The organism is Acidovorax sp. BL-A-41-H1, assembly GCF_051942715.1.
This window is the reverse complement of the sequence record NZ_JBPVJQ010000003.1, coordinates 1-112922: the sequence shown is the minus strand read 5'-3', so window position 1 is coordinate 112922 and position 112922 is coordinate 1. Positions and strand designations below refer to the sequence as shown.

103 protein-coding genes and 3 pseudogenes are annotated in these 112922 nt (G+C 61.8%); 48 read left to right on the top strand and 58 right to left on the bottom strand.

Annotation, left to right across the window (positions count from 1 at the left end; all coding sequences use genetic code 11):
* Positions 1 to 245 precede the first annotated feature (245 nt).
* The 9 genes from ACTPOI_RS01720 to ACTPOI_RS01680 all read left to right on the top strand — a co-directional run bounded on the left by ACTPOI_RS01720 (position 246) and on the right by ACTPOI_RS01680 (position 8307).
* Positions 246 to 827, top strand: a complete 582-nt coding sequence (locus ACTPOI_RS01720) for a glutathione peroxidase (protein WP_440105789.1) — start codon at positions 246 to 248, stop codon at positions 825 to 827.
* 244 nt (positions 828 to 1071) lie between these two features.
* Positions 1072 to 2379 carry an NAD(P)/FAD-dependent oxidoreductase gene (locus tag ACTPOI_RS01715; protein ID WP_440105787.1) on the top strand — a complete coding sequence of 436 codons (1308 nt, stop codon included), beginning with the start codon at positions 1072 to 1074 and terminating at the stop codon, positions 2377 to 2379.
* Positions 2376 to 3209, top strand: a complete 834-nt coding sequence (locus ACTPOI_RS01710; protein ID WP_440105785.1) for a DUF1365 domain-containing protein — start codon at positions 2376 to 2378, stop codon at positions 3207 to 3209. The genes ACTPOI_RS01715 and ACTPOI_RS01710 overlap by 4 nt, the downstream gene beginning before the upstream one ends.
* A 22-nt stretch (positions 3210 to 3231) precedes the next feature.
* Positions 3232 to 4503, top strand: a complete 1272-nt coding sequence (locus ACTPOI_RS01705) for a class I SAM-dependent methyltransferase (protein WP_440105783.1) — start codon at positions 3232 to 3234, stop codon at positions 4501 to 4503.
* 4 nt (positions 4504 to 4507) lie between these two features.
* Positions 4508 to 5116 (top strand): chalcone isomerase family protein, encoded by a 609-nt coding sequence (locus tag ACTPOI_RS01700; protein ID WP_440105781.1) that lies wholly within the window; start codon positions 4508 to 4510, stop codon positions 5114 to 5116.
* A complete protein-coding gene (locus ACTPOI_RS01695; protein WP_440105779.1) occupies positions 5113 to 6501 on the top strand; it encodes an MFS transporter in 1389 nt (462 codons plus the stop codon). The genes ACTPOI_RS01700 and ACTPOI_RS01695 overlap by 4 nt, the downstream gene beginning before the upstream one ends.
* Entirely contained in the window at positions 6501 to 7043 is a 543-nt protein-coding gene (locus ACTPOI_RS01690; RefSeq protein WP_440108237.1) for a DUF3833 domain-containing protein, read from the top strand. Before ACTPOI_RS01695 ends, ACTPOI_RS01690 begins: the two co-directional genes overlap by 1 nt.
* On the top strand, positions 7040 to 7822 hold the full coding sequence (locus tag ACTPOI_RS01685; protein ID WP_440105777.1) for an SDR family NAD(P)-dependent oxidoreductase: 783 nt from the start codon (positions 7040 to 7042) through the stop codon (positions 7820 to 7822). Before ACTPOI_RS01690 ends, ACTPOI_RS01685 begins: the two co-directional genes overlap by 4 nt.
* Positions 7822 to 8307: a nuclear transport factor 2 family protein gene (locus ACTPOI_RS01680; protein ID WP_440105775.1), complete on the top strand. Its 486-nt coding sequence runs from the start codon at positions 7822 to 7824 to the stop codon at positions 8305 to 8307. Before ACTPOI_RS01685 ends, ACTPOI_RS01680 begins: the two co-directional genes overlap by 1 nt.
* Positions 8308 to 8398: 91 nt before the next feature.
* On the opposite strand, the gene ACTPOI_RS01675 is transcribed toward ACTPOI_RS01680, so the two are convergent.
* Positions 8399 to 9013, bottom strand: coding sequence for a glutathione S-transferase N-terminal domain-containing protein (locus ACTPOI_RS01675; RefSeq protein WP_440105773.1), 615 nt, complete (start codon positions 9011 to 9013; stop codon positions 8399 to 8401).
* Between the two features lie 134 nt (positions 9014 to 9147).
* Between ACTPOI_RS01675 and purB the strand changes: the two genes are divergently transcribed.
* The 3 genes from purB (at position 9148) to ACTPOI_RS01660 (ending at position 12278) form a co-directional block, all read left to right on the top strand.
* Positions 9148 to 10527, top strand: a complete 1380-nt coding sequence (purB, locus tag ACTPOI_RS01670) for an adenylosuccinate lyase (RefSeq protein WP_440105771.1) — start codon at positions 9148 to 9150, stop codon at positions 10525 to 10527.
* Positions 10528 to 10534: 7 nt separating this feature from the next.
* On the top strand, positions 10535 to 11629 hold the full coding sequence (locus tag ACTPOI_RS01665) for an acyltransferase family protein (RefSeq protein ID WP_440105769.1): 1095 nt from the start codon (positions 10535 to 10537) through the stop codon (positions 11627 to 11629).
* Between the two features lie 88 nt (positions 11630 to 11717).
* On the top strand, positions 11718 to 12278 hold the full coding sequence (locus tag ACTPOI_RS01660; RefSeq protein ID WP_440105767.1) for a YaeQ family protein: 561 nt from the start codon (positions 11718 to 11720) through the stop codon (positions 12276 to 12278).
* Between the two features lie 154 nt (positions 12279 to 12432).
* Here ACTPOI_RS01660 and ACTPOI_RS01655 read toward each other — a convergent pair whose 3' ends face one another.
* Both ACTPOI_RS01655 and ACTPOI_RS01650 read right to left on the bottom strand, forming a co-directional pair.
* Positions 12433 to 12735, bottom strand: coding sequence for a DUF2007 domain-containing protein (locus tag ACTPOI_RS01655; RefSeq protein WP_440105765.1), 303 nt, complete (start codon positions 12733 to 12735; stop codon positions 12433 to 12435).
* Positions 12736 to 12827: 92 nt separating this feature from the next.
* Positions 12828 to 13271, bottom strand: a complete 444-nt coding sequence (locus tag ACTPOI_RS01650) for a DUF3717 domain-containing protein (RefSeq protein WP_440105763.1) — start codon at positions 13269 to 13271, stop codon at positions 12828 to 12830.
* A gap of 474 nt (positions 13272 to 13745) precedes the next feature.
* On the opposite strand from ACTPOI_RS01650, the gene ACTPOI_RS01645 reads away from it, so the two are divergent.
* The 3 genes from ACTPOI_RS01645 (at position 13746) to ACTPOI_RS01635 (ending at position 15457) form a co-directional block, all read left to right on the top strand.
* Complete coding sequence (locus tag ACTPOI_RS01645; RefSeq protein ID WP_440105761.1) at positions 13746 to 14474, top strand: TerC family protein; 729 nt, start codon at positions 13746 to 13748, stop codon at positions 14472 to 14474.
* 84 nt (positions 14475 to 14558) lie between these two features.
* Complete coding sequence (locus tag ACTPOI_RS01640) at positions 14559 to 15011, top strand: hypothetical protein (RefSeq protein ID WP_440108236.1); 453 nt, start codon at positions 14559 to 14561, stop codon at positions 15009 to 15011.
* Between the two features lie 92 nt (positions 15012 to 15103).
* Positions 15104 to 15457, top strand: a complete 354-nt coding sequence (locus tag ACTPOI_RS01635) for a phage holin family protein (protein ID WP_069104097.1) — start codon at positions 15104 to 15106, stop codon at positions 15455 to 15457.
* Here ACTPOI_RS01635 and ACTPOI_RS01630 read toward each other — a convergent pair.
* Positions 15425 to 16933 (bottom strand): M48 family metalloprotease, encoded by a 1509-nt coding sequence (locus tag ACTPOI_RS01630; RefSeq protein WP_440108235.1) that lies wholly within the window; start codon positions 16931 to 16933, stop codon positions 15425 to 15427. The genes ACTPOI_RS01635 and ACTPOI_RS01630 overlap by 33 nt on opposite strands.
* A 188-nt stretch (positions 16934 to 17121) precedes the next feature.
* On the opposite strand from ACTPOI_RS01630, the gene moaC reads away from it, so the two are divergent.
* Positions 17122 to 17640, top strand: coding sequence for a cyclic pyranopterin monophosphate synthase MoaC (moaC, locus tag ACTPOI_RS01625; protein ID WP_440105759.1), 519 nt, complete (start codon positions 17122 to 17124; stop codon positions 17638 to 17640).
* Positions 17641 to 17730: 90 nt separating this feature from the next.
* Here the strand turns inward: moaC and ACTPOI_RS01620 are convergent, their stop codons facing one another.
* The 8 genes from ACTPOI_RS01620 to sucC all read right to left on the bottom strand — a co-directional run bounded on the left by ACTPOI_RS01620 (position 17731) and on the right by sucC (position 27644).
* Complete coding sequence (locus ACTPOI_RS01620; protein WP_440105757.1) at positions 17731 to 19440, bottom strand: Wzy polymerase domain-containing protein; 1710 nt, start codon at positions 19438 to 19440, stop codon at positions 17731 to 17733.
* Positions 19441 to 19515: 75 nt separating this feature from the next.
* On the bottom strand, positions 19516 to 20007 hold the full coding sequence (locus ACTPOI_RS01615) for a pilin (protein ID WP_440105755.1): 492 nt from the start codon (positions 20005 to 20007) through the stop codon (positions 19516 to 19518).
* Between the two features lie 340 nt (positions 20008 to 20347).
* Positions 20348 to 21004: an FHA domain-containing protein gene (locus tag ACTPOI_RS01610; RefSeq protein ID WP_440105753.1), complete on the bottom strand. Its 657-nt coding sequence runs from the start codon at positions 21002 to 21004 to the stop codon at positions 20348 to 20350.
* Between the two features lie 27 nt (positions 21005 to 21031).
* Positions 21032 to 21853: a Stp1/IreP family PP2C-type Ser/Thr phosphatase gene (locus ACTPOI_RS01605; protein ID WP_440105751.1), complete on the bottom strand. Its 822-nt coding sequence runs from the start codon at positions 21851 to 21853 to the stop codon at positions 21032 to 21034.
* A complete protein-coding gene (locus tag ACTPOI_RS01600; RefSeq protein ID WP_440108234.1) occupies positions 21850 to 24504 on the bottom strand; it encodes a CHASE2 domain-containing serine/threonine-protein kinase in 2655 nt (884 codons plus the stop codon). Before ACTPOI_RS01600 ends, ACTPOI_RS01605 begins: the two co-directional genes overlap by 4 nt.
* Before the next feature lie 236 nt (positions 24505 to 24740).
* Positions 24741 to 25430: a TerC family protein gene (locus ACTPOI_RS01595; RefSeq protein WP_440105749.1), complete on the bottom strand. Its 690-nt coding sequence runs from the start codon at positions 25428 to 25430 to the stop codon at positions 24741 to 24743.
* A gap of 141 nt (positions 25431 to 25571) precedes the next feature.
* Positions 25572 to 26468, bottom strand: coding sequence for a succinate--CoA ligase subunit alpha (sucD, locus tag ACTPOI_RS01590; protein WP_056643983.1), 897 nt, complete (start codon positions 26466 to 26468; stop codon positions 25572 to 25574).
* A gap of 15 nt (positions 26469 to 26483) precedes the next feature.
* Entirely contained in the window at positions 26484 to 27644 is a 1161-nt protein-coding gene (sucC, locus tag ACTPOI_RS01585) for an ADP-forming succinate--CoA ligase subunit beta (protein WP_440105746.1), read from the bottom strand.
* A 228-nt stretch (positions 27645 to 27872) separates the two neighbouring features.
* On the opposite strand from sucC, the gene argC reads away from it, so the two are divergent.
* Together argC and ACTPOI_RS01575 are read left to right on the top strand one after the other, a co-directional pair.
* On the top strand, positions 27873 to 28805 hold the full coding sequence (gene argC / locus ACTPOI_RS01580; RefSeq protein WP_440105744.1) for an N-acetyl-gamma-glutamyl-phosphate reductase: 933 nt from the start codon (positions 27873 to 27875) through the stop codon (positions 28803 to 28805).
* A gap of 209 nt (positions 28806 to 29014) precedes the next feature.
* A complete protein-coding gene (locus tag ACTPOI_RS01575; protein WP_440105742.1) occupies positions 29015 to 29596 on the top strand; it encodes a hypothetical protein in 582 nt (193 codons plus the stop codon).
* 104 nt (positions 29597 to 29700) lie between these two features.
* Here the strand turns inward: ACTPOI_RS01575 and recX are convergent, their stop codons facing one another.
* Together recX and recA are read right to left on the bottom strand one after the other, a co-directional pair.
* A complete protein-coding gene (gene recX / locus ACTPOI_RS01570; protein WP_440105740.1) occupies positions 29701 to 30168 on the bottom strand; it encodes a recombination regulator RecX in 468 nt (155 codons plus the stop codon).
* Positions 30169 to 30364: 196 nt separating this feature from the next.
* The gene (gene recA, locus ACTPOI_RS01565) at positions 30365 to 31435 is read right to left on the bottom strand and encodes a recombinase RecA (RefSeq protein ID WP_440105738.1); all 1071 of its coding nucleotides are present in this window, start codon (positions 31433 to 31435) and stop codon (positions 30365 to 30367) included.
* Between the two features lie 142 nt (positions 31436 to 31577).
* Here recA and ACTPOI_RS01560 point away from each other — a divergent pair, with 142 nt between their 5' ends.
* Positions 31578 to 32087, top strand: coding sequence for a MarR family winged helix-turn-helix transcriptional regulator (locus ACTPOI_RS01560; RefSeq protein WP_440105737.1), 510 nt, complete (start codon positions 31578 to 31580; stop codon positions 32085 to 32087).
* Positions 32088 to 32124: 37 nt separating this feature from the next.
* On the opposite strand, the gene ACTPOI_RS01555 is transcribed toward ACTPOI_RS01560, so the two are convergent.
* On the bottom strand, positions 32125 to 33075 hold the full coding sequence (locus tag ACTPOI_RS01555) for a LysR substrate-binding domain-containing protein (protein ID WP_440105735.1): 951 nt from the start codon (positions 33073 to 33075) through the stop codon (positions 32125 to 32127).
* A gap of 108 nt (positions 33076 to 33183) precedes the next feature.
* Between ACTPOI_RS01555 and ACTPOI_RS01550 the strand changes: the two genes are divergently transcribed.
* From ACTPOI_RS01550 to ACTPOI_RS01530, 5 genes are all read left to right on the top strand, one after another.
* Positions 33184 to 34149, top strand: coding sequence for a tripartite tricarboxylate transporter substrate binding protein BugE (locus tag ACTPOI_RS01550; protein ID WP_440105733.1), 966 nt, complete (start codon positions 33184 to 33186; stop codon positions 34147 to 34149).
* Between the two features lie 122 nt (positions 34150 to 34271).
* Positions 34272 to 35192: an N-formylglutamate amidohydrolase gene (locus ACTPOI_RS01545; RefSeq protein WP_440105731.1), complete on the top strand. Its 921-nt coding sequence runs from the start codon at positions 34272 to 34274 to the stop codon at positions 35190 to 35192.
* A 120-nt stretch (positions 35193 to 35312) separates the two neighbouring features.
* Entirely contained in the window at positions 35313 to 35987 is a 675-nt protein-coding gene (locus ACTPOI_RS01540; RefSeq protein WP_069104086.1) for a response regulator, read from the top strand.
* Between the two features lie 94 nt (positions 35988 to 36081).
* Complete coding sequence (locus ACTPOI_RS01535; protein ID WP_440105729.1) at positions 36082 to 37533, top strand: sensor histidine kinase N-terminal domain-containing protein; 1452 nt, start codon at positions 36082 to 36084, stop codon at positions 37531 to 37533.
* Positions 37534 to 37658: 125 nt separating this feature from the next.
* The gene (locus ACTPOI_RS01530) at positions 37659 to 38696 is read left to right on the top strand and encodes an MBL fold metallo-hydrolase (RefSeq protein WP_440105727.1); all 1038 of its coding nucleotides are present in this window, start codon (positions 37659 to 37661) and stop codon (positions 38694 to 38696) included.
* Between the two features lie 19 nt (positions 38697 to 38715).
* Here ACTPOI_RS01530 and ACTPOI_RS01525 read toward each other — a convergent pair whose 3' ends face one another.
* From ACTPOI_RS01525 to ACTPOI_RS01515, 3 genes are all read right to left on the bottom strand, one after another.
* Positions 38716 to 39444 carry an SPOR domain-containing protein gene (locus tag ACTPOI_RS01525; RefSeq protein ID WP_440105725.1) on the bottom strand — a complete coding sequence of 243 codons (729 nt, stop codon included), beginning with the start codon at positions 39442 to 39444 and terminating at the stop codon, positions 38716 to 38718.
* Between the two features lie 111 nt (positions 39445 to 39555).
* Entirely contained in the window at positions 39556 to 40449 is an 894-nt protein-coding gene (locus ACTPOI_RS01520) for a biotin--[acetyl-CoA-carboxylase] ligase (RefSeq protein WP_440105723.1), read from the bottom strand.
* The gene (locus tag ACTPOI_RS01515; RefSeq protein WP_440105721.1) at positions 40446 to 41063 is read right to left on the bottom strand and encodes an SET domain-containing protein; all 618 of its coding nucleotides are present in this window, start codon (positions 41061 to 41063) and stop codon (positions 40446 to 40448) included. Before ACTPOI_RS01515 ends, ACTPOI_RS01520 begins: the two co-directional genes overlap by 4 nt.
* Before the next feature lie 173 nt (positions 41064 to 41236).
* On the opposite strand from ACTPOI_RS01515, the gene ACTPOI_RS01510 reads away from it, so the two are divergent.
* From ACTPOI_RS01510 to ACTPOI_RS01495, 4 genes are all read left to right on the top strand, one after another.
* The gene (locus tag ACTPOI_RS01510; RefSeq protein WP_440105719.1) at positions 41237 to 44164 is read left to right on the top strand and encodes a DNA topoisomerase III; all 2928 of its coding nucleotides are present in this window, start codon (positions 41237 to 41239) and stop codon (positions 44162 to 44164) included.
* Complete coding sequence (locus tag ACTPOI_RS01505) at positions 44161 to 44394, top strand: hypothetical protein (RefSeq protein WP_440105717.1); 234 nt, start codon at positions 44161 to 44163, stop codon at positions 44392 to 44394. Before ACTPOI_RS01510 ends, ACTPOI_RS01505 begins: the two co-directional genes overlap by 4 nt.
* Before the next feature lie 51 nt (positions 44395 to 44445).
* Positions 44446 to 44787: a DUF4124 domain-containing protein gene (locus ACTPOI_RS01500; protein WP_440105715.1), complete on the top strand. Its 342-nt coding sequence runs from the start codon at positions 44446 to 44448 to the stop codon at positions 44785 to 44787.
* Between the two features lie 259 nt (positions 44788 to 45046).
* Entirely contained in the window at positions 45047 to 45394 is a 348-nt protein-coding gene (locus ACTPOI_RS01495; RefSeq protein ID WP_440105713.1) for a DUF2834 domain-containing protein, read from the top strand.
* Here ACTPOI_RS01495 and ACTPOI_RS01490 read toward each other — a convergent pair.
* Positions 45346 to 46197 carry a helix-turn-helix domain-containing protein gene (locus ACTPOI_RS01490; RefSeq protein WP_440105711.1) on the bottom strand — a complete coding sequence of 284 codons (852 nt, stop codon included), beginning with the start codon at positions 46195 to 46197 and terminating at the stop codon, positions 45346 to 45348. The genes ACTPOI_RS01495 and ACTPOI_RS01490 overlap by 49 nt on opposite strands.
* Before the next feature lie 141 nt (positions 46198 to 46338).
* On the opposite strand from ACTPOI_RS01490, the gene ACTPOI_RS01485 reads away from it, so the two are divergent.
* The gene (locus ACTPOI_RS01485) at positions 46339 to 47100 is read left to right on the top strand and encodes a tyrosine-protein phosphatase (protein ID WP_440105709.1); all 762 of its coding nucleotides are present in this window, start codon (positions 46339 to 46341) and stop codon (positions 47098 to 47100) included.
* 31 nt (positions 47101 to 47131) lie between these two features.
* On the opposite strand, the gene ACTPOI_RS01480 is transcribed toward ACTPOI_RS01485, so the two are convergent.
* Together ACTPOI_RS01480 and ACTPOI_RS01475 are read right to left on the bottom strand one after the other, a co-directional pair.
* Positions 47132 to 47791: a DNA-3-methyladenine glycosylase gene (locus ACTPOI_RS01480; protein ID WP_440105707.1), complete on the bottom strand. Its 660-nt coding sequence runs from the start codon at positions 47789 to 47791 to the stop codon at positions 47132 to 47134.
* Positions 47792 to 47854: 63 nt separating this feature from the next.
* Positions 47855 to 48382 (bottom strand): annotated as a pseudogene (locus ACTPOI_RS01475) (MFS transporter); the annotation flags it as partial.
* Between the two features lie 617 nt (positions 48383 to 48999).
* On the opposite strand from ACTPOI_RS01475, the gene ACTPOI_RS01470 reads away from it, so the two are divergent.
* From ACTPOI_RS01470 to tnpC, 7 genes and pseudogenes are all read left to right on the top strand, one after another.
* The gene (locus ACTPOI_RS01470; RefSeq protein ID WP_156445284.1) at positions 49000 to 49779 is read left to right on the top strand and encodes a site-specific integrase; all 780 of its coding nucleotides are present in this window, start codon (positions 49000 to 49002) and stop codon (positions 49777 to 49779) included.
* Positions 49776 to 51863 carry a hypothetical protein gene (locus tag ACTPOI_RS01465; protein WP_156445283.1) on the top strand — a complete coding sequence of 696 codons (2088 nt, stop codon included), beginning with the start codon at positions 49776 to 49778 and terminating at the stop codon, positions 51861 to 51863. The genes ACTPOI_RS01470 and ACTPOI_RS01465 overlap by 4 nt, the downstream gene beginning before the upstream one ends.
* Positions 51856 to 54156, top strand: a complete 2301-nt coding sequence (locus ACTPOI_RS01460) for a site-specific integrase (RefSeq protein ID WP_440105704.1) — start codon at positions 51856 to 51858, stop codon at positions 54154 to 54156. The genes ACTPOI_RS01465 and ACTPOI_RS01460 overlap by 8 nt, the downstream gene beginning before the upstream one ends.
* Positions 54153 to 54710: a hypothetical protein gene (locus ACTPOI_RS01455; RefSeq protein WP_066788631.1), complete on the top strand. Its 558-nt coding sequence runs from the start codon at positions 54153 to 54155 to the stop codon at positions 54708 to 54710. Before ACTPOI_RS01460 ends, ACTPOI_RS01455 begins: the two co-directional genes overlap by 4 nt.
* A 57-nt stretch (positions 54711 to 54767) precedes the next feature.
* Positions 54768 to 55109: pseudogene (locus ACTPOI_RS01450) on the top strand (transposase); the annotation flags it as partial.
* Positions 55110 to 55179: 70 nt separating this feature from the next.
* Positions 55180 to 56718, top strand: coding sequence for an IS3 family transposase (locus tag ACTPOI_RS01445; RefSeq protein WP_060987626.1), 1539 nt, complete (start codon positions 55180 to 55182; stop codon positions 56716 to 56718).
* 31 nt (positions 56719 to 56749) lie between these two features.
* Positions 56750 to 58243: an IS66 family transposase gene (gene tnpC / locus ACTPOI_RS01440; RefSeq protein WP_304305439.1), complete on the top strand. Its 1494-nt coding sequence runs from the start codon at positions 56750 to 56752 to the stop codon at positions 58241 to 58243.
* A 116-nt stretch (positions 58244 to 58359) separates the two neighbouring features.
* Here the strand turns inward: tnpC and ACTPOI_RS01435 are convergent, their stop codons facing one another.
* Genes ACTPOI_RS01435 through phnC form a run of 4 tightly spaced genes read right to left on the bottom strand, consistent with a single transcriptional unit; the run spans position 58360 to position 61860 of the window.
* The gene (locus ACTPOI_RS01435) at positions 58360 to 59343 is read right to left on the bottom strand and encodes an NAD(P)-dependent oxidoreductase (RefSeq protein WP_060984578.1); all 984 of its coding nucleotides are present in this window, start codon (positions 59341 to 59343) and stop codon (positions 58360 to 58362) included.
* An 8-nt stretch (positions 59344 to 59351) separates the two neighbouring features.
* On the bottom strand, positions 59352 to 60152 hold the full coding sequence (gene phnE / locus ACTPOI_RS01430) for a phosphonate ABC transporter, permease protein PhnE (protein WP_003056093.1): 801 nt from the start codon (positions 60150 to 60152) through the stop codon (positions 59352 to 59354).
* Positions 60149 to 61027: a phosphate/phosphite/phosphonate ABC transporter substrate-binding protein gene (gene phnD, locus ACTPOI_RS01425; RefSeq protein ID WP_304305430.1), complete on the bottom strand. Its 879-nt coding sequence runs from the start codon at positions 61025 to 61027 to the stop codon at positions 60149 to 60151. The genes phnE and phnD overlap by 4 nt, the downstream gene beginning before the upstream one ends.
* Complete coding sequence (gene phnC / locus ACTPOI_RS01420) at positions 61021 to 61860, bottom strand: phosphonate ABC transporter ATP-binding protein (RefSeq protein WP_060984576.1); 840 nt, start codon at positions 61858 to 61860, stop codon at positions 61021 to 61023. The genes phnD and phnC overlap by 7 nt, the downstream gene beginning before the upstream one ends.
* Positions 61861 to 62031: 171 nt before the next feature.
* Between phnC and ACTPOI_RS01415 the strand changes: the two genes are divergently transcribed.
* Positions 62032 to 62919, top strand: a complete 888-nt coding sequence (locus ACTPOI_RS01415; RefSeq protein WP_440105700.1) for a LysR substrate-binding domain-containing protein — start codon at positions 62032 to 62034, stop codon at positions 62917 to 62919.
* Between the two features lie 138 nt (positions 62920 to 63057).
* Here ACTPOI_RS01415 and ACTPOI_RS01410 read toward each other — a convergent pair whose 3' ends face one another.
* The 4 genes from ACTPOI_RS01410 to ACTPOI_RS01395 form a co-directional block, all read right to left on the bottom strand.
* Positions 63058 to 63333: a transposase gene (locus tag ACTPOI_RS01410; RefSeq protein ID WP_204298269.1), complete on the bottom strand. Its 276-nt coding sequence runs from the start codon at positions 63331 to 63333 to the stop codon at positions 63058 to 63060.
* Between the two features lie 80 nt (positions 63334 to 63413).
* Positions 63414 to 63725 (bottom strand): IS66 family insertion sequence element accessory protein TnpB, encoded by a 312-nt coding sequence (gene tnpB, locus ACTPOI_RS01405; protein WP_108497518.1) that lies wholly within the window; start codon positions 63723 to 63725, stop codon positions 63414 to 63416.
* Positions 63726 to 63745: 20 nt separating this feature from the next.
* A complete protein-coding gene (tnpA, locus tag ACTPOI_RS01400; protein WP_233250285.1) occupies positions 63746 to 64153 on the bottom strand; it encodes an IS66-like element accessory protein TnpA in 408 nt (135 codons plus the stop codon).
* Positions 64154 to 64535: 382 nt separating this feature from the next.
* The gene (locus ACTPOI_RS01395; RefSeq protein ID WP_304305421.1) at positions 64536 to 64979 is read right to left on the bottom strand and encodes a helix-turn-helix domain-containing protein; all 444 of its coding nucleotides are present in this window, start codon (positions 64977 to 64979) and stop codon (positions 64536 to 64538) included.
* Positions 64980 to 65159: 180 nt separating this feature from the next.
* Here ACTPOI_RS01395 and ACTPOI_RS01390 point away from each other — a divergent pair, with 180 nt between their 5' ends.
* Positions 65160 to 65594 carry a hypothetical protein gene (locus tag ACTPOI_RS01390; RefSeq protein ID WP_304305420.1) on the top strand — a complete coding sequence of 145 codons (435 nt, stop codon included), beginning with the start codon at positions 65160 to 65162 and terminating at the stop codon, positions 65592 to 65594.
* Here the strand turns inward: ACTPOI_RS01390 and ACTPOI_RS01385 are convergent.
* Complete coding sequence (locus tag ACTPOI_RS01385; protein ID WP_304305419.1) at positions 65591 to 65893, bottom strand: helix-turn-helix domain-containing protein; 303 nt, start codon at positions 65891 to 65893, stop codon at positions 65591 to 65593. The genes ACTPOI_RS01390 and ACTPOI_RS01385 overlap by 4 nt on opposite strands.
* A 112-nt stretch (positions 65894 to 66005) precedes the next feature.
* Between ACTPOI_RS01385 and ACTPOI_RS01380 the strand changes: the two genes are divergently transcribed.
* From ACTPOI_RS01380 to ACTPOI_RS01360, 5 genes are all read left to right on the top strand, one after another.
* Complete coding sequence (locus ACTPOI_RS01380; protein ID WP_304305418.1) at positions 66006 to 66458, top strand: HAD domain-containing protein; 453 nt, start codon at positions 66006 to 66008, stop codon at positions 66456 to 66458.
* A gap of 338 nt (positions 66459 to 66796) precedes the next feature.
* Positions 66797 to 68347 (top strand): type I restriction-modification system subunit M, encoded by a 1551-nt coding sequence (locus tag ACTPOI_RS01375; RefSeq protein ID WP_304305417.1) that lies wholly within the window; start codon positions 66797 to 66799, stop codon positions 68345 to 68347.
* Positions 68337 to 69731, top strand: coding sequence for a restriction endonuclease subunit S (locus ACTPOI_RS01370; protein ID WP_304305416.1), 1395 nt, complete (start codon positions 68337 to 68339; stop codon positions 69729 to 69731). The genes ACTPOI_RS01375 and ACTPOI_RS01370 overlap by 11 nt, the downstream gene beginning before the upstream one ends.
* Before the next feature lie 38 nt (positions 69732 to 69769).
* Complete coding sequence (locus tag ACTPOI_RS01365) at positions 69770 to 70486, top strand: hypothetical protein (RefSeq protein WP_304305415.1); 717 nt, start codon at positions 69770 to 69772, stop codon at positions 70484 to 70486.
* 39 nt (positions 70487 to 70525) lie between these two features.
* Entirely contained in the window at positions 70526 to 73633 is a 3108-nt protein-coding gene (locus ACTPOI_RS01360) for a type I restriction endonuclease subunit R (protein WP_421563353.1), read from the top strand.
* A 47-nt stretch (positions 73634 to 73680) separates the two neighbouring features.
* On the opposite strand, the gene ACTPOI_RS01355 is transcribed toward ACTPOI_RS01360, so the two are convergent.
* The 6 genes from ACTPOI_RS01355 to ACTPOI_RS01330 all read right to left on the bottom strand — a co-directional run bounded on the left by ACTPOI_RS01355 (position 73681) and on the right by ACTPOI_RS01330 (position 79559).
* The gene (locus ACTPOI_RS01355) at positions 73681 to 73953 is read right to left on the bottom strand and encodes a hypothetical protein (protein ID WP_066784848.1); all 273 of its coding nucleotides are present in this window, start codon (positions 73951 to 73953) and stop codon (positions 73681 to 73683) included.
* Positions 73889 to 74143 carry a DUF4113 domain-containing protein gene (locus tag ACTPOI_RS01350; RefSeq protein WP_421563359.1) on the bottom strand — a complete coding sequence of 85 codons (255 nt, stop codon included), beginning with the start codon at positions 74141 to 74143 and terminating at the stop codon, positions 73889 to 73891. Before ACTPOI_RS01350 ends, ACTPOI_RS01355 begins: the two co-directional genes overlap by 65 nt.
* A 283-nt stretch (positions 74144 to 74426) precedes the next feature.
* Positions 74427 to 74780 (bottom strand): 50S ribosome-binding protein YggL, encoded by a 354-nt coding sequence (locus tag ACTPOI_RS01345; protein WP_066784845.1) that lies wholly within the window; start codon positions 74778 to 74780, stop codon positions 74427 to 74429.
* A gap of 110 nt (positions 74781 to 74890) precedes the next feature.
* Positions 74891 to 75280 (bottom strand): hypothetical protein, encoded by a 390-nt coding sequence (locus ACTPOI_RS01340; RefSeq protein ID WP_066784842.1) that lies wholly within the window; start codon positions 75278 to 75280, stop codon positions 74891 to 74893.
* An 881-nt stretch (positions 75281 to 76161) separates the two neighbouring features.
* On the bottom strand, positions 76162 to 77769 hold the full coding sequence (locus ACTPOI_RS01335) for a hypothetical protein (RefSeq protein WP_260668947.1): 1608 nt from the start codon (positions 77767 to 77769) through the stop codon (positions 76162 to 76164).
* A 284-nt stretch (positions 77770 to 78053) separates the two neighbouring features.
* On the bottom strand, positions 78054 to 79559 hold the full coding sequence (locus ACTPOI_RS01330; RefSeq protein WP_260668948.1) for a hypothetical protein: 1506 nt from the start codon (positions 79557 to 79559) through the stop codon (positions 78054 to 78056).
* A 274-nt stretch (positions 79560 to 79833) separates the two neighbouring features.
* Between ACTPOI_RS01330 and ACTPOI_RS01325 the strand changes: the two genes are divergently transcribed.
* Positions 79834 to 82668 (top strand): SEC-C metal-binding domain-containing protein, encoded by a 2835-nt coding sequence (locus ACTPOI_RS01325; protein ID WP_066784837.1) that lies wholly within the window; start codon positions 79834 to 79836, stop codon positions 82666 to 82668.
* Positions 82669 to 83055: 387 nt separating this feature from the next.
* Here the strand turns inward: ACTPOI_RS01325 and ACTPOI_RS01320 are convergent, their stop codons facing one another.
* Genes ACTPOI_RS01320 through ACTPOI_RS01310 form a run of 3 tightly spaced genes read right to left on the bottom strand, consistent with a single transcriptional unit; the run spans position 83056 to position 87325 of the window.
* Positions 83056 to 84738 carry an AMP-binding protein gene (locus ACTPOI_RS01320; RefSeq protein WP_067511704.1) on the bottom strand — a complete coding sequence of 561 codons (1683 nt, stop codon included), beginning with the start codon at positions 84736 to 84738 and terminating at the stop codon, positions 83056 to 83058.
* A 35-nt stretch (positions 84739 to 84773) separates the two neighbouring features.
* On the bottom strand, positions 84774 to 85214 hold the full coding sequence (locus ACTPOI_RS01315) for a nuclear transport factor 2 family protein (protein ID WP_007854945.1): 441 nt from the start codon (positions 85212 to 85214) through the stop codon (positions 84774 to 84776).
* Positions 85215 to 85246: 32 nt separating this feature from the next.
* Positions 85247 to 87325, bottom strand: a complete 2079-nt coding sequence (locus tag ACTPOI_RS01310; RefSeq protein WP_066788834.1) for an NADPH-dependent 2,4-dienoyl-CoA reductase — start codon at positions 87323 to 87325, stop codon at positions 85247 to 85249.
* A gap of 147 nt (positions 87326 to 87472) precedes the next feature.
* On the opposite strand from ACTPOI_RS01310, the gene ACTPOI_RS01305 reads away from it, so the two are divergent.
* Positions 87473 to 88003, top strand: coding sequence for a PadR family transcriptional regulator (locus tag ACTPOI_RS01305; RefSeq protein WP_066788839.1), 531 nt, complete (start codon positions 87473 to 87475; stop codon positions 88001 to 88003).
* A 450-nt stretch (positions 88004 to 88453) separates the two neighbouring features.
* On the opposite strand, the gene ACTPOI_RS01300 is transcribed toward ACTPOI_RS01305, so the two are convergent.
* The 11 genes from ACTPOI_RS01300 to ACTPOI_RS01250 form a co-directional block, all read right to left on the bottom strand.
* Complete coding sequence (locus ACTPOI_RS01300; protein WP_066788831.1) at positions 88454 to 89134, bottom strand: TetR/AcrR family transcriptional regulator; 681 nt, start codon at positions 89132 to 89134, stop codon at positions 88454 to 88456.
* Positions 89135 to 89230: 96 nt separating this feature from the next.
* On the bottom strand, positions 89231 to 90382 hold the full coding sequence (locus ACTPOI_RS01295; RefSeq protein WP_066788828.1) for an acyl-CoA dehydrogenase family protein: 1152 nt from the start codon (positions 90380 to 90382) through the stop codon (positions 89231 to 89233).
* Positions 90383 to 90425: 43 nt separating this feature from the next.
* On the bottom strand, positions 90426 to 91214 hold the full coding sequence (locus ACTPOI_RS01290) for an ABC transporter ATP-binding protein (RefSeq protein ID WP_409886579.1): 789 nt from the start codon (positions 91212 to 91214) through the stop codon (positions 90426 to 90428).
* Positions 91215 to 91274: 60 nt separating this feature from the next.
* Entirely contained in the window at positions 91275 to 92525 is a 1251-nt protein-coding gene (locus ACTPOI_RS01285; RefSeq protein WP_082759273.1) for an ABC transporter substrate-binding protein, read from the bottom strand.
* Between the two features lie 84 nt (positions 92526 to 92609).
* On the bottom strand, positions 92610 to 93662 hold the full coding sequence (locus ACTPOI_RS01280; RefSeq protein ID WP_066788820.1) for a branched-chain amino acid ABC transporter permease: 1053 nt from the start codon (positions 93660 to 93662) through the stop codon (positions 92610 to 92612).
* A 2-nt stretch (positions 93663 to 93664) separates the two neighbouring features.
* Positions 93665 to 94549: a branched-chain amino acid ABC transporter permease gene (locus tag ACTPOI_RS01275; RefSeq protein WP_056743883.1), complete on the bottom strand. Its 885-nt coding sequence runs from the start codon at positions 94547 to 94549 to the stop codon at positions 93665 to 93667.
* Entirely contained in the window at positions 94546 to 96513 is a 1968-nt protein-coding gene (locus ACTPOI_RS01270) for an AMP-dependent synthetase/ligase (protein ID WP_066788817.1), read from the bottom strand. Before ACTPOI_RS01270 ends, ACTPOI_RS01275 begins: the two co-directional genes overlap by 4 nt.
* Positions 96510 to 97307 (bottom strand): ABC transporter ATP-binding protein, encoded by a 798-nt coding sequence (locus ACTPOI_RS01265; RefSeq protein WP_066788815.1) that lies wholly within the window; start codon positions 97305 to 97307, stop codon positions 96510 to 96512. Before ACTPOI_RS01265 ends, ACTPOI_RS01270 begins: the two co-directional genes overlap by 4 nt.
* 112 nt (positions 97308 to 97419) lie before the next feature.
* Positions 97420 to 98181: an SDR family NAD(P)-dependent oxidoreductase gene (locus tag ACTPOI_RS01260; RefSeq protein ID WP_056642823.1), complete on the bottom strand. Its 762-nt coding sequence runs from the start codon at positions 98179 to 98181 to the stop codon at positions 97420 to 97422.
* Positions 98182 to 98214: 33 nt separating this feature from the next.
* Positions 98215 to 99453: a thiolase family protein gene (locus tag ACTPOI_RS01255; RefSeq protein WP_066788812.1), complete on the bottom strand. Its 1239-nt coding sequence runs from the start codon at positions 99451 to 99453 to the stop codon at positions 98215 to 98217.
* 129 nt (positions 99454 to 99582) lie between these two features.
* The gene (locus ACTPOI_RS01250) at positions 99583 to 100632 is read right to left on the bottom strand and encodes a CaiB/BaiF CoA transferase family protein (protein ID WP_421563350.1); all 1050 of its coding nucleotides are present in this window, start codon (positions 100630 to 100632) and stop codon (positions 99583 to 99585) included.
* A 137-nt stretch (positions 100633 to 100769) separates the two neighbouring features.
* Here ACTPOI_RS01250 and ACTPOI_RS01245 point away from each other — a divergent pair, with 137 nt between their 5' ends.
* The 3 genes from ACTPOI_RS01245 (at position 100770) to ACTPOI_RS01235 (ending at position 103958) form a co-directional block, all read left to right on the top strand.
* Complete coding sequence (locus tag ACTPOI_RS01245) at positions 100770 to 101552, top strand: enoyl-CoA hydratase/isomerase family protein (protein ID WP_067511708.1); 783 nt, start codon at positions 100770 to 100772, stop codon at positions 101550 to 101552.
* A 12-nt stretch (positions 101553 to 101564) separates the two neighbouring features.
* Complete coding sequence (locus ACTPOI_RS01240; protein WP_066788308.1) at positions 101565 to 102788, top strand: phenylacetate--CoA ligase family protein; 1224 nt, start codon at positions 101565 to 101567, stop codon at positions 102786 to 102788.
* Between the two features lie 69 nt (positions 102789 to 102857).
* Positions 102858 to 103958, top strand: coding sequence for an MBL fold metallo-hydrolase (locus ACTPOI_RS01235; protein ID WP_066788307.1), 1101 nt, complete (start codon positions 102858 to 102860; stop codon positions 103956 to 103958).
* Positions 103959 to 104269: 311 nt separating this feature from the next.
* Here the strand turns inward: ACTPOI_RS01235 and ACTPOI_RS01230 are convergent, their stop codons facing one another.
* The 8 genes and pseudogenes from ACTPOI_RS01230 to ACTPOI_RS01195 all read right to left on the bottom strand — a co-directional run.
* Positions 104270 to 105568: a Y-family DNA polymerase gene (locus tag ACTPOI_RS01230; RefSeq protein ID WP_260668950.1), complete on the bottom strand. Its 1299-nt coding sequence runs from the start codon at positions 105566 to 105568 to the stop codon at positions 104270 to 104272.
* Between the two features lie 20 nt (positions 105569 to 105588).
* Entirely contained in the window at positions 105589 to 106005 is a 417-nt protein-coding gene (locus tag ACTPOI_RS01225; RefSeq protein ID WP_440105688.1) for a LexA family protein, read from the bottom strand.
* Positions 106006 to 106153: 148 nt separating this feature from the next.
* Positions 106154 to 108856, bottom strand: coding sequence for a Tn3 family transposase (locus ACTPOI_RS01220; RefSeq protein ID WP_008344252.1), 2703 nt, complete (start codon positions 108854 to 108856; stop codon positions 106154 to 106156).
* Between the two features lie 159 nt (positions 108857 to 109015).
* Positions 109016 to 109297, bottom strand: a pseudogene (locus ACTPOI_RS01215) (IS21 family transposase); the annotation flags it as partial.
* Positions 109298 to 109811: 514 nt separating this feature from the next.
* The gene (locus tag ACTPOI_RS01210) at positions 109812 to 110540 is read right to left on the bottom strand and encodes a class I SAM-dependent methyltransferase (RefSeq protein WP_031942805.1); all 729 of its coding nucleotides are present in this window, start codon (positions 110538 to 110540) and stop codon (positions 109812 to 109814) included.
* A gap of 700 nt (positions 110541 to 111240) precedes the next feature.
* Positions 111241 to 112032 (bottom strand): phosphodiesterase, encoded by a 792-nt coding sequence (locus tag ACTPOI_RS01205; RefSeq protein ID WP_440105685.1) that lies wholly within the window; start codon positions 112030 to 112032, stop codon positions 111241 to 111243.
* 15 nt (positions 112033 to 112047) lie between these two features.
* A complete protein-coding gene (locus ACTPOI_RS01200) occupies positions 112048 to 112680 on the bottom strand; it encodes an extracellular solute-binding protein (RefSeq protein WP_440105683.1) in 633 nt (210 codons plus the stop codon).
* On the bottom strand, positions 112589 to 112922 hold a 334-nt coding region (locus ACTPOI_RS01195; protein ID WP_440105681.1), incomplete at its 5' end, for an extracellular solute-binding protein. The genes ACTPOI_RS01200 and ACTPOI_RS01195, both read right to left, overlap by 92 nt.

Below are 112922 nucleotides of genomic sequence, written 5' to 3'. Positions count from 1 at the left end.
GACGGCAGCGCACGGCCGGCCGTCTGCTACCGGGCTGATGCCCCTGCCGGGCTTCCGTACCGCTTTCGTGGAGGGCAGGGAAGGTTGCCTTGCGCGTTTTATCATTTCGCGTAACATTTCTTCACAACTGCCCGAATCCAAAACGCCCGGTCAAACGTATACCAATCAGTACAAATAAAAACTGCATTGGACAAAAAGTGATGAACCGGTTAAATTGGGGCACCTCCAGCGCGCGACGTCCAGCCATGAACATTCTTTTCAGACTCTTCCAGACAGCCGCCTTGGGCGCGTTGGTGCTCACTGCGCCGGCGGCGCTGGCGTCTGACGGCGCTGCCACCTGCCCAGCCACGCTTCAGCACACCTATCTTCGTCTGCAGGACGAAAAGCCCCAGTCCCTGTGCCAGTACAGCGGCAAAGTCGTCCTGGTCGTCAATACGGCCAGTTTTTGCGGCTTCACGGGCCAGTACAAAGGGCTGGAAGAGCTCTACAGCCGCTACAAGGACAAGGGCCTGGTCGTGCTCGGTTTTCCCTCCAACGACTTCTCTCAGGAAACGGGTAGCAACCAGCAGATTGCCGAGTTCTGCGAGAACACCTTTGGCGTGAAATTTCCGATGTTTGCCAAGAGCAGCGTCAAGGGGCCGGAGGCCTCGCCACTGTTTCGCCAGCTGGCGCAGCTGTCGGGCACGGCGCCGCGCTGGAACTTTCATAAGTACTTGCTGGGGCGTGACGGAAAACTGGTGGATCAGTACTCCAGCCTGACGGCCCCCGACAGCAAGGGCCTCCTGCGCGCCGTCGAGCAGCAGCTTGCGGTGGCCGCACCGCGGTGAGTGACATGTTTGCTTTAACTTTCTTTCAATTGGTGGCGCAATCCGGCCGGAACTTTGTGCGCCGTGCCCCCCTCTATCTACTGCGCGCCGATGCACGGCGCCAGACCAGTTTGACGTTGCGAAGCCTTTCGGGCCCCCGGGTTCCGACTGACCTCCTGGAGCGCTTCTCCTCCCTCCCTCTCTTATTCGTTTCGGGACGCTTCGCAACCTTTTTATTCCCGGCGCAGGCCCGAGGGGGCCGGCCATGAAAGTCGCCATCGTCGGCTCCGGCATCTCCGGTCTTGCTGTGGCGCACCAGCTGCGCAACGACGCGCACATCACCCTTTTCGAAGCGGGCGACTACTTCGGTGGCCACACCCATACGGTGGATGTCACCCTGCGTGACCCGCTGGGCAATATGGTCACGCACGGCGTGGACACCGGTTTTCTGGTGTTCAACGAGCGCACCTATCCCCACCTGATCGCGCTGCTGGCCGAGCTGGGCGTCGAGACCTCCAAGTCCGACATGTCGTTTTCGGTCCAGGTGCCGCAGGGCGCAGGCCGGCGCGCGCTGGAGTGGAGCGGCAGCAACCTCTCGACGGTGTTTGCGCAGCGCTCCAATCTGCTGAGCCCCCGGTTTCTGGGCATGCTGCGCGACCTGCTGCGGTTCAACAAGCTGTGCACCCGCATTGCCGAAGAAAACTCCGAAGCCGCACTGGCGCAGCCGCTGGGGGAATTCCTGCGCGAGCACCGCTTTGGCGCCGCCTTCCGTGACTGGTACTTTTTGCCCATGCTGGGCTGCATCTGGAGCTGCCCGACCGACCAGATGCTGCAGTTCCCCGTGGCCACGATGATCCGGTTTTGCCACAACCACGGCCTGATCCAGGTGAGCAACCGCCCGCAGTGGTGGACGGTGACGGGCGGCGCGCGGAACTACGTCGAACGCATCCTCGCGGGGATTGCGGACAAGCGGCTTTCCACCCCCGTGCGCTCCATCGAACGCGATGCGGCCGGAGTGCGCGTGATCACCGACGGCAAGGTCGAGCATTTCGACCATGTGGTGCTGGCCACCCACTCGGACCAGTCGCTGGCGCTGCTGGCCCAGCCCACGCTGGAAGAGCGTGCGGTGCTGGGGGCCATCCGCTACCAGCCCAACCTGGCGGTGCTGCACACCGACACCTCCGTGCTGCCGCAGCGCCGTGCCGCGTGGGCCGCGTGGAACTACGAGCGCGCGGCAGACCACGCCCAGGAGTCCGCCCGCGTCTGTCTGCACTACCTGATCAACCAGCTGCAGCCGGTGCCGTTTGCACAGCCGGTGGTGGTGTCGCTCAACCCCGTGCGTGACATCGACCCGGCACAGGTCATCGGCAGCTACGAATACGCGCACCCCGTGTTTGATGGCTCAGCCATCCGCGCACAGCGCCAGGTGGGCAACCTCCAGGGTCGCGCGCGGACCTGGTTTTGCGGTGCCTGGACGGGCTACGGCTTCCACGAGGACGGCCTGAAATCGGGTCTGGCCGTGGCCGACGGCCTGCGCGCAGTGCTGCCGGTGGCGTTGCCGGAGGCGGCGTGAGCGTGGTCGCATCGGCGTCTTTAGCCCCGGCACCGCTGCTGGGCTTCGGGCAGGTGCGCCACACGCGGTTGCGCCCGCGCCACCATGCGTTTTCCTACCCCACGTTTTTCCTGATGCTGCCGATGCGCAGCCTGGCCGCACAGCCGGGCCTGCTGGCCGTCAACCGCCGCGGGGCCATCAGCTTCCACGATGCGGACCACGGCGATGGCCGCGGCCCGGAGCAGGGCGGCGCCCTGGCCTGGCTGGATGAGCTGCTGCAGGCCGAAGGCGTGGACGACGCCACCGGCCCTGTCTGGCTCCACTGCTACCCGCGCGTGCTGGGCTACACCTTCAAGCCAGTGAGCTTCTGGTACTGCCACCGGGCCGATGGCAGCCTGCGCGCCATCGTGGTCGAGGTGAACAACACCTTTGGCGAGCGCCATTGCTACCTGCTTGACCAACCGCGCTACGGCGTCGAGATGCAGGCGCGCAAGGTCTTCCATGTTTCCCCGTTCTGCGAGATCAGCGGCGGCTACCGTTTTCGCTTCATGCGCACCGGTGCCGCTGCACCCGCGCAAGGCGCACCCGCCATTGACGACGCGCCTGTGGCCGTCGGCCGCACCGTGGTGCGCATTGACTATGACGACGACAGTGGTCCGCTCCTGCAAACGAGCGTGAGCGGCTCGCTGCACCCTGTGACGGACCGCACCCTGCGCAGGGCGCTGTGGGGCTACCCCGCGATGACGCTGGCGCTGATTGCGCGCATCCACTGGCACGCGCTGCGCCTGTGGCTGAAAAGGGTGCGGTTCCACTCCAAACCCACGGCCCCTGCCTCCATCGTGACCCGCTGACGACATGCCCGAGAAACGCGACATGAACACGACGACCACCACCACCGCACCTTCCCAGTCCGCAGGCGAACTCCCGGCCGACGCGCCTGCAGCTGCCCAGGCAGCGTTTCGGCTGCTGCAGCGCCTGCAGCACGGCAGCCTGTCGGTGCTGTTGCCCGACGGAACCCTGCGGCATTTCGGCCACGGCGGCGGGTTGTCGGCGGCGCTCACGCTCAAGAACTGGAACCTGTTCGCGGCAGCCCTCAAGTCGGGCGATATCGGTTTTGCCGAGAGCTATATCGCCGGCGACTGGACCACGCCCAACCTCACAGACCTGATCAAGCTCTTCATTGCCAACCGCCAGCATGTGGAAGGCGTGATCTACGGCACCTGGGCCGGTCGCCTGCTGTACCGCATCAAGCACCTGCTCAACCGCAACACGCGGTCCAACAGCCAGAAGAACATCCACGCCCACTACGACCTGGGCAATGCGTTCTATTCGCTGTGGCTCGACGACACGATGAACTACTCGTCGGCGTGGTTCGAAGGGGACCTGTCGGGCGACATGCGCAAGGCGCAGCATGCCAAGGTGCGGCGTGCCCTGGCCATGGCTGGCGTGCGCCCCGGCTCGCGCGTGCTCGAGATCGGCTGCGGATGGGGTGCGCTGGCAGAAATGGCGGCGGTCGAGTTTGACGCGTCCGTGACCGGCGTCACGCTGTCCACGGAGCAACTCGATTTCGCGGTGGAGCGCATGCGGCGCGTAAGCGCCGGCAGTGGCCTGCACAGCGACGAGCCTGGCCTGGCGCACACCGGTCATTCGCTGCGGCTGCAGGACTACCGGGACATCTCTGACGGGCCGTACGACGCCATCTGCTCGATCGAAATGATCGAGGCTGTCGGGCGCGAATACTGGCCCACGTATTTTGAAACCATCCACCGCCTGCTCAAGCCGGGCGGCAAGGCCTGCATCCAGAGCATCGTCATCGAAGACAGCCTGTACGGGCGGTACATCCGCTCCACGGACTTCATCCAGCAGTACATCTTCCCGGGTGGCTGTCTGCCGTGCCCCACCGAGTTTCGCCGCGCCGCACAAGCGGCCGGCCTGCGTGTGTCGGATGAGTTTGCCTTTGGGCAGGACTATGCCGAGACGCTGCGCCGCTGGCGCGAGCGCTTCCTGTCGCAGCGCGCGCGCATCATGGAGCTGGGGTTTGACCAGCGCTTCATGCACATTTGGGAGTTCTATCTGGCCTACTGCGAGGCCGGGTTTGCCATGGGCAACATCGATCTTGTGCAGTACACGCTGGTCAAGGACTGACGCTATGAAAAACGTAGCTGTTCGTGCAATAACTATCGCCGCAACGGCCGTTTTTTGCCTTGAATCGGCCGATGTGCGTGCCAACACGCCCGTGCCTGCCCAGGCCCGGCCGGCCGAAGCCGTGACTGTCCCCGCCAGCGCAGGCGCTGCCACCGCAGGCATGCGGCTGGCCGGCCAGGGGGCGCTGCGGTTCCTGGGGTTTGAGGTGTACAGCGCCCGCCTGTGGGTGCGCCCTGGTTTTGACCTGAACGACTACGCCACGCAGCCCCTGGCGCTGGAGCTGACCTACCAGCGCAACTTCACGGCCGAAGCCATTGCGAAGCGGTCCATTGACGAGATGCGCCGCGTGGGCAGCTTCTCGGCGCAGCAGGCGGCGCGGTGGCAGGACGACCTGAAGGCGGCCCTGCCCGACGTGAAACCCGGCGACCGCCTCACGGGCCTGTACCGGCCCGGAACCGGTGCCGTGTTCGAGATGGGCGGGAAAGTGGTGGGCGAGGTGCCCGACGCCGAATTCGCCCGGCTGTTCTTTGGCATCTGGCTGTCGCCACAGACATCGGAGCCCGGCCTGCGGCAGGAGCTGGTGTCGGCGCTGCGGCCCGCAGGGCGCCCATGACCTCCTCTCCTTCGCCCGCCGTGCCGGTCGCCGGCCCGTCCGGTGCCCAGCCTCCGGCGGGCGGTGAACTGTCCAGGCGCGGCCTGCTCGCGTACGGCCTGTTGGGGCTGCCGCTGGCGTTCGTGGCGCTGCCGCTGTACGTGCTGCTGCCCAACCACTACGCCCGGGAGTTCGGCATGCCGCTGGCCACGCTGGGCGCGGTGCTGCTGGCAGCGCGGCTGTTCGATGCCGTGTCCGATCCACTGCTCGGGCGGTTGGCTGATTACCTGTTTGGCAGGTCGGTTCGCAGCGTGCTGGCGGTAGGGGCCGGGTCTGCCGTGGTGCTCGCGCTGGGGCTGGGGGCGCTGTTCTTCCCGGCCGTGCGGGGCGAGGACGCTCTGGTGGCCTGGGCGCTGGTGGCCCTGCTCGTCACCTACACGGCGTACAGCCAGCTGGGCATCGCACACCAGTCGTGGGGCGCGCGCCTGGGCGGCGACGAACTGGCGCGCAGTCGCGTCGTGGCATGGCGTGAAGCCGCCGCGCTGGTGGGCGTGGTCGTGGCTTCGGTACTGCCGACGATTGCTGGTCTGCCGGCCATGGTGGCCGTGTTTGCGCTGGCGCTGGCCCTGGGCTGGTGGGCGTGGTCGTGCGGCCCGCGGCCAGACGCTCCGTTCGCCCGCGCTGCGCTTGCATCGGCTGGCCAGCGCGAAGGCGGGCTTGCCGACCTGTGGCGGCCCTGGACCAGGCCCGGCTTTCGCCGTCTGTTGGCTGTGTTCATGCTCAACGGCATTGCCAGCGCCGTGCCCGCCACACTGGTGCTGTTCTTCATCCAGGACCGGCTGCAGGCACCGCCAGCGCAGGAGCCGATGTTCCTGGCGGCGTACTTTGTATCAGCCGCCGTGTCGATCCCGCTGTGGCTGCGTGCCGTAGCCCGCTGGGGCCTGGCGCGCACCTGGCTGGCGGGCATGTTGCTCGCGATATCCGTCTTTGTGTGGACGGCCACGCTGGGCGCGGGCGATGCCATGGCGTTCCTGCTGGTCTGCGCGCTGTCGGGCGCCGCCCTGGGCACCGACCTGGCGCTGCCGGGCGCGCTGCTGGCGGGGGTGATCGCTGCCGAGGGCGACAGCGGCCGGCACGAGGGCGCGTACTTTGGCTGGTGGAACTTCGCCACCAAGCTCAATCTGGCACTGGCTGCCGGGCTGGCGCTGCCCCTGCTGGGGCTGCTGGGATATGCGCCGGGCACCCGCAGCGAGGAGGGGCTGCAGACCCTGAGCCTGGCGTATGCCGTGTTGCCGTGCGCGCTCAAGCTGTGTGCAGCGGCAGCCCTGTACTTTTTTCTCATCCTGCCGCACGCCATGGACGCGGCACGTTCTCCCCAGCGACCCACCGAGGGCTCCCCCCCATGATGCAAAGACGACGCCTTTTTCTGGCGGCCACCGTGGCCGCACCCGTGGTCCTTTCGGGCTGCGCCAGCCAGACGCTGGAGGGATACGCCAGCGAAAAGCCGGTGCTCGACCTGGCCACCTACTTCAACGGCACCATCGACGCGTGGGGCATCTTCCAGGACCGCAGCGGCCAGATCGTCAAGCGCTTCACCGTAGTGATGGACTGCCAGTGGAAGGGCAACGAGGGCGTGCTGGATGAAGCCTTCACCTACTCGGACGGCACCACCCAGCGCCGCATCTGGCGCCTGACAAAGCACGCTGACGGCCGCTACACCGGCACGGCCGATGACGTCGTCGGCACGGCCAGCGGCCAGACGCGCGGTAACGCCTTCCGCTGGACCTACACGCTGGCGCTGCCGGTGGACGGCAAGGTCTACAACGTGGACCTGGACGACTGGATGTACCTTATTGACGATCGTGTCATGCTCAACCGCGCCACCATGAGCAAATTTGGCGTGCGGCTGGGCGAGATCACGCTGTCGTTCACGAAACGCGCCCCATGAGCCTCAATCCTTCTGTGCGCGACTGGCAGGGACGCCGGGTCTGGCTGGTAGGCGCCTCCAGCGGCATCGGGCGTGCCACCGCGTCGGCGCTGCATGCCCGCGGCGCGCAGGTGATCGTGTCGGCCCGCAGCCGCGAGGCCCTCGATGCCTTCGTGGCTGAGCACCCGGGCAGTCAGGCGCTGCCACTGGACACGGCCGAGCCAGCCGATGTGCAGGCAGTGGCCGCGCAAGTTTTGGCAGGCGGCGCGCCAGACCTTGTCTGCTACTGCGCGGGTTACTACCGCGACATGCGTGCCACCGATTTCAATCTTGCCGAGATGCTGCGGCACGAGCAGGTCAACTACAGCGGCGTGCTGCACGTGCTGGCGGGCGTGCTGCCCGCCATGATTGCCGCTGCGGCCGCCGGCCGGCCCGGCCATGTGAGCCTGATCAGCAGCGTGGCGGGCTTTCGCGGCCTGCCCAAGAGCCTGGCGTACGGGCCCACCAAGGCGGCACTGATCAACCTGGCCGAGGCGCTGTACCTGGACCTGCACGATCTGGGCATGGGGGTGAGCGTGATCAACCCGGGCTTTGTGGCCACGCCCCTCACTGCAGGCAACGACTTCGCGATGCCGGCGCTGATCTCGCCCGAGGCCGCGGCGCAGGCCATCCTCAAGGGCTGGTCGCAAGGACATTTCGACATCCACTTTCCCAAGCGTTTCACGCGGGTGATGAAGATGCTGCGCCTGCTGCCCTACCGTTTGTACTTTCCGGCCATCCACCGGTTTACAGGACTCTGATGCCCAGCCTGCCCGCCACCGCGCCTGCGCCCTCGATTGATGCTGTGCAAGGCACTACGGAAGAGGCCGTGACACGCGTCATTGCGCTGTTCGAGAACCTCTCACCCGCAGACGTGGCCCGGATCGGCCAGTTCTATGCGGGCGATGCGCGCTTCAAGGACCCGTTCAACGATGTACGCGGTGTTCCCGCCATCCAGCAGATCTTTGCCCACATGTTCGTGGCGCTGGAAAGCCCCCGGTTCATCGTCACGGGCCGCGTGGTGCAGGGCCACCAGTGCTTCCTGACGTGGGACTTCGTGTTTGCCTTCAAAAGCTTTCACAAAGGGGTGACGCAGACGGTGCGCGGCGCGTCGCATCTGGTGCTGGATGGGCAAGGCCTGGTCTCGTTGCACCGCGACTACTGGGATGCTGCCGAGGAGCTGTACGAAAAGCTGCCCGTGGTGAGCGCGTTGATGCGCTGGCTGAAAAAGCGCGCCAACAGCTGATCTGCTGGGGCGCCGGCGCGGATCGGGCACTGCGCAGTGCGTACCGGCCAGCGCTTCATGGCACCGCGGCGCGCGGCCGCGGATCCAGGCGTCAGGATGGACGCGTGTCGGCAAAGCTGGGACGCTGCATCAGCTTGTCCATCAGCTTGCCGAGGTTGGGGTGCTCGGCGCGCCAGCCAATTTCAGGAAAGCGAAACTCCAGCCAGCCCAGAGCGCACCCGACGGCAATGTCCGACAGGCTCAGGTGGATCCCGCTGCAGTAGGGCTTGTCGCCCAAGCCCTGGCTCATCGACTTCACACCGTCGTTCACCTTGCGCAGCTGGCGGTCAATCCACGCCTGGCTGCGTTCGCTCTCCTTGCGGTGGACCCAGGTAGCTTCCAGGCGCGCCAGCACGCCGGCATCCATCACGCCATCGGCCAGCGCCTCCCAGGTCTTGACCTCGGCGCGCTCGCGTCCCTGCGCTGGGATGAGCTTGCCCACGGGGGACAGCGTGTCGAGGTACTCCACGATCACGCGGGAATCAAACACCGCCTCGCCGCCTTCCATCACCAGGCAGGGCACTTTGCCCAGCGGGTTGGATGCAGCGATCGTCGTGTCGTCAGCCCAGACGTTTTCCTGTACGAACTGGTAGTCGAGCTTTTTTTCGGCCATCACGATCCGCACCTTGCGGACGTAAGGGCTGGCAGAGGCTCCAATCAGTTTCATGGTGTGTTTTCCAGTGCGCGGGATGTGCAGATCCATTTCCCGATCGATTCTATCGGCACCCGCGGCGCGTCGCCCGATGGCCAGGGCCGTTCGAAGCGGAGGCCTCAGGCCTGTGCCACCTACAATTGCGCGCCATGAGCCTGTCCACCATCACCGCCCTTTCGCCGCTTGACGGCCGTTACGCCAGCAAACTTGCCGCCCTGCGCCCCATCATGAGCGAGCACGGCTACATGCACCGCCGAGTGCAGGTGGAAGTGGCCTGGTTCATCGCCCTCTCGGATGCCGGTTTCGCCGAGTTCAAGCCCCTGACCACCGGAGCGCGCGCCTACCTGCTGGGCCTGATCAAGAACTTCTCTGAAGCCGATGCGGCAGCGATCAAAGAGATCGAAAAAACAACAAACCACGACGTCAAGGCCGTGGAGTACTGGATCAAGAGCAAGTTCGAAGCCCGCCCAGAGCTGGAAAAGGCCTCGGAATTCGTGCACTTTGCCTGCACCAGCGAAGACATCAACAACACCAGCCACGCCCTGCAACTGCGCTCGGGCCGCGACCAGGTCATCCTGCCGGGCCTGGACCGCGTGGTGCTCAAGCTGCGCGAAATGGCGCATGCGTACGCTGACGTGCCCATGCTGAGCCGCACCCACGGCCAGACCGCCAGCCCCACCACCGTGGGCAAGGAAATGGCCAACGTCCTGGTGCGCCTGCAGGCCGCCTGCGACCGCATTGCCAGTGTGAAGATCATGGGCAAGATGAACGGCGCGGTGGGCAACTACAACGCGCACATGTCGGCCTGGCCCGACTTCGACTGGGAAGCCTTCAGCAAGAAGGTCGTCGAGACGCCCGAGCCACTGGGCCTGGGTCTGACGTTCCAGCCGTACTCCATCCAGATCGAGCCGCACGACTACATGGCTGAGTTGTTCGACGCCGTTGCACGCGCCAACACCATCCTCGTCGACCTGTCGCGCGACATCTGGGGCTACGTGAGCCTGGGCTACTTTAAGCAGCGCCTGAAGGCGGGCGAGATTGGCTCTAGCACCATGCCGCACAAGGTCAACCCCATCGACTTTGAAAATGCTGAAGGCAACCTGGGCCTGGCCAATGCATTGCTGCGCCACCTGTCGGAAAAGCTGCCCATCAGCCGCTGGCAGCGTGACCTGACCGACAGCACGGTGCTGCGCAACATGGGCGTGGCCCTGGGTTATGCAGCGTTGGCTTACGCATCGCTGCTCACCGGTCTGAACAAGCTGGAGCTGAACGAAGAAGCCCTCGCAGAGGACCTGGACGCATCGTGGGAAGTGCTGGCCGAGCCCATCCAGACGGTGATGCGCCGCTTTGGCGTGCAGGGCGCCTACGAAAAGCTCAAGGAAGTGACGCGCGGCAAGACCGTGACGGCCGAGGCCCTGCACGGGCTGATCCGCTCCCTGGAGATTCCCCAAGCCGAGAAAGACCGCCTGCTGGCCATGACGCCCGGCAGCTACGTCGGCAAGGCGGCGGAACTGGCGCGCCGGGTCTGATCGCTGCGTGCGTATCGTGGAGCTGAAGTCGGGGCCCTGTCCTGGGCCTGCGGTGGCGACCCACCGGGCCAATAACTTCGATGCCCTGCGGATGACGGCTGCGCTGCTGGTCATCTGGAGCCACCAGTACGCTCTGATGGGCATGCCTGTACCACTGATCTTTGGCAACGAGCCAGGGGCCATTGGGGTCGTGCTGTTCTTCGCGATCAGCGGGTATCTGGTGAGCCAGTCCTGGACGGCAGACCCTAGCGTCCCCCGTTTTGCGCTTCGCCGGGCCTTGCGCATCTGGCCGGCGCTCGCGGTCGTGGTGTTGCTGGCCATTTTTGTGCTGGGCCCGCTGGTGACCCAGCTTCCGTTGAGGGATTACTTTACCCACGCGGCTACTCGGCAGCATCTGCTGAACCTTGTGCTGGATATTCACCCCAGCCTGCCGGGAGTGTTTCCTGCGAGCCCGCACCCGGGTTCAGTGAACGGTCCCTTATGGACGATACCGCTGGAAGTGGGTTGTTATGCGGTACTTGCCCTGTTGGGGGCTCTGGGGTTGATGCGCTGGCACTGGCTGCCACTCGCTGCGCTGTTGGGGCTTGCCGCTGCCCTGCAGTGGCGCTACAGGGCGCCGCCTTTTCCCGAGTGGTCGTTTGCGCTCCAGTACGGGATGGTCTTCACTTTTGGCGCCGTGCTCGCACGCTGGAGCTGGGTGTGGCAGCCTCGCCGCTGGTCTGCCGCCGCATGGCTGCTGGTGACAGGAGCACTGCTGTACCAGTGGGGTCCTTCGCCGTTGAATGGCCAAGGGCCGCTGTTGGTGCTCGCCGGGCTGGCTGTTGTGTGGGGCAGTGCCTGCACTCCGGGCGTTTCGGGGGCGGGGCGGTTCGGTGATTTTTCGTACGGTTTGTACATTTACGGTTTCCCGCTTCAGCAGGCCACCCTGTGGTGGGCCGGGTCCAGCCTGACTTTTGCACCGGCGCTGGCATTGAGCATCGCCGCGGCAATGTTCTTTGCCGTGTTGTCGTGGCATCTGGTCGAGAAGCCCGCCCTTCGTTGGAAACCACGGCGCCCTGCAGCGGGTACTTCGTCCGCGTCACCTGCCGAAGGTGCGTCCTAGCGGTCACGCAGGTCTGTACTCGCGCCATGTGCCTCCTCGTCCCGTCATGCAGGCTGCGGCGGGCCTTTCTTTCAGCAGTTCGAACTCCATGGCCATCAAATCCACCATCTTCAAGGCGAATCTCCAGATCGCCGACATCGACCATGGCTACTACGCGGACCACGCTCTGACGCTGGCCAGGCATCCCAGCGAAACGGACGAACGCATGATGGTGCGGCTGGCTGCACTGGCCATCCAGGCGCATGAACTCAACGACACCTGCAATGGGGACGGCACGCTGGCGTTTGGCGCGGGACTGTCGGACCCGGACGACCCGGATGCATCCCTCACGGATTTCACAGGCCGCAGGCGCGTGTGGATTGAGGTCGGCCAGCCCGAGGACAAACCGCTGACCAAGGCGTGCAGCAAGGCCGACGCCGTGATCGTGTACTGCTTCAACCATGCCGCCGAGATCTGGTGGAAGGGCATCGAAAGCAAGCTGTCGCGCCTCGAAAAGTTGCAGGTGTGGCGCATCCCGTCCGAAGCGTCGCAGGCGCTGGCCCAGTTGGCCGAGCGCAGCATGCAATTGCAGGCCACCGTACAGGAGGGTGCGATCACACTCAGCAGCACGCAGGGCAGCGTGCACGTTGAGCCGGTACGCTGGAAGTAGCACCGAAGCCCTGTTATTTGGTCTTTTTGGGCTGGAGCCCTTGTTTTAATTGGTTTAGGTGCTATATAAATAATAGCGATAGTATCTCTGGCAACGGATTCGGTGGCAAGGCAGTTTGTCGATACGGCGAAGGCACCCGCTCGGCAGCATGCGGTCAGCGCGGCATGAGCGCGCCACATTGCCAGCACTGCTCAAAGCCACCCTCCACCAGTTCACCGCAGGTGCACGCCCAGCGCCGCTGGGGCAGATCTTGAAGATCCTTCAACAGTGCCCGCGCCGGTGCAACATGTTCGTCGTGGTCGAGCCAGATTTCCGGAAGGCATTCTCCCGGCGGCAGATGCCCAGCCGCAGCACCGAGGTATTGACGCTGCACCGAGGCGGCCATGCCTGCCTCGCACAGCAGATCTGCCCAGAGCGTCGCAATGGCGATGTTGGGGGCCTGCATCAGTCGGAGCATGGCAGCACGATAGCCGTTTGCCGGGTTGGCGTACAGGCTTGCACCGCATGCCCGCATAGCAGCCGCATCCGCAGAATACGCCCATCCACCCCCTATACCGGGGCGGTAGTGTCCCCGGGACCTACGCTGGGGCCTTCTGCAGCCCGCTCCGCATAGCGGTTGAATCGCCACGCCGAGTGTTCCAGCGTGATACGCCGCCACACGCTCCGTTTTTCCGCCGGTGTGAAGGCGGGCCAGAACTGCACCTCGTCGAAAGTACGGCCGCATCCCTTGCACAAGTCGTCCCCCTGACTCGTGGAGCAAATGGCGATGCAGGGCGTATCCGGTGTCGTGTCGTACCAGGCCTGCCAGGCGGCAAGGGCTGCAGGGGGCAGCGCGTCCTCATCGGTGGCGTCTTCATGCGCGTAGACCATCCGTGCATACAGCTCACCCAACGCTCGCAGCTCAGGCGCCAGCGTGATGCCGTCAGGAGACGGAGTGCGCGCCCGCCAGTGGTTGATGGCAGCTTCGATGTCGGTGATGTGGATGTGTGCCATGGGTGCCGTGTACAGGGCGCCGGATCATAGCTGCCAGCGTCTGGCCTTGCCGGGGTGGGTGTATGGGAGGCCGCTGCGAGCCGGCGCGGGACAGATGCAACGGCAGGTATACGCAGTATCCACAATGCAACTTGCTTGCGTGGCGGCGCTCCCAGTGTTCCAATCGCCAGCTTCGAAGGGGAGTAGCTCCCAGTCTGCGTTGGGCCATGGCGTTGCCGGATGGCGCTCGGCGTAGTCTGTCGGAACCGTCGTCAGTACGAAGCATCGCTTCCGGCGCTCCGGGTCGTGGCCACCTAAGGTGTCCCGGCTGAGCAAGACCTTTGATGGGCCCTGTCAGGGCTGATCAAGGCCGTCCTTCGCATATCCGAATCCGCTCTGGACGTTCCCTGATCTGCTGACCGTGTCCCTGAACGGGGAGAAGGCTAGCGCTGCGGTGGCGGCAAGCCCCCTTTTGCGTATCAATTCGAGGAATTTATGGACTTTTTATCGTCGCCTGAATTCTGGCTTGCTTTGGGCCAGATCATCATCATTGACATCTTGCTGGGTGGGGATAATGCCGTGGTCATTGCCCTGGCGTGCCGCAAGCTGCCGCCCGCGCAACGTGCGAAGGGCATCATCTGGGGTACCGCTGGCGCCATCGTGCTGCGCGTGATCCTCATCGCTTTCGCAATGACGCTCCTGGCACTGCCCTTCCTGAAATTCGTGGGCGCGTTGCTGCTGGTGTGGATTGGCGTGAAGCTGCTCGCTCCCGATGAGGACGGTCACGGCGATGTCCAGGGCAGCGACAAACTGCTCGCGGCCATCAAGACCATCATCGTGGCTGACCTGGTGATGAGCGTTGACAACGTCATTGCGATTGCGGGCGCGGCTCAAAACGCGGGCGAGCACTCGTTCCTTCTGGTGGTCCTCGGCCTGCTGATCTCCATCCCGATCATCGTCTGGGGCAGCCAGCTGGTGATCAAGCTGATGGAACGCTTCCCGCTGATCATCGTGCTCGGCGGCATGCTGCTGGGCTGGATTGCGGGAGGCATGCTCGTGACGGATCCTGTGTTTGCCAATGCAGACAAGTGGCAATGGATGGTGAAACTTCCGCAGACCGACTGGATCAGGTATGGGGCGAGCATTGCGGGTGCACTGCTCGTGCTGGCGATCGGCAAGGCCGTGCTGGCACGCCGTGAGGCGGCCGGCCCTGCTGGCGCCTGAAGCCTCGAACCGGCCCGCGATTGATTGCGTGCCCTCTGGATGCAACATTTCGCGGACCGGCACTGTCATCGCAAGGAGTCGTTTATGGACAGGTTCATTGTTTACGTCGACGACGCCGCGAGTGCGCAACAGGGCCTGGCTACATTGCTGGCTCGTCAGCCATCCGCTCGCGCCCAATGGCTGCTGGTGGCTTGCGCACCCCGTATGACACACCGCATCAGCAAGTGGGTCAGCCATCGCGCCCGTGAGAACTGGCGCGACAAATGGGCCGACAAGCTGTTCGCCCAGATCCTGCCTACCCTGCCTGCGCACGCAGGCACTGTGACCACCATGCTTGCCAAGGCGCCCTTGGCCGAATTGACAGCGCAGTTGCAGGCTGGGCAATCCGCCCCAGCGCAGGTGATCGACATGCGTCGCCCTCGTGCGGCAAGCGATGAGGCACCGGTAGCCGTGGGCCCACGCTGGTCTGGCCTGCCCGGCACGTTGGGCAGTCTTGTCACCGGGATCGGTGTGCTGTGCATGCTCGGGCTTGAATAGGCTGGAGAACCTCCATACCGCGGGTCTGCGATACAGGCCCACGGTCAAAGCGTTTCTTGGGCCACGAGCTGGCCGAATGCTATTCTTGCGCCATGAGACTGCTTTTCAAATGGCTGCTGAGCGCAGCGTCCCTTCTTTTCGTCGCGTATGTTTACAGCGGCGTGCAGGTGGAGAGCTTCACCTCGGCCTTGATCGCGGCGTTTGTCATCGGCCTCTTCAACGTGGTGCTGCGGCCGGTGCTGGTCGTGCTCACGCTCCCCGTGACCATCGTCACCGTGGGGCTCTTCCTGTTCGTTATCAATGCCCTGATGTTCTGGGCGGCAGCCTCGGTTCTGGAGGGCTTTCAGGTCACCGGGTTCGGCGCCGCGCTGCTGGGCTCGCTGATCTACTCCGTGCTCGGTATCCTGATCGAGTCAGCGCTCGGTGGCCTGTTCTCGAAGAAGTGACTCGACCGCGCGCAGCCGTGTGTCGATGATGGACGCCTCGATGTGGTCTGCCGCGGATGCGCCGCGTCGCGCCATGTCTTGCCCCGCCTTGAATCTGTCCACTGCGGCTGCGTAGTCATACCGAGCCGCGTGCGCCTCGGCCTCGGCTCGTATGCCGCGCAGTGGCTGGCCTGACGCCTGCCAGGCTGATGCCAGCAGTTGCCACGCCGTGGCGTCGCGTGGATGGGTAGTTACCCAAGTCTGCAACGCTCCAGTCACCGCTTGCGCATCGCTGGCCGCGGCACCTCTGAGAAACGCCTGTGCTCGCAGCAGCAGCTCGGGTCGGCTCGATTGCCCGCCCGCGCCTGGGCCGGCAGCGGTAGCAGGGAGCTTGGTGACAGCCGCCGCTGCATCGCCAGCTGCGAGTTCGATCTCGGCTGCCAGCAGCGCAGCAAGGCGATAGGCTGCAGGATCAGATTTCACAACTTCTAGCAACTTGCGGGCCGTGGCACGCGCGTTGTTGCTGTCCCGCAGCGTGCTGCTGCCCAGTGCCGACGCGTAGAGTGCCGCAGCCCGTTTTGCTGCGCTTTGCGCCGAGAATCCGGTGCCCCGGGGCTCAGCGATCCATTGCCGCAACACGTCCACACCTGGGTTCGACAGCACACGCGCCCGCGCCGCCATCATTCCGGGCTCGAAAGCCTGGTGCACGGGGCCGGATGCCTTCGGCGCGGACCCAGGAGGCACGCGCGACTGCATGTCTGCCATGCGCTCCGTCGTCAGTGGATGGCTGCGCAGATAGGGCCAGGAACCGTTGTCGTTGAGCCGGTTGGCCTGCTGGAGTTTGTCGAACATCCCGGTGAACCCTTGCGGCGCAAATCCGGCCGGAGCCATCAGCCCGTAGCCAATCCTGTCGGCCTCGCGTTCCATGTCCCGCGAGAAGTTCAGCTGGTTCTGAATGGCAAGTGCCTGGCCACCTACGACGAGCGCCTGCGTTGCCGCCGGGTTCTTGCTGGCCGCAAGCGCGCCGAGCACCATTGCGCCCAGTAGGAGCGGCGTCTGCTTGCTCTGTTGGGTGAGCAAACGCGATATGTGCCGCTGCGTGACATGGCTGAGCTCATGCGCCAGCACCGACGCCAGTTCATCGCGCGTTTCCACCACGCCAATCAGGCCCAGGTGCAGGCCGAGGTAGCCGCCAGGCAGGGCAAAGGCGTTGACAGTCCTGTCGCGCCCCAGGAGGATCTCCCATGCGAAGCGCTCGTCCAGCTCCGGCGTCAGCTCTCCCCTGACCCGGGCCGCTGCCACCAGGGGCTGCCAGATCGATTGCACATATTCGGCCAGCACCGCGTCATCGATATAGTCAGGGTCGCGATAAAGCTCGCGGATGATGCGGTCGCCCAAGCGGCGCTCGGCGCTGATGGTGAGGTCGCTGCTGTCGCCGAGGGTGGGGAGGGCGGTCTGAGCGCTGGATGGGACATGCAGCATGGCGCCGGTGACCATTAGCAATGTGGCCAGTAAATACTTGCCTTCGCGCACGAGTTCCGTAGTGAGGGGTGAAATCAGCACTGATTGCCTCTTGGTGTCCTGCGCAGTTGGTCCGTCAACCGCGGCCCGCGCCGCCGTATGATGCCCGCATCCGATGATTGTTTCGCCTCGGCTGGTGCCAAGGTGTGTCCAAAGCCCGAACCATGACCTCCACGAACACTGCCCTGACCGGCGCGTCAGCGCTTACCCACTTTGATGCGCAGGGCCAAGCGCACATGGTTGATGTAGGCGCAAAAGCCCCAACTCATCGCATCGCTGTAGCCACCGGGCGCATCCAGATGAGGCCCGAGACGCTTGCTTTGGTCGAGTCTGGGACCGCAAAAAAAGGGGATGTCCTAGGTATTGCCCGCATTGCCGGGGTAATGGCAGCGAAGAAAACCAGCGATTTAATCCCGCTGTGTCATCCGTTGGCATTGACCCGGGTTGCTATCGAATTTGAATCTGCCGGAGCACACGTGCCGGGCGCTACGGGGGTATTTTGCTCGGCTACTGTCGAGACAGTGGGACAAACGGGGGTGGAGATGGAGGCGTTGACCGCCGTCCAAATTGCGCTGTTGACGATTTATGACATGTGCAAGGCAGTGGATCGGGGAATGTCCATACACGACGTGCGTGTCGCAGAAAAGCACGGGGGAAAGTCAGGAAGCTATGTAGTGGGGTAAGCGGAGACAATCGTTGGACTGCTGGCGCAGGCCGACGATTGCCAGCTCAGCGAATCCCTGGTTCCTGACGACTGCACCAAAACGTCTGCCTCACTTGGGCCAAGCCACTTCCGCCATTGGGGGAAATACAGACGCCTGTTCATCCCACTGTCTACGGATAGACTTCACAGTGCGTTCATCCAGTTCATTCATTCGCGTTAGTACGACAATCCAGTATTCCGCTTTTTTAGGTTGGCCGGCAAATGCGTACATTGCTGCCAATTTATAGTTGGCCATCAAGCTGGGAAGCAATTTCATGGTGTTGAGCGCTCGCTCCAGATCTTTCTCGCCGTGAGTGTTGGACGGATCAACCCTGGCGAGCCAGATCATGTCCTGCATTTGGGTCAAAGCTATTACTTCCGGAGCAAGGCGGTCCCCGGCCTTATCGAGCTTTTGATGTTCAAAGCGCAACACAAAAAAGTCGCTCTCTATGCGGACATAGTCGTACACCGTAATTGACAGTCCGAAGCCTGCGACTATCAGAGCTCCAACCGCTGGCACGAGCCGGGTAGTTAACACGGGACGAAATTTCAGTGCTACGTTCAACGACCCCAGCATGAGGCCGAATGGCAGCAGGAAGTATGCGTAGTGAAGCGGAAATTCAAGCATTGCGTGGATGCCTAGCGCTGCCAGGAACAGCAGCATCCACAAGTGTTCCAGCTGGTCGACACGCTTCAGTGCTCGGATCGCCCATAGCCCTAATACCGCGCATGCGGCTAGGCCTAGGGGAAGGCCGAGTTCTACCACCAGATCTACGAAGAGATTGTGAGCGTGCCTTATGGTCCCGCCAGTAATCATTGCATACGGGTCCGCAGGAAACTGAGCGAAACTCGTTTGCATCCAGCCATAGCCGAACCAAGGCTTTTCCAGCAGTGCATCCCATAACTTCGCCCAAAACTCAAGGCGAAGATTGGTGGACGAGTCCACCCGCAACGGCCTTAGTTGGGTTGCCAGACCGAGCCATAGGTTGGCATGAGGGAGGACTACTACAAAAGTTGCAAACAGGCCAGTCCAGCCGCACGCGCCGACCATGACTGAGCGCGATATGCCAAGGCGGTTGCGCATCACGATCATCGTCGCCAGTGAGAAAAGCACCACGATCCAGCTTGTGCGTGACTCTGTCAACGCAAGGCCGACCGCCAACAGTGCTGCCCAACACCACGCGGCCCAGCCTGGAAGGCGTCGCCGTTCATGCAACCAGGCACAGGCAGCAACGCCCAAGCACAGAAGAGTGGCCAGCTGATTGGGTTGGCCAAGATTTCCGTGAACGCGATTTGGGGGCGCGGGAATGAAAAGCCAGAACGCCGATCCTGGATCGATACGTAACCACTGCTGAAACTGGATGAACAGCGATCCAGACGCTCCGATCAGCACAGCAGTGAACAAAAAGTTCGCACATTGACCAGGTTCCAGACGTTCCCACCTCGCGCCCACCAAGAGGGCCAACATCAGTCCAACTAGAAACAGGCTGCCAATAAACGCGACGCCCAGTGTTTCGATGAGGCCTGAAGCGTACTGCAGCCCCACGACGCCAATACAAACCAGTACAAGAAGGGGTAACACATGCCACTCGAGCGATGGCAATTTTCGACTGCGCCACATTACGGCCGCGGCGAGCACCCACAACACACAGGCGGCCCAGGCGTCGGAATAGAAATCCGTCCAAGGTATGTGGTGGTTGGGCAGTAGCCAACAAAGGGCGTAGATGAGGGCGCCCACACCGATTAAACGTGATGCGCTGGATATCGAATGAGAGGTCATGAAGGGCGCCGTCTGCAAATAAAAAGGGGGCCGAAGCCCCCTCCTTTGAGTTCCGCACTCAGTGTGCTGCAACCATCAGCGGCACGAACCGGGAGCGTACTTCGCGGCGGTGCCAATCGACGTACACCTCCACTCGTACACCTGAGTGCCTTGACCGCCAGTAGTGGCTGTTCCCAGGGCGTACACACCACTTGCGCTATCCTTGTAAGGAGTTAACGTAATCGTGTCGGTGGTTGCCATAGTGACCCCCAGATTCGACGCATGAGGAACCACCACAATTGCACCCGTAGCAGCGTTTGCGGTAATCGATGCAACCATCTTGGTTGGATTCGTCGCATCGCAACCAAAAGCGTTAGTGCCACTGAGTGTAGAGGTCAAGTTCATGCTCTGAACCGTTTCGCTGATGGTGGTGCGGCATTGGGAAGCCGCCAGAACCACTTCAGACATGCGTGCCTTGATCGTGTAGTCCTTGTAGGCTGGCAGAGCCACAGCGGCCAGAATACCGATAATCGCAACCACGATCATCAGTTCGATGAGCGTAAAACCTTGCTGAATTGAGCGTTTCATGAAGGAACTCCTTGAGAAAAAGTTAAGTGACTAAGTAATAAAGCAGAACCCGTGCCAACAGCGGCCCCTTGGGTCTATTCACCCGGTTAGCCGCGCCAGCTAAAGCTTGGTGACATTTTTGGGAAGTCGGCGACAATTTTGCGCTTATCTGGTCCTCGACGTGGATACTCGGGCAACCAAGGTGCCGGCTCATCCGAGCGGTCGCTCCCCTTGTCGCCAACAGACCCGGCGGGGCGTCGCCTAGAAGGGAGGTCTACTACGCGCCGCGTCGGCGCGCACCGAAAGCGGGCCGGGTTTGTGAGGAGGGGGCGGATGAGCGCCCTCGCGCCAAACCCAGAACTCAGTTCTGCTCGAACTGCATCTCCGTGCCAGCCAGCTCAAGCCGGTCACCGTTCTTGAGCGGCACAGGCGCCGAGCCAATCGAAGCTCCGTTGAGCAGCGGCATGTGAGGCCCTTCGACATGCGCCAGCACAAAGCCCTGGTGGCGCCGCGTGATGGACGCCACGGCCACACCGGGCTTGCCGATTGTGGTCACTACCTTTTGCAAAGACACTTCCCGGCCAGCCGCCGCACCCGACATGACCCGGATGACCGCCGTCACCGGCGCTGCCGGTGGCGTACCCGCGAGTGGTGCGGGGCGCGAAGGCGTTCCCATCGGGGGAACCATGCCGGGCTTGAAGATCATGGTCTTCTCGAAGTTCTGGCCGTCCGCCTCATGCATGAAGCGGATCTTGTACTTGCCGACCTCGATCGTGTCGCCGTTGCGGAGGTCGTTCCTCTTGACCGCCTTGCCGTTGACGTAAGTGCCATTGGTGCTGCCAAGATCTTCGATCTCGACCTCCTGGCTGGTCATGTGGATGACGGCATGCTCACCACTGACGGCCAGGTTGTCGATGACGATGTCGTTGTAGGGGCGCCGTCCCAGCGTCGTGCGCTCTTTCGTCAACTGCACTTCCTTGATGACGACCCCGTCGATCGAAACGATCATTCTCGGCATGATCCACTCCTGATTTGATGAATTGTTTTATTTCGGGCCATCGATGGCCCCCAGCAATCTGGACATGAGGCCACGCCTCTTGCCTCCGGAAGCGGCCTGCACCAATAGGACGCTCACGTTATCACGACCACCATTCGCATTGGCGGTATCAATCAGCAGTGTCGCTTTTTCCTCCAAAGACAACGGCTCGCATACAAGTTCCTCGAGCGTGTCATCGGAGACCATGTCGGTGAGGCCGTCCGAGCACAGCAGGAAAAGATCATTGGGAGCCACCTGAAACTCGTTGACCTCCATCATCACGTTGGGTTCAACGCCCAGGGCCCGTGTCACCAGATTGCGGTTGGACGACATCGCTGCCTGATGGGGCGTGAGCAGACCGGCATCCACCTGCTCCTGAAGCCAGGAGTGATCGCGGGTGATCTGCTGCATCGCCCCGTCCCGCACGCGGTAGCAGCGCGAATCGCCGATGTGCCCCAGGATGAGCCGGTCTGCCTGGAAGACCCCGACCACAAGGGTGGTGCCCATGCCCGCGTACTGCGGGTTGGACAGCGATGCGCCCAGGATGGCGTGGTTTGCGTTTTCCACGCAGGTTTCCAGGGCGCGACGGACGTCCGTGGACTGCGGGTCCGCGCCAGCCTGCGACATCCATCGTGCCATTTCAGCCCGGATGAAGGTGGTGGCCATGCCGCTGGCCACTTCGCCCGCGTTGTACCCGCCCATGCCGTCCGCCAGGATGGCAATCTGCGCATCCTCATCGACGGCGACGGCATCTTCGTTGTTGCCGCGCACGCGGCCCTTGTCCGTCCGGGCGAAAAATTCGTAGGTCATGGATGTGGTGGCGAGCGTCATCGGGTACCTGAGATGGGCGGGGGCTCCGCGCCCCGGCGAGCGGGTGTCTCCGTCACGGCTTCCTGATAGTCCGCCATCTCATGCCCTGTCACTGCGCGAGCCGAATCATAGACGACAGGTCCGGTGCCACCGATAGCCGTGTGCGCAACCATGTCCGCGCAAGCGGACCGCAGCTCGGTAGCCAGTTGCTGCCCGGTCTGGTAGCGCGCCTCGGGGCGCTTTCGCAGCGCCTTCGCCACCACCTGCGCCACCGATGCGGGCAGATCCGCGCGCAACTGCCGGATGTCCGGTGGCTCCACCGTCGCAATCAGGCGCATCAGCTCATTCATGGAAGCGCCCCGCAGTGGAAGCCGCCCGGAAAGCAGCTGAAACAGCGTGACTCCGAGCGCATACAAGTCGGACCGCCCGTCCACCTTCTTTCCAGCTAGCTGCTCCGGCGACATGAAGCTGGGTGTGCCCAGGACCAGTCCTGTGCGCGTGCGGCTGGAGTCCGTAATGCGTGCAATGCCGAAATCCGTGACCTTGACGGTGTCGGCGGCAGCGTCATACATGATGTTGGCCGGCTTGATGTCGCGGTGCACCACCTGGTGCGCGTGTGCATAGTCCAGTGCTTCGGCTACGCGAGCAGCAATGGACAGCACCACCGGCACTGGCAGCAGCGCGTTTTCGCTGCAGGCGCCCGCAAGGTCAGTCCCTTTCAGGAACTCCATGGCGATGTAGGCCAGCCCGTGCTCTTCGCCAGCATCGAAGATGGTCACGATGTTGGGATGCTGCAGCCGCCCGGCTGTCTCGGCCTCGCGAAAAAAGCGGGTGCGCGCGTCGATGAGCGCCGTACCCTCGAATTCGTCGCCCAGCGCCATGGTCTTGAGTGCTACCACCCGGCCTATCGTGGGATCGCGCCCCAGGTAGACGACGCCCATGGCGCCATTGCCCAGCTCGCGCTCGATTCCGTAGCGGCCCAGCTTGGTGATCGCAAGGGGTGCATCGCCGGCCGGCTGCGGCATGCGCAAGCCACCGTTATCCGGCGGCGTGCTTGCAGACGCGTGCGGAGTTTGCGAAGGATTCTCCTCCCGTTGGAGTTCAGCCCGGATGCGCTTGTAGCGGCTGCGCACGTCGCGGTAATCCCGGTCATGCCGAAGGATCAGGCCGTACACCGCTTTCGCGCGCGCCGAATTCTGCTTGCGCTCGTAGTCCTGGCCCAGGTGATAGAGGTTGTCGAGCAGCGCATCGCTCATCGGCACCTTGCGAAGGCGCTCGAACGCCATGTCCAGCTGCCCCTGCCCTTGTAGCGCAAGACCCATCATCCGGTCGGTCTCGGCCGACCCGGTGGATCTGGCGGGCGGGACGGTGTTTCGTTTTTTCAAGACGCGATGTACCAGCACAGCGGCGGTCCCGGCCAGTAACACGGCCACTCCCGGCAGTAGCGGCACCCAGGTTCCTGCATAGCGGAGCAACCCCCATTCCGCACACGCGATTGCCAGGGCCAGCGCCAGGCCCACGGTCACCGCGGTACTTGCTGACAGCCTTGGCAGTGCGAAAACGGCGACCAACAGGGCGCCGATCGCACTTGCCCATCCTGCCTTCCCAGCCCACGAGGGGTGTTGCACAAGGCTGCCTTGACGCGCCGACCAGATGGTGTGCGCGAGCATTTCCACCGGCGGGACCGGGCGGCCATCCAAGGTCTGCCAGGGTGGCGCCAAGGCCGGGCTGGCTGCGCCGACGAGAACGGTTTTGCCTTTGAACACACCTGCTGGCACTTTGCCCGACAGCACCTGTGAGAACGGATACATCGCAAAGGCGCTGGACGCAGCCGCCGCGCCCGTGAACATGCGCGGCCGCAGGACAAATGCTGAATCGGTCGGAACTGCCAGACTCCCGATCTGCAACCCCGGGGCGCCAGACTTCAGGCTCCGCTGGCCAGCAGGCATCTGTAGCTGCACCGCCAGCAGCGCGAGGGACGGGATCCCGGCACCGTGGTCATTGAGCAGACCGTGGATTCGCCTTACCTTGCCGTCAATGTCGGGCAATGGATGCAGATGGCCTACCCCAGCCGCTGCCTGACCCAGCGCTGCAGCCGGATGCTGGGCTGGGGGCGCCGACAAGGCAGGTGCGCCCGGCCCCGCCAGCGCACTGCGCAGCACGTATGCCGGTGGCGGCGCCGCAGTTGCCGGGCCTGCGTAGGAAGAAGCCAGCAGCACGTTGCCGGCCTGCTGGATCGCGCGTGCCAGGCGCGCGTCGCCATCCAGTGCTGCCTCCGCCTCCCCGACCAGGCGCCCCAGTTCGGTGGTCAAGGGAGAGCCGTCGCCCGACCGTGCGAGAACCTCACCCATCCGCCGGATGTATGCCAGCCCGCGCTCGGCAGGCTGCTCCGGCAGCGCAGGGGTGTAAACAATGGCTCGTGCGCCGGCGGCGCCCAGCCGCTCCACCATGCGGGCATGCACTTCGCGGGGCCACGGCAACGGGCCGAGCTCGGCAACCGTGACTTCATCGATGGCGATGATGGCGATGTCGGAAGCACCGGCCGAAAGAGGGCTCTGGGTGGCTGCGTCGTAGAAGCGGTATTCCAGGCGCTGCACGGCGCCTGTGAGTACAGCCAGCGCCAGTGTTCCTGCGCAGGCTACGCCGGCCCAGAAGCCATCAGTCCGCCACACGTCACGCCGCCGCCTCCAGGATCCTGAACCCACTTTGCTATCGCCCGCTATTGAATAAGTGGAGATATTCAAGCAATAACCACGCCGTTTCGGAAGCTCACTGCGAGTGGTTCCGGGCTGCGCGGCAGGCCGTGGCAGGGCAACCGCGCCTGCAAGGTTGCCCTTCCTGTCAGGTCGGGCGCGGTGTGCTGCAGCGTCGTCGTGTCATTTTTGTCAGGCGTCCGAAGGCGGCCTGGTCACGCCTCGATGCGTTGCTGGCGCGATCGTGCGGCCCAGAACTTGCCGCCGGCCAGCACCAGCGTTGCACCCAGCGCCGCGGCGACATAGTGGAATGCTGGATGCGCCAGGGCATAGTCGTGCAGTGCCACGTCATTGGCAATGGTTTCGCCGCCCACCCAGCCGATCAGCGCGGCCCCCAGCGTCACGATGACCGGGAAGCGCTCCATCAGCTTGATCATCAGCGTGCTGCCAAAAATCACCAGCGGAATGCTGATGGCCAGCCCCAGAATCAGCAGCAGAACGTTGCCGTGCGCGGCGGCTGCAACGGCAATCACGTTGTCCAAGCTCATCACCAGATCGGCAATCAGGATGGTGCGTACCGCAGCCATGAGGCTGCCATACGTTTTCGATTCGCCTTCTTCTTCGTCGCCGCCGCCCAGCAGCTGGAATCCGATCCACAGCAGCAGGCAGCCACCGATGATTTGCAGGAACGACAGCTCAAGCAACTTCGCAGCGACCACGGTCAGCAGGATCCGCAAGACCACAGCCGCGCCGGAGCCCCAGAAGACGGCCTTTTTTTGCTGCTCGGGGGGGAGGGACCGGGCTGCCAGTGCGATGACCACCGCGTTGTCGCCCGAGAGGATGATGTTGATCCAGACGATCTTCATCAGGCCGATCCAGAAATCGGCACTTTGCACAAATTCCATGCTGAACTCCACTGTTATGAATGCAAGAAGCGCCCGAAACCAGGGTTTCGAGCGCTTCTTTTTTTATGGGAGTGGCCAGTCTATCGGGCCGTGCCGCCCGATGCGTCCGTAGTACTGCTTACGGACGGGCGGATCAGCGGATCACTTCAGCTGTGCCTTGAGCAGCTTGCCCAGTTCCGAAGGGTTGCGGGTGATGATGAAGCCCGACTCTTCCATGATCGCCAGCTTGGCATCGGCCGTGTCGGCGCCGCCGGAGATCAGTGCGCCAGCGTGGCCCATGCGCTTGCCGGGAGGAGCGGTCACGCCAGCGATGAAGCCCACGATAGGCTTCTTCATGTTGGCCTTGCACCACTGGGCGGCCTCGGCTTCATCGGGGCCGCCGATTTCACCGATCATGATCACGGCGTCGGTGTCTGGATCGTCGTTGAAAGCCTTCATCACGTCGATGTGCTTGAGACCATTGATGGGGTCGCCACCAATGCCCACAGCGCTCGACTGGCCCAGGCCCACTTCCGTCAGCATGGCCACGGCTTCGTACGTCAGCGTGCCCGAACGGGACACGACGCCGATGCGGCCCTTGCGGTGGATGTGGCCAGGCATGATGCCGATCTTGATTTCGTCAGGCGTGATCAGGCCGGGGCAGTTGGGGCCCAGCAGCAGCGTCTTCTTGCCGCCAGCGGCTTCCTTGGCCTTCATCTTGTTGCGCACCATCAGCATGTCCTTGACCGGAATGCCTTCGGTGATGCAGATCGCCAGGTCCAGGTCGGCTTCGACGGCTTCCCAGATCGCGTCCGCGGCGCCAGCTGGGGGCACGTAGATCACCGACACGGTGGCGCCGGTCTGCTGGGCGGCTTCCTTGACGGAGGCGTAGATCGGAATGTTGAAGATCGACTCGCCGGCCTTCTTGGGGTTCACGCCCGCCACGAAGCAGTTCTTGCCGTTCGCGTATTCCTGGCACTTTTCGGTGTGGAACTGGCCCGTCTTGCCCGTGATGCCCTGGGTGATGACCTTGGTGTCTTTGTTGATGTAGATCGACATGTGTGTTCTCCGGGCTTACTTGACGGCAGCAACGATCTTGGTCGCGGCTTCGGCCATGGTGTCTGCAGCGATGATGGGCAGGCCGGACTCGGCCAGCATCTTCTTGCCCAGCTCTTCGTTCGTACCCTTCATGCGCACGACCAGCGGCACGTTCAGGTTCACGGCCTTGCAGGCAGTGATCACGCCGGTGGCGATGGTGTCGCACTTCATGATGCCGCCGAAGATGTTGACCAGAATGCCTTCGACCTTGGGGTTCTTCAGCATGATCTTGAAGGCTTCGGTGACCTTCTCGGGGGTGGCACCGCCGCCCACGTCCAGGAAGTTGGCAGGCTCGCCGCCAAACAGCTTGATCGTGTCCATGGTGGCCATGGCCAGGCCGGCGCCGTTCACCAGGCAGCCGATGTTGCCATCGAGGCTGATGTAGGCCAGGTCGAACTTGGAGGCTTCCACTTCGGCCGGATCTTCTTCGTCCAGGTCGCGGAAGGCCACGATTTCAGGGTGGCGGAACAGGGCGTTGGCGTCAAAGTTGAACTTCGCGTCCAGGGCCATCAGGTTGCCCTTGGAGTCGCAGTTCAGCGGGTTGATTTCCACCAGCGACGCGTCCGTTTCCATGTAGCACTTGTAGATCTTGGCGAAGATGTCCACGGCCTGGTCGACGGAAGCGCCGGTCAGGCCGATGGCTGCTGCCACCTTGCGGCTTTGCGCTTCGGTGATGCCGGCGATCGGGTCGATCATCTCGGTGATGATCTTCTCGGGCGTGGAGTGGGCCACTTCCTCGATGTCCATGCCGCCTTCGCTCGACGCGATCAGGGCGACCTTCTGCGTGGCGCGGTCGGTGACCAGCGACACATACAGTTCGTTCTTGATGTCGGCGCCGTCTTCGATGTACAGGCGGCGGACCTTCTGGCCTTCGGCGCCGGTCTGGTGCGTGACCAGCTGCATGCCCAGGATGTCGCTGGCGCGTGCCTTCACGTCGTCAATGGACTTGGCCACCTTCACGCCGCCACCCTTGCCACGGCCACCGGCGTGGATCTGGGCCTTCACAACCCACACGGGGCCGCCGAGCTTCTGGGCTGCTTCCACGGCTTCTTGCACCGTGAATGCGGGAATGCCGCGCGGAACGGGCACACCAAAATTGCGCAAGATTTCCTTGCCTTGGTATTCGTGAATCTTCATGAGGTCTCTCTCAGGGAAGGGTGGTTGTTACCCGTTTACCATGAACAATCGTCTGGCCGCGGGCTGGGGACATGGCAACCATCGAATGTATCATGCTGCAATGCACCATCCTTGTGCCTAACTTACAGCGCGGGTGGGCGTGCGCTGTCTGCCAGGGGCTGGCGGTGTACGCACCTTTGACGACCCGGTAGCCCACGCTGGCGCCACTTTTTTCGCAGGAGCACTTCCATGTCCAGAGTTTTCATCGATGGCGAAGCCGGCACCACGGGCCTGCAGATCCGTGAGCGCCTGCAGACCATGCCGCACATCGAGCTGGTCAGCATTGCGCCCGAGTTGCGCAAGGACCCGGCCGCCAAGCGCGACCTGATGGCGGGCGTGGATCTGGTCATCCTGTGCCTGCACGACGATGCGGCGCGCGAGACCGTGGCGATGGTGGACGAGATCGAGCGCACTATGGGCCGCAAGGTCAAGGTGATCGACGCCAGCACCGCCCACCGCACGGCCGATGGCTGGGTGTACGGGTTTCCGGAGCTGGCAGCGTCGCAGACGCAAGCCGTGCGCGAAGCCGGCCGCGTCTCCAACCCCGGCTGCTATGCCACGGGGGCCATTGCCATCCTGCGCCCGCTGGTCGATGCAGGACTGATCCCCGCTGACTATCCGTTGAGCCTGCCTTCGGTGTCGGGCTACTCGGGCGGCGGCCGCACGATGATCGAAGCGTACGAGGCGGGCACCGCAGCGCCTTACGAAGCCTACGCGCTGGGCCTGGCACACAAGCACATTCCCGAGATCCTGCGTTACACCGGGCTCACGCGCCGCCCCGTGTTCATTCCGGCGGTGGGCAACTTCCGCCAGGGCATGCTGGTGCAGTTGCCGCTGCACCTCGACCTGCTGCCCGGCGCGCCCAAGGCCAGCGACCTGCACGACGCGCTGGCCGGCCACTACAGCCGCACCAACACGCCCGAGCAGTGGGTGAGCGTGCTGCCGCCCACGGATGATCTGAAGCTGGCCGCCGACACGCTGACCGACACCAACAAGCTGGAGTTGCGCGTGTTTGCCAACGAGCAATACCGGCAGGCGGTGGTGATTGCGCGCCTGGACAATCTGGGCAAGGGCGCCAGCGGCGCTGCGGTGCAGAACCTGCAGCTGATGCTGGGTCACTGATCGCGCACTGATCGCGCACTGATCGCGCACTGGCTGCGCGCTGACCGCGGCCAGGCTGCAGTTGCTTGCTGCGGTGATTTCGGTTGGGGAAATGCGCTTTTGCAACGAAGGCGCGCAGTGCATTGCCTGCATACGCGGGCTTGTCTGACAGCGTGCATGTGTGCTGCTGCGTAACGTGGGCTTCCACCTTATCCAGCGCGAGGCATGCCATGAACACCACTTCCCGCCCGCAGGGCACGCCGGGGGCGCAGGCCACCGGCACCACCGCCCGGCCGAGCCCATCCCCGTCCACGAGCGGCCGCGAGAACAGCGGGCTCATGTTTTTCTTTATCGGTGCGGCAGCCGTGGCATTGCTGCTCGTGCTGGGCTTCAACATGCTGGGGCCTGAGGGCGCAGCCCGCACCGGCGTGGGGGACGGCCCGGCCCAGTCACCTGCGGGTGCGACCACCGGCGGCCCCGACCCCGGAATCACCAGGCGCGACACCGGCGGGATCTCCGGGCACGCTGCCGGCACCCGCCCCGCGGGGGCTACCACCGGCGGCGCGGCCGGTGCGGGCGGCACGACCACTGCCGTGGTCCCATCTGCTGCAGACACACCGACCGCCCCCGGGCGAGAAGCCGTGGGTGCGCCAGTGGGCGGTGCACCGCAGGCAACGCCCGGCGTCGGCTCGGGCGCTTCGGGCGGGACGAGTACAGGCAACCCGGCTGCCACAGGCGCTCGCCCTGTACCCCCGGGTGTGTCGCCTGACGCACCGGCAGCCTTGCCGGCTGCACCGCCTGCTTCGCGCTGACGCTAATGAGCGAGGTACGTGGACGCGAGTGAGGTGACGTGAGTGAGGCGGGCGCGCGGTGCGCGTGCCGATGCCATCAGCACGCACTGCAAGCCGGTTGTGCATCACGCTTCGCTGGCTCCGTCGTGCGGAACCTCCCCGCGAAGCACCCGGTGGATGACTTCTCCCGAGAAGCCCCGCGTCAGCAAAAACCGGCCTTGCCGCCCGCGTTCTTTGGCATCACCGGGCAAGGCATCAAACCGGCGGGTCCACAGCGCATGGGCGCGTGCAAACTCGCTGTCGTGCAGGCCTGCCACGGCCTGTTGCACCAGGTCGGGCGCCACGCCTTTGGCCTGCAGTTCCTGACGGATACGGGCAGCGCCCAGGCGACTGGCGCGCCGGTGCACGGTGGACTCGACCACCCGCGCTTCGCTGATGAAGTCCTTGGCTTGGAGGTCATCCAGCACAGCATCCAGGTCTTCACCTTCCTGCACATGCCGCGCGAGCTTGCGCCGCAGCTCATCGCGTGAATGCTCGCGCTGGCTGAGCAGCCGCAGGGCGCGGCCTTTGAGTGACAGTGCTGCGAAACCCATGGCGTGAATTGTGCTATATAAATAATAGCTACACAGGCAATTGATTCAAGCGCTACAAGCCTTTTTGGCATTAAAAAGGCTGTTACGAGGCCCTGGGCTGCTTGCGCCATGTTGTGCGCTGGTCTGCGCTCGCTGGCGTATAGCGCAAGGCCCGGTTTCCCGGGCCCTGCTTTCCTGCAACTGCCGTGCTTTGGGCTTAGGCCTCGTCGCCGGCACCAGCTGCCGCCAGCGCTGGCGGCAGCAGCGAGATACCCAGGCTCTCCCGCACCTTGTTCTCGATCTCGCGCGCCAGGTCGGAGTTCTCGCGCAGGAATTCGCGGGCGTTGTCGCGGCCCTGGCCGATCTTTTCGCCGTTGTACGCGTACCAGGCACCGCTCTTTTCCACGATCTTGGCCGTCACGCCCATGTCGATGATCTCGCCCTCGCGGCTGATGCCTTCGCCGAACAGGATGTCGAACTCGGCCGTCTTGAAGGGCGGGCTCACCTTGTTCTTGACCACCTTGACCTTGGTTTCGTTGCCGATGGCTTCGTCGCCCTTCTTGATGGTGCCGGTGCGGCGGATATCGAGGCGCACCGAGGCGTAGAACTTGAGCGCGTTGCCGCCAGTGGTGGTTTCGGGGCTGCCGAACATCACGCCGATCTTCATGCGGATCTGGTTGATGAAGATGACCATGCAGTTGGTCTTCTTGATCGTGGCCGTGAGCTTGCGCAGGGCCTGGCTCATCAGGCGGGCCTGCAGGCCGGGCAGTGCGTCGCCCATTTCGCCTTCAATTTCAGCCTTGGGCGTGAGCGCGGCCACCGAGTCGACCACGATCAGGTCCACGGCGCCCGAGCGCACCAGACTGTCCACGATTTCAAGGGCCTGTTCGCCGGTGTCGGGCTGGCTGATCAGCAGGTCGGACAGCTGCACACCCAGTTTCTGGGCGTACTGCACATCCAGCGCGTGCTCGGCGTCCACAAAGGCGCAGGTGCCGCCCAGCTTTTGCATCTCGGCAATCACCTGCAGGGTCAGCGTGGTCTTGCCCGACGATTCCGGGCCGTAGATTTCAACCACCCGGCCGCGCGGCAGGCCGCCCACGCCCAGCGCGATATCGAGGCCCAGCGAGCCCGTGGAAACGACCTGGATGTCCTCGATCACTTCGCCTTCACCCAGCCGCATGATCGTGCCCTTGCCGAACTGCTTTTCGATCTGGGCCAGCGCAGCCGCCAGGGCCTTGGCCTTTTCGGTGTTGACCGGCAGAGCGGGGTTGGTGCCTTTGACGTCCATGAAAAACTCCTTGAATAGCAACAGGTTGGAAGGCTTCCATGGCTCTGCGGTTAATCACAGGCTGGATGCGTGAACAGTAGTTTATGCGAGCCGTTGAAATTACAGTAGCGCAAATTTAGTCAGTTTGATTGACAATATCCGGATGGCGTTTTCTTCCTTTCACGACGCTGCCACGGCCCAGGATGCCGGCTGGCGCCAGACCCACCTGGGCCGGCTCATGGGCAGCGCGCTGCGCCGCTTTGACGCGCGGGTGCTGCAACTGATGGCCCACAACGTCGAGGTGCCGCTGGCCCTGTCCAACCTGGCCGCGCGCGACCAGGTGTCGGCTGCGCATGTGCACATCACGCGCCACCTGGCCTTGCAGGGCGACCGGCTGACTGACCTGGCCCAGCGCGCCGGGATGACCAAGCAGGCCATGGCCAACCTGGTGGATCAGTGCGAGGCGTGGGGCCTGGTCACGCGCGAGGCCGACCCGCTGGACGCCCGCGCGCGCCGCGTGTGCTTTACCCCGGCTGGGTTGGCGTGGCTCCAGGCGTTCCGAGACGCCGTGGCGCAGGCCGAGGCCGAGTTCCGCGCCGAGGTGGGCGATGACGTGGCCACGGTGGTCAGCATCGGGCTGGAGGCGTATGCCGGTGGCGCGGGCGGGGCCTGATTGAAGGCAGGGGCGGGCGCTGCGCCACTGCGGGTGATCAGCGGGGCGGCGCAGGCAAGGGCGCCGGCTCGGTTGCTGTGCCAGCCGCTTCCAGCAGCCATTGCCGAAAGCACTGCAGCGCATGCAGTTGCGTGCGCCCCTCCGGGTAGCAGAACCAGTAGCCCATGTCGCTGACGTAGCCGCCGCCCATGGCGTGGTCGGCCAGGGGTTCGCGCACCAGGCCGGCGGCGATCTCGTCGTGCACCAGGCAGCGCGGCACCAGTGCCAGGCCCATGCCTGCCATCACCGCGCGGATCATGGTCTGGAACTGGTCGAACTGCGGGCCTGCCAGCGGGTCGACCAGGCCGGGCACGCCGTGCGACTCGCCCCAGCGCAGCCACGCCTCGGGCACTGTCACGTGCCGCATCAGCGCATGCCGCGCCACGTCGCCGGGCGAGGTGATGGCCCAGTCGGCCACGCTGGCGCGCGGGGCGATCAGTGCCACGTCGTTGCCGGTGATGTAGTGCGCGTGGGCGCCGGGCCAGTGGCCGTCGCCAAACAGGATGGAGCAGTCCAGCTCGGGCCGCTCGAAGTCGTAGCTGTGCACATAGGGCACGAAGTGCAAGGTGATCTGCGGGTGCTGCTGCTGGAACAGCGGCAGGCGCGGGATCAGCCACTTGGCGGCAAACGTGGGCAGGCTGGACAGGTGCAGCGCGCCGCCGCCGTCGTTGGTGGTGATGAGCTCCAGCGTCGCAGCCTCCAGCTGCGCCAGCACGGCGCGCACAGCCTTCTCATAGCGCTCGCCGGCGGGGGTCGGCGCCAGGCGCTTGCGGCTGCGCTCGAACAGGACGACGCCCACCCAGTCCTCCAGCTCGCGAACCTGCTTGCTGACGGCACTTTGCGTCAGGTGCAGCGCATCCGCCGCACGCGACACGCTGCCGAACCGCGTGACCGCCGAGAAGGCGCGCAGCAGGTGCAAAGGGGGTGAGAGCCGGCGAAGCGAAGACACGGTACAGGCTGTTGATCATTCCATTCCGGAATGTTATCAGCTCCATCTGTTGCTTGGCGCCCAAGCGGGCCAACCGTAATCTCAGGGCTCCACAAAGGAGACCCTCCCATGCAACGCCGCCACATGCTTTCAGCAATTGCCGCTGTGTCTTTCGCTCCCGGAATGAGTTTTGCGCAAGAAGCCAAGCCCTTGCGCATCATCGTGCCCTTCCCTCCGGGCGGCGCGACCGACATCACCGCCCGCAGCCTGCAGGAGCCGCTGTCGCGCATCCTCAAGCAGCCCGTGGTGCTCGAAAACCGCGGCGGCGCAGGCGGCTCCATCGGCATGGCCGAGGTGGCCCGGGCCCCGGCAGACGGCCTGACCCTGGGCGTGGCCACGCTGTCCACGCACGGCGTCAATCCGGCGGTGTACAACAAACTGCCGTACGACCCCATCAAGGATTTCGTGGGGGTGACCGAAATCGTCAAGGCCCCCGGGGTGCTGGTGGTCAACCCCGCCGTGCTGCCGGTCAAGGACTTTGCCGAGCTGGTCAAGCACCTCAAGGCCAACCCCGGCAAGGTGTCCTACGCCACGCCGGGCAACGGCACCATCGGCCACATGTGGGGCGAGCTGTTCAAGCGCAGCACCGGCACGTCGATGGTGCACATTCCGTACCGCGGCGCAGGCCCGGCCATCAACGATGTGCTGGCGGGGCAGGTGGCGGTGTACTTCGACCAGGTGGCGTCCTCGCTGTCGCACATCAAGTCCGGCAAGCTCAAGGCGCTGGCGGTGTCCTGGCCCGTGCGGCTCGACGTCCTTCCCGATGTGCCAACCTATGCCGCACTGGGCTACAGGCAGGCCAACGAACCCTCGTGGTTCGGTCTGGTGGCTCCGGCGGGGACACCGCGTGCAGAGGTCGACCGCATTCAGCAGGCGGTGGCCCAAGCGCTACGCGAGCCCGCCGTCCGGGATCGCCTTGCAGGTCAGGGGTTGTACCCTTCAGGGACGGCCTCCAGGGACTTCACCGCACAGATTGCCCACGAAATCGACAAAATGAAGGGCGTCGCTGCCTACGCCAAGGTCGTACTCGACTGAACGCACACCGGGCCCAGGGGGCCCGGCGGCCATAGCCGGGAAAGACCGCTGCAGTGATAACCATGGTCTTTGCCCGGTCTGGGCGGCCAGGCCAGCCGCCCCACTTTGCGCACACTCTGCCTATGCATGCCGCCCTGAAACTGATCCATCACCACTTCCAGCAAGCCCAGCCAGGCGCCACCGGTTCGCCCGGGCCCGCCTCCGCCAGCGTGACCGCCGTGCCTGGCACCACCGCCCTGGTGCTCGACTCCCCCCACAGCGGCACGCACTACCCGGCCGACTTCAACGCCGCCTGCGCACTGGCCACGCTGCGGCGCGCCGAAGACACCCACGTCGAAAAGATCTACGCCTTTGCCCCCGCGCTGGGCGTGGCGTGGGTCGAGGCGCACTTTCCGCGCATCTACCTCGATGCCAACCGCGACACGACCGAGCTGGATGTCACCCTGCTAGATGCACCCTGGCCCGACCCGGTTTCCACCGACCCGGCGGTACTCAGCAAGGTACGCCTGGGCAAGGGCCTGATCTGGAAGCTGACCGACGAGGGCGAGCCCATTTACAACCGGCAGCTTTCGGTGGCAGAGGTGCGCCATCGCATCGACCATTGCTGGCGCCCCTACCACGCCGCCGTGCAGCAGGCCATCGAGGCAGCACACGCCCGGCATGGCTACAGCATTCACATCAACTGCCACTCCATGCCCGCGGTGGCCGGGCGCTTTGCCACCGACTTCCCGGGCCTGGAACATGCCGACTTTGTGGTGGGCGACCGCGACGGCACCACCGCCAACCCGGCGCTGTCGGCCCTGGTGTGCGAGCAGCTGCGCGCGTGTGGCTACAGCGTGGCCTACAACCACCCGTACAAGGGCGTCGAGCTGGTGCGCCGCTACAGCAACCCGGCGCAGCACCGCCACAGCATCCAGCTGGAGATCAACCGCAAGCTCTACATGGACGAGCGCACGCTGGCCCAGCTCCCCGAAGGCATGACGCGACTGCAGGCGGACCTCAAGGCCCTCGCGCAGACGCTGCTGGCCACCGACCCGCGCTGAAGCGCTGCGCCCGCGGCACCAGCGGGCACCGGGTTCGCCGCACAGCCCTGCGCGGCGCCCTAAAATCACCGGGCGGAAAGGCCATGCACCATGGCCGCACAACACACCGGAGACAACCGCATGCGCATCCTCATTGCCGAAGACGACCAGGTGCTGGCCGATGGTCTGCTGCGCACCCTGCGCACCTCGGGCGCCGTGGTGGACCACGTGGCCAGCGGCACCGAGGCCGATGCCGCGCTGCTGACCAACAACGAATTCGACCTGCTGATCCTCGACCTGGGCCTGCCGCGCATGCATGGCCTGGAAGTGCTCAAGAAGCTGCGCAGCCGCGGCTCGGCGCTGCCGGTGCTCATCCTGACTGCGGCCGACAGCGTGGAAGAGCGCGTGAAGGGCCTGGACTTCGGCGCCGACGACTATATGGCCAAGCCCTTCAGCCTGCAGGAGCTGGAAGCCCGCGTGCGGGCGCTCACGCGCCGCGGCATGGGCGGCACCAGCAGCGTCATCAAGCACGGCCCGCTGGTGTACGACCAGACCGGCCGCGTGGCCACCATCGACGGCAAGATGATCGAGCTGTCGGCCCGCGAACTGGGCCTGCTGGAGGTGCTGCTGCAGCGCGCCGGCCGCCTGGTGAGCAAGGAGCAGCTGGTGGAGCGCCTGTGCGAGTGGGGCGAAGAGGTGAGCAACAACGCCATCGAGGTGTACATCCACCGCCTGCGCAAGAAGATCGAGGGCGGGCCCATCCGCATCGCCACCGTGCGCGGGCTGGGCTACTGCCTGGAAAAGATCCCGGGCTGACCGGGAATCGTTTGCTATATAAATAATAGCTACAGGTGCAATCAAATAATGCACTTGCGGCACATTTGATCTCAAAACACCTGCGGCGGCCGCCTTGAAGATCTTTCTGCGAGAGCAGCGCTCCCTGTTTGGCGAGATCCTCGACTGGATGCTCACGCCGCTGCTGCTGCTGTGGCCTGTGAGCCTCGCGCTGACCTGGCTGGTGGCGCAGGGCCTGGCCAACAAGCCGTTTGACCGCGCGCTGGAGTACAACGCCCACGCACTGGCGCAGCTGGTGAGCGTGGCCAACGGCAGGGCGCAATTCAACCTGCCCCAGCCCGCCAGCGAGATCCTGCGCGCCGACGATTCCGACATCGTGTACTACCAGGTGGTCGGCCCCGGCGGCGAGTTCCTGTCGGGCGAGCGCGACCTGCCCGAGCCCCCCGGCGACGAAATCCCCCACCCCGGCGAGGTGCGCCTGCGCGATGCCGAGATGCGCGGCATCGAGATCCGCGTGGCCTACGTGTGGGTGCGCATGCCCGCCGAAGAGGCGCCCATGGTGCTGGTGCAGGTGGCCGAAACGCGCGAAAAGCGCAGCGTGCTGGCCACCGAAATCATCAAGGGCGTGATGCTGCCGCAGTTCGTCATCTTGCCGCTGGCCGTGCTGCTGGTGTGGCTGGCGCTGGCCCGCGGCATCCAGCCGCTCAACCAGCTGGAGCAGCGCATCCGCGCCCGCAACCCCGACGACCTCTCGCCGCTGGACGACCGCACCGTGCCGCTGGAGGTGGCGCCGCTGGTGGCGTCCGTCAACGACCTGCTCAAGCGCCTGAATGACTCGCTCGCCACACAAAAGCGCTTTCTGGCCGATGCCGCACACCAGCTCAAGACCCCGCTGGCCGGCCTGCGTATGCAGGCCGACCTGGCCCAGCGCGAAGGCACCAGCACCGAGGAGCTCAAGCGTTCGCTGCAGCAGATCGGGCGCTCCAGCATCCGCGCCACGCACACCGTCAACCAGCTGCTGGCGCTGGCCCGGGCCGAGGGCAGCGGCGTGGGCATTGCGCGCCAGCCCTGCGACCTGGCACGCCTGGTGATCGAGGTGGTGCGCGACTCGGTGCCGCGCGCGCTCGACAAGCACATCGACCTGGGCTACGACGGGGCCGAGCCCGGCTCGCCTGGTGTGCTGCTGGACGGCAACCCCACGCTGCTCAAGGAGCTGGTGCGCAACCTGCTCGACAACGCCATCAACTACACGCCGTCCACCCCCGGCAAGCCGGGCGTGGTCACGGCCCGCGTGTTGGCCGACACCTTTGGTCATGTCTTGCTGCTGCAGGTGGAAGACTCGGGCCCGGGCGTGCCCGAGTCCGAACGCGAGCTGGTGTTCCAGCCGTTTTACCGGGCCCTGGGCAGCGAGGCCGACGGCTCGGGCCTGGGCCTGCCCATCGTGCTCGAGATTGCGCGCAAGCATGGCGCCGAGGTGTTGCTGGAAGACGCCCGGCCCGGCCAGCACCCGCCCGGCGCCCGGTTCAGCGTACGTTTTGAAGCGCGCGACGTACCTGCGCGCAACTGAACTCGCCACATCGGTGTGACGGCTGCTGCTGCCGCACCTGCGTGCAGGCGAACGTATCCGCGACAGGCGCCGGGGGTCACGCACCTGCGGCATGATGCCTTGCCCTAGCCACCTGACCTGCGCCCATGTCCCCACCCGCCCGCCGCTTTGCCAACAGCCACCCCGGCGTGGTCATTGGCAATTTCCCCTGGTACGAAATGGTGTGGCGCTCGCTGCGGGGCGACTTCAAGCCGCTGCAGCCGCCCGCTGGTGGCTATGAGGCCTTTGCCCGTGCCTGGAGCACACCGGTGGACCATGCGCGGCTGGCGCAGCGCCCGCAGTCGCCGGTGGTGACCTGGCTGGGCCACGTGTCCATCCTGCTGCAGGTGGGTGGCCTCAATGTGCTGATGGACCCGACGCTTGCGACCCACGCGGGCCCGCTGGGCCGCTTTGGCGCCCCGCGCCGCGTGCCCGCACCGCTGCAACCCGAGGCGCTGCCCCCTATCGACGTGGTACTGATCTCGCACAACCACTACGACCACCTGTGCTACGCCACGCTGCGCCGCTTGCAGCAGGCCGGGCAGACGCCCCACTTCGTGGTGCCGCAAGGCCTGGGCGGGTGGTTCACCCAGCGCGGCTTTGGCCCCGTGACCGAGCTTCACTGGTGGGAGCATGCCGACCTTGCCCCTGGGCTGCGCGTGCATTTCACGCCCGCACAGCACTGGAGCCGCCGCACGCCGTGGGACACGAACGCATCGCTGTGGGGCGGCTTTCTGATCGAATGGGCAAGGGCGGGCCACGCCGCCGAGGGTGCCACGCCATGGCGATTTCTGTTCCCGGGCGACACGGGTTACAGCGAAGACTTCAAGGCCATCCGTCAGCGGCTCGGGGTTGTGGACTTTCTGGCCCTGCCCATCGGTGCCTACCTGCCGCGCGATTTCATGAAGCCCATGCATGTGAATCCGGCCGATGCCGTGCAGCTGATGCAGGACGTGGGCGCCGCCCAGGCCATGGGCGTGCACTGGGGCACCTTCATGCTCACGCAAGAGGCCTTCGACCATCCGCCGCGCGACCTGGCAGCGGCGCTGGCGCAGCGCGGGCTGCCCGCAGACACCGTCTGGCTGATGCGCCACGGCGAGACGCGGGCCATCGACCCATCCTGTGCACGGGCATCCGTGGGCTGAGAGGCCCGCGCGGCAAGCCTCAGGCGCAGGTGCGCAGCGTCTTGCCGGCCATGGCGGTGCGCAGGGTATCCAGCCGCGCGCGCAACGCGTCGTTCACGCTGGGCAGGCGCAGCGTGAAGCCTGGCGAATCGGGGCGTTCCTGGATGACGCGGGCGGTGCGCACGCCGCGGGTGTTCAGGCTGGCCAGCTCGCGCTCGGCGGCGTCCTTGGTGGAAAAGCGCCCGAGCGAGAGGCCGAACTCCAGCGTGCCACCCGCGCGGTCGTGGTCCACCTTGCGCGCGCGCAGTTCGGCGCGCTTGCGGTCCAGGGTTTCGATGTCTTCAAACCGGCCCATGTAGACCATCCAGCGCCCGGGGATGGGCGTGGGGTCCATCACCCAGCTGCCGGCGGGCAGGCCGGCAGCGGCGGCGGTGCGCAGCGCTTCGGCCTGGCGATCGTCAAACACGCCGGCCTGCAGGCACTCGGCCGTATCTGCTGCGGCCACGGCGGCGGCGTCCGCGGGTGCGGGGGCTGCCGATTGCGATCCGGCTGCAGCGGGCTGCGCCGCGGCAGGTGCGGGCGGCGGAGCAGATGGCTTGCTCGGATTCACGCGCAGGATCTGCAGGGTTTCCGGGCGGATCTGCTGGTTCATGCGCTGGGGCTCGGACTGCTCCTCGGGCGCCAGGCCAAACTGGCCCAGAAAGCCTTGCGTCCATGCGTAGTAGCCCGCATTGGCCAGCAGCAGGGCGGCAACGGCCAGCCTCAGCATGCGGCGGGGCCTTCCGGGCTGGCGGGGAGGGTGGTGGTCGGCGTGGTGGGTGTCGTCATGGGGCGCTCGTCCGGTGGTTCGCACGCATCATCGCGCATATGCTGGCGGCGGCTACACGCGCGGCATGCCCGTGGGCCGCACGCTGATTTCCGAGCTGGTCACCGCCTGCATGCCGCCTGCGGTGTGCACCAGCAGGGCGCCGTCTTCACCCACGCCATGCGCCGTGCCCGTGTGGCCGTCGCTCAGCGTCACGGCGCGGCCTTGCAGCACGTCGCGCGCGGCAAAGCGGGGCTGCATGGGCGCAAAGCCGTAGCCTTCAAACGACTGCAGCATGGCCACCAGCGGCGGCACGATGCGCGCCAGCGCGCCGGGGGCATCGAGGCCCGGTTCAACGTCCTGCAGGCTGCCCGGGGGCATGCTCATGCCCTCGCCGTCACGCGGCAGCACGTTGATGCCAATGCCGATCACCACATAGCGCGCGGCGCTGCCGCTGGGGGAGGCTTCCCGTGTGGTCTGTGGCGCGACAAAGCTGGCGGTCTCCACCAGGATGCCGCCCAGCTTGCGGTCGCCCAGCGGGTCGCCGCCCAGCCACAGGTCGTTGGGCCATTTCAGGCCCACGCGGGCGGGCTGCCCGGCGCCCAGCGGCGGCAGCACGGGCTGCAAGCTCTCGGCCACGCTCACGCCCACGGCCAGCGAGAGGCCGGACCAGTCCTTGGGCGCCATGGGCAGGCCCAGCGACATCATCAGCGACGGCAACCCTGCGTTCGGAGTGCCTTCATCGCCCGCTTCTCCGCTGTGCCATGTGCGCCCCAGACGGCCGCGGCCAGCGGTTTGCGCCTCGGCCACCAGCAATGTGGGCTCGCACTGCCCGGCGCGCGCGCGGCGCATCAGCTCGGTGTTGGTGGAGTCGATGGTGGGCAGGATCTCGACGGTGAAGCCGGGCAGCAGGGGCGAGACCGCCTCCCACAGGGCCTCGGCCGGCCATCGGATGGGGGCGGTGGTCACGCGCGGCGGCCCTTTGCGCCTGCCTTGGGGGCAGTACCGGGCTTGGTCGTGCGCGCCTTGGGCTTGGCCTTGGGCGCGGGGGCTGCCTCCACCGCCGGCAGTGGCGGCATGGGCGGTGCCCAGCCCCGCTTGGGGGCCAGCAGGGTGCCGCGGCAGTTCTGGCTGCCGCACCAGCAGGGGTATTCGGCCTTGAGCTTCTTGGTGTAGCGCTCTTCGATGATCAGGCCGTAGTCGTAGTTCAGCTCTTCGCCGGCCTTGATATTGCGCAGCGCGGTGATGAAAATGCGGCCGTCGCGCTCGTCGGCGTAGCAGTTGGGGTCGCAGCTGTGGTTGATCCAGCGCGACGAGTTGCCGCCGAACTTTGCGTCGATCACGCGATCTGCATCCACATGGAAGTAAAACGTGTGATTGGGTTGCAGGGGGTCATGCGGGTGGCGGTCCTGCGCCTCCTGCCAGGTGATGACCTGGCCGGTGTACTCCACCAGCACTTCGCCCTCGGCAATGTCCTGCACGGCAAACACGCCGTTGCCATGCACGCCCGAGCGCCGGGTCTGGATGCGGCGGCCCAGTCCGGCGGTGGCGGGGGCTGCGGCGTGCGAGGCGGAGCGGGGCATGTGAAAAACTCTGTTAACTTGATAGTGCACACACATGTGCGTGCGCGTACGTGTGCACATGTGTGCCAGCGCGCGTACATGCGCGAGAAACCGAATTGTAGAAGCGCCGGGGCTGGCCCCGTGCGCACCCCGGCACAGCAGCAGACTGAACGAAGACAGGCGAGAGCCCCCACATGACCAAGACCCTGGTAATTGCAGAAAAACCCTCCGTCGCACAGGACATCGTGCGCGCCCTGACCCCCGTGGCGGGCAAGTTTGAAAAGCACGAAGACCACTTCGAGAACGACCGCTATGTAGTCACCAGCGCCGTGGGCCACCTGGTGGAGATCCAGGCGCCCGAGCAGTTTGACGTGAAACGCGGCAAATGGAGCTTTGCGCACCTGCCCGTGATCCCGCCGTACTTTGACCTGAAGCCCGTGGACAAGACCAAGACGCGCCTGAACGCAGTGGTCAAGCAGGCCAAACGCAAGGACGTGACCGACCTCATCAACGCCTGTGACGCGGGCCGCGAGGGTGAGCTGATCTTCCGCCTGATCGAGCAATACGCCGGTGGCGCCAAGCCCCTGGGCAAGCCGGTCAAACGCCTGTGGCTGCAGTCCATGACGCCCCAGGCCATCCGCGACGGCTTTGACGCCCTGCGCACCGAGCAGCAGATGGCGGGCCTGGCCAGCGCGGCGCGCAGCCGCTCCGAGGCCGACTGGCTGGTGGGCATCAACGGCACGCGCGCCATGACGGCGTTCAACTCGCGTGACGGCGGTTTCTTCTTGACCACCGTGGGCCGGGTGCAGACGCCCACGCTGTCGCTGGTGGTGGAGCGCGAGGAAAAGATCCGCAAGTTCATCAGCCGCGACTACTGGGAAATCCACGCCACCTTTGGTGCCCAGGCCGGTGAATACCCCGCCAAGTGGTTCGACCCCAAGTGGAAAAAATCGGAAGACGTGGAAGCCCGCGCCGACCGCGTGTGGTCGGCCGCCGAAGCCCAGTCAATAGCCAACGCCGTGCGTGGCAAGCAGGCCACCGTCACCGAAGAGAGCAAGCCCACCACGCAAGCGTCGCCCCTTCTGTTCGACCTGACCAGCCTGCAGCGCGAGGCCAACGGCAAGTTCGGCTTTTCTGCCAAGACCACGCTGGCCCTGGCGCAAAGTCTGTACGAGCGCCACAAGGCCCTGACCTACCCGCGTACCGATTCGCGCGCGCTGCCGGAAGACTACTTGCCCGTGGCCAAGCAGACCTTCGAGATGCTGGCCGACAGCGGCATGCGGCACCTAGCGCCGCACGCACTCACGGCGCTGAACAACAACTACGTGCGCCCGTCCAAGCGCATCTTTGACAACAGCAAGGTCAGCGATCACTTTGCCATCATCCCCACGCTGCAGGCTCCCAGCGGCCTTTCTGAAGCCGAGCAAAAGCTGTACGACCTAGTCGTGCGCCGCTTCATGGCCGTGTTCTTCCCCAGTGCCGAATACACGGTGACCACGCGCATCAGCACCGTGGCCCCGCACAGCTTCAAAACCGAAGGCAAGGTGCTGGTCAAGCCGGGCTGGCTGGCCATCTACGGCAAGGAAGCGGCCGACGAAGTGGAAGGCGGCAAGGATGGCGACAAGGGCCAGAACCTGGTGCCCGTCAAACCCGGCGAAATGGTCAACACGCTGGCCGTGGACCCCAAGGGCCTCAAGACAAAGCCCCCCGCGCGATATTCGGAAGCCACGCTGCTCGGCGCGATGGAAAGTGCAGGCAAGCAGATCGACGACGACGAGCTGCGCGAAGCCATGCAGGAAAAAGGCCTGGGCACGCCAGCCACGCGCGCGGCCATCATCGAAGGCCTGCTGACCGAAAAGTACATGCTGCGTGAAGGCCGCGAGATCATCCCCACCGCCAAGGCCTTCCAGCTCATGACGCTGCTGCGCGGGCTGGAGGTGGAAGAACTCTGCCGCGCCGACCTGACCGGCGAATGGGAGTTCAAGCTCTCGCAGATGGAAAAGGGCCTGCTCAGCCGCGAAGCCTTCATGCAGCAGATCGCCGCCATGACCGAGCGCATGGTCAAGAAGGCCAAGGAATACGACCGCGACACCATCCCGGGCGACTACGCAACGCTCGAATCACCTTGCCCTAATTGCGGCGGCGTGGTGAAGGAAAACTACCGCCGCTTTGCCTGCGTAGGCAAGGCAGGCGCTGAAGGTTGCGGCTTCAGCTTCGGCAAGTCGCCCGCGGGCCGCACGTTTGAAACGGCCGAAGCCAACGCGCTGTTGGCGACCAAGAAAATCGGCCCGCTGGAAGGCTTCCGCTCCAAGGCCGGCTGGCCCTTCACGTCCGAGATCGTCATCAAGTACGACGACGAGGCGCACAACTACAAGCTCGAATTCGACTTTGGCGACGACAAGAAGGGCGAGGAGTCCGGCGAGATCGTCGAGTTTGAAGACGCATCACTGGGCGCCTGCCCCATCTGCGGATCGGAAGTGCACGAGCACGGCAGCAACTTTGTGTGCAGCAAGGCCGTGCCCACCGCCGCGCAGCCCACGCCGAGTTGCACCTTCAAGAGCGGCAAGATCATCCTGCAGCAGCCGGTGGAGCGCGAGCAGATGACCAAGCTGCTGGAGACCGGCAAGACAGACCTGCTCGACAAGTTCGTGAGCATGCGCACGCGCCGCGCCTTCAAGGCCCACCTGGCGTGGGACAAGGAGGCGGGCAAGGTCAACTTTGAGTTTGCGCCGAGCAAGTTCCCGCCACGCCCCGGTGCTGCTGCAAAAAGCATAGCTGCCAAGGCAGGTAAAACGGCGGCTTCAGTCAAAAAAGCCGCAAAACCGGCCGCTGCGAAGAAGGCACCGGCCAGCAAGACCGCCGCTGCCAAGGCCCCCCGCAAGGCCGCTGCCGGCAAGGCCCCCAGCGCCGCGCTGGCCGCCGTGATCGGCGCCGAACCCGTGGCCCGCCCCGAGGCCGTCAAGAAGATGTGGGAATACATCAAGGCCCACAACCTGCAGGACCCCAAGGACAAGCGCACCATCGTCGCCGACGACAAGCTGCGTGCCGTGTTCGGCAAGGACAGCGCAGGCATGTTCGAGCTGGCGGGCATTCTGGGCAACCACCTGGGAGGTGAAGGATGAAGCAATCGCACCGCGCAGATGTAGCGCCCTGTGCAGCGCCCTCCGCAGTGCGTTCCTGGCGCATCGCGCTGGCGCTGCTGGCCCTGGCGGGCGCGCTGGGCGGCTGCACCAGCACGCCAAGCTCGGCACGCTCCAGCGACCCCGCCAGCCCGCAGCAACGGCAGGGCGCCAGCGGCATCAGCGTGTTTGGCGACATCGATGTGGGCGTGACGCGCGAGCGAAGCCGCTGACCTGCAGCGCGCCGCCACACACCGGATAGCTCGCTCCGTCGCCCCATCCCCATGCGCAGCCGCACCGAACGCACTGTTCTCACTGTCATCGGCCTGGCGCTGGTGGCCGCGGCCGCCGCTGCATGGTGGACGCGCGCGCAGTGGCTGCCCCATGCCGGCCCGTGGGCGGAGCAGGCGTGGAAGAAGGTCACACGCCCCGGCGCCGACACGCTGCCGCCCGGCAAGAAACCAGAGGTCCGCCCCCCGCAGGGCGCTGCATCCGGGGCCACGGCCCCGCAGCCACGCAAGTGCGTCAAAGACGGCCGCACCACCTACACCGACCAGCCCTGCCCCCAGGGCACACAGGAGCTGCCGGTGGACGGCGCTGTGACCTCGCTGCCACCTGCGCAGTAGCCAGGCTGAAAGGGCGGGCGGTGGCGTCTGCACGCGGGTGCGATGTCGTTTTTTTCCTAGCCGGCGAGTGGTGTGCGCGCGTTCAATGCGCGCATTCATCCACCACCGTCAGGCCTTTCGCAACCCCTTCGCGTTCCCTCACATTCCCTGCCTTTCGGGCTGAGCGTGTTGCAACCGCGTGCGGTTCTTCAACCCGCCCAGCGTGCGCCGGGCCAGATGAGTGGGAACACCGCTTGGGGGCGCGTAGCCCCAACCACCGATGCAAAACCACAGTCACCTGCGCACCGCTTTTCTCCTGCTGGCCGCCCTGGGCCTTGCCGTCCCCTGGTACTTCAACGTGGTGTATTTCATGGCGGGCGGCAGCGTGATGCCTGATGTGTTCTGGCGCGACGCCTTTGCCAATGCGCTCACCACCGGCATCACGCTGGACGTGTACCTGGCCGCCGTGGCGTTCTCGGTGTGGGTGGCGGCAGACCGCAGCCTTGGCGCCTGGCGCTGGGCCTACATCGCCGCCTGCTTTGGCATCGGGCTGGCGTTTGTAATGCCGCTGTACCTGGCTCAGCGGCTGCGCGCGGGCGCAGCTGTCGCGGTGGGCAAAGGCGGCTGATCGGCGAGCGTCTGCGCACCGACCTGCAAGGGCCAGTGCGGGGTGAGCGGGCTTGCGGTGCCTTGCACCAGCGCCTGCAGCGGCTGGCCCGCCAGGCGCCGAATATCGCGCCCCAGGTGCGACTGGTCGTAGTAGCCCTGGTCAGCGGCCAACTCCACCACAGGGCGGTCTTGCGCGGCCAGTGCATGGCCCAGCGTGCTGTTCAGCCGCGCAATCACCGCAAACTGCTTGGGCGCCATGCCCCAGTGCGCCACAAAGCGGCGTTCAAACTGCCGCTGGCTCAGGCCCATGTGCGGCGCTGCGCCTGTAGCGTCTGGGCTGGCTGCGTGCAGCAAGGCCAGGGCTTGCTGACGGCGCGCTTCGCACGCTGAAGGCGGCGCGATCATCGTCCGGATGAACTGGCACAGCGCGTCCAGACGCGCGCCGTCATCTGCCGCAGCATGCAGCGTGTGCTCCACTGCCGCCCATGACGGGCCAACCAGATCCGCCAGCGGCTGCAGCGTGTTGACCTGCCCGCGTGCTCCGGCAAAAAGCGCCCCCGCTGCCTCGGGCTGCAGCACCAGCCCTACGGCCCGTACCGGCCCCGCGTGGTCGTACACGGTGGCCACCGTGCTGGCGCTGATCCAGGCCGATGGCGGCACCCGTTGGCCGCGGCACTGCACCTGCCCCGCCAGCCGCACCACCAGCATGCTCGACACCATTGCCGGGAAATGCGACTGCGCCAATTCCGCAGGCGCATCCACCACCACCCCGGCCATCAGCCACGGGCGCAGATCGGGGGGCACGGGCACGAAATGCTGCATGGCCAGATTCTGCACACCGCTGCCCTGCCGCCGCGCCATCACCCCAACCGTGCGTGCGACATGCACGCGACATGCTGGTGCTGCACTGCGCGACTATGCTTGTTGCTCCCGCATCCGTCACCCCATTGAGCCCCACGCACCATGCAGCTAGAGCAAGCCCCCAGCCGATCCCTTCCCCTCGCAGGCGCCACCAATTTCCGCGACCTGGGCGGTTACGTCGGCCACGGCGGGCGCGCGGTGAAGTGGCGGCGCATCTTCCGATCCGATCACCTGGCGGGTCTGACAGCGCAGGACCAGGCGCTGCTGGCCGGGCTGGGCGTCACCCGCGCGGTGGATTTCAGGGGCAAGGCCGAAAGCGCTGCGTATGCCTACGCCCTGCCCGGCGTGGCCTACCACCCGCTGGCCATCGAGCCCACCGTGGTGCAGCGCGCGCTGGAGCTGCAGCGCACGGGCCACCGCATCACCGCGCAGGACGCAGTGGCGCTCATGCAGGAAACCTACCGCGGCTTTGTGCACGACAACGCCCCGCGCTTTGCAGAGCTGTTTGCCCTGCTGCTGGCCAGCGACACCCCCACCGTCTTTCACTGCACCGCCGGCAAAGACCGCACCGGCTTTGCCGCCGCGCTGATCCTGCTCACCCTGGGCGTGCCGCGCGATGTGGTCATGCACGACTACCTGCTGACCAACAGCCTGTACCAGCGCCCCGCCGGCATGGCCAGCCATGCGCCCGAGGAAGTGCTGGCCGTGCTGTGGCGCGTGCAGCAGGAGTTTCTGGACGCCGCCCTGCACGGCGTGGACCACGACTACGGCGGCGTGCAGGCCTATCTGCAGGATGTGCTGGGCGTGGATGCCGCGGCGCAAAAGCATCTGGCAGGCCTGTACCTTCAGCCCGCGGCCGGATGACGGCGGTGGCGGCTGCCGTGCCCCACGCCCCTCAACCTGCGCGCGGAAACGGCCGGCTCAGGTAGCGCGAGCCCTGCTCGCCAAACCGCCAGGGCACATCCACCGCCTTGCTGATGCCGATGCGCGGGCCGGTGATGACCGGCAGCGCTGTTGTGCCGGGCGTGCGCTCCAGCAGCGCAAATGGCGGCAGCCGCAGGTCGCGTCCGTTGAAGCTGGCATCAATCCCCAGTGCCTGCGCCAGCCGCCCCGGCCCCGCGCACAGCAGCCGCTCATCCACCACACCGGCGCGGCGCACGCGCATCACATCGAGCCCGTGCGTGGGCTCGAGCGCGCGCAGCAGCACCCCTGCGCCGTGGCCCGCCTCGCGGCACACCGTGTTCACACACCAGTGCAGGCCGTACGAGCGGTACACATAGGCATGCCCGCCCGGGCCAAACATGGCCGCATTGCGCGGCGTGGGCCCGCCAAAGGTGTGCGATGCGGCATCACCCTGGTCGTAGGCCTCTGTCTCCACAATGCGGCCACCCACGCCGTCGATGAGGAGCGTCACGCCAATCAGCCGGCGGGCCACGAGATCGGCCGGGGCTGTGAAATCGATGGAGGCTGCGACCAGTGCCACCGCGGCCGGCCCTGCTGGCCCTGCTGGCAGGTTGCGGCCCGTGTCAGGTGCATCAGGTGCGTCTGAAACCATAGGGGAGCGATGCTACGGTGGAGTGCCACGCAGCGGTGTCGGCGAAGGGCGCTTTGCAGGCTCCTAGCCCGTAGCCGGCAGCGACCGTGCCCCGGCCGCATCCTGGCGCCGCACCCGCCAGTACAGCCAGCCCACGATCGACAGGTTGAGCAGGTTCCACGCCATGCCGTTGAGAAACGCCGCGTGGTAGCTGCCCGTGATGTCAAAGATCCAGCCCGACATCCAGCCCCCCAGCGCCATCCCGATCAACGTGGCCATGATCACCGCGCCCACGCGGGCCCCGGCCTCCTGCGGCGCGAAATACTCGCGGACGATGATGGCGTAGGCCGGCACGATGCCGCCCTGGAACAGCCCGAACATCGCCGAGATCACATACAGCGGCACCAGCCCGTCAAACGGCAGAAACAGCATCAGCCCCACGCCCTGCAAGGCCGAGCCCAGCAGCAGCGTGCGCACCCCGCCAATGCGGTCGCAGATCACGCCCGACACCAGGCGGCTGACGATGCCGCACGCCAGCATCAGCGACAGCATCTCGGCCCCGCGCGCCGCGCCAAAGCCCAGGTCGGTGCAGTACGCCACGATGTGCACCTTTATAGTAGTACTCAATTTTTAGTACTTCTATCTAAACCACATCAGAAATAGCCATGGGGAAATACAACTTCAAAGTGGTCGAACCGAGATCCGCTGAACTGGAGAAAGCTGGGTTTGGTCGAGTCGCACGTCTCCCCTTCATCCTTGACTCTCGCCCTGGAATCCACAGGGACGGCTCTGAGTACCTTGTTGAACGGGGTCTGGGAACGTGGAACCCGTCGCGCCCAGGAGAAGTGGGAAATCGCCCATCTGAAAAAAGCATTCGGAACTACGCCAGTTGGCTTTGCAACTTCCTTGAGTGGTGCGAAACGCGGGGCGTTAACCCCATGAATGCCAACTATGTGGATCACATCAATGGTGACTACCAAACTGAGTTGGTTGCAGGCCTTTGGGGATCGACGGGACGACCATTGAGTCCCAAGACGGTAAATCGGTATGTCGACGTGGCTACGGACTTCGTTGAATGGATGGCTGCAAAAGGGAAGCGCCCGCCCGTTGTGGTTCCACTTGTCACCCGGTCATTGCGCTCACAGAGGGCAAGTGCAACAGGAGACCCTCGTTTGCGGACTCACCAAGTTCGGAAGGGTAGAGTTAGAGAGGCACCGAGTGAGCTTCGAATGCCAACCGATTTCGAGGTGGATAGTTGGCTGGAGTCGATTTACGTTGAAAAGGGACGTACTTTCGGGCTCATGTGCGAAACGGTACTGATGACTGCGGTTCGGCGACAGGAAGTTGCGTCCTGGCGTGTTGATACGCTTCCCGTCGATCCAGCAGACTGGCTAATCGTGAATCCGACGGCTGACATCAAACATCAAATGGTGGCGGTGAGCCTCCGTTATGGCACGAAAGGTCGCGACTACGGACATGACCATGGCGACAAGATTGGCCCGAAGCGAACGATCAAGATCCCACTTCATTTAGCTGAGAAGCTACATACTTATCGCACTCGCGTGCGCCCTCGACTGCTTCAAAAATGGGTCGCACAAGCTCGTGGTCTTAAAGCTCAGCGCGAAAGGCTGGACAACTCTGTCCATCTTTTCCTGAACCCGGAAGGTGTGCGGCAATCTGTCTCGGGCTTCTACAACGCGTGGAAATCTGGAAAACTTCCCTACAAAGAGTGGTCGCCACACCTAGGCAGGCATTGGTGGTCCTGTTCAACCCTAATGCAAGAAATTGGCGCCGGGCGAAAGCATCAAGAGTTGACGTGCGAGGGGCAAGGCACGCTGACAGCTATTTTGCTAACGGAGTTAATTCAACTGAAGATAGTTCCGCAGCTTGGTCACATCAGCAGTGACACGACCAGGCTGTATGTTCAGTGGGTCAGCGATCAACTCGGCGAAGCCCTGCCAGAACGCTATCAAGCCGCGATGCTTGACGAATCGGAGGATGAGTCGTGACCCTTCGCAAGGTTTCTAAGGATCATCAAACGCCACGACTTGCGGAACTTGCACTCGTTGATTCGCGGGGATACCTCCAACATACGGGAAGCCCACTAAAGTTCTGGACTCAACATGCTACCAAGCCCTTCCTTGTTGATCTTACCGACCTAGAGGTAGGCCAGGAAAGACCTAAGAAGCCTGGTCTAGAAGATCGGTGGCTAGGTAGCTACAGTGGGCGCCCGTCACTGATTCATGAATTGCTGCCTGCGATCCAAGAAAAACTAATGTGGGCAAGCGAGAAGACTTGCAGAGGATGCGTTGCAGATCTGAAGCTCTGGTGGCGCCTGTTTGACGAGATGGAGACAACGACCAATACCCCTGAGTTAGTCTTTGCACCCACGAAGAGCGTCACGGATCTCACGCATCTGCACCAACAATTGGCTGTGCAGCGATTCTCCCCTGGAACATTTTCTGCGTTCAGATCGATTGCGGATATGACGCGCCGTGCCAAAGGTATGAGTCCGCTTGCTTGGAACGGACCTGAATCGCTTAAACCATCGCGAGAGATACCAACGCCGGCGCAGTCGCGCGCCGTTTTCACTTGCATCAAGCGGGAGTGGTTTAAGGCAATCGATCGATGGAATCTAGTAGATGACATGCTCGCGGGAAATCGCGCGCCCGCAAGTGAAGGGCAAGCGAATTTACTGCTCAATGCAGAGTTTGCAGGCCCTTTATTTGCATCGGGAACTATCACCACGGAGGCAATCAAGAAACATTGGGAGCACAAAACGGGGAGATCCGGTCGAACATTGTGGCGGGATGGATTGGCAATCGAAACGATGTTTGCAGCTTTCTTTCCGACAGCCTTTGAAATCAAGATGGGTTTTCACCTCGCACTAATAGGTGGGGGCTGGAATGTCCAAACGCTTCTCGATCTACCGGTGGACGCCGACACATCCATTCCTGAGTGCATGCCCTTTCTTCGTAATCATCCGAGGGATGCAAGCCGTTACATCATTACAGGCTACAAAGCGAGAAGCGTATCCGACCAAATAATGCATGGTGACTGGAAAACAGACCGCTCTCCAGGGAAGGTTATTCGTACACTTGTCGAAAGGACTTGGCCTTTGCGGCAAGAGCTTGTTCGGAGTCTCCGTGTCGCGGAAATAACCCTCAGCGAGCTGATAGCTACGCATGCTGACGTCGCGTCCGTCACAGAAGCTCGTATCGTGGTTCTAGAGCTTCAGCGCAAATCAAGGAGTATTTGGCTTTATAGGGCAAAAGGTTCTATCGAAGCGCTCAATGCCGAGACCTACGATAAGTATGAACGGAACACTCCCATTCTGCGCATTATTGTTGAGCGCGTAAACGAGCACCGCACTCCCAATGAGGCGCCAATCCCCAGGGTGAACGCCAGTGACTTTCGAGATATCTTCGCTGAGTACGTGTATCGCATTTCAGGGGGGTCGGTCCTAGCGGTTCAAAAGGCGCTTGGCCATCGCTCGCCCTTCACGACCGCAAGATATCTTGACAACAAAATTGTCAATGCGGAAAGCGCTCGCACCTTTGTAGCCTACACCGACGAGATGTGGAACATGTGTTTCTCCTCCGGACAACTTGACCACACAGTTCTGCGACAAATCATCGAACGAGAGCAAATCACCCCCGAGCAACATTTGCGTCTTGCAGAGTACCGGAAACTGAAGAAGAGCAGGATAGGGGTCAGTTGCAAGGATCCAACCAGTCCGCCCGCACGCCTAGACCCCCAATTCAAGCCTAACGGACGAACACTGTGCACAGTGCAGCGATGCACTTTGTGCTTAGAAAATGCGGTGATAGCGCCAGAATCGCTGGACGGGCTCGCAATGCGACTGGCCGAACTGAGGGCCCTCCGCACGCAAACGCCGATTGAGCATTTCTACCGAGGTGAGGAGATCTCCTGGCAGACCGAGATGGAGAACACGGAAACAGCTTTACTGGGTTTCCATCCGAGTGCTGTTGAATCTGCGCTCAGCAAGTGGGTGCAGCGGATTGAAGAAGGTGAGCACCGCGTTCCTGAGTTCAACGGTGATTCGATAAAAAATAGTTCTTCGTATGGCTAAACGTGTTGTCCAGGAGGAAGCATTTAAGGCTTTCGAAGCGAAGTCAAGCCACGTGCTTGCGCAGCACGCTGCCGAAAGTATTCAGCACATGAGTCAAGCCGAACTACAACGCTTGAAGTCGCTGCTCGGACACGGCGAAGAGTGGACAACTTGGTCGACTCCGCGGGAATGGTTCCCCAGTGGCTCTAGGTCCTCATGGGAAGTTCGTATAAAAGAACGCTTGGTAGCGAACTTGCCTAGTGAGTTGAGGTCCTTGATGCACTCAACGCTGAACGATTGTGAATCTAAGTCACTTCTGGAAGACCTGTTAGACCGAGCGGTTCTAGCTTGCAATCGATACTTTGTGCTCTGCCGCATCGGTCCTGTCCATTTAGGCAATGGACGCAATAGTTTAGACCCATCTGTGATAGCGCAAAACGCACACCAGAGCATTCCATTTCTTGCTGCGGTTGGTATCAGCAAGGCGATGGCAGGTGTCGGCGAAGGCCGCAAACCGATGCCCGAAGAAGAGAAATTGCGTTTTCTACCCTTGATCTTTGCGTCTGTCTCCAAGGACGATGTGAACGCAATGCCGCTCTCAGCTTCAACAAAGCAGGTTGTGTTCGCAGAGATGAAACGGATGCATGCAGCTTCCACTCGTGGCCTATGGATGGATGCTCCACATAGCGGAGTAGACATAAAGAAATCGACACGAGTATCAGGCAAAGCAGAAGCTACTCAGCCAGAAATCCTACGAGCGCCGCATCTACCGTTACCAGACAACTACTTGTGCGAGATCGGGCAGAGATCGCATTGGATTATTGAGCATCTAGGCCCAAACATCCTACGCGTCCTATCGGATTTTCAGGACCTTTGGCAGGAGGCACATGATCTCAAGTTAGACGTTCGTACTTTGAGCGAACGATGTGCCGCAGCCCTTAAGGCGCAAGTCTGGATAGACGCTCACGGGCAGCCAATTGACCAACTGCCCTTTGAGCTCAACCTGAGCCAGAGAGGGGCACATAGCAAGAAGGTGCCTCCATCAAAGGTCACGCTGCCGCACGAGCAAGAACAATATTGCGTCAATGAAAAGAAGCGAACCGAGATATGGCCGCCTCGGGGCGCCGCCCAACTTTTCGGCTTAGCTAAGGTGCTGCAAGGGGCACACCTTTTTGTTGTGGGTTTATCTACTGGAACTCGTATTGGGGAACTGTTGACCATGGAACGCGGTGCTATCCACCATGCGCCCAATGGCACCGCATTCGCAAATGGCCGCACATTTAAGCTTGTGCGTCGCCATGACGGGCAATTACGCGATTGGCCGCTTCCAAAGTTTGCTGAGAGTGCGATTTTGCAGCAAGCCCAACTCATATCTTTGTTGGAGCGCTTGTCACCCTTGAGCCACATACGCCCATTTGTTGGCCCATCGGAAGTACCAGCAGGAACAAATCTCTGGTCATGCTGGGGAAAGCGAAATCAGCCGGCAACGGCCCAGATATTACAAGCACTTCTAAGAGACTACTCAGCTGCGCTGTGCCTGGACGCCAGACCAGGCGGGCAAGGCCTTCGGCCTCACAGGTTGAGAAAATCGCTGGCTCGACTTGTGGCACTCGCGATCGTCCAAGCGCCAAAAATCTTGCAGGATGTCTTTGGACATGAGCACATTGAGATGACTATTTATTACATCTTGACCGATGTAGCTCTTTCCGAGGAGATTGATGAGATAGTGCGTGAGCTCCGAGTCATCCGCTGTGCCGATGACTTGTCGAGCTTCCTGCTAAGCGACGATGCTGGAACGTCAGAGATTGAGCCGCCGCAAAGCGGCAGCTTGTCGAGAGATGGCTATGGTGGAAAGGCGGCTGCAACGATTCGCCGTGCAGTTGCTGAGCACGGCCAACAGCTACACCAGAGCGCAAAGGACTGGGGAGCTAAAGACATTAGGGACTTGGCGGAGGTGCTGACGCTGGGGGGGACAACATGGAATCTCGTCCGACCGGGAGTATTGTGTACAAAGGCATTGACGCAGTTTGGCCCTTGTAACAAAAAGCGCGGGCATGCAGATCCAGCCAACTGCCAAACCTCGTGCGATTACCGACTTGAGCAGGCCTGGTTGCGAAATGATGTTGATCGCTGCATTTCGCAGGCACTGGAGCACTGGGAGTTCGAGACCAAGAGTGGGAAGGAACTTATTGCCGAGTATTGGGCAGGCCAGGTTCGAATGCATCTGGGTCGTTTTGCGGATCTAGAGCAGAAGTGGCGGGAAGATCCTCGAGTCCAAATCGTATGCGGTTCGGAAAGACTATGCGAAGCATGAAAAAGAAAGCATCTTCGAAGTTTTCGGATGCAGCGAAAGACCAGATTCGAGCTAGCGCTGTTGCGCAAGGCGAGCGGCGTCGCGATGCGGTTGTGGTGAAGGTCACTGAGGCCATGCGAACTATCGAACAGGAAATCAAAGCGAACCAAGGCTTGTATCCTTCGAATGGTGGAGCATTGAATCTCAATGAGCTTGTGCGCCGGTCAGGTATTGGGCCAAAAACGCTCTTCGCAGCCAGCTACAAGGACACGTTTAAAAGTAGGGTCGTGGACCCTTGGCTACTGAACATAAAGGGGGTTGAGGCCGGTTCAAGGCGTGAGGCGAAGAGAGGGGCTGCTCAGCGAGTTTCGGAATGGCGAGAGTTGTACGGTGATTTACTGACGGCCTATCGCATCAGTGAGCTCGACTGGCAAGAGGCACGTCGTTTGCGCGCGGAGGCTGAAGAGAGAGTGCAGCAACTATTGGCCGAGAACGATGAGCTCCGACGGAAGATCAACCAGCTGAAAAAAGGGAATGTGGCTGAGTTTCCCCGGAGAGCCGTAAAGAACGAGTAATCGCGGGCCTGTCATAAACTTTGTGTGTGAGGCATAGCATGTCGACAAGGAGCATGAATGCCACGCAAGACGAAGACGAGCGCAGTAGCGCACAAGGCGGCGCAGCCGCAGTTCTCGGCCGCAGCGCTTGAACAATTGATTCCCGGACCGGTGACGCCGGCCGAGCTTGAGAACATCTTTCAGCAGTTCAAGAAGGCGGTGCTGGAGCGTGCGCTTGGCGCCGAGATGAGCCACCACTTGGGCTATGTGCCCGGCCAGGCCAAACCCGAAGGAACGCCGGCCAATCACCGCAATGGCAAGAGCGCCAAGACCGTTCTCACCGATGCCGGTGCACTGCACATAGACGTGCCCCGTGACCGCGAAGGCAGCTTCGAGCCGCAGATCGTCGGCAAGCACGAACTGTTGATTTCCACGCAAAGCTGACCCACCGGGGGTGCGGACGAAAACTTGGACTACTAGAAGGTAGTTCATGTATTCCTACGAAGACCGAATCCGAGCCGTTGAGCTCTACATCAAGCTCGGCAAACGCACCAGCCCGACCATCCGTCAGCTGGGTTACCCAACCAAGAATGCATTGAAGGGGTGGTACCGCGAGTATCAGCAGCGGCTCGACCTGCCGCTGGGATATGCCCGTCGGCAGCCGAAGTTCTCGCAGGGCCAGAAGGCAGCGGCCATCGAGCACTACCTCACACATGATCGATGCATCGCTGCCACCATGAGGGCGCTGGGCTATCCAGGGCGTGGAACGCTAACCAAGTGGGTCCGCGAGGCATTCCCTGAAGCCAGGATGGCCCTTGTCGGCAGTGTGGGCCAGCGAAGATATCCCGATAGCTTGAAGCACGCGGGAGTGATGGAGCTTTGCACCCGGCAGGAAAGTGCACAGGCTGTTGCCGACAGGCTCGGCGTGTGCCGGCCAACGTTGTACAACTGGAAGAACCAGCTTCTGGGGCGTGAGGCACCCGCATCAATGAAACACACCGATCGATCACCGCAGGCGCAAGAGCGTGAAGAGCTCGAGCGCCAAGTTGAGATACTGCGCCACGAAGTCAGGCAACTGCGCCTTGAGCAGGACCTCTTGAACAAGGCCAATGAACTGTTAAAAAAAGGCCTGGGCGTCGATCTGCAGCTCCTGTCCAACCGGGAGAAGACACTGCTGATTGACGCCCTCAGGGAGCACTATGGCCTGCCAGAGCTCCTTGCACAGTTGAGTCTTGCGCGTAGCTCGTACTTCTACCATCGGGCCCGCGCGGCAATCGGAGACAAGTACGTGAGGGTGCGCCAGTCCATCACCGAGATCTTCGAGTCCAATCACCGCTGCTATGGCTACCGCAGGCTGCAAGCCTCACTGGCCAGAGAGCAAGGCCCGATCTCCGAGAAGGTGATACAGCGGCTGATGAAGCAAGAGAGCCTGGTCGTTGCAAAACCCAAGAGGCGTCGGTATGCGTCTTACCTGGGCGAGATCAGCCCAGCACCAGAGAACATCATCAACCGTGACTTCCAGGCAGCAGCCCCCAACAAGAAATGGCTGACCGACATCACGGAGTTCCAGATCCCTGCAGGCAAGGTCTACCTGTCGCCGATCATCGATTGCTTCGACGGGATGGTGGTGAGCTGGACCATCGGCACGAGTCCGGATGCAGAGCTGGTCAACACCATGCTGGATGCAGCCATCGAGACCGTCACAGAGACAAGCGATCGACCAGTGGTCCACTCAGACCGCGGAGGTCACTACCGCTGGCCTGGCTGGCTATCCAGAATGAGCGAGGCCAAGCTCACCCGCTCGATGTCCCGCAAGGCCTGCTCGCCTGACAACGCAGCGTGCGAGGGCTTCTTCGGTCGGTTGAAGAATGAACTGTTCTATCCTCGGGACTGGAAGAGCGTCACAGTTGAGCAGTTCATTGAAGTGCTCGACGACTACATCCGTTGGTACAACGAGAAGCGGATCAAGATCTCCCTGGGGGCCCTCAGCCCGATCGAATACCGGGTGAGCCTTGGACTTGCGGCATAAAACCAGTCCAAGTTTTTATCCGCACCCCCTCCTGGGGATTAGTGGGTCACTTCTGCGTGGAAATCAACAGCTTGCCTTCAAGCAGACCCTCATCGACAAGCTCACGCACGAGAACGCGCTCTTGAAGCGCATGAAGTTCGCCGCCCAATCAGAGCGCTTCAGCCCTGAGCAGAAGAGCCTGCTCGACGACGAGATCGAAGCGGACCTGGCGGCCGTGGCCAGCGAGATCGACGCGCTGGCGCAGACGCAAGCACCGGCCACCCCCGAGAAGAGACAGGCCAAGCGGATGCCCTTGCCGGCGCACCTGCCACGCCGCGAGATCCGCCACGAACCCACGTCCACCACGTGCGCGTGTGGCTGCCAGATGAAACGCGTGGGCGAGGACGTGGCCGAGAAGCTGGACTATGTGCCCGGCGTCTTCAGTGTCGAGCGCCACATCCGCGGCAAGTGGGCCTGCGCCCGGTGCGAGACCATTCAACAAGCGCCGGTCGAGGCGCACGTCATCGACAAAGGTATCCCCACCACCGGCCTGCTGGCCCAGGTGCTGGTGGGCAAGTACGCCGATCACCTGCCGCTGTACCGGCAGGAGGCGATCTTCGGCCGCGCTGGCCTGGCCATCCCTCGCTCGACCCTGGCGCAGTGGGTGGGCACCTGCGGGGTGCGGCTGCAGCCGCTGGTCGATGCCCTGAAGACCGAGATCCTCAGCCACCGGGTGCTACACGCCGATGAGACGCCGGTGGCCATGCTCAAGCCCGGCGATGGCAAGACGCACCGCGCCTACCTCTGGGCCTATGCGCCGGGGGCCTTCGAGAGCATCAAGGCTGTGGTCTACGACTTCTGCGAATCCCGCTCGGGCGAACACGCCCGGCGCTTCCTGGGCCACGGCACCGACAAGGCCTGGAAGGGCTGCCTGACCTGCGACGACTTCAGCGGCTACAAGGCCTTGATCGCCAGCGGCGTGACCGAGGTGGGCTGTCTGGCCCATGCCCGGCGCAAGTTCTTCGACCTGCACGCGGCCAACCAGAGCCAGATCGCCGAGTTCGCCCTGCAGCAGTTCGCCCGGGTCTATGAGATCGAGCGGGACGTCAAAGAGCTGGACACCGAGCAACGGCAAGCCGTTCGGCAGCAGCAGACCCGGCCGATCCTGGACGCTCTTAAAGAGTGGATGACGCTGCAACGGCGCCAGGTGCCCGACGGATCAGCAACCGCCAAGGCGCTGGACTACAGCCTGCGGCGCTGGGATGCGCTGACCCGATTCGTGGATGACGGACAACTGCCGGTCGACAACAACTGGATCGAGAACCAGATCCGGCCCATTGCCATCGGTCGTAACAACTGGCTGTTTGCCGGCAGCCTGCGTGCGGGCCAGCGAGCGGCCGCCGTCATGAGCCTGATCCAGTCGGCCCGTATGAACGGGCACGACCCGTATGCCTACCTCAAGGACGTGCTCACGCGACTGCCCACGCACAAGGCCAGCCGCATCGTCGAGCTCCTGCCACACCGCTGGAAACCCGCCGACGCCTGATCACCGGCCTCGGTAGGCCTGGGTTTGCCGGACGCTTACGTTGCACCCAGCCATAGGACATAGGCTTTGAAGCCGCGCCCATTTCAGCTGGCGTGCAAACCGCCGAGCAACCATACCTATGCTGCCGCGCTGGCCTCGACAGCAACATCACTCAAACTCTCGCCCCTGAGTGAGCGGACTAGGTTCTCAGCAGCCCGCATTTCAATTTCGAACCGTACGCGTCTCACAGCCGAGCCGATGTGGGGAGTGAGTACTGTTCTGGCGTTGTTGGTCAATCCCGGATGAATTTCGCGAGGTCTGTCTGGAAGTAGCCAATCTTCCATCTCATAGACGTCAGCGGCGTACGCGCCAAGTTGCTCATTCGCCAAGGCATCGACAACCGCCCTTTCGTCGACCACAGACCCCCTACCCACGTTTACAAGGATCTGGCCCTTTTTCGATAGTTGAAGCATCCTGGAGTCAACCAGGTGGCGCGTATCGCTAACAAGAGGCACTGCCAGGAACACATAGTCCGATGTGCTGACAGCCTCATCGAGCGTGACCAGTTCGACCTGATCTAGACGCACACTTGGGTCTACACCAAGCAGCCGCGCGCAGCCAAAGCCCGCGAGTCGCGCCAATATGGCCTGCCCAACTTTTCCGAGACCGATCACGCTGGCCACCGACCCATGAAGCCCGGTTCCGTATAGAGCTGGCCTCCACCCAGAGTAGCCTGCTCTTGTAGCGGCGTCACCCTGAAGCACGTTCCTGCCAGCAGCAATAGCCAATCCGATGGCCAGCTCGGCTGTGGGCTCTGTGAGGAGGTCAGGAACAAAGGTGACGCTCACCCCGGCTTGTGCGCAAGCCCTCAGGTCGAAGTTGTCGTACCCCTTGAGTGCACAGGAGATGGTCTTGAGCCTGGGAGCGTTCAGCAGCGACTCTTTGGTCACACTGTCTGTCATGAAGGCCATCATGGCATCAGCATCCACGAGGTACTCCCTGAGCTGGCTGGGGCTCCAGGGTTCAGGCCCTGGATTCATGATGACCTCACCCTCAGCCTGGAGCTTCCTTAGAACCTCTTCATGAACTGGCTGCGTTACGACGATTTTCCGATGATTCATTTTTCGATTTACTTGAGACGCTTTCGCAGCATCGATCCAATGCTGTCAACCACGAGGACACAGGCAAGAATCGACAGAAGGATGGCTGAGACCTCGTCATACTTGACAAGGCGAAGTGCTGCCATCAGCTCGAAGCCGATGCCACCTGCACCGACAATGCCAAGTACTGCGGAGGCCCTGAAGTGGTACTCCCAGCGATAGATGGTTATGTCTGCCAACTGTGGAAGGACTTGGGGGATAACGGCATGCGAGATGACCTGAAAGCGGCTTGCGCCTACCGCAGCAGCTGCTTCAAGTGGCTTCGGATCCACGTGCTCAATGGCTTCCGCGTAAAACTTTGCGACCATTCCCGTGGAATGCAACGCCAGTGCGAGCACCCCAGGTAGAGCACCAAACCCTACGGCTGCCACGAACAGAATGCCAAGAATGATTTCTGGCACGGACCGGAATGCCGCCAGGATGACTCTGGCCACTCTTCCCACCAAAGGATTGGGGGTGGTGTTTGGAGCCGCCAGGAGCGCCAGCGGAAGTGAAAGCACGATAGTCAGTGCTGTGCCGGCAATCGACATCGCCAAGGTGTCCCTCAGCGGGATGACCCAGTGCTCCCAGCGGTCGAAGTTGGGAGGGACCATCTCAGATGAGAGCTGCTTGACAGCCGGGGCGCCTTCGATGAACCGCTGTGCATCGAAGAACCCCGTGACGTACAGGGCTACAAGGCAAACCAGAAGGACGAACGCTGTATTGCGCAGTCCAATGAACTGCTCCCGCTTGTCGCGACTGATGATGTTCTCGAATGCAGCCGAGGTCATTGCATACGGCCCAAATCAAGCTTCAGGATGGTTGCGGTATCCCTAAGGACGTCATATGCAGCGTCATCAGTGGCGGCAAACGCCTGGACACGAAACGCCTTGAGCACCTCAGCATCCTTCATGTCCAGAAAGGAAGAGCGGATGGCAGCTTTGAGCTCAGGCTTGAGGTCCCCCTGCATGACGATCGGATAGTTTGGAATGGGAGCAGAAAGGTCAAGCTGAACAATCTTCGTGGCATCAATGCTTCCTCGAGCGATGAGGTTGTCCAGAATCGGCTTGGACAGAGCCCCGGCTGGAATCTGACCCGACTGCACCGCACGTGCGACCGCGTCATGTGCCCCAAGGTGAACTGGCCGATAGTCCTTCTCACCATCAAGCTTGTACTTCTTGAGCAGGTGTGCACGTGGTGCAAGGTGGCTTGATGTGGACGCCTGGTCGCCAAATCCGAAGGGCTTGCGGCGCACGTCTTCAAGCGTTTTCACCGGCCCTCCGGCCATTGCGATGAGGACCGACTGGTATGTGGGCGACCCACGTTCAACGCCCACCGCAAAGGGCTCAATCCCGGACGCCTTAGATTTGGCCAAAACGTACGAAAACGGTCCAAAGTACGCTACCTCAATCCGACCGAACCGCATTGCCTCGATCATCGAGGAGTAATCGGTAGTCACCACAATCTCAACATCCTTCTTGAGCTGCTGTTCAAGATAGCGCTTAAGAGGCTGCGCGTTCTGGATGATGCTGGCAGCGTTCTCATCTGGAAGAAGGGCGACACGAAGCTTTGATGGATCCTTTCCCTGCGCATGAGCCCACAGAGGAAGGAGTGCAGCAAAAGAAGCTGCGCTGACAACAAGAGAGAAGTTACGGCGATTCAGCATGGCAAGAGCTCCTTGGTTTGACTGGATTGAAGAGTTCGGGGGCTATCAGTGGACGCACTCGTGTTGGAAGCGTTGGACTGCTTTGCATAGAGGTTCCGCGCAACATCGGGACTCAGCTGCTCTGCCCTACCCTCGAATACAACAGCTCCCTGGCGGAGCCCAATGATTCGGTCTGCAAACGAGCGCGCGAGCTCCACCTGGTGAAGACTCACGATTGCGGTGAGGTGGTCCTTTTTGCAGATCTCATGCAACAAGGTGAGCACGCTATGTGCGGTTGCCGGGTCCAGGCTGGCAACAGGCTCATCGGCCAGCAGGATTCGTGGCTTCTGTATTAGCGCCCTAGCTATGCCTACGCGCTGCTGCTGCCCCCCAGACAAGGCATCAGCCCGGGAGAGCGCCTTTTCGAGCAGCCCGACACGCTCAATCACTGTGAGCGCCTCCAGCTTGTCCTTCTTGCTCCACGGCCATAGCGAAGCGAATGCACCCCTGTCACCGAGCTTTCCCATCAGAACATTCCTGAGGACCGACTGACGTCCAATCAGATGATGCTGCTGGAAAACCATCCCACAGCGCTTGCGGTGCTCTCTCAGCGTCTTTGCGTTGACTACCCCACCTGCCAGGCCAGGTATCGATACCTCGCCTTTTGTGGGCAGCACCAGTCCATTGATGCTTCGTAACAAGGTGGACTTCCCTGCGCCCGAGGCGCCCAGAAGCACCAAAAACTCTCCCTGCTTCACATCCAGACTCGTCGGGTGCAAGGCCACGGTCGAGTCACCGTAGCGGACGGAAACTCCCTTGAGACTCAGAACGTCTCGGTCCTTCTCCAACTTCATGTTGTTACCTTTGCAAGTTTCTGCCTGCGAGCAGCGCGAGAGCGCTTATGACGCACATTTGCCGCAGAAAGAAGTTCGATACGGCTAGGCATGCGTGCAGTTTGTTCGTGGAACGTGTCATCAATATGAAACTTGCACCCCGAAAAATAGGGGTATCTATAGATAACACCTATGTCTGGACTCACGCTACTTGCGGCTTTGAAAGCCTTTGATGCGACGGCAAGGGCCGGAAGCATGACTGCTGCTGCGAAGCTGCTTGATCTACAGCAGCCCACCATCTCAGCGCATATTCAGCGCCTGGAGAATGAGTACGGCGTGGAGCTTTTTCTTCGTCAAGGCCGCCGGCTTGAGCTGACTACCTTTGGCAGGACTCTGCTGGACTACACGCGGCGGGCATTCAGCGGCGAGGAAGATGCGCACGCCCTTTTGGCAGCAGCCAAAAACCGATTCGTCGGGCGTCTTGTGATTCACGCGATCGGCCCGTACAACGTAGTCCCTGTTCTGAAGGCCTTCGGGAGCCGCCATCCCCAGGTCGAGGTCTCTGTCCGTGTAGGCGACTCCCGCTCAATCACGGAAAAGCTCCTCGACTACCAGGGTGATGTCGGCGTGGTCCTCAATCACGCCGAGCACCCCGAACTCCATTGCATGCCATACAGGTCACAGCGCCTGGTGGTCTTTGCGAACCGAGAGCACGCCCTAGCCCGGTGCGGTGAGATAGTGCTCAAGGACCTTCAGAGCCAGCGCTTCGTCATACGTGAGGAAGGTTCAACGACAAGAAGAGTCTACGAGAGCGAGCTAATTGCCCGCAATATCAACATCCAGGTTGCGCTGGAGATGGGAAGCCGGGAGGCTGTCCGCGAGGCAGTCGCACAAGGAATAGGACTAGGCGTCGTTGCCGAGACAGCCTATGTTCCAGATCCGCGTCTTGTGAAGCTGAAGATTCTGGATACAGCAATGGCCACCCACGTCGACTTCATCTGTCGTCGCGAACGACAGAACGCTCCGCTGATAGCAACGATTTTCGACTTGGCAAAAGAGGTGAGAAGAGGCCTGGCCTAAAGATTCACGAACTTGGCGACAGGGCCCGAGTGGATCATTCATGCCAAGCCTATCGTTAGGGAAGGTCTGCACAACGCTCGTTGCGACGAGTGCAGATGCGCGAGTTTTCAGATGGCGGCAACTGCGGCGTGATTCGGGTCATTCGAGGGCCGATTCGCACCCCGTTGTCGACCCTTTCGGCCGCTGCGGACGCACTCCCTGCAGGTCTTCTTCGAGCGCGTCTTCCAGCAGACTGCGCTGATCGGCGTTCAATGCCTCAGTCTTGGCGGCGAACTTCAGCCGCTTGAGGATGGCCATCTCGTAGCTGAGCTTGTCCAGCAGCGTCTGCTTGTGTTTGAGCTCGCTCATGAGGTGCTGCAGCATCTGGCGCATTTGCGCCTCGTCCATGCTCTGCAGATCCACCGGTTCGTTCATGGCCGTCATCATCCCCGATGGGTGGGCAGCCGCCTACTGGCATATCCACGAATTGAACGCCATAGCACGGGCGACCAACATCACAGCACCGTGATCACAGCGTCTTCTCCCAGGCGCTGCCAGGACAAGCCGGTGACCAGTGCCTGCAGTTGCTCGGCGCTCAGCGTCAGTTGGGGACCCAGGCGCTCATCGCCCCAGACAAACTTGCCTTGGTTCAGGCGCCTTGCGGCCAGCCAGACGCCAAAACCATCGTGCACCAGTACCTTCAGGCGGTTGGCCCGTGCGTTGGCAAAGAGATAAGCGTGGTGCGGGCGGGCCGCGCCAAAGACTTGCACCACTCTGGCCAGGGCCGTCTCGGGGCCGGTGCGCATGTCCAGCGGTTGCGTGGACATCCAGACCGCATCGACCCGGATCACCGCAACACCTCGCGCAAGAGCGCCCCGCACTGGCCCATTGGGCACTGCAGACTGACCACCAGTTCGCCGCGTTGCAGGCGCACCTGGACTGGCGCAGATGGCGGCGGTAAAGGCGGGGATGGCGCAAACGCAGCCAGCGCTTGCTCATCATGGGTGCTGGCGGCCATTGCCGTGAGCGGCAGCGAGATGAAGCCGGGCTCAGCATCCGTACCGACGCCCGGTTGCGCGCGCACAGGGCCCGCCTCCCGAATCCATCGGTGCACCATGTTCGCGTGCAGTCCGTGCGACAAGGCCACACCACCGACACTGGCTCCGGGCTGCGCGCACGCTGCCACCAACTGTGCCTTGAACGCTTTGCTGTATTCACGCCGGCGCGGCCGGCCTTCGCTTGAAAACTGTTCCATCGTCTCCACGATCCTCCAATCGTGGACACGATGCCCGCTTCTCACGGCGCTTTCAATATGGGGTCACCGGACGGATACGATGTACGCGCGCGGCATGACGGTGCGCGAGATTCAGGGCTTCCTCGCTGCGTAATCCAGTTCTTTCGACCAGGTAGTCCAGTACCGCCCACAGTATGACCACTGGTCCTGACCACTGGTCGCGTCTCTCTCTGAGTGAATTTTCAGTAACTTATTGTGGATAACTATTCGCGGCCCAGCGATTGTGAATAACTTGCCTCCAGCATTGAAAACCTATGCTGCTCAGACAGCCCACTCCGTCCTGCGGGCCGACAAGGGAGCTTGAGAAATGTTTGCGCTGAAAAACTTCAGCCTGGACAGAAGCCTACAGCCAGAACCCACGCTTATTCACATTAGCAAACAGCGCTGAGAGTGCTCCGAGATCCTTCGTGTCAAGCAGCATTTCAGTAGTGCCATTGAGAGAGGTCGGCAACTGGGTGCCGTGGATTTCTCTCGACTGCTTGAGAACCTGGTCGAGCAAACTGCTTCGGGGAAGGAGTATGTAACGCACCTCGCAGTCCAAGCCATCGGCGAGCTTGGCCAGCGTTTTCAAAGAGATACTTTGATTTGCTTCTGCCTGCTCCAGCTTGCGCACGCCTTGGGCCGTCATTCCGGTCCGTGTACCAAGGGCCGTTGAACTCATGCCTAGGGCGAGGCGGATGGTCTTCACCCAGCCGCACCTCGGTGTGACATCGCGATGCAGCTTCGCGAATTCGCAAAACTGCCGATCAAGTTCTGCCAAGCGGGTGAAATCCAGACGGCTTTTCAATTTTCACGGATTCCTGGAAAGCAACTGATTGGTTGCCAAAGTTGTGCTGCGGGGCAACCGGATGCATTCCATTCGCCAGTGGCAACGCTACGAGCGAAATAACGCCTTGGAGCTCGGTTATCTTCGCGCTCCCCGGTTCCGAATGGGACCAAATAGTCTCACATTTCTTGAACAACCGACATGCTGCGTGTGGAAAAAACTACTCTTGGAACATTTGGAGAGCCTGAACTGGCAGGCCTCATCAACTCGCGAGGGTGGAAATCAGTCTTGCCTGATGCTTTAGATGATCAGCATCTGCTACTCGTCTCAGAGCAACTGAGGGATTTGCTTGCAGGCAAGGGCTGGGACGATAACCAGGGGCCTGGCAGCGCTGCCCTACCGATCACTTTGTTGCTGCTGTCGGAGGCGGGTGCCGAGCGGCTGAGTAAGGGCTTTGCTGTCGCGATGAGTACATTGCATGAGGCGATGACTCTTCTAAGCATCACTATTGATAGAGAGATCGTGAGCCGGATTTTGCATCGTAAGGATGGCCCCACTGGCGCTGAACTGATGGAAAGCCTGCGTGTCCTTACTCACAACGACGTCGAACACGGCCGGTCACCTCGCCCGGCCTAACCCAAGGTCAAAGCTTGGAGGTCGGCCTTCACGGTCTCAATGATTTCGTCGAACGATGCCAGCTCCAAACCTTGGCAATACGCTGTCGCGATCAGCGTCATAGGATGGATCTGCAAACTCTCAGCCAATCCCTCTATGGTTCGGATGCTCGGCACTTGGTGGCCTTGTTCAACGCGGCTGATGTGCCGTCGGCTCGTCGCAAAAAGCATGTCTTCCTGAGTCACGCCCCGTGCAGCGCGCAACACTTGAAGCGCGCGACCAAAGTCAGCTTTGGGTCGGAGTTGTTTTCGGGAAGACATACTCCCGATTTCCGCCCAATGAGACCAATAAGACCACGACCAACTAGTCTCATTGCAAATCCCGTCGTAAGAAAATTCTCCGCGTCAGGAGTCTTCCCTTGGATGTCGCCCAATGCCTATCGTGTTTCTGGATTTCGACGGTGTTCTACATCCGGAGCATTGCCATGAGTTAAAACACTTTAGCTGCTTACCCGTGTTTGAGAGCGTTCTCAGCCAGGTTCCCGACTGCAAGCTGGTGATCGCGAGTACTTGGAGGCTGCAAATTCCAGTAGAGCGTCTTCGAGAAAAACTGGGGCCCAATGTGGCTGCCAAGCTCGTGGGAGTTACCCCCCAATACTGCTATCTTCGCGACGTTCCGCCTACGCTAGTTGGTTACGAGCGGGAAGCCGAATGCCATGCGTGGCGACGCGCCAATCAGGTTCTCAATGAGCCGTGGCTTGCGATTGATGACCGTTCCTGGCTTTACAGGCCGTTTTGCAAATCGCTTTTCCTGACCAACAGCCGCACAGGTTTATGCACTACAAGCGCGGAACGGCTTGTCGCACGGCTTCTGAAGCTTCTTTGAAAACGTGCACCCTCAGAAACTGACTGAGCTGCGGTACGGTCTAGACGAAGCAAGCCCCCGGTGCGACCTCTGCGAAAGCATGCCCCTGGGGGCGACGTTGTTGATCATATGCAGGTCGAATATGAATGACTGCGAAGGAAACGAGTGAAGCGCTGTCGCCAGGGAGCGTTGGCCAGGTAGGTTGCCATTCAAGTTGAAGCCTGCGCCCTCAAGACAGTTGACCGAGCGCAGGGACCTGTATCCATCTGTGATCGTGACGGTAAGATGGGACGAGTGATTTCTATGCGTCCAACCCGCTCTTTTGAGCCGGGTTGTGCGGCCAAATTCTCTCAGCCTCCATGCTCGACGACATCAAAAAAACCCTTTGGGCCACCGCCGACAAGCTGCGCGCCAACATGGACGCCGCCGAATACAAGCACCTGGTGCTCGGCCTCATCTTCGTCAAATACATCTCCGACACCTTCGCCGCCCGCCGTGCCGAGCTGACGGCCCGCCTCACCAACCCCGACGACGAATACTTCTACGGCGACGCCGACCCCGCCGACATTGAAGCCGAGCTGGAAGACCGCGACTACTACAAGGAGGCCAACGTCTTCTGGGTGCCCGAAGGCGCGCGGTGGGAAGCCCTGCGCAATGCCGCCAAGCAGCCCGACATTGGCAAGCGCATAGACGACGCCCTCACGCTGATCGAGGCCGAGAACCCCAAGCTCAAAGGCATCCTCGACAAACGCTACGCCCGTGCGCAATTGCCCGACGGCAAGCTGGGCGAGCTGGTCGATTTGGTCTCCACCATCGGCTTCGGCGAAGACGCAGCCATTGCCCGCGACGTGCTGGGCCAGGTGTACGAATACTTTCTGGGCATGTTCGCCAGTGCCGAGGGCAAGCGCGGCGGGCAGTTCTACACGCCCGCCAGCATCGTCAAAACCCTGGTCGCCATCCTGGCCCCGCACGAAGGCAAGGTCTACGACCCGTGCTGCGGCTCGGGCGGCATGTTTGTGCAGAGTGAGAAATTCATCGAAGCCCACGGCGGCAAGCTGGGTGACGTGAGCATCTACGGCCAAGAGGCCAACCCCACCACCTGGCGCCTGGCCGCCATGAACCTGGCCATTCGCGGCATCGACTACAACCTGGGCCGCGAGCCAGCCGACACCTTCACCCGCAACCAGCACCCCGACTTGCGGGCCGATTACATCCTGGCCAACCCGCCCTTCAATATCAGTGACTGGTGGCACGGCAGCCTGGAAGGCGACCCGCGCTGGGAGTTTGGCGACCCACCCCACGGCAACGCCAACTACGCCTGGTTGCAGCACATGCTGCACCACTTGAAGCCCACGGGCCGTGCAGGCATTGTGCTGGCCAACGGTAGCATGAGTTCCAGCCAGAACAACGAAGGCGTGATCCGCGCCGCCATGGTCGATGCTGACGTGGTCGAAGTCATGGTAGCCCTGCCCGGCCAGCTGTTCTTCAACACCCAAATCCCCGCCTGCCTGTGGTTCCTGGCCAAGAAAAAGGCGCGCAAGGGCGAGGTGCTGTTCATCGACGCCCGCAAGCAGGGTCGCATGATCAGCCGCGTGCAAGCCGAGCTGACAGACGACACCATTGCCCATATCGAAGCCGTGGTGGCCGCCTGGCGCGGCGAGCCGGGCGCAGGCAGCTATGAAGACGTGAAAGGCTTTTGCCGCAGCGTGCCCCTGGCCGAAATCGCCCAGCACGGCCATGTGCTCACCCCCGGTCGCTACGTGGGTGCAGAAGACGTGGAAGACGACGACGAAGCCTTTGCCGACAAGATGCAAAAGCTCACCGAAAAGCTGGGCGAGCAAATGGCCAAGGGCGCAGAGCTGGATGCGGTGATTCGGGCGAAGCTGGGGGGGCTGGGGTATGAGTTCTGAGTGGGCCTCTCTAACGATTGGTGACTTGGTGCGGGAAGGAGAGGCTACCGTTCAAACAGGCCCATTCGGCTCACAACTGCATAGTCACGACTACGTGGCCTCTGGGACCCCAGTGATCCCGACTGAAGCCATTGGAAGAGGACGGATTCTTGATATCGACGTGCCTCGCGTAGACGCAGCGAAGGCGTCCGAGCTTTCCCGACATCGGCTTCGTGTTGGCGATATCTTGTTTGCACGACGCGGAGCGCAAGCTACAGGCCTATCTGCAATTGTCGATGAAAGATTTGAGGGTGCACTCTGTGGAACAGGCGCTTTACTACTCCGCCTCCAAAGTCCCCGAATTGACCCGCAATATCTAGCGATGTTCTTGTCTAGTGAGACTGCTTATTCATGGCTGAGGACGCACGCGGTGGGGGCTGTGATGCCCAATCTGAACACAGCCATCATTCAAGCACTCCCCGTCTCATTGCCTGGAATTCATGAGCAGCAACGCATTGCAGGGTTTATAGGTGCGCTCGACGACCGCATCACTCTCCTGCGAGAAACCAACGCCACCCTCGAAGCCATCGCCCATGCCCTGTTCAAATCCTGGTTCGTTGATTTCGACCCCGTGCGCGCCAAGATGGAAGACCGCACGCCCGAAGGCATGGACGAGGCCACCGCAGCGCTGTTTCCCGATGGGTTTGAAACGTCGGAGTTGGGGGAGGTGCCGAGGGGGTGGCGAGAGTCGACCCTTGGCGAACTGATCGAGTTGACCAAAGGATGCTCTTACAAGGGTGACGGTCTGTCAGAGGCTGAGGGCGCATACATGTTCAACCTCGGGTGCTTCAACGCCCATCGAGTGTTTGCCTCAGAAAAAGTCAAGCGATACACGGGTGAGTACAAGCCGCGCCACTCTGTGCAAGCGGGCGACCTAATCATCGCGAATACCGACATGACGCAAGCCCGCGACATTCTTGGCCGTCCCGCATTTGTGCCTATAGGATTCGACCCAGGCTTCATCTCCCACCACGTCTACAAAGTCACCGTGCGTCCTGAGTGGCAAGAAAAAGCGCGAGCTATCCGCAGTCTTTTGTTCTTCGCTTTACAGGAAAGTGCTTTTCGGGAGCGTGCGATTGGATTTGCAACTGGTACTACCGTATTGGCGTTGCCTGCGACGGCAGTTCTTGGCAGTCCAGCACTTATTCCAACCGCCGATCTGCTCGACGTGTTCGATGGTGCTGTGCAACCCATCTTCGAGGCTATTTCAATCAATGAGCAGAGAGTCACCACACTGGCCGAAACGAGAGACACCCTGCTCCCCCGCCTGATCTCCGGCCAACTGCGCCTGCCCAAAGCCCAGGCCGCTACCGAGGCCGCGTTGGGCGCTGCGCTGCAGGCATGACGGACCTTTTCGCGGGCACTGGGTCACCATCGTGGGATATGTCGCGCACCCGCGAACTGGTGTGCGCACGGTGGGGTGAGAACGAGTTAGAGGCTTTGCGCCCCGTGCTCCGTGCAGTCACCACCCGGCTTATCCATGCGCGCATTCATTTTCAGGACTATCAGCGATTGGTGAATGAACACCTGCGCCAGCCTTTGGAGTCAGGCACGCCCTGGTGGGTGCTGATGTGGGTGGATGAAGTGAAGGGAATGGGCGCCAGCAACTACTTTTTTGTAGCTGCTGAGGGCTATGTGTATGCCAGCGTGCAGGCGCAGCATGCGATTGCAGACAACTTGGCGCATGTCCTGTACTACAGCCTGGGGTGGAACGTGGACCAACGAATCCCCCTGGGCAGGGTGTCGCTGGGCACGGTATGCGCCCAATTGGCGCGAGAGACGACAACGGCGCCAGAGCTTGCCCCAATCCAGCAGGCCTTGGAGGCGTTGAGCACAGCCCCCGCATACCAAGCGCTCGCGGATGTGACGAACCACATCAAGCACCATGGCGGCCTGCCCGTCAGGGTGGGATGGGGCGACTCTGAACAAACGCCGTTTGAGGTGCTGTTGAGCGCTTTCTCGCGCAAGCAACAAACACAACCGCCACGGGAGATTGCCGCATTTATGGAGGAAACCTACGAAACCATGAGCCGTGTGGTGGTGACTACGGGATTGGCCTTGAATGAATGGCTACGCCACTCTACACACGCTAGTGCATGAGGCGAGTGCGAACAAAAGAATCATCGAGGGAATTGCACAATGACCGAAGACCAACTCGAACAAGAAACCCTGGCCTGGCTGCAAGACGTGGGCTACACCCACCGCTACGGCCCCGACATCGCCTTCGATGGTTCTTCGCCCGAGCGTGCCGACTACCGCGAGGTTGTCTTGCCTTTCCGGCTGCGCGAAGCCATCAACCGCCTGAACCCTGGCATTCCGGTTGCAGCTCGTGAAGATGCTATCAAGCAAGTCACTGACTTGGGCATCCCATCCCTGCTGTCGGCCAACCGTGCGTTTCACAAGCTGTTGGTCGGTGGTGTCCCCGTCCAGTATCAAAAGGATGGCGAGACACGCGGCGACTTCGTTCGCCTGATCGACTGGGCACACCCCGAGAAGAACGAATGGTGGGCCGTCAACCAGTTCACCATCAAAGGTCCCCACAAAACCCGCCGCCCCGACATCATCCTGTTCCTCAACGGCTTGCCGCTGGTGCTGCTGGAAATCAAGAACCCCGCCGACGAGAACGCCAACATCTGGAAGGCCTTCGACCAGATCGAGACGTACAAAGAGCAGATACCGGACGTGTTCCAGTACAACGAGGTGCTGGTGATCTCGGACGGCACCGACGCGCTGATGGGTTCGCTGTCTGCCAACGCCGAGCGCTTTATGGCTTGGCGCACGATTGATGGAGTAAACCTCGACCCACTGGGGCAGTTTCAAGAACTGCAAACCCTGGTGCGTGGTGTGCTGACCCCACAGTACCTGCTGGACTACATCCGTTACTTTGTCCTGTTCGAGGACGACGGTCAGCTCGTCAAGAAGATTGCAGGCTACCACCAGTTCCACGCCGTGCGCGCCGCCATCGAAGAAGTGGTGACCGCATCCCGACCTGGTGCCTCCCGCAAGGGCGGTGTGGTGTGGCACACCCAAGGCAGCGGCAAGAGCATCACCATGACCTGCTTTGCCGCCCGTGTGATGCAAGAAGCCGCGATGGAGAACCCCACCATCGTGGTTATCACCGACCGCAACGACTTGGATGGGCAACTGTTTGGGGTGTTCAGCCTGGCCCAAGACTTGTTGCGGGAGCAGCCCACCCAGGCACTGACCCGTCCAGACCTGCGCGCCAAGTTGGGCAACCGCCCCTCGGGCGGCATCATCTTCGCCACGATCCAGAAGTTCATGCCGGGTGAGGATGAAGACACCTTCCCGGTGCTGTCCGAGCGCAGCAACATCGTTGTGATCGCGGACGAGGCCCACCGCACCCAATACGGCTTCAAGGCCACCCTCAAAGGTAAGCCCGGCGAGGAGAAATACCAGGCGGGCTACGCCCAGCATCTGCGTGATGCCTTGCCGAATGCCACCTTCGTGGGCTTCACTGGCACCCCGGTCAGCAGCACCGACCATGACACCCGTGCTGTGTTTGGCGAGTACATCCACGTCTACGACATGCAGCAGGCCAAGGAAGATGGCGCCACGGTGGCCATCTACTACGAGTCTCGCCTGGCCAAGCTGCGGCTGAAAGACGAAGACCTGCCCAGCATTGACGACGAAGTGGATGAGCTGGCCGAGGACGAAGAAGAAAGCCAGCAGGCCAAGCTCAAAAGCCGCTGGGCCGCCCTGGAAAAGATTGTCGGTGCCGAACCCCGTGTCGCCAGCGTGGCCGCTGACCTGGTCGCGCACTTTGAAGAGCGAAGCACCGCCCAATCGGGCAAAGCCATGGTCGTGGCCATGAGCCGTGACATCTGCGTGCACCTGTACAACGAGATCATCAAGCTGCGCCCTGACTGGCACGACCCAGACCCCGAGAAAGGCGCCATCAAGATCGTGATGACCGGATCGGCCAGCGACAAAGCCCTGCTGCGCCCCCACATCTACGACGGCAAGGTCAAAAAACGCCTGGAAAAGCGCTTCAAAGACCCCCCCGACCCGCTGCGCCTGGTGATCGTGCGCGACATGTGGCTCACCGGCTTCGATGCCCCCTGCGTTCACACCCTGTACGTGGACAAGCCCATGAAGGGCCATAACCTCATGCAGGCGATTGCCCGCGTGAACCGGGTCTTCAAGGGCAAGCAAGGCGGCCTGGTGGTGGACTACATCGGCATTGGCAACGAACTCAAAGCCGCCATGAAGGAGTACACCGCCAGCAAAGGCCGGGGCACTCCCACCGTAGATGCCCGCGAGGCGTATAGCGTCCTCATGGAAAAGCTCGATGTCCTGCAATCCATGCTGCATGGCTGCGATTACAGCGACTTCCTCACCGGGGGCCACCAAACCCTGGCAAGGGCCGCCAACCACATCCTGGGCCTGCGGGAAGAAGGCGGCAAGGACGGCAAACGCCGCTTTGCAGACACTACCCTGGCACTGACCCAAGCCTTCTCGCTGTGCTGCACGCTGGACGAAGCCAAGGCAGTGCGGGAAGAAGTCGCCTTCATGCAGGCCGTCAAAGTCATCTTGACCAAACGGGACATTACCGCCAAGAAGCGCACCGACGAACAGCGCGACGAAGCCATCCGGCAAATCATCAGCAACGCTGTGGTGTCTGACCAAGTAGTGGACATCTTTGACGCTGTGGGCCTGGACAAACCCAACATCGGTCTGCTGGACGATGAATTCCTGGCGCAGGTGAAGAACCTACCCGAGAAGAACCTGGCGGTGGAACTGCTCGAACGTCTGCTCGAAGGCGAAATCAAGAGCCGCTTCGGCACCAACGTGGTGCAGGAAAAGAAGTTCTCCGACCTGCTGGGCAACGTGATCAAGCGCTACCAGAACCGCTCGATTGAAACCGCCCAGGTTATGGAAGAACTGGTCGAGATGGCCAAGAAGTTCCGCGAGGCCGCCAGCAGGGGCGAGCAACTGGGCCTGACCGAAGACGAAGTGCGCTTTTACGACGCCCTGGCCACCAACGAATCAGCCGTTCGAGAACTCACCGACGAAACCCTCAAGAAGATCGCCCATGAACTGACCGAGAACCTGCGCCAGAACTTGTCCGTGGACTGGTCCGAGCGCGAGAGCGTGCGGGCCAAGCTGCGACTGATGGTCAAGCGGGTCTTGCGCAAGTACAAGTACCCGCCAGACTTGCAGGAAGAGGCGGTGGACTTGGTGCTGCGGCAAGCCCAGGTGTTTGGAGACAACTGGGGCAGCACCTAGCCGGACTCCGGGGCGAACCGACGCGCCAATATTGATGAGCACTTCGCTCAGGGATTCTTGGTACCGAAGGCTTTCACGGCATCAAGCAAGCCCTTTGCGAGCGTGCGGATGCCGCTCAAGTTGTAGCTGCCACCGATCTGTTCATAGGCATAGCGGGCTTGAATGAAGTAGTTCGAGCACTCGGCAAGTAGCGGTGCCAGCTGTTCTCCTGACGCCTCCAGAAACTCAGACTCAATAGCAGCCTGAGTAGGCAGTTCAAGAGACGCAAACACAGCTGCGCCGACAAAGCGCGCCTGATTGCCGGGTTGAGGCATGAGCATAAATTGGCGGACCTGTTGCAGGTACCTCCCCCACCTCCAACATGTCCTCCCAGCGCGTGGTGTAGGCCGGTGACCTGCGCTCCTGTCGCATAGTCCAACTGGCAGTCTGTCCCTGGGCCTGCACTCCGGCGCTGGCGAGCTTCACCGTTCCACGTCCATAGCGCTGGTTGAGTTCATCGAGCACCCCCATCAGCCGCTCCCGAGAGCCTGCGTGGCTCTCCAGCGGTTCTAGCTCAAGCTCTCCTTGTTTGAGGCGTGCGCTGTGCAAGTCCAGCAGCATGACGCCGGCCTTGATGAATGCATAGCCCGGTCGGTAGATTCGGCGCAGGCCAGTCATGGCGGCACTGGCACCCATTTCAGTGCCCCCGGTGCTCCCAGTTCCACCACCCGCTTGGTTTTCCAAGGGCCGCGCCGGTGAATGGGGCCGACCGTTCATGAGTGTCCCCTTGAGTTCGTGATCGAAGAGCGGGCGCTCAAGGCGCCTCGTCGTACCAGGCATCTCGCAGAGGGCCGACCTTGATCTCGGCGAGATCCGGCCATCGCTCGAGCCAGCTCTCGAAGGCGGCGCGATCAGCGTCCGTGACGCTCCCGCGACGCGCGGCCACGAAGCCGCAATTGACCCCTCCGCCTAGACTCAGCGCTCTGGGCGCGACGAGGTCCTCGAGCAACTGATCGATGAACCGATCCTGCACATCAATCGACGGTGCCACGCGCCAAGTCAACTCGTAGTCGAATCCCAGCACTTGGAACTCGCCGATGTGCAGCTTCTTGCGAAGGCGCCGGGAGCGAGATCGTTTAGGTGGTGGCAGCACAAGTAGGTCAGTCATGGGTATTTCATGTGGGGGGGTATGCCGTACGTTGTGGCGGGATGTCGCACGACAGGTATAGCCCGGGCTCAATCAACCGAAAAGAAATCGGACACTTCTCCTTGGCGATTTCAGAAGCCATCGGGTTGGTCGGATTGCAAGGCGCCATCACCAACCGCCCACTGCAGCTCATCCACCACCCTGCGCATGATCCACACACACTGCGCATCGGTGCACCATCGCTTGGCCAGCAAGCCTTTCAGCGCAGCCTTGACCGTCGTCTCTTGATTGCCTTCGTAGGTCGCCAGCTTCCTCTGGCAGTACGGGACCATCTGCGACACCAGGTCGTCACACATCTGGAAGACCGTCAGAACTTCGCCCGGCGACATGCCCGGTGCATAGAACCTGCCACCTTCCTCGACCAGGTTCATCTTGGGCTGGGCGCCAGAAACAGCTGCCACGGTTGCTGTCACAGGGAAGTCGTCTGGCACCCCTGGATAGTTGGTTCGGTTCATCGTCATATCGGCTCCATATTGACTGATCCCAATGCCCACGTCGAGCTGCTGCAGGGCATGCTCCCTTCAGGGGACTGTTGGCCCTTTGGGGCGGCGCCAGCCGATTGGTTTGTGCCCCCTGGCCAACGGAGCAAAGCCGTTGCGCCGCACTCGCCCAGAGAACAGCCGCCCCTTCCACACTGGCCCCGGCTTCTTGCTGATGACGAACCCTTTTGACTTGCCTCGGGCGGCGACACTCTTGATGATGGAGAAGTACACCCGGGTTCCGACCTTCCAGTCCATCTCCTTCGGCAAAGCGAATCGGTAGTGGCGATCTATGACGGTCGTTCCAGTGGGTTCACTGCGGCGTTTTACGGCTCTTTGATTCAGAGGCATATCTGTCCTTTGGTGGTTTTCCAGTCTGGTTCGTCAGTGCAGAAACCAGATGCACTTGACCACTGAGCCCACGGCAAGGTGACCACGCGTTTCACCTCTACCTGACCGACCAGACCAGCACACGATACCAGTCGTGGTTGCCAAAGCGTCGCAATGACACCTTCACTCTGCCAAACTTCAGGTCTACTGCGAGGCCACTTTGCATAGACGAAGTGCGCTACGCCTCGAAACTGAGTTCGAGGCAGGCGCATGCTTCTCTCCGGTTTTACCCGAGTCGATTTAAGGTCTTAATCAGGCTGGGAGCTGTCGGTTACGAATCGTCGACCTCATCGCGATACAAGCGAGGGTTGGAGGCCCATCAGCGGGCATTCACCGGGGTCAGCGATCGACCCATTGCTGACACTCTTTGGCAGAAGTCATCACCGCAGAGCGGTCGTTGAACAGCGGGTACGTGTTTGCTTCTTGCCCTGTGCTCGGAACTATTCTGATTGCAAGCGCGAAGCGCCATATGCTTACTCGAGTTCAACCTGAGGTCCGTAGCTAACTGCGTCAATGAGTTTCATCGCCTTTCGGGCCGCAGACTGGGCGGGCACTAGGTCATCATCGCGATGAATCCTAACTAACATCTCTCGGTCCTCGGGATCAGACGCCGACTCAGCCAGAAGACGCGTCCAATATCGCTTTGCCTCTTGATTGGGTAAGCCCATGACCGTTTCAAACGCTTGTCCCGCAACCAATTCGCCTTCGGAAACTCGGCGAAGGACGGCCTCGGCTTCAGGTCCAGCGTCTCGTGCCGTTCCACGATTACGCTCAATGGCTGGAGCAATAGCCTGCCGACGGGTACTAGCTTCGGCGTAGGCCGAACGCACAGTAGCCACGATCGGATTATTTAACGCAAGCACTTGCCCACGACGCAGCGCGTCAATCGCCTCAAGCGTAGGAGCCTGCTGCTGCCGAAGATGCCCCCCGCCACCGATAGCGAACGCTCGGCCCAACTGGGCGACAAGCTGCCCCAGGTCATCCACCATTGAGACCAGGAACCAGAATGGACGATTGATCCTAGGTGACGATAGCGCCGTCACGATGAACGGCCACGCCTCATGCGCCGTCAGTCGCTCGCGATTTAACTCTTGAATGAGTTGGTTGGGTCCAAAGACCCACAAGTCGAGCAGGAAGCTCTCGGGCGGCACGTCTAGATGTCCATCGTTCAGACGTCCATTCGCCGTGCCGACGTAAGCGTCGAATTGTCCGAGCACATCACCAAACGCCCGACGTAGGTGGTGGGGCGCTATTGGAAGCGCGTTCGCATCATTGGGCCGCACGGCGACCGGCAAACCCTGGCCACCAGCATTTAGCCGATGGAATCGGACTGGCGCTGCACGTTCCAGCGTCTGAAGTAAGAGGTTGATGTCATCGTTCGTTGGCGCCACAGCAGATCGGTCGAATGCGTCCAACCACTCGGGAGCTGTCGCCGGAACCTCAGGAAGTACAAGAAACAGGGACCGCAGGGCGGCGCTCCGCTCCCCCAGCGTTTCAGCTTCGATGAAGCGCCGAGCCAAGTCATCGACAATGACCTCTGTATCAAGTGTGCTTTCTGGCGAGCGAGGACGTTGTTCAAGATACGGTCGGACGCGGCTCGAACGCGCTAACAGGTCGTAAAAGACAAGCACCTTCTGCGCCTGCACCATGGCGACGGCACGCGATGGACCTTGACCTGCGTGAAGGCCCGCCGCACGTTCGCCAATAATGAGCGTGAATCCTTCTGTGGCTCTGTGGAGTTCCTGGCGGTGAGCAGCAGCGTCTAGAAGACCATAGGTCAGGAACGAAGCCCGCGGCGGAGGGGCTACCAACAGAGATCGAACGTCTTGAAGCACTTCACGCGCAGACTTGAATTGAGTCCGACTCGCCATCAACGCATCTTCGCCCAGCACCTGCACCAATATGGCGGACAGCGCTTGTTCAACCGCAACACCGATAAGCCCCGCCGACGCAGCGAATTGTGCAGCCCCAACGCGAAGCTCTTGACGTGCAGGCAATCCCAATCCGACAAATGCCAGATGCAATGCTTCCTGGCTGGCTTCAATGAGTCGGACACTGCTGGTTCGGAGATATTGCGGCATCAGAGAACTCGTATTTCTATGTTGAGTGATAGCCTAACTGAAGCAGTCACTCGCGAACTTCCCCTTGTGGTCGGGTGCGGGTGCCGCGTCGGCCACCTGCATCGACCAAAAGCGGGCGTTCAGGAGGGCACCTCCTGAGCGGCAGGTGTAGGACAAGCAATTCGGAAAGTCGTCGGGCTCGACCGGCCACAAACAGTCGTTCAGTATCGCGACGCAATACAGACACTCGGGCGACCGGAATAACCCCAGCTACTCGCCAGCCGGCTGCCGGACAGCTATCGGTCTCACGTCCCGACCGCAATATCCCTGAACCGCGAGATTTCGCCGAAGGCCAAAACGTAGGGGTTCTGCGTTGCAACGGGATAGCGGCTCACAACGAAGTGCTTGATTGCGGTAAGGCCCAACTCCCGCAAGAGCGTTTGCTCGCGCGCGCGCTCCTTCGCGAGGGCCTTCCTGTAGGCCAGGTCAAGAGAGCGGTTGTAGCGAACGAACCTCCGTACGTCGGTCTCGATCCGATTCAAGTCAACGAGGTTGTTCTTGCACTGAACGTTGTAGATCACGCCGTCGAGCGTCGCAACGACGTCGAACTCCGCGCGCTCCACTCTCTTGATCTCCGTAACGTCGAATCCTTGGGTCCGCAGAGCTGCTTTGACCGACTTCTCGAAGATGAATCCAGAGCGGATTTGATATCGACGAACGCGGTTCAGACAGACACTCTTCCAGTGGTTCGCGAATCGATTGAGCAGGGTAATCGAAGTGACTAGGTCGCCGCCGACACGCGTGAACGGCGCGTAAGTGCTGGTGTTGTCGACGTAGTCGGCGCCTTGAACGACAAGCGCCCCTATAAGGGCGTCGGGTAGCTTCTGCTCGGAACACAACTCGTCGAAGCGCTTAACTGTCAGCCGAACGAAATACTCGTCCACAACGAGAGAGAGCAAGCTGCGGATGAACGCGGCCAACTGACCAAATGACGTTTTGTGGAGGTTGAACTCCGCATACGCCGCGGCCATGAGCGCGAGATTGTTCTCCAGCTCGGCCTTGGAAAAAATCAGTCGGCGGTTTACTGAAACACGCTTCACCACGCTGAGGTCGACATCGGCCATTTCGGTGATGGCTGTTCGCTCGGGCTCCAGAAACAACGCGTCCAGTCCGTTGAAGCTGTGACTTGCCAAGATTCCCACCGCGTCGACATCTAAGGCGAAGTCCGGGTACACCAGGGCCAGCATCAGGTTGTGATGCATTGACGTTGTCCCCAGGCCGGCGGTCTCAATGAGGTAGAGGAACTGGTTGAGGCCGTCCAGTTCGTGCAGCCGCTGAGTTCCTCGGCAGACACCAGGAATCGTGTGAAGGAAAGCCAGTAGATGCCGACGGCGGGACTGTAGGTAGCCGATGGCCGTACCGACGGTTGCCAATTCCCGAGCTGCAGGCAGCTGATGCATTGCAAACGACAGGGCGATGGCTTGCAGTTGAATAAGCGTCTGCATGAGCCTCTTCGCCACCAATCGGGAGAAGCGTGACTCCAGTCCTGCTTTGATGGATGGCAGTGCCCTGAGGGCTCCGGCCATGTCCAGGAGAGCCAGTCCACCAATCTCGTCGAGGAGCGGCTCGCCACGCAGTTCTCCCGGTAGGTTGATCAGCTCTTCGATGCCACGGAAGGTCGAGAACCAGACCGCGAATGTGCTTCTTGGCTCGAAGGGCGCCAGGGACGATTCGATGCCGGCACGAGAGTGGGCCAGCGCCCGCATGGCCTCGGTCTGCGCAGCCGCTCCCGTCAATCGTTGTCCTGCCATCCGTCGGATCCCTGGGTAAGGCGCTGAATCGTTGCCCCGCGCTGTCTTGGTGTTGAAGTCGCCCAATATAGAGTAGAGCCGCCCGGGAAGTTGGCTTTCGAGCGCATCGGTCCGGCGTTGGTTGAGGTACGGCTGGGCGGCGAGCCCCAAAATGACATGTACGCTCGCTCTGCCGTTAGCCGTGGGCAGGATAGGTGTTGCATCCCAGATGGGGTGATCAGCTACTGCTGGCAAATGCCCCCCGCGAGGACCGAAACCAAGACTTCTTTCCCATATGCCCCACACCCCGACGCTCGATCCAGCCCAGGAGATCCGCATTGCGGCGGTACACCGGGGCTTCCTCTATCAGCATCTCTATGCTGCCGCGTGCCTTCTGACTTCAGAACAGACCGGCGCTACGTCCGTGGTTGTCGAGCGGGACGAAGATATCGAGCTCGTCACACCAGCGGGGCGCTGCTACATCCAGGTCAAGACGCGTAGCCAGCCGATCATGCCGGCCGACATCAACTCGACGATGGAACGATTCGATAGCCTGCGGCAAGAGCACCAGCAGGGCCGTCGGCAGGGGCGCGCAACGTGCGTGGTGGTGGTCAACCGAGCCTTAGGGCCGACATTGGCTGAACAGGTCGAGACAGGAAAGCTGGCGGGCGACGTAGAGATCCTGTGGCCAGGCCGCGTGTGTTCTGGTGACCTCGGGCAACTTCCACCGGCTTGGGCGAATATCGATGAGGCAGTCGCATGGTGCGTCGACCGAGCCACCGCAGTCCCACTTGCGATGCTGGCGCCCGACTCCCTCGTTTGGAAACTGGCCGGCCGCGTCCAGGCTGCGGCCGCCGGGGAAGCGCCCCATGCGGATCACACCTTCTTGGTCGCGGATTTCCCGTCACTGCTGGACCAGATCCTGATCCAACTGCAGGACTTCCCGGCACCGCCCGAGCAGTACCGCCCGCAGGAGAACGAACCTCAAATCGACTCGAGCTCCCGAGTCCGGATCGTTTCCGGCTTCTCGGGCGCCGGGAAGACTGCGTGGGCTTCACAGGCGGCCGCCTTGAGCAGGCACATCTGCGCGTACTTCGATTGCGCCGAGACGCCGGGGGAGGCCCTCGCCCTCTCGCTGGTGCGTGAGCTGGCCGCCAAGTTGGCCGGCGCCGGACCAGATGCGGTGCGCAAGATCTTGCTGCCGGGCGCCACTGGCGTCGAGTCACTTCGCCAGTTGGACATCTATCTCGAGCGCTTGAGGCTCTCGCCGACCGTTGTATTGGACAACGTGCATTGTGTTTCGGCTGATAGCCTCAAGCGCATGATCGATGCCACGTCGGCGCTGAAGTTCGTGCTCCTGGCGCAGCCGCTTGGGACGTTGCCCGAGATCGAAGCCCTTCTGGGATTGACGCGAGAGCCGCTGAAGGGGTGGGGTGTTGACGATGTTGCGGCGGCGGTTGTCGGTTGGGGGTGTCGAGGGGATGCGGTCACCATGGGGCGCCTGAAGATACTGACGGCTGGCATGCCTCTGTTCGTCAGGAGTGCCGTCACGATTGCTCGCGAAGAGTACTCAGGGCGCATCGACCAGATGTGCGACGCCGTCGAAGCGTTAACGAACCTGACCCAGACCGCACAAGAGGTCATCTTGGCGAAGGTGTTCTACGCATTTCACCCCGCCGCACAACAGACGATTGCGGTGCTGAGCCTGTCCGATATTGGCCTGCTACCAGCCGAGATCAACAAGCTGCTGGACGCGGCCCTTGAGATGAACGAGCAAGCGGTTGCTGGAGTGATCCGGTCACTGCGACCCGCTGGGGTGGTGGAGATCTATGGCAACAAGGAGATCCGACTGCATGACGCCATCCGTGTTGTCGGGAGCCAGCACCTGTCGGGCATGCCCGCAGAGGTCGCATCACGGGCTCGTGTTGCCCTCAAGGATCTGATGGTCATGGCGTTCAATCGTGATCGCAACACGGCGCGCTTCTCGCTCTACACGCGGCTGCTGCTGGCCACTGGGGACGTCAAGACGCTGGTGGACCTTATCGGCGAAGAGATGTTCCACGAAATGGGCGTGGCAGTAGAGGTCTGGCACGGTCTGGAGACGCTGGTCGCCAAAAACGAATCAGATCCGGAGCAGCGGTACTGGGCTCTCGATGGTCTGGTCTTCTCGGACATGAAGCTCGGGCACATGGATCGTCTGGCGCCTAGGTTGGAGGCGATGGAGCAATTAATCGATAGCGGCGCGCTCGGTGAGGAGGAAGTTCTGTCCTTCCTGATGAAGCGCATGCTCCATTTCTCGAATCAAGGTGACGAGGAGGGGGTTTGGCGCGCGATTCGCGAGCTGGACAGCCGATTGCCGGACAAGCCTGTCCACCGACGGGTTTTCCTCTACAACGCGGCAGCGGCGCTCTTTCGCCTTGAGCGCTACGAAAGCGCGATGGGCGTGGTCGATCAGGTGATCGACGAGACGTTCGCGGTTCTCGGCATTCGGCTCGAGCAGGTTGTCGGCGCGAAGCAAGCCGCGCTCTGGGCGCTCATCAACAAGCCGGGACTTGATCACGCGGACATCAAGCGACTCGCGGATGCGCTCGAACTCAAAGCCATGGTGGCCGGCAAGTTGCACGTGCTCGCGCCATTCGCGCGAATCCATGCCATGAAGTTCTACGGTATCGCCGGCGCCATCGACTCGCTGATACGTGTCGGGCAAGACCTCGCTGACGAGTTCGTCGCACGACATGATTTCGTCGGCGCGCGGGAGATTCTTGAGCAACACGTGATGCCAGTGGTCGTGGACAACCAACTGCTGAATCGACACTTGGATGTCCGTGCGCAGTACGCCGTCGTTCTGGCTTACTGCGGCTTGCACGCAGAGGCTGAGAGCGAGATGGAGCGGCTGCAGGTGTACGCGGCCGGCCTAACGCCCCAGGCCCGGATGACCCTCGCGAGCCAACGCCAACTGATCGCGCGGATCAAAGCCAATCCGCTGCAGCAGTGGCGCCCCGGAGTGCGTCCTCTGGCCATCAGACAAGACACGCCGATTTCCGCTGGAGTAAAGATCGGGCGCAATTCGCCCTGTCCCTGTGGTTCAGGCAAGAAGTTCAAGAAGTGCGGCTGTGGTCTGGCCGGATAACTGTGGCGCGCGCACGAGTGCCATCGTCAATCGCCTGACTACAACACTCCCGGTGGCGGATCACCGCTGGTTTCGCCTTCTTCAGTCCGGCCAATATCGACAGCAGGCCGTTCATGACACGGCCTCTACCGACACATACTGACAGACTGACAGTGTGCGCGCCGGGAGAACCGCCGAACAAAGTTGCACCCCACGATGGACCGCTTCCCGCGGGCGCGGAACGCCTGCTATGGGTCGATCGCTGGCGCTATCGAATGACCGCTGTGCGGCTTCCAACGCCGGCCATGTTGCAGTGCGACCTTTCAGGGTTGACCGGCAGCTCCCGCTGCATTGCCGCCGTACCTGTAAATCGAGTCTGCAAGAGCCGCAGCGCGCATCAGACCACGATCACATTGCTTCGCGCAGCGAAGCCCTGAGGATTTTGCCCACCGGCGACTTGGGCAGTTGATCGCGGAAGACGATCTGTCGCGGCACCTTGTAGGCCGTGAGCTGGGTGCGGCAGTGGCGCTCCACGTCCTCGACCGTGAGCGTGGGGTTGCGCGGCACGACGAAGGCGCGTACGGCCTCGCCGGTGGCGGCATCCTGCACACCGATGACGGCGGCCTCGGCGATGCCGGGGTGGGCGGCCAGCACGTCCTCCACCTCGTTGGGGTAGACGTTGAAGCCCGAGACCAAAATCATGTCCTTCTTGCGGTCCACGATACGGATGTAGCCACCCTCTTCCAGCTGCGCGATATCGCCCGTGTGCAGCCAGCCGTCCTTGATCGCACTGGCGCTGTCGGCCTGCGCATGCAGGTAGCCGGCCACGACCTGCGGGCCCCGCACCAGCAGCTCGCCGCGCTCGCCCTGGGGCAGGTCGCGCCCCTGATCATCCACCACGCGCACGCGGCAACCAGGCATGGGCACACCCACGGTGCCCAGGCGCGGCGTGGCCGAGGGCGGGTTGCACGAGACGATGCAGGACGTCTCTGTCATGCCATAGCCTTCGATGATGGGGCAGACCAGCGCCTGCCAGGCCTGCGCGGTCGATGTACGCAAGGCCGTGCCACCCGAAAACGCGTAGCGCAGCTTCGGTGGGCTGGCCTGGAACCAGGGCTCGGCCATCAGGCCAGCGAACAGCGTGTCCACCCCGGCGGTCCACTGCACGTCGAACTGCTCGAAGGTCTTTTGCAGGTTGGACATGGGGCGCGGGTTGGGCACCAGCAGGTTGCGCGCCCCCACCTGGAAGAACACCAGGAAGTTCACCATGAAAGCGAACACGTGGTACATGGGCAGCCCGGTGAGCATGGTCTCGCCGCGCTGGGGGCCGTCGTAGGCATCCAGAAAATCGCGCGTGATGCGCAGGGTGGCCAGGATGTTGCCGTGCGTGATCACCGCGCCCTTGCTGCGCCCGGTGGTTCCGCCCGTGTACTGATACACCGCCACGGGGTGGCTGCGGTGGTCGACAGGTGCCAGCGCCTTGCCCTGCGCCAGCGCATCGACCATGCGCGGCAGCGGCACCGCGGCGGGGTCGGCAGGCCCCGCCATCTTGGCGCGGATGGCTGAGGCCACGGGTTCCTCAAAAAAGTCCCACAGGCTGGCCGTCAACACCGGCAATCCCAACTCTTCTGCAACAGGCCGCGCCACCGGCAGGAACATGTCGCACACCAACAGCAGCCGCGCGCCGCTGTCTTCGAGCTGCAGGCGCAGCTCGCGCCCGGTGTACAGCGGGTTCACGTTGGTCACGATGACCCCGGCCTTCCACGCACCGAACACCGCGATGGGATAGTGCAGGCTGTTGGGCAACTGCAGCGCGAGCACATCGCCCACCTGCAGGCCCTGCTCGCGCACCAGCCAGACGGCGAAGGCGTCCGACAGGGCATCGATCTCGCGAAAGCTGCGCACCACGTTCGCGCCCGTGGGCAGTACGAATGTGAATGCGGGCTGGTCCCCGTGGTCCGCCGCGGCCTGCGTGGCCAGCTGCGCAGCATTGGCGGGCAGCGCCGCCAAGTCGAGCTGGTAGTTGCGCAGGGCTGGCGGGTAGGAACTCTCCCAAGGCGCGAAAGTTGGCGGGGCGGTGGTGGCGGTCATGGGCTTTGTCTCCTGTCTTTTCTTTTACGAACGCTTCAAGCCTTTGCCTTGAAGGCCGGAAGCTTGTCGCCCAGCCGCGCCCCCATCTCGGCACCCAGGGCCTGCAGGCCGCTCAAAGGGCGCACCATGACTTCGAACTCTGTTATCTGGCCTTGCTCGTTGAAGCGCACCAGGTCGATCCCCTTGAGCTGCTTGTCGCCCACGCGGGCGCTGAACTCCAGCACGATGTTCAGGCCGTCGTCGGTGGCCAGCTGGCGGTGGTAGGTGAAGTCCTCGAACACCTGGATCACCGTGGACAGGGCCAGCATCAGCGCCGGGGCCGAGGTGTAAGCCGTGTTCGCCATGGGCGAGCGGAACACCGCGTCGGGATGCACGATGGAGAGCAGGTTCGACAGGTCGCGGCTGGCCACCATGTGGTGCCAGGTGTCGAGCGAGCGGGCGACGGCGGGGTGGATGTTCTTCGGTGCTTCGGTCATGGTGTGTCTCCTGGGGATAAATCGAAAATCAGTCAGATGGATGCGGCGAGCGTCGTGCCCTGCAGGATGGCGCGCTTGGCGTCGAGTTCGGCCGCCACGTCGGCACCGCCGATGAGGTGGGAGCTCTGGCCCGCGGCCACCAGCGCGTCGTACAGCGCGCGCAGCGGCTCCTGGCCGGCGCAGACTACGATGTGGTCGACGTCGAGCACCTGGGGTGCGCCGCCATCGATGGTGATGTGCAGGCCCGCATCGTCCACGCGCTCATAGGCCACGCCCGAGCTCATGCCCACGTTGCGCGCCTTGAGCGAGGTGCGGTGGATCCAGCCCGTGGTCTTGCCCAGCTGATCGCCGACCTTGCTGCTCTTGCGCTGCAGCAGGTGCACCTGGCGCGCGGGGGCTTCCACCTGTGCAGGGCGCAGACCGCCGGCCTGGGCATAGGCGGGGTCGATGCCCCACTCCTCATTGAACTTGGCAGGTGCCAGCGCGCCGCTCTCGCCTTCGTGCGTGAGGTACTCGCCCACGTCGAAGCCGATGCCGCCCGCGCCGATGATGGCCACGCGCCGGCCCACCGGCTTCTTGTCGCGCAGAACGTCCAGGTAGCTCAGCACCTTGGGGTGGTCGATGCCTTCGATGTCCGGGGTGCGCGGCTTTATGCCTGTGGCCACCACCACCTCGTCATATCCCTGGCCCGCCAGGTCGGCCGCTTCTACTCGGGTGTTCAGGCGCACCTCCACACCGTGCAGCTCCAGCTGGCGGCGGTAGTAGCGCAGGGTTTCGTAGAACTCCTCCTTGCCCGGCACCTGCTTGGCGATGTTGAGCTGGCCGCCGATCTCGCTGCCCGCATCGAACAGCACCACTGCATGGCCGCGTTGGGCGGCCGTGACAGCAAAGCTCAGGCCGGCCGGACCGGCGCCGACCACGGCGATGCGCTTCTTGGCGGCGGTGGGGGCGATGACCAGTTCCGTCTCGTGGCATGCGCGGGGGTTGACCAGGCAACTGGTGATCTTGCCGCCGAAGGTGTGGTCCAGGCAGGCCTGGTTGCAGGCGATGCAGGTGTTGATCTCGTCGGCCCGGCCCTGGCGCGCCTTGCGCACGAAGTCGGCATCGGCCAGCAGGGGCCGCGCCATGGAGACCATGTCGGCAAAGCCCTCGGCCAGAAGGCGCTCGGCCACCTCGGGCGTGTTGATGCGGTTGGAGGTGATGAGCGGTATGCCCACCTGCCCCATCACCTGCTTTGTCACCCACGCATAGGCCGCGCGCGGCACCTTGGTGGCGATGGTGGGGATACGTGCCTCGTGCCAGCCGATGCCGGTGTTCAGGATGGTGGCGCCCGACGCCTCGATGGCCTGGGCCAACTCGATCACCTCGGCCAGCGTGGAGCCGCCCTCCACCAGGTCGAGCATGGACAGGCGGTAGATGATGATGAAGTTCGGCCCCACGCGCTCGCGCGTGCGCCGCACGATCTCCACCGGAAAGCGCATGCGGTGGGCGTAGCTGCCGCCCCAGGCGTCATCGCGGTGGTTGCTGCGCGCAGCGATGAACTCGTTGATCAGGTAGCCCTCGGAGCCCATGACCTCCACCCCGTCGTAGCCCGCGTGCTGGGCCAGCGCGGCGCAGCGCGCGAAGTCTTCGATGGTCTGCTCCACCTCATCAGCGGTGAGCGCATGCGGCACGTGGGGGTTGATGGGTGCGCGCAGCGCGCTCGGGGCCACCAGGTCGCGGTGGTAGGCATAGCGACCGAAGTGCAGGATCTGCATCGCGATCTTGCCGCCCTCAGCATGCACGGCCTGGGTCACCTTGCGGTGCTGCGCGGCCTCGTGCTCGTTGACCAGCATGGCCCCGCCCTGCATGGGCCGACCGCGCTCGTTGGGTGCAATGCCGCCCGTGACGATGAGCCCGACCTCGCCGCGCGCGCGCTCGGCATAGAAAGCTGCCATGCGCTCGAAGCCGTTGGCCACCTCCTCCAGCCCCACGTGCATGGAGCCCATGAGCACGCGGTTCTTCAGCGTGGTGAAGCCCAGGTCCAGCGGGGCATGCAGGTGTGGATAGGGGCTATTGCTGTCAGCCGGAGATTTCAGCGGGGCCGGGGCGGGTTTCAGGATGGCGTTCATCGCAGGTCTCTTTCTTTTTTATGCAACCAGTTGCACAAATATAGCCAGTATCCCGCATTTATGCAACTGGTTGCATAAACAATGAAGAACCCTCCCGATTCAGGCAAGATGGCGGCCTTTGCAGTTTCCTCCCGGCGCACCCTTTCGATGTCCCTGCCCCACGCCCTTCTCACTGCCCTTGTCGAGCACCCCTGCTCGGGCTCGGAGCTCGCCGAGCGCTTTGACAAGTCCATCGGCTACTTCTGGCACGCCACGCACCAGCAGATCTACCGCGAGTTGGCACGGCTGGAGGAAGCAGGATGGATCGAGGCTTTGCCCGCGGAGACGGGCCGCGGCCGAAAGCGCCAGTTCCGCCTGCTGCCTTCAGGTCGCAAGGAACTCCGGCGCTGGATCGCCGAGCAGCAGGACCCCACGCCCCTGCGCGACGAGCTCATGGTGCGCCTGCGCGCCGAGGCTGCGGTTGGCCCCACGGGGCTTGAGAAGGAAATCGCCCGACTGCAGGCGATGCACCAGGCCAAGCTTGACATCTACCAGCGCATTGAACGGCGCGACTTCATCGGCAAGGAGCCTAGTCGCGAACGTCGTTTGCAACACTTGGTGCTAAAGGCTGGGATTCTTCATGAGGAACTCTCGCTGGCGATTGCGAAAGAGGCTCTGGAGATTCTGGAACAGCAGTAGGCAGCTTAGGCAGTCCGAGACCAACGATCCTAGGAAGTGCCATGTCAAGTTGCTGTACGGCATCGAACATTGCCCAAGCTTCGATGTTGCTCAGGCCGGATTGGCTCGTCTTAGTCAGCTAGAAAGTTTCGTTCGAATGCAAACAGAAGTTGACGACATCCAACCCTGAACCTTCAGGCGTGGCGGCTTTAGGCTGGGTGCTGCCGTTCGTACTTGACGGCTGAACGACAGCAAAAGGCTGCGTGCGGTCGTCCAAGTTTTCTTGGTCAATGTCGACTTCCGCCGCAACCTGACCTTTATCGCAATCATCAGGGATCAACCGCTGAGACCCCAGCTAGCGCTGGGCAGCAAGATGCCTATGCCGACAATAAAAGAGTGGCTCGGGGGTCTTATACGCACCTGGTCCAGACGCGACCATATAGTCGCCCGGAATGCGACAAGTAAGCAGATTCACCCTTGATTGGGACGAATACCATGCGCAAGAAAACCGATAAAAATATCGGCCACTTCGTCGCTTCCAAGGCTGCCATCGATATGCATCCATTGGGTAATCGAGCTAACAGCGCCCATGAACCAGAACACCGCCAATTTCACGTTGCACGGGGCAATGGAACCATCCTGAACACCCCCCTCGAGCACTTTGCGCAGCTCTTGATCAAACTTTCGCCGACGCAAAGTGATTTTTTTCTGATCCGCCACAGTCATACCGGAGAAATCCTGGAGGATCGCCGGTGCGCCCATTTCATCCGTTAGCAACGAGATGTAGTTCTTAATGAAGACCGAGATCCGACCGAAACCAGTATTTTCCGAAGCGATCGCGTCTTGCAAGACGCGATCTCCCAAATGCATGGCAAGCTCGTGGCATTCGTAGACAAGTTCCTGCTTGTTCTTGAAGTAGTAGTAAAGGGCAGGCTTGGTGACGTTGAGCGTTTTTGCAATCTCGTCCAAGGAGACATTCTTGTACCCATGGCGGCCAAATGCGCGCGAAGCTTCCGCAATGACAGCTTGCTTTTTGAGCTGGTACTGCTCATCCGCGCCGCTGACCGCATTGTTCCATTTCGCGCCCTTGCCCGATCTCTTTGCAGGATCGCGTGGGCGTGACTTGGGTTTTGCCTCAATTTGCGTACTCATTGATGTTGTATTCCTTGCGGGCATTCGTATCGCTAACTGAGGCAAATGGTTTCGAACTGCTTTCGCCGGTAGGGCTGCGGAGAAAGGCCGTGCTCATCAGCCAGCCAGGATGCTGCGCGCAATGATCAACTTTTGAATGTGACTAGTGCCTTCGTAGATCTTTGTAACGCGCACATCGCGATAATAGCGCTCGACCGGGAAGTCGTTGACATACCCGTAGCCACCATGCACTTGCAGCGCCGCAGAGCAAACCTTTTCAGCCATTTCACTGGCATAGAGTTTAGCAACGGAGGCCTCCTTACTGGTTGGCAGGCCCGCATCCGTAAGACGAGCTGCATACAGCATGTACTGATGCGCCACCTCAACCTGCATGGCCATTTCCGCCAAATCAAAGCTAATGGCCTGCAGTTCGGTGAGTGGCTTGCCATAGGCCTCGCGCTCTTTGGCGTAGCGGATGGCCGCCTCCAACGCTGCACGGGCAATGCCGATGGCCAGGGCGGCGATTGCGATGCGCCCATCGGACAACAGCGATAGTGCTTTGCCATACCCGCGCCCTTCCTCGCCGATCATGTTCTGAACTGGAACACGCATGTTGTCCAGCTGAATCTGAGCCGTGTGGGCCGTGTGCTGGCCCAGCTTCCTTTCGATACGCAAGCATTGGTAGCCTGGATCTTCAGGGTCCGCGATGAACAGGCTGAAGCGGTGACGGGCACCTGGTTCCGCAGTTGCTGCCACGACGAGCGCAAAGCCCGCTTCACTGCCGTTGGAAATCCATTGTTTGCTGCCATTGATCACATAAACGTCGCCGTCCCGCTTAGCCGTGGTCCGGATGGCTGCGGTATCCGAGCCTGCATGGGGCTCTGACAATAAAAAGGCACCAATGCGCTTGCCACTGGCCAGATCCGGCAGATGGCGGGCCATCTGTTGTTCGGTTCCAAAACTACGTAACACGTGCGCAGCTGAGTTGTGGACGTGCATCATGGTGGCGAAGCCACCATCGGCCGCTGCGAATTCTTCAATAGCCAGGCAATACTCCACAAATGAAAGCCCGGAACCGCCGTGTGCTGGCGGGGCGAGCATGCCCATGAAGCCTACGTCGGCAACTGCCTTGATTTCGTCGTGTGGCCAAGCCCCCGTGCGATCACGTTCGGCGGCCGTGCTACCCACCACTTCAGTCGCGACACGCCGGGCAGACTCCCGAATAATGACTTCTTGTTCGCTCAGCAATGCATTGGAAACGATGCTCATAAACCCATCCTTGAAAACTTGGAAAACGGCTGACCCAATGCGGTCAACCCAGCCAGCGCTTGCGGCGGCGGTAATGTTTCATGTCGCGGAAACTCTTGCGCTCCCCATCGACCGTCAGGCCGAGGTAAAACTCCCGTACGTCCTCGTTGGTCTTTAGGCTGCTGGATGGTCCTTCCAGAACGATCCGCCCACTCTCCATCACATAGCCATAGTCGGCCAAGTCGAGGGCAACGCGCGTGTTTTGCTCAACGATTAGCAGCGTCAGGCCGCTCGTTTTGAGGTCATTTAACAAACCATAGACCTCATCGACCATCAACGGGGCCAGGCCGAGTGAGGGCTCGTCAATCATTACCAGTTTGGGCCTGGCCATCAGGGCTCGGCCAATCACTAGCAATTGCTGCTCCCCGCCGGACAAATAACCCGCCGTGCGACTGCGCAAGGCTGCCAGGCGCTTGATGCGGTCGTACACCTCGTCCAGCATTTCCTTGGCCTCGCTGGCGCTGCCCATGTGGCCGCCCACTACCAGGTTCTGCTCCACCGTCATGTGACGCAAAACCTTGCGCCCTTCCATGACGTGCACCAACCCTTTGCGAACGACATCGACTGGGTTCGCACCTGTGATGTCCGCATCATCAAATTTGATACTCCCCGCCGTCACACGACCATCCTCTGTCCTAACCAGGTTGGAGATGGCCTTGAGCGTGGTGCTCTTGCCAGCGCCATTGGCGCCCAGCAAGGTCACGCACTGTCCAGCGGGGACTTTGGCGGTAATGCCTTTGACAGCAAGAATGACGTCGCTGTAGAGGACTTCAACGTTGTTCAGTTCAAGCACGGGTAGCTCCAGATGATGTGGCCTGGGTCTCGGTGGCCCGAGACCCAGGCCGATTTGCAATTACCACTTGTTCAACACAGGAACCGGAACGTTCTGCTCGAGAAGTTTGTACTTTCCCTTTTCGACGGTGCCGATGTTGACGGCTGTGCCCGAGGTCGGGAACGGCGCATCATTGTTGAACTTGATATTGGGCAACAAGCCAAAGCTGCGCTCGGTAGGCATGGGGGTGGACAGCAGTGCAGCGCGAACCTCTTCGCCCGTCACACCGCCAGCACCTTTGACCTTGACAACATTTTCAACGGCACGAACCGTCAACATCGCTTGGCTCATGCCCATAATGCAGGCGGAGTTGTAGGCGGCTTGCAACTTGTATTGGCTGCGCAGTTTCTCGAAGAAGTCCCGTGCCGGTGTTGCGCCTTCGGCGGCCATGGCCATGCCATAGACCTCAAAGTTTCCATCCATTTGGCTCAGGTCACCCAGCGCTTTCCCCGACGAAAGCAACCCGTTATGAGCGCTAACCACTATCGGAATATTGGTTTTTCCAAGGCTTTGCAGGGCGCGCCGTGTCGCCACTACCGATGCTGTATTGTTGAACACCTGCAGTACCGTGGCCCCCTTGCGGACCAGGCGGCTGACCTGCTGGGTAAGGTCGGTCGGCTGTGCTTCGGTATAAATCGTTTCAACGACTTCAATGATCTTCGGATTGTCCTTAGCGAACTTCTCGACACCTTTGTGGATGTCCACGTAGGCCGGCGATACTTCCGATGAAATCACCCCCACCTTGAGAGGAACAGGCGAACCCGACTTCTTCTGCATCCACACATAAAACGCAGCCGCTTCGTGCGGGTAAGTGGCACGGGCATTGAACACCCAGTTATCACCCTTCCAAGCGAATCCATATCCTGCTGTCGACTGGACAAGAGGCACCTTGTCACTAGGCAAGCGCTGCTGCAGTGCATTGGTATCTGCACCGCCCACACCCAGAACAGCCACCGGGTTGAGCTCGGACTTGATGCCTGGCCAGAGGCTGGCCACTTGGGCGACGTCATAGCGGGTGTCGAAATCCTTGATTCGCAATGCCACGCCCTGCGCCTTACCGACCTCTTCGCTCCACCAGTCGAGTACCGCACGGCGGCATCCCGTCATATCTTTCATGATGTCTGCGAAAGGTCCGGTGAAGTCAGCCAGGCCAGCCACGTTGTAAGTAGTCTGAGCTTGTGCCATGCCGCCAAGGCACAAGGTTGACGCCAGCAAAGCGCCGCGTTGCCCCAGCTTGACCATTGCCGACAACTTTGCTCGATTCGTTTTCATAAAAATGTCTCCTTTTGTAGTAGCGCTTTGCATTGGATCAGCCCTTCCCAGCGCCTAAGGTGGCTGCAGAAAACAGGATTGCGGTCAATATGGGTAGGGCCACATGCGATAAGACCGCTTGACGATGTTCCACCGGTGCATCAGACCGCGTGGCTCAAAGATCAGAAAGGCCGCGATGACTCCACCCAGGAAAATATTCATCACTGCGAAAACAACGTCTCCGCTCAGGAAGGAAAAGTTCTCGACCAGTGAAGGGCCCACGATGGTGATCGTCTCCTGGGCAGTACGGATAACAAAAACGCCGATCAGCGCGCCCGTCACCGACCCCATGCCACCCACAATGATCATCGCGATGAACCATATCGAGTGGATCAGGGTGAACTGGTCAATCGCCACGAACCTGACGTAGTAAGCCCAGAGCCCTCCACCGATGCCCGCGTAAAACGCACCCAGCAAGAAGGCAAGTACCTTGGTGCGCACGACATTGATGCCCATCATTCCTGAGGCCACGTCGTCATCACGCACTGCCGCAAAAATTCGACCATGGCGGCTGCGTGCGACGCCGTAGGCGCCCGCAATCATGATGAAGGCCACTACCAGACACAGGTAGTAAATGCGGGTATCGGTGTTGAAAACGAACCCAAGGAACTGTGCTGGTTCCAGAGTGATGCCGTTAGATCCCCCCAGCCATTTGGCAGGCAGGTTGAGCACAAAAAAGTGGAACAAGATCTGCGCAGCAATCGTGGTCAAGGCAAGGTAAAAACCCTTTATGCGCATTGCGGTTAATCCAAACACCAGCCCAAAAAGCGCCGCGCACAGCCCGCCGATGGGCAAAGCCAGCCAGAAAGGCAGGTGGCCTTTCGTCGCTAGGAGCGCTGTTGCATACGCACCAACCCCCATGAACGCAGCTTGGCCCAAATTGATCTGACCCGCTAGACCAGTATTGATCTGCAGCCCCATGACCACCACTGCAGTAATCAGCATAGAGGTCATGATCGCCACCCAGCGGACCTCGCTGATCAGGGGCAGCGCAAACAGCGCGATAACAAACAGGCCCAATGCCACCGCCTGGCTGCGCGTGCGAATTAGTGCTTGGTCTTTGGCGAAAGAAGTCGCGAATACACCTGCGGGATCCATGCTCATACCCTCTCAATGGTTTTCCACCCGAACATGCCGGTGGGACGAATTAACAACACCACCAGCATGATGATGAAAGGAAAGACGGAGCCCAGCGCTCCCCCCACCAGGGGATCGAGATAGGCCGAAGCCAAACCCTGAATCACACCCACCAAAACACCGGCGATCAGCAACCCTGCGAGGGACTCCAACCCAGCCAGCAAGGCCACCGGCAAAGCAGCCAGGCCGATGTCGGAGCTCATCATGTTGATGGAGCGGCCACTCAAATGCACTATCGCCCCCAGTGTGGAAAGCACGGATCCCAGCACCCACGCAAAGGCAATGGAACGCTGCACCGAGATGCCCATGGACATGGCCACCTGGTGGTCTTCCGCCACGGCCGTCATGGTCAAACCAGCCCTTGTCCGGTTGAAAAACCAGGAGAGACCAACGCCGATGAAGATGGTCATAATTCCACCGTAGAGCATCGAACGGGAGACGATGAGATCGCCAACGATGATCGGATCCAGAGGAAAGATGATCGGAAAAGCACGCACCTGTGGGCCAAAAAGCACCAACACAACGCCTCGGATCAGAATCAAGAGACCGATCGTCACCATGACCATCGAGAAGACAGACTCTCCAACCAGACGGGCAAAAAATATCCGCTCAATCATGAAACCAAAAATTGCAGCACTAACGAATGCCACGGGCAATCCGACCCACAGCGGTAGACCCATCTGAATAATCGTCCACCACACCATGTAGCCGCCAAAGACCACCAACTCACCTTGTGCAAAGTTGAACACCTTTGACGCGCGATAGATCACGACGAACCCCATGGCGATCAACGCATACAGAAGCCCTGACAGCGCACCGTTTATCAGGTAATTAATAAAATCGATCATTTCCGTCCTCTGCTTCGGGCTGCGCCCAGGTGGTCTGACCCTGCGGCGTCCGTGTCATGGATGGACACCAGAGCCTCGAAATTGCCGCGCCGACCGTCCTGGTAGGTCACAGGAATATCGATACGCACGGCGTGCGAGCCGTCATATAAACCGTTGATCAGCGTGGCGTATCGCACCTCCAGGAATTCGCGCCGCAGCTTTCTCGAACGTGTTAGCTCGCCCTCGTCCGGATCAAGCTCTTTCGGAAAATTGGCGAATCGCTTGACTCGCGCATGCGCCGGCAAAAACTGGTTCACGCGGGCAATTTCCTGGCCGATCAACTCGGCGATCTCTGGCCGCTGTGACAGATCGGTGAAGGTTGAGAATCCGATCCGCTTGTCTTCTGCCCACCGCGACAGAACAGACATGTCGATATTGATGAGAGCGGCCACGAAGTCCCTTGTCTCGTCTCCCACCGTCATGATGTCCTTGATGAAGGGACTGAACCGAAGGCGTGTCTCGACGAACTGCGGCGGGAAGGTTTCGCCGCTGCGCAAGCGCTTCAAGTCCGACAACCGCTCCAGGAACACGAGCTCGCCTAGCTCCGTTTTCGTTACGGCATCGCCCGTGTAGAACCAGCCATCTTTCACCTTAGACTCTACGGAGCTCTCTCTGCGGTAGTAGCCCAGAAACGGGCTTCCGCCACGGATCTGCAGTTCGCCGTCCGCACTCAAGCGCCATTCCAATGGTGGGCCCGCCTCTGGATGCGCCTTCATCCAGTGTCCTACGGTCTCCAGATCAAATCGGTCACCCTGGTGGCATGTCAGCAACCCGGTTTCGGTGGAGCCATAGATGTTGCGCAGCGGTATACCCATGGCATGGAACATGCGAAACACATCTGGTGCCATGGTGGCACCACCGCAGCTGGCACAGCGCAGCCGGGTCAGGCCGAGCAGATCTCGCAACGGGCGCAGAACCAGTGCATTGGCGATAGGAAACAGCAACCGGTCCAGCAGGCCAACGGGTTTTCCATCCAAGCGCCCCACATTGACGGTGTGACCGATCTTCATGCCCCACTCGTAGACACCTCGTCGAATGGGTCCTGCGTCGAGCATGTGCGCCTGCACAGAGGACGCCATGCTTTCCCACTGGCGCGGAGCAAATGTCATACCTTCCACTGCCAATTCCCGAATGTTGGACAACACCTGCTCCGGGCCCTCAGGGAAGTTCACTACCATGGGCAATCCCAATCCCATGGTGATGCCATATATTTGTTCAGTGGCCCAGGATGGCGCGATGTAACTCAGGTATTCCATACCCGGCCTCACATCCATGGAATCGATCAAGCGCTGCGCGTTGTCGATTAAGAAGCGATGCGTGAGGATGACGCCCTTAGGCTGCCCCGTCGTGCCGGAAGTGTAAGAAAGAACCGCTATGTCATCGGGGGCTCCCGCATCCACTAGCGCGTCGTACATCTTTCCGTTACGTTGATGGATTTCACGCCCTTGCCGCTGCATGCCATCGAAGGTATGCAGGATGGGGTCGTTATACGACCACATCCCCGTTTCGTCCCAATACACAATGTGGCGCATCTTCAAAGTCTTGTTCCGGACATCCAGGCCCTTGTCAACCTGTTCTTGGTCCTGCGCGAACAAGATGACTGCTTCGCTGTCGTCCAGAAGATAAGCCACCTCCTCCGAAGTGAGGTCCGGGTACATGGATACAACTTTGCATCCCAGTGCATGCGCGGCATACTCGGCCCAGTAATGCTGTGGCTCATTCTCACCAATGATGGCAATGGTCTCGCCCGCTTTGACGCCCGCTTGGTGCATGCCCAGCGCAATCTCTCGAACGTTGCGCTGCACATCCGCAAAGCTGTACTCCCGCCAAATTCCGCGCTGCTTATGGCGCTGGGAAAGACGGCTGGGATTGGCATGCGCATGCTTGCGCAGCAACTGGGGAAGAGTCGCGATTTCGAGTTTCATTGGACGCCCTCTCCAAGGTAGGCTTTAAGCACAGCGGGATTAGCCTGGATTTCCTTGGGCGTTCCATCGGCGATCTTGCGTCCAAAGTCCAGCACAGCGATGCGGTCAGCTAGGTCCATCACCACACCCATGTCGTGCTCCACCAAAACAATAGGAATGCGCTTTGCCTCGCGCACATCCAGAATGAAACGTGCCAGGTCTTCCTTCTCTTCCGTATTCATACCGGCCATAGGCTCATCCATCAGCAGAATCTTCGGGTCTTGGGCCAGTGCGCGCCCCAAGTCCACGCGCTTGCGAAGCCCATAACCGAGGCTGCCCACCGGCACATGCCGGATGGATTCAATTTCAAGAAACTCAATGATTTCTTCCACTACCTCCCGATGCAAAACTTCTTCGCGCTTTGCCGGGCCGAAATGGAAAAACGACTGCACGAGATTGGCCCGCATGTGCATGTGGCGCCCCACCATCAGGTTCTCGATAACGGTCATGCCCGAAAAAATGTGCGTACCTTGAAAAGTGCGCGCCAGGCCCTGTGCCGCCACGTCGTGAACCGCCATGTCGCGCACGTTGCGCCCGGCCAGGGATATCTCGCCTTTCTTGGGGCGGTAGAACCCGCTCAGGCAGTTCATCAGAGAAGACTTTCCCGCTCCGTTCGGCCCGATGATTGCCAGCAGCTCGTCCTTGCGCACATCAATCGAAACATCATTCAGCGCCACAACTCCACCGAACTGCAGCAGCAGATTCTGGGCTGTCAGCACCACGCCTTCCCGCTGGCTTTGAATGGCTGCATTCATTGGCACCTCCACTCTGAATTCTTGGCTTTGTCCATCGAATTTCCTTCATAAGACCTTTGCAGGGTCTACGCATCCATTTGCGGGAATGCTCGCAGCGATCAATGGACCACGACTAACAACGGACACCCGCATCCAGGCTGATCGTGGTGGCATTCAAATAGGCGTTTTCCACAACGTGCCGAACCAGTCCACCGAACTCTTGTGCCTGCCCCATGCGATGAGGAAAGAGGATGACGTTGTCAATAATGTTTTGCGACACCTTCGTTGGCATGCCTGCAGACATGGCGGTCTCAAACAGACCAGGCGCCACGGCCACCACTCGGATTCCGTGTTGCGCAAGATCCCGCGCCACCGGAAGCGTCATTCCAATGACCGCCGCTTTGCTGGCGCTATATGCGGCCTGGCCCACTTGACCCTGCCACGCAGCACCAGATGACGTGTTCACGATGACCCCCCGTTCACCGTCGACATTGGGCTCGTTCTGCGACATGGCCAACGACGCATAGCGCACCACGTTGAAGGTCCCGGTCAGGTTGATGGCGATCACCCGGTTCCAAAGATCCATCGGGAATAACTCGCCCTTTGAAAGCGTCTTGCAGGGACCCAGAATTCCCGCGCAATTTACCGCCACATGCAGCGCACCAAATTCCGCCACTGCCGCGTCTACGCCAGCCTTCACACTGGCCTCGTCCGAAACATCAACCTTCTGGATTCGCACGCGCTCGCCCATCGGCAGCACCTCGCTCGCAAGGCGCTCTTCGTCCAGATCAACCGCCATGACGCTCGCTCCGGCCGCAAGCAATGCCTTGCAAGTGGCGAGCCCCAGGCCTGAAGCAGCTCCTGTGACGAAGGCAATGGTATTTTTGACATCCATACTATTTCTCTTGTCTCTTATTGAGTGCAGCGCTCAGCGCGCCAAGATGGTGATACAGGCAACAGCTTCTTCAATGCCCTCAAGACCGCCACCGTTTTCTGCCAGCGCAATCCTTGCGTCAGTCACCTGCCGCAGTCCGGCTTCCCCGCGAAGCTGAGTTACCAACTCATGGACTTGGGCAATACCGGTGGCCCCAACAGGGTGCCCCTTAGACTCCAGGCCGCCGGACGGATTAACGGGAATGCGGCCACCAATCCGGGTATCACCCCGCTCGGCAATCACACCGCCCATGCCGAACTCACAGAAACCGAGGTTTTCTGTCTGAATGATTTCACCCATGGCCGTGGCATCGTGCACCTCGGCCACCGAGATATCTGCTGGGCCAACACCCGCCAGCTCATACGCCTTGCGCGAAGCCAAAGCCGTGCAGTGGTTGGTGTAGTCGTCCTCGCTCCGGTCAGAACCGCTTTGCACCACGGCCGCCAACACCTTGATGGCACGTTTTTCATCGATGTTGAGGCGTTTGAGCGCCGAGCGTGTGCACAGGACGGCCGCTGCTGCGCCGTCAGACACAGGAGAGCACATGGGCAGGGTCAAGGGATAGGTGATCGGCGGCGCAGCAAGCACTTCCTCGATGCTGTAGGCCATCTGGTACTGCGACAGCGGGTTGTGCATGGAATGCGCATGGTTCTTGGACGACACGGCAGCCAACTGGCGCTGCGTCGTCCCGAAGGTGCGCATGTGCGATCGTGCAAACGCGGCATACACGTCCATGAAAACGCTGTACGGCCTGGGTGAGGTACTCCCCTCAGGCACAGCCACGTCGCGTCCCATCTTCATCAGCTCCGCACGGATCTCTTCTGCACGCGAGAGATCCCAGGCACTGTCAAACACCGAGAACATCTTGAGCTTGTCGGTTGAGAACATCTTCTCTGCACCAACGGCCAAAGCGACATCGCCAGCACCCGACTTGAGGTGATTGCAGGCTAGAACGAACGCCGACGAGCCGCTTGCACAAGCGTTTTCGACGTTCACCACCGGAATGCGCCCGATGCCCATTGCCCGTAGCGCAATTTGCCCACGAATCATGTGCTGGCCATCCATATGCCCTTGGGAAGTGTTGCCAAAAAAGGCGGCTTCCAGGTCTTCCTCTTGCAAACCCGCATCCGCCAAAGCAGCTGCAGTGGCCTCACGCGTGAGCGCCTTAATGTCCTTGTCCAGATGCCGACCAAAGGGCGTCATACCGACACCGACCACATAGATATCTTCCATCTTTCTTCTCCTTGGCAGGTTTCATGCAATCCATGCAACCAAAAAATTACTCTATATAAAGTTGTTTTACTTTAAAGTAAAATTAAAAAAAATTTGCTAGGGAAATCCCTTGGCAATCACATTCGCTGCTCAGCGCAGCGGCAGGAATCGCATGCCCCGCATGGTCTCAATATCGCCCTGCGCAGTCACGCCGTACAGGCCACGGGCCACGTTGTGGGGATGAGAGGCGGCTTCGGCCATGTTGAGCACCGGCGCGAAGCAACTGTCAGTGCCCTCCATCAGTGCATTCCAGTGCACACTGGGTTGCGAAGCAAAGCGCTGCGCGATCCGCGCCTTGAGAGACGGCCACGAAGACTTGTCCATCTGCTGCGCGGGATCCACATCCGTCAGCTCCAACTGCTTCAACAGCAAGGCATAGAACGGGGGCTCGATCGCACCGACCGTGATGTATCGGCCGTCGCTGCACAAGTAACGGTCGTAGAAGGGCGAGTCATGGAAGACACTGGGTTCACTGCCGTCCACGCCACCGCCTTGGCGAATCAGCTGCACAAGCGGCGACAGCATGGCCAACACATCCACGATGGCGCCGTCGACTACGCAACCCTGCCCAGTATTCCGGGCGCCAAGCAACGCCGACACCATTCCAAACCCGAGCCCAAGCGCACCGGCAGCATCCCCGACCACCGTAGGCGGAAGCATGGGGGGGTGTCCCGGCTGCTCGGTGAGCGACATCAGCCCCGTAAGAGCGACATAGTTCATGTCGTGCCCGGCTGCCTGGGCCAGCGGCCCATCCTGCCCCCAGCCTGTCATGCGTCCATACACAAGCCGCGGGTTGCGTTCACCGCATACATCGGGGCCCAGACCCAAGCGCTCCATCACACCCGGGCGGTTGCCTTCAATCACTCCGTCGCTTTGCGCGACCAACTCCAGCGCCTGCGCCTTGTCCTCCGCCCGCTTGAGATTTAACGTGACGCGCCGTTTACCACGAGACAAGAGCGCCCCGTCTTTCGGCGTTAGCTCGTCAGGCAGTGAGCCCGCACCGGGCCGCCCAACCACGGTCACGTCCGCACCCATTTGCATCAGCATGAACCCCGCCAAGGGCCCTGGGCCAATTCCCTCGAACTCAACGATCTTGATTCCAAGAAGCGGAGGCATTGGCGATCGCGTCTGAGTTTTCATCAAAAAATTCCACAAATTTAATTTTTTACTCTAAATTAAAATAATTGACTTGATAGTAATGGAAAACCCCATACCCACGAAAACCGAGGCAAAAGCAGAATCGACCCATGAACACACAAGTCACCAATGAAAGACAGATGTCGACGCCGGTTGTTATTTCAGAGGTCCGAAAAGGCAGCATGTGGATCCGCCTGAACCGGCCTGAGGCAATGAACTCACTGACCCCAGAGGTACTTCGAGGGATAGACCAGGCACTCAACGAAGCACAGAACCGGGCGGACGTGAGGTCCGTCGTCTTGACGGGCACTGGCCGGGCCTTCTGCGCAGGCGCCGACCTAAAGTACGTCAAGACACAAACGGGCGAAACTGGCACCATCGGCTTTCTGGACAGCGTTCTGGTCACCATGAACCGCATCGATCGCTTTCCAAAACCCGTGATCGCAGCCCTGAACGGCATCACCCTGGCGGGCGGACTAGAACTGGTGCTCTGCTGTGACCTCGTGCTGGCGGCACGCAGTGCCAAGATTGGCGACGCGCACGCCAACTACGGTCTACTCCCAGGCGGTGGAGGCTCGGTGCGCCTGCCACGAGTTATTGGCCCCACGCGCGCCAAGTACCTTCTATTCACGGGTGACTTCGTGGACGCAGCAGAACTGGTGGAGGCGGGCCTCGTCAACCAGGTGGTGGACGACGACCAACTCGAAAGCGCGACGCAGGCTGTGGCTGACAAGATCGCCAGCAAGAGCCCTCTGGGCCTGCGCCGCATGAAAGCGCTGATCGACGATGGCTTGCAACAGCCCCTGGACACTGCCTTACGGCTGGAGTTGCTGGCATCCGAAGTGCATGCACATAGCGCCGATCTCCACGAAGGCCTGGCCGCCTTCAACGAGAAGCGCGCCCCGCGCTTCACGGGCCACTGAGCCGGCAACGCCATGCGTACGTCCCCGACCACCAACCGATTCGAAGCGCTGCGCGCTTCGCAGCAATTCGCCTACGACCGCGCCCCCTCCATCCGCGCGGTCTATGAGCTTGCGACAATGACACCGCAAGATCTCCAAGGCCCGGCCGACCTCGCGCGACTCGCCGTCACAAGCAAGGATGCACTGCTTGAGAAGCAGCGCCAGTCACCGCCATTCGGTGGGTTTCTGGCGGCCGACGACGCATCCATCCGTCGGGTCTTTGTCTCACCGGGCCCCGTCTACGAACCCCAGTTGTTCGACGACGACACTGGCCACGGTTTTTCGCATGCATTCCGTCAGGCAGGCATCGGCCCGGGTGACCGCGTTCTCAACACATGGTCCTACCATCTTGTGCCAGCCGGCCTTTTGCTGGATGCGGGCATTGCCGCTACCGGAGCAACGCTCATCCCCTGCGGACCCGGCGGCGCCGAACAACAGGCGCAGCTCATCATGGAACTGGGCATCACCTGCATTTGCGCCTCCACATCCTTCTTCGTGACCTTGGTCGAAACGCTTGAGCGCATGGGCTACGACCTGCCTTCTCAATGGAAGGTCCGCTCCGCAATGCTGGGGGGCGAACTGGGTGACTGGATGGGCAAGCGCCGCAGGCTGGAGGAGAAGTACGCCATCCGCACGTTCTCAGCCTACGCCACCGGCGACTTCGGGCTGATTGCCTACGAGGAACCAGGACAAGTGGGCTACACGGTTCAGCCTGACCGGCTTGTCCAGATCTGCGACCCCCGCACCGGCGCTCCCCTTCCCCTGGGCGAACCAGGTCAAATAGTGGTCACCACGCTGGACAGCGGCTGGCCCCTGGTCCGCTTTGGCACAGGCGATGTGGCGCAAGCGCTGACCCATTCACCGGATGGTCTCGTCGAACGCATCAGCATGTTGCAAGGCCGAGTGGGCCAAGGTGTCAAAGTGCGCGAAATTTTCATCTATCCACGCAACGTGGAAGAACTGCTCATCCGGCTCCCTGCTATCGAACGTGCCCAGGTCATCGTTGGAAAACAACAGCATCGGGAAACCGCGACCTTGCGCGCAGTACTGACGCCAGGGGCCTCTCAGGACGCCACACAAAGTGACTTGATGGAAGTATTCAGGCAACTGACCCGCCTGAAGCTCGACTCAGTCGAGTGGCTAGTCCAGGAAGATATGCCCACTGACGCCCCCTTGTTGGTTGACAACAAGCATTGAAATCCTAAAAAGCGTTTGGTCTGATGCACCAGGTGGCTACACCGTCGCTCACCCCATGAAACGATAGTAATGATTGATCCCGCAGCCAATGCACTGACCTACCCATTCGAGCCACCAACACCACGCCACTGGGTCGAGGTCGCCCCTGGTGTGCGCTGGATCCGGCTGTCCATGCCATTCCGGCTCGACCACATCAATGTATGGGCCATAGACACCCATGATGGCTGGGTACTGGTAGATACCGGCCTGAACACCCCCGACACCGTTGCCGACTGGCTGGCCCTCATGGCGCAGGGGCCGCTGGCACGGCCGCTCCAAGGCGTGTACGCCACACACATGCACCCCGACCACATCGGCCTAGCTGGTTGGTTCACGCGTCGCGTTGGTGTGCCGCTGCACATGAGCCGCCTGGAATACCTGACCTGCCGCGTGATGCATGCCGACACTAACCGCGAGGCCCCGCCCGACGGCGTGCTCTTCAATAGGCGCGCCGGCTGGTCGGAGGCAGCCATTGAAAGCTACCGCAGCCGATTCGGCAGCTTTGGCAAACATATCCACGCTCTGCCCGAGAGCTACCGACGCTTGCAGGACGGCGATCACGTCCAGTTGGGTAAGCATGACTGGCGGATCATCACCACCGGCGGCCACTCACCAGAACATGCTTCTCTGTACTGCCCCGATTTGAAGCTACTGATCGCCGGCGATCAGGTACTGCCGAAGATTTCGTCGAATGTGTCGGTGTTCGCCAGCGAGCCACAGGCCAATCCGCTGAAGGAGTGGTATGGGGCGCTCGACAAGCTGATGAGGGATGTTCCCAACGATGTGTTGGTCCTCCCCTCTCACAACGAGCCCTTTTATGGACTGCATGAACGCCTTGAATCGCTCAGGTTGGGTCAAAATAGTGCTCTGGAGCGGCTGCGTCAGTCACTGTCTACCGGACCTCAACGGATCGTCGATGCGTTCGCTGCCCTCTTTAAGCGCGCCATCGGAGAGCAGGATCCGCAGCAACTGAGCCTGGCAACAGGTGAGGCCGTTGCTTGCATGAACTTTCTCATTGCACAGGGCACCGTAGAGTTCATGATGGACGAAAACGGGGTCGCGTGGCACTCAAAAAAGCTTGAAGGCGCTGTCGCCGAGGTCAAACGTTCTCCACGTGCCAACTTTGACTGACCCCGTCTCGATGGGGCGATAGCTATGGCGTCTGCTCTGAAGTCACCCTGCAATCCGCATGAATGCTGAGGCTTCTTGTGTATGCTCATCTCACGCTCACTGGGCGTACATCATGCTTAGCATGCATCGGCGTTCATCGCAGTCGCCAGGAGGCTGCTCGTAAACGGCCGCTATGAACCGCCCCGGGATTTAGGAACTCGTTTGGAGTCCGTTCAATGACTGCTTCGTGGCGAGTAGCGTGAGTCCGGCCACCGGTTGCCACCGTCCGCAACCGCTGCAGAGCCGACTCGAGCGCGGGAGCTCCCTCACGCTTAGGCCCGTGCCACAGGCACATCCTCCCACCGCGTCGTGTACTGCGGCGTGCGCCTCTCCTGCTTCATCCCCCAGCCCTTGCCCTTGTTGGTGCCGCCCGTGGCACCTGAGTGCACGGTGCCTTTGCCATAGCGCTGGTTGAGCGCATCCAGCGCCGCCATCAGCTGGGTTCGGTCCCGGTGGTCTTCATCCTCCAGATCCAGCTCGCCCTGCAGCACATTGCCCGGCACCAGGTCCAGCAGCATCACCCCGGCCTTGGCCATCTTGTAGCCAGGCTCGTACATGCGGCGCATGCCAGCAACAGCCGCCCACACCAGCTTGCCGGTGTCCGCCGTAGGCCGGCGCAGGGGCACCACCACAGACTTGTTAAAGCGCGGGCCTGGGCGGAAGGGGGATGTGTGGCTGAACACCAGCAGCTGGCTGGCCAAGCTGCCCTGCTTGCGCAGCTTCTCCGCCGCGCGGCTGGCGAACTCGCTCACGGCCTCCACCAGCGGCGGCAGCTCGGTCACCGCCTGGCCGAATGACCGGGTGCAGGCGATTTCCCTCTTGGGCTCGGGCGCATCATCCAGCTCTATGCACTGCATGCCCTGCAACTCCCGCACGGTGCGCTCCAGCACCACGCCCCAGCGCCTGCGCACCATAGCCGGGTCCAGCCGAGCCAGGTCCAGCACCGTCTGCACCCCGCACTGATGCAGCTGCGCGCCGATCTTGCGGCCCACGCCCCAGACTTCTTCCACCAGCGTGCTGGCCAACACATCGTCCAAGTCCTGGGCGGGAAGGGCGGTCAGGTTGCACACCTGGGCCAGCTCTGCGGGATAGCTCCCCGGTTTGCGCTCGGCCGTCTTGGCGATGTGGTTGGCCAGCTTTGCCAGCGTCTTGGTGTGACCGATTCCGATCCCGCAAGGTATGCCAGCCCATTGGTGGATGCGCGCACGGATGGCGTGGCTGCGGGTGGTCAGGTCGCCGCGCATGCCCTGCAGGCCGATGAACGACTCATCGATGCTGTAGATCTCCTGTGAGGGGCCCAGACCCGCCGCGAGGCTCATCATCCGATTGCTCATGTCGCCGTACAGCGTGAAGTTGGCACTCAAGGCCACCAGGCCGTGGGTCTCTTCCATATGCCGTATCTGGAACCACGGCGCCCCCATCTTGATTCCCAGGGCTTTGGCCTCATTGCTGCGGGCGATGGCGCAGCCGTCGTTGTTGCTCAGCACCACCACCGGGCGGCCGTTCAGGCTGGGGCGGAACACCCGCTCGCAGCTCACGTAAAAATTGTTGCCATCCACCAGCGCATACATGCTGGCCTCCGTCCATCAGATCAGGTGAGAAACAGCTTCACGCAACCACTCACCACGCCCCACACCTCAATGGTCTGGCTGTCGCGGGGGATGATGTCGGGATAGGTTGGGTTGGCCGCGCGCAGCTTGATCCGGCCGGCACGCTGGTGCAGATACTTCACGGTGCATTCGCCGTCCACAATGGCCACGACGATGCTGTTGTGCTTGGGCTTGATCGCCCGGTCCACTGCGATGATGCTGCCGTCCTCAATGCCCGCGTCCCTCATCGAGTCGCCACGCACGCGCCAGAAGTAGGTGGCCTGGGGATGCTTCACCAGCAGCTGCATGATGTCCAGCCGCTCCACCACGAAATCGTCAGCTGGCGATGGAAACCCCGCGCGCACGCTCACCCCGCACAAGGGCAAGGCCAGCGACTGCGCCGCCGTGTCGTACGGCACGGGTAGGGGTCTCCTCGTTTTCAGTGCAATAAGTGACGGTACGAAAAGCTAGCACTGGCGCGGAGGTGGTGTTGGTAGATCGTTGATTTCATTGACTTTCCTGTTCACTTTCAAATCTGCGATTCGTGGCGTCAAACCGTGGTCGGTTTCATCCATTGGTGCCAGTTATCGATGCATTTGGCCGCGAAGGCAGGATTTGGTCAGCATAGCGGTCAACCGGGAAGCGAAACACACCCCGCAAGTTGATGCTCTCCAGCCTGGTGGGCGCAATCTTCCCGATCAGTTCCGGTGGAATGACCTGGCGGCGGTTCGACCAGCGATCCAGGACCGCCTGCATCTGTGAGGTATTCCACGCCATCACGATGTTGGCCATCAGGCTCAACGCATCGGCCACAGCCTGCATTTCATCGACACGTTTGGCCTGCGCCGGGCTGATCCGGCCGGTATAAATGGCGCGCTTGAGGGCGTTAACAGCCTCGCCCCGATTGAGCACCCGGCGCAACTCGTTCCTGAAAGCGTCCTTGACAAAGTAGTCAGCCAAAAACGCCGTACGCAGCAACCGCCCCAATTGCACGCCAGCCTCATAGATTGGATCGCCCTGGGCGGCAGAACCGAACCGCGCAAGAGCTGCCACCGCACTGGCATGTCCGCTCATGACCGAGGCTGCCAGGTGCACCAGACTATCCCAATGCTTTTCGATCAAAGCGACGTCGACATTGGCTTCGCACACCGCAGCGATTTCTGCGGGCACTTTGGTGCCGCGTGGCACAAAGAGGTGGCGCTGTTTGAGTTCCTTCAACCGCGGGCAAAGATCAAAACCAAGCAAACGGGCATGTGACATGGCAAAGTCGGTGTAGCCATGGGTATCCACAGCAAGCTGGCTGGTCTCCAGCTTTTCTTGGCGGATGACACCTTCAATGGCCACGCCCGCCTGGCGCTCATTGAGCACAAAGGGCTGCGCATGGAAGATGCCCCACCGGTCTTTTACATGGGAGTAGATTCCAATGGAAGGTGTGTTGCGCCGAGGATCAAGCCGGGCTTGCCACACCCGTTTGGTGGTCTCCATGGTCATCATGTCAGAAGATGCCAAATCGGACCGCCCCCAGGTGGCGGCAATCGGGTGTCGCTGCATGAATTCCAGCACAGCCTGGCAGGCCTGGCTCAGACGCCGTTCGTCCCGCGCCCAGCGCATGGCCTGGCGAATGCTGGTGGCAGACAATTGCGGAATCATGCGCGCGCATTCGACCGCAGTCAGACTGGTGCCGTGGGCCATGATGCCGGCATAGACCATCAGCAGCTCGTCGGTAGAGCGCGGCTCACGTCCGAGCATGATCCAGCTAAAGCGCACCTGGGCGTCAACGGCCAGAATCACTTCCGGCAATTGAACCTCACCGATGCGGTGATCCAAAGCCGCGCGCAGCTTGGTCACTTCTGGGTCTTCGTCCTCTGCGGGCAATGGCGACAAATGGAGTTCATCATCCACGCGCAGTACGCCACTGCGGGCTGCAGCGGCCACCGCATCGACACCGGCAGTTACTCTGGCCAGCAAAGGCTTCAAGAAAGTGGCAGCCTTGCTGGGTAACGATAGACGGGCATAGTGTTTCTTGGACTCTGCCTGCCAACGCTCGTCCGTGAAGAACAAGCGCGCACGACCCCGAAAGCTCAGGCTGTGCTCAATCCAGACCGAGCCATTGCGCACCGCGCGGCGCAGGGCAAACAGGGTGGCCACCTCCAACGCCTGAAACGCCCGTTCCCGGTCTGGGCTGGAGATCGAAACCTGCCAGATCATTCCCAGACTTGGTGCCACCACTTCAACTGGCAGCTTTCTGGATCCTTTGAGATATAAAGCTTGCAGCTTGGCAAGGTACTCGATGGCAGGATGCTCGCCGGTGGCCTGCCAGGGCAGCTTTGCAATGGCGACGAGCAACGACCGCACGGGGCGAATTCCATCAATCAATCCCTCGCGGACCAGGGAGGCCCTGCTCGGTGGTTTGCGTTTCTGGGTTTCGGTGATCAAGGCTTCAAGACGGGCACGCAACTCAGCATCTGGCACCGCACCTTGCGCGCTCAAGGCAACAAGTTCGCCGAGCAGCGTTTTGTACATTGCGGCCCAATTGACGGTAGCGGGGACATCGGCGGCAGCCTGACGCCACAGATCGGCGATCCGGCGCTGCACCATAAGGATCAACTGGTCTGTGGTGGTGAACAGGCAATACCGAAGAAAGCATGCGACCTCCACGGTGCGCGCTGGCTCTTTGATCTTGGCTCCGGCTGAGGGCGGCCTGGAGACAAGTCGGCGCGCGTAGCGGCGCAAGATGAGATCGGGGATGTCTGCCAGGTGCTTATGAACGTCCAGCGTGTAAAGCAGGTCGATGCGCTCCAGTACCTCGCTGATTTGGCGGGTTGAGTGTTTCGCCGGTGCAGCCCATAGCCAACTCTGCTGGGTTTGTCCATCTGGGCGCAGCTCTGAAACTGAGGCTCGCCAGCGATCAAGTGTTGCTGGATCAACGCTGGCGGCGATGGCGGTGCCTGTTTCAACTTCAAGCTGGGCAAGTGCCGCCGCAATCAGTGTCCGAATTGCCCGCTCGTGCACGATCACCAGCTTGTTCTTGTACAGCCATTGACGCGCCCGCACGAGTACTGGAATTACCCGAAAGGCACCGAGCAAACGCCCACTCATGCGCAGGAAACCAATATGGAGCGCCAGACCAAGCTTGTGGGAATCACCTCGGCGTGCATTGATTGCGTCGCGCTCGGCACCATCGAAGGTGAAAAATGCCTTCATCTCGAAGTCGCTGATATCGCGGGGGAGCCCACGCATCCCCAAAAACGTTGTGTGCCAACCCTGCATCGTGAACCTCAAAAGTGGGAGGCCACCATACCCGTTTACAAAGCGAACAGGAAAGTCAATGAAATCAACGGTCTACCCAGACCACCCCCGCGCCAGTGCTAGCTTTGCGTACCGTCACTTATTGCACTGAAAACGAGGAGACCCCAACCAGCGCGTGCCCACGTTGAATTGGCTGTGTTCGGGATGGCGGATCTCGTTCCACAGGGCGCGGCAGCGCTCACTCAGCCAGGCATTGAGTTCGACAAAGGAACTGAAGCGATGTCGGGCCGCCTCGATCCAGATGCGCCGACGGCTGTACTGCACGTTCTTCTCCACGCGCCCCTTCTCCCAGCCCGCCGCGACGTTGCAGAAGTCAGGGTCGTACAGGTAGTGCGCGCACATCACCGAGAAGCGCGCGTTGACAGTGCGGCCCTTGCCCTTGTGGACCTTGTCGACGGCGGTAAGCCCCGCTGCTTCAGGCCGCCCCACGAAGACGCAGACAAGTCGACTTAAAGGCAGCTTCAGACTGATGGCAGAAGTTTTAGGCCGCCGCGCTACTCGTTTGTACCAAAGCTGAAAGCATGCATCCGCGACATTGATAGGTCAGGCGACCGTGCCGGCACTTGCAAACCTCGACGGCGGCGATGTATTTGGCCCCATAAACTGACTGCTGAAAGTCGGCAATCAGGATGACGACAGGGGTACCGCATAGATCCTCAAGTGGCGAGCGGCGGCTGCCGTACGCACATGGCGCAAAGCGCCTTTGTGCGCAGCATCTAGGTTTCTCTGAACGTCGATGACATCAAGCCGGCAGGTTTCGTCTTGACGATGGCGGCGTTTAATCAAGCATTGGATCCGCCTGGATCCGCCGTCATTTGGCTCGTCGACGACCTAAATGCGCGTTTGGTGCTCGATCCGACGAACTGAAGATTACCCGCCAAGGCCAAGAAGCTTGCACTCGCCAAAGCTCTGCAGTTCAGGATTTCTTTCGGAAAATGACGACGTGCTGCCACGGCAGCCTCGCGTCTGTACGCACCCACTGCAACGGCAGGATTTCCGCTTCCCGGCGGATCTGCCTTTCCGTCATCTTGTGCAGCTGCTTGATCTGTACTGCGGGATCTTCCGCCTTGTACTCCACGAAAACGACCCGCCCGCCGGGCGCGAGCGACTGCACCACACTCCTGAGCATCTCATACGGAGCAGACAGCTCGTGATACACGTCGACCATGATCGCCAGGTCGACGGACCCCGGCGCCAGACGGGCATCGTTTTCAGTACCCAATGAAGGCGTGATATTGCGCATGCCTTCGGCTTCCGCAGCCTGGCGCAAAAGCGCGACCATCTCGGGTTGCACATCGACCGCCAGGACTCTGCCGGAAGGGGCGACCAGGCGCGCCATGCGACGGGACAGGTAGCCGGTACCAGCGCCGATGTCGGCAACCACCATGCCTGGCTTCAACTCCAGCGCATCCAGGAGAAGGTCGGTACGTTCTTCCTTCTCCCGTTCCTGGCGTTCGAGCCATGGCGCTCCTTGCCACCCCATGACCTGTGCGATCTCGCGACCCAGGTAGCGTTTGCCGATGCCGTCGGCGCTGGGCACTCCAGCGACGTACGCTAGCTCTTGCGCTTGCGCCGGAAAGCTGCCGGCACCAAGCAGCGATCCCAAAACCCCAGCTAAAACTGCAACGTTCCGAAAGAGTGTCATGTCAATCCAGTCAATCTCAGACAGGCATTTCGAAGTGGCCTGAATCTGCAGGTCAAGCCCTGCCGTCGCATTTGTCGCTGCAATGAAATGGGAACAACAGGGAGACTTATTTGACCCAGGTAGCAATCAACCAGTTTCAAATTTCGAAGACCCGCAGTTGGCCGTTTGGAGTCATGGCCCTCACAGATCTGGAACACAAAAGCACGTTAGCACCGCTTTCGCAAGGTAAAGCGCTTCGATTCTGCTCGGAGAGTGCCATTAGGCCAGCAGCAGGTTTCGCCCGCGGCTCACGTGTAAAGCCCGTGTAATCATGCCGCGAATACTTCACATAAAAGGGGAACCTGCGAGAACAGTTCAGTAGCCTCAATCAACCGCAAACTCGCATGGATGCTGGATTTTTCCAACTTTTTGAGATTCTTTAGAAATCGAGGTAGCGAAGACTCTTAATTCGTAGGTCGAGTTGTTGGCGCCGACTGGAGAGTGAGCCAACGGGGGTGCGGCACCGACAGCTATTTCCTCGGGTCGAAGCCTTTCGTGCAGCGTGCGCAGCGCTCGCGGCGCACGCTGGGCGTGCCCGTCCGGCAGGTGCACTACGATTTCTTAGGGCCCGCTTCGGCCCTTGATTGAGGCTTGAATCGCCTGCAGAGTCGGCAGGATCGACTTCACGGCACTGGACCAAGGGCCGCCTCTGCATCCGCGCCTACGCGCCTAGCCAGAATCTCTCGCTGCGATCGAGAAAGTCATGCAGGTGCACGATCACCGAATCGTCGTCGAGCAGGACGACGGCGTACTGTGGTGGCTCGAAGCTTCCCGGGATGTCTTCGGATTCCCGGAGATGCAGCGCCACTTGATGGTTAGTGCCGCGTAATGTCGAGAACGGGATGCCGCGCCATGTGCCCGAGATGGGCCGATGAATGTGGCCGAAGAACAGGTGCTTGACGCGATGCTCGTGGCCCTTCAGAGCCGCGAGCAACCATTCGTTGTCGACCAATCCGATTCGATCCCCGACCGGGATGCCAAGGTGGAATGCCGGATGATGCATGAACAGGAGCACCGGTGAATCATCCTCCGCCAAGCGCTGGGAAAGCCAGTTTGCCCGTTGCTCGCAGAAGACGCCGCAATGCGTTCCCGGTTCGTTGGTATCCAGAAACAGACCCCTGAACCTCCCGATGGCCTGCTCGTACTGGACGAACCCATTGCTGTCCACCGGCACCTGTGGGAAGCGCTCGCGGAAGTTGGTCCGGCTGTCGTGGTTGCCGAGAATCAGATGAACCGGCATTGGCAACCGCGCGCATTGCTCCGACAGCTGGCGGTAGGCGTCAGGGTGGCCGACATGTGCGAGGTCGCCCGTGATCACGCAGAACGCCGCGTCCGCGTGTTCGGCGATCACGCTGTCAATGCAGCGCTCGAACCGTTTGCCGGGGTCATGCCCGTAAAGGGCACGACCCTGCTCGACAAGATGAATGTCCGTGATGTGGATGAACTTGTGCATGGTCGTGCCTTGCACTCAGCGCGGCAGCAATGCCTGGACGGCCTTGCTCATCTCGCTAAGGGCAACGGCGGGTTGCACCTCTTGCGAAACCACGGTCTGGAGGTGATCCTTGATTACGTCGGTAATCTTGAAGCCGTTGTCACCCGGAAACGCGTACGAGCCGGTGAGTACCGGCATCTGCGCGATGGCGGTCAGATGATTGGGGTTTGCCTTGTAGAAGGGCGCAAGCAGGTTCGGGTCGGTCGCTGGCAACGTGTTGGCCGGGAAGTAGCCGGTTGCCTTGACCATGGTCGTCGCGCCCAGCGGGCCGGTGGCGAACTTGATGTATTCCCAAGCAGCGGCCTGCTTGGCAGGATCCTTGGAAAACATCATCGCTGCATTGCCGCCGGCCGGCAGTCGGCCGTCCTTGGCAACGGGCATGCGGGCGGTACGAATCTCGAACTTGCCTCCCACCTGCTTCGTGATGCTGCCCAGGCGCGCAGTGGTTGTCGCCAGTACCGCGAGCTTGCCGCTCACGAAGTCCTGCCAGGCGGCCGAATAGGAGATGTTGCGCATCTCACCCTGCTTGACGAGCTGCTCGAGGGTCAGCATGGCGGCCTTGCCTGCGGGGCCGTCGAAGGCCACCTTCTTCTCGTCGGCGGTCAACATGGTGCGCGCCGTTGCTGAAGACCAGCGCCTGACACATCCAGTTGCCCGTGATGTCCCACTCGACGTGAAGGCTCTCGGTGCCGGGCGTTGCCGCCTTCGACTTTTTGGCCGCGTTCATGATGGCATCCCAGTTCATGGGAAAGCGATCGGGCTCCACGCCCGCCTTGCGCATCAGGTCGGCGTTGTAGTAGATGACGGGTGTAGACAGCGCGAAGCCGATGCCGACCTGCTGACCCTTGACT

What these genes read in the sequence shown, in the direction of transcription:
- ACTPOI_RS01720 (WP_440105789.1), top strand. Translation starts at nt 246, where the DNA reads ATGAACATTCTTTTCAGACTCTTCCAGACAGCCGCCTTGGGCGCGTTG.
- ACTPOI_RS01715 (WP_440105787.1), top strand. Translation starts at nt 1,072, where the DNA reads ATGAAAGTCGCCATCGTCGGCTCCGGCATCTCCGGTCTTGCTGTGGCG.
- ACTPOI_RS01705 (WP_440105783.1), top strand. Translation starts at nt 3,232, where the DNA reads ATGAACACGACGACCACCACCACCGCACCTTCCCAGTCCGCAGGCGAA.
- ACTPOI_RS01700 (WP_440105781.1), top strand. Translation starts at nt 4,508, where the DNA reads ATGAAAAACGTAGCTGTTCGTGCAATAACTATCGCCGCAACGGCCGTT.
- ACTPOI_RS01695 (WP_440105779.1), top strand. Translation starts at nt 5,113, where the DNA reads ATGACCTCCTCTCCTTCGCCCGCCGTGCCGGTCGCCGGCCCGTCCGGT.
- ACTPOI_RS01690 (WP_440108237.1), top strand. Translation starts at nt 6,501, where the DNA reads ATGCAAAGACGACGCCTTTTTCTGGCGGCCACCGTGGCCGCACCCGTG.
- ACTPOI_RS01685 (WP_440105777.1), top strand. Translation starts at nt 7,040, where the DNA reads ATGAGCCTCAATCCTTCTGTGCGCGACTGGCAGGGACGCCGGGTCTGG.
- ACTPOI_RS01680 (WP_440105775.1), top strand. Translation starts at nt 7,822, where the DNA reads ATGCCCAGCCTGCCCGCCACCGCGCCTGCGCCCTCGATTGATGCTGTG.
- ACTPOI_RS01675 (WP_440105773.1), bottom strand. Translation starts at nt 9,013, where the DNA reads ATGAAACTGATTGGAGCCTCTGCCAGCCCTTACGTCCGCAAGGTGCGG.
- purB (WP_440105771.1), top strand. Translation starts at nt 9,148, where the DNA reads ATGAGCCTGTCCACCATCACCGCCCTTTCGCCGCTTGACGGCCGTTAC.
- ACTPOI_RS01660 (WP_440105767.1), top strand. Translation starts at nt 11,718, where the DNA reads ATGGCCATCAAATCCACCATCTTCAAGGCGAATCTCCAGATCGCCGAC.
- ACTPOI_RS01655 (WP_440105765.1), bottom strand. Translation starts at nt 12,735, where the DNA reads ATGCTCCGACTGATGCAGGCCCCCAACATCGCCATTGCGACGCTCTGG.
- ACTPOI_RS01650 (WP_440105763.1), bottom strand. Translation starts at nt 13,271, where the DNA reads ATGGCACACATCCACATCACCGACATCGAAGCTGCCATCAACCACTGG.
- ACTPOI_RS01645 (WP_440105761.1), top strand. Translation starts at nt 13,746, where the DNA reads ATGGACTTTTTATCGTCGCCTGAATTCTGGCTTGCTTTGGGCCAGATC.
- ACTPOI_RS01640 (WP_440108236.1), top strand. Translation starts at nt 14,559, where the DNA reads ATGGACAGGTTCATTGTTTACGTCGACGACGCCGCGAGTGCGCAACAG.
- ACTPOI_RS01635 (WP_069104097.1), top strand. Translation starts at nt 15,104, where the DNA reads ATGAGACTGCTTTTCAAATGGCTGCTGAGCGCAGCGTCCCTTCTTTTC.
- ACTPOI_RS01630 (WP_440108235.1), bottom strand. Translation starts at nt 16,933, where the DNA reads ATGGTCACCGGCGCCATGCTGCATGTCCCATCCAGCGCTCAGACCGCC.
- moaC (WP_440105759.1), top strand. Translation starts at nt 17,122, where the DNA reads ATGACCTCCACGAACACTGCCCTGACCGGCGCGTCAGCGCTTACCCAC.
- ACTPOI_RS01620 (WP_440105757.1), bottom strand. Translation starts at nt 19,440, where the DNA reads ATGACCTCTCATTCGATATCCAGCGCATCACGTTTAATCGGTGTGGGC.
- ACTPOI_RS01615 (WP_440105755.1), bottom strand. Translation starts at nt 20,007, where the DNA reads ATGAAACGCTCAATTCAGCAAGGTTTTACGCTCATCGAACTGATGATC.
- ACTPOI_RS01610 (WP_440105753.1), bottom strand. Translation starts at nt 21,004, where the DNA reads ATGCCGAGAATGATCGTTTCGATCGACGGGGTCGTCATCAAGGAAGTG.
- ACTPOI_RS01605 (WP_440105751.1), bottom strand. Translation starts at nt 21,853, where the DNA reads ATGACGCTCGCCACCACATCCATGACCTACGAATTTTTCGCCCGGACG.
- ACTPOI_RS01595 (WP_440105749.1), bottom strand. Translation starts at nt 25,430, where the DNA reads ATGGAATTTGTGCAAAGTGCCGATTTCTGGATCGGCCTGATGAAGATC.
- sucD (WP_056643983.1), bottom strand. Translation starts at nt 26,468, where the DNA reads ATGTCGATCTACATCAACAAAGACACCAAGGTCATCACCCAGGGCATC.
- sucC (WP_440105746.1), bottom strand. Translation starts at nt 27,644, where the DNA reads ATGAAGATTCACGAATACCAAGGCAAGGAAATCTTGCGCAATTTTGGT.
- argC (WP_440105744.1), top strand. Translation starts at nt 27,873, where the DNA reads ATGTCCAGAGTTTTCATCGATGGCGAAGCCGGCACCACGGGCCTGCAG.
- ACTPOI_RS01575 (WP_440105742.1), top strand. Translation starts at nt 29,015, where the DNA reads ATGAACACCACTTCCCGCCCGCAGGGCACGCCGGGGGCGCAGGCCACC.
- recX (WP_440105740.1), bottom strand. Translation starts at nt 30,168, where the DNA reads ATGGGTTTCGCAGCACTGTCACTCAAAGGCCGCGCCCTGCGGCTGCTC.
- recA (WP_440105738.1), bottom strand. Translation starts at nt 31,435, where the DNA reads ATGGACGTCAAAGGCACCAACCCCGCTCTGCCGGTCAACACCGAAAAG.
- ACTPOI_RS01560 (WP_440105737.1), top strand. Translation starts at nt 31,578, where the DNA reads ATGGCGTTTTCTTCCTTTCACGACGCTGCCACGGCCCAGGATGCCGGC.
- ACTPOI_RS01550 (WP_440105733.1), top strand. Translation starts at nt 33,184, where the DNA reads ATGCAACGCCGCCACATGCTTTCAGCAATTGCCGCTGTGTCTTTCGCT.
- ACTPOI_RS01545 (WP_440105731.1), top strand. Translation starts at nt 34,272, where the DNA reads ATGCATGCCGCCCTGAAACTGATCCATCACCACTTCCAGCAAGCCCAG.
- ACTPOI_RS01540 (WP_069104086.1), top strand. Translation starts at nt 35,313, where the DNA reads ATGCGCATCCTCATTGCCGAAGACGACCAGGTGCTGGCCGATGGTCTG.
- ACTPOI_RS01530 (WP_440105727.1), top strand. Translation starts at nt 37,659, where the DNA reads ATGTCCCCACCCGCCCGCCGCTTTGCCAACAGCCACCCCGGCGTGGTC.
- ACTPOI_RS01525 (WP_440105725.1), bottom strand. Translation starts at nt 39,444, where the DNA reads ATGCTGAGGCTGGCCGTTGCCGCCCTGCTGCTGGCCAATGCGGGCTAC.
- ACTPOI_RS01515 (WP_440105721.1), bottom strand. Translation starts at nt 41,063, where the DNA reads ATGCCCCGCTCCGCCTCGCACGCCGCAGCCCCCGCCACCGCCGGACTG.
- ACTPOI_RS01510 (WP_440105719.1), top strand. Translation starts at nt 41,237, where the DNA reads ATGACCAAGACCCTGGTAATTGCAGAAAAACCCTCCGTCGCACAGGAC.
- ACTPOI_RS01505 (WP_440105717.1), top strand. Translation starts at nt 44,161, where the DNA reads ATGAAGCAATCGCACCGCGCAGATGTAGCGCCCTGTGCAGCGCCCTCC.
- ACTPOI_RS01500 (WP_440105715.1), top strand. Translation starts at nt 44,446, where the DNA reads ATGCGCAGCCGCACCGAACGCACTGTTCTCACTGTCATCGGCCTGGCG.
- ACTPOI_RS01495 (WP_440105713.1), top strand. Translation starts at nt 45,047, where the DNA reads ATGCAAAACCACAGTCACCTGCGCACCGCTTTTCTCCTGCTGGCCGCC.
- ACTPOI_RS01490 (WP_440105711.1), bottom strand. Translation starts at nt 46,197, where the DNA reads ATGCAGCATTTCGTGCCCGTGCCCCCCGATCTGCGCCCGTGGCTGATG.
- ACTPOI_RS01485 (WP_440105709.1), top strand. Translation starts at nt 46,339, where the DNA reads ATGCAGCTAGAGCAAGCCCCCAGCCGATCCCTTCCCCTCGCAGGCGCC.
- ACTPOI_RS01480 (WP_440105707.1), bottom strand. Translation starts at nt 47,791, where the DNA reads ATGGTTTCAGACGCACCTGATGCACCTGACACGGGCCGCAACCTGCCA.
- ACTPOI_RS01470 (WP_156445284.1), top strand. Translation starts at nt 49,000, where the DNA reads ATGCCAACCGATTTCGAGGTGGATAGTTGGCTGGAGTCGATTTACGTT.
- ACTPOI_RS01460 (WP_440105704.1), top strand. Translation starts at nt 51,856, where the DNA reads ATGGCTAAACGTGTTGTCCAGGAGGAAGCATTTAAGGCTTTCGAAGCG.
- ACTPOI_RS01455 (WP_066788631.1), top strand. Translation starts at nt 54,153, where the DNA reads ATGAAAAAGAAAGCATCTTCGAAGTTTTCGGATGCAGCGAAAGACCAG.
- ACTPOI_RS01445 (WP_060987626.1), top strand. Translation starts at nt 55,180, where the DNA reads ATGTATTCCTACGAAGACCGAATCCGAGCCGTTGAGCTCTACATCAAG.
- ACTPOI_RS01435 (WP_060984578.1), bottom strand. Translation starts at nt 59,343, where the DNA reads ATGAATCATCGGAAAATCGTCGTAACGCAGCCAGTTCATGAAGAGGTT.
- phnE (WP_003056093.1), bottom strand. Translation starts at nt 60,152, where the DNA reads ATGACCTCGGCTGCATTCGAGAACATCATCAGTCGCGACAAGCGGGAG.
- phnD (WP_304305430.1), bottom strand. Translation starts at nt 61,027, where the DNA reads ATGCTGAATCGCCGTAACTTCTCTCTTGTTGTCAGCGCAGCTTCTTTT.
- phnC (WP_060984576.1), bottom strand. Translation starts at nt 61,860, where the DNA reads ATGAAGTTGGAGAAGGACCGAGACGTTCTGAGTCTCAAGGGAGTTTCC.
- ACTPOI_RS01415 (WP_440105700.1), top strand. Translation starts at nt 62,032, where the DNA reads ATGTCTGGACTCACGCTACTTGCGGCTTTGAAAGCCTTTGATGCGACG.
- ACTPOI_RS01410 (WP_204298269.1), bottom strand. Translation starts at nt 63,333, where the DNA reads ATGAACGAACCGGTGGATCTGCAGAGCATGGACGAGGCGCAAATGCGC.
- tnpB (WP_108497518.1), bottom strand. Translation starts at nt 63,725, where the DNA reads ATGTCCACGCAACCGCTGGACATGCGCACCGGCCCCGAGACGGCCCTG.
- tnpA (WP_233250285.1), bottom strand. Translation starts at nt 64,153, where the DNA reads ATGGAACAGTTTTCAAGCGAAGGCCGGCCGCGCCGGCGTGAATACAGC.
- ACTPOI_RS01390 (WP_304305420.1), top strand. Translation starts at nt 65,160, where the DNA reads ATGCTGCGTGTGGAAAAAACTACTCTTGGAACATTTGGAGAGCCTGAA.
- ACTPOI_RS01385 (WP_304305419.1), bottom strand. Translation starts at nt 65,893, where the DNA reads ATGTCTTCCCGAAAACAACTCCGACCCAAAGCTGACTTTGGTCGCGCG.
- ACTPOI_RS01380 (WP_304305418.1), top strand. Translation starts at nt 66,006, where the DNA reads ATGCCTATCGTGTTTCTGGATTTCGACGGTGTTCTACATCCGGAGCAT.
- ACTPOI_RS01375 (WP_304305417.1), top strand. Translation starts at nt 66,797, where the DNA reads ATGCTCGACGACATCAAAAAAACCCTTTGGGCCACCGCCGACAAGCTG.
- ACTPOI_RS01370 (WP_304305416.1), top strand. Translation starts at nt 68,337, where the DNA reads ATGAGTTCTGAGTGGGCCTCTCTAACGATTGGTGACTTGGTGCGGGAA.
- ACTPOI_RS01365 (WP_304305415.1), top strand. Translation starts at nt 69,770, where the DNA reads ATGTCGCGCACCCGCGAACTGGTGTGCGCACGGTGGGGTGAGAACGAG.
- ACTPOI_RS01360 (WP_421563353.1), top strand. Translation starts at nt 70,526, where the DNA reads ATGACCGAAGACCAACTCGAACAAGAAACCCTGGCCTGGCTGCAAGAC.
- ACTPOI_RS01355 (WP_066784848.1), bottom strand. Translation starts at nt 73,953, where the DNA reads ATGCTCATGCCTCAACCCGGCAATCAGGCGCGCTTTGTCGGCGCAGCT.
- ACTPOI_RS01350 (WP_421563359.1), bottom strand. Translation starts at nt 74,143, where the DNA reads ATGGGGGTGCTCGATGAACTCAACCAGCGCTATGGACGTGGAACGGTG.
- ACTPOI_RS01345 (WP_066784845.1), bottom strand. Translation starts at nt 74,780, where the DNA reads ATGACTGACCTACTTGTGCTGCCACCACCTAAACGATCTCGCTCCCGG.
- ACTPOI_RS01340 (WP_066784842.1), bottom strand. Translation starts at nt 75,280, where the DNA reads ATGACGATGAACCGAACCAACTATCCAGGGGTGCCAGACGACTTCCCT.
- ACTPOI_RS01335 (WP_260668947.1), bottom strand. Translation starts at nt 77,769, where the DNA reads ATGCCGCAATATCTCCGAACCAGCAGTGTCCGACTCATTGAAGCCAGC.
- ACTPOI_RS01330 (WP_260668948.1), bottom strand. Translation starts at nt 79,559, where the DNA reads ATGGCAGGACAACGATTGACGGGAGCGGCTGCGCAGACCGAGGCCATG.
- ACTPOI_RS01325 (WP_066784837.1), top strand. Translation starts at nt 79,834, where the DNA reads ATGCCCCACACCCCGACGCTCGATCCAGCCCAGGAGATCCGCATTGCG.
- ACTPOI_RS01320 (WP_067511704.1), bottom strand. Translation starts at nt 84,738, where the DNA reads ATGACCGCCACCACCGCCCCGCCAACTTTCGCGCCTTGGGAGAGTTCC.
- ACTPOI_RS01315 (WP_007854945.1), bottom strand. Translation starts at nt 85,214, where the DNA reads ATGACCGAAGCACCGAAGAACATCCACCCCGCCGTCGCCCGCTCGCTC.
- ACTPOI_RS01310 (WP_066788834.1), bottom strand. Translation starts at nt 87,325, where the DNA reads ATGAACGCCATCCTGAAACCCGCCCCGGCCCCGCTGAAATCTCCGGCT.
- ACTPOI_RS01305 (WP_066788839.1), top strand. Translation starts at nt 87,473, where the DNA reads ATGTCCCTGCCCCACGCCCTTCTCACTGCCCTTGTCGAGCACCCCTGC.
- ACTPOI_RS01300 (WP_066788831.1), bottom strand. Translation starts at nt 89,134, where the DNA reads ATGAGTACGCAAATTGAGGCAAAACCCAAGTCACGCCCACGCGATCCT.
- ACTPOI_RS01295 (WP_066788828.1), bottom strand. Translation starts at nt 90,382, where the DNA reads ATGAGCATCGTTTCCAATGCATTGCTGAGCGAACAAGAAGTCATTATT.
- ACTPOI_RS01285 (WP_082759273.1), bottom strand. Translation starts at nt 92,525, where the DNA reads ATGAAAACGAATCGAGCAAAGTTGTCGGCAATGGTCAAGCTGGGGCAA.
- ACTPOI_RS01280 (WP_066788820.1), bottom strand. Translation starts at nt 93,662, where the DNA reads ATGGATCCCGCAGGTGTATTCGCGACTTCTTTCGCCAAAGACCAAGCA.
- ACTPOI_RS01275 (WP_056743883.1), bottom strand. Translation starts at nt 94,549, where the DNA reads ATGATCGATTTTATTAATTACCTGATAAACGGTGCGCTGTCAGGGCTT.
- ACTPOI_RS01270 (WP_066788817.1), bottom strand. Translation starts at nt 96,513, where the DNA reads ATGAAACTCGAAATCGCGACTCTTCCCCAGTTGCTGCGCAAGCATGCG.
- ACTPOI_RS01265 (WP_066788815.1), bottom strand. Translation starts at nt 97,307, where the DNA reads ATGAATGCAGCCATTCAAAGCCAGCGGGAAGGCGTGGTGCTGACAGCC.
- ACTPOI_RS01260 (WP_056642823.1), bottom strand. Translation starts at nt 98,181, where the DNA reads ATGGATGTCAAAAATACCATTGCCTTCGTCACAGGAGCTGCTTCAGGC.
- ACTPOI_RS01255 (WP_066788812.1), bottom strand. Translation starts at nt 99,453, where the DNA reads ATGGAAGATATCTATGTGGTCGGTGTCGGTATGACGCCCTTTGGTCGG.
- ACTPOI_RS01250 (WP_421563350.1), bottom strand. Translation starts at nt 100,632, where the DNA reads ATGAAAACTCAGACGCGATCGCCAATGCCTCCGCTTCTTGGAATCAAG.
- ACTPOI_RS01245 (WP_067511708.1), top strand. Translation starts at nt 100,770, where the DNA reads ATGTCGACGCCGGTTGTTATTTCAGAGGTCCGAAAAGGCAGCATGTGG.
- ACTPOI_RS01240 (WP_066788308.1), top strand. Translation starts at nt 101,565, where the DNA reads ATGCGTACGTCCCCGACCACCAACCGATTCGAAGCGCTGCGCGCTTCG.
- ACTPOI_RS01235 (WP_066788307.1), top strand. Translation starts at nt 102,858, where the DNA reads ATGATTGATCCCGCAGCCAATGCACTGACCTACCCATTCGAGCCACCA.
- ACTPOI_RS01230 (WP_260668950.1), bottom strand. Translation starts at nt 105,568, where the DNA reads ATGTATGCGCTGGTGGATGGCAACAATTTTTACGTGAGCTGCGAGCGG.
- ACTPOI_RS01220 (WP_008344252.1), bottom strand. Translation starts at nt 108,856, where the DNA reads ATGCAGGGTTGGCACACAACGTTTTTGGGGATGCGTGGGCTCCCCCGC.
- ACTPOI_RS01210 (WP_031942805.1), bottom strand. Translation starts at nt 110,540, where the DNA reads ATGACACTCTTTCGGAACGTTGCAGTTTTAGCTGGGGTTTTGGGATCG.
- ACTPOI_RS01205 (WP_440105685.1), bottom strand. Translation starts at nt 112,032, where the DNA reads ATGCACAAGTTCATCCACATCACGGACATTCATCTTGTCGAGCAGGGT.
- ACTPOI_RS01200 (WP_440105683.1), bottom strand. Translation starts at nt 112,680, where the DNA reads ATGTTGACCGCCGACGAGAAGAAGGTGGCCTTCGACGGCCCCGCAGGC.